The organism is Kitasatospora sp. NPDC041988 (assembly GCF_055588525.1).
Map to the genome: position 1 here is coordinate 1 of NZ_JBVJCO010000027.1, position 114,334 is coordinate 114,334.

Annotated in this window: 98 protein-coding genes, 1 tRNA gene and 2 riboswitches (1 of these 101 cut by a window edge); of the genes, 58 read left to right on the top strand and 41 right to left on the bottom strand. The window is 73.4% G+C overall.

All coding sequences use genetic code 11. From position 1 onward, the window contains the following. Window positions 1-121: 121 nt before the first annotated feature. The 4 genes from ACZ6NC_RS25245 to ACZ6NC_RS25260 all read right to left on the bottom strand — a co-directional run bounded on the left by ACZ6NC_RS25245 (window position 122) and on the right by ACZ6NC_RS25260 (window position 4,969). The gene (locus tag ACZ6NC_RS25245; RefSeq protein WP_465736034.1) at window positions 122-1,483 is read right to left on the bottom strand and encodes a S53 family peptidase; all 1,362 of its coding nucleotides are present in this window, start codon (window positions 1,481-1,483) and stop codon (window positions 122-124) included. A 197-nt stretch (window positions 1,484-1,680) separates the two neighbouring features. Next, complete coding sequence (gene fabG / locus ACZ6NC_RS25250; protein WP_465736035.1) at window positions 1,681-2,439, bottom strand: 3-oxoacyl-ACP reductase FabG; 759 nt, start codon at window positions 2,437-2,439, stop codon at window positions 1,681-1,683. Window positions 2,440-2,492: 53 nt separating this feature from the next. Continuing rightward, entirely contained in the window at window positions 2,493-3,680 is a 1,188-nt protein-coding gene (locus ACZ6NC_RS25255) for a thiolase family protein (RefSeq protein ID WP_465736036.1), read from the bottom strand. Between the two features lie 113 nt (window positions 3,681-3,793). Beyond that, window positions 3,794-4,969 (bottom strand): acyl-CoA dehydrogenase family protein, encoded by a 1,176-nt coding sequence (locus tag ACZ6NC_RS25260; RefSeq protein ID WP_465736037.1) that lies wholly within the window; start codon window positions 4,967-4,969, stop codon window positions 3,794-3,796. Between the two features lie 281 nt (window positions 4,970-5,250). Here ACZ6NC_RS25260 and ACZ6NC_RS25265 point away from each other — a divergent pair, with 281 nt between their 5' ends. Then, a complete protein-coding gene (locus tag ACZ6NC_RS25265) occupies window positions 5,251-5,892 on the top strand; it encodes a TetR/AcrR family transcriptional regulator (RefSeq protein ID WP_465736038.1) in 642 nt (213 codons plus the stop codon). Window positions 5,893-5,975: 83 nt separating this feature from the next. Here the strand turns inward: ACZ6NC_RS25265 and ACZ6NC_RS25270 are convergent, their stop codons facing one another. From ACZ6NC_RS25270 to ACZ6NC_RS25300, 7 genes are all read right to left on the bottom strand, one after another. Continuing rightward, window positions 5,976-7,091 carry a nitric oxide synthase oxygenase gene (locus ACZ6NC_RS25270; protein ID WP_465736141.1) on the bottom strand — a complete coding sequence of 372 codons (1,116 nt, stop codon included), beginning with the start codon at window positions 7,089-7,091 and terminating at the stop codon, window positions 5,976-5,978. 536 nt (window positions 7,092-7,627) lie between these two features. Then, window positions 7,628-9,067: a sugar porter family MFS transporter gene (locus ACZ6NC_RS25275; protein ID WP_465736039.1), complete on the bottom strand. Its 1,440-nt coding sequence runs from the start codon at window positions 9,065-9,067 to the stop codon at window positions 7,628-7,630. A 117-nt stretch (window positions 9,068-9,184) separates the two neighbouring features. Next, window positions 9,185-10,168, bottom strand: a complete 984-nt coding sequence (gene egtD / locus ACZ6NC_RS25280; RefSeq protein ID WP_465736040.1) for an L-histidine N(alpha)-methyltransferase — start codon at window positions 10,166-10,168, stop codon at window positions 9,185-9,187. Between the two features lie 46 nt (window positions 10,169-10,214). Next, a complete protein-coding gene (egtC, locus tag ACZ6NC_RS25285) occupies window positions 10,215-10,970 on the bottom strand; it encodes an ergothioneine biosynthesis protein EgtC (RefSeq protein ID WP_465736041.1) in 756 nt (251 codons plus the stop codon). After that, window positions 10,970-12,340: an ergothioneine biosynthesis protein EgtB gene (gene egtB / locus ACZ6NC_RS25290; protein ID WP_465736042.1), complete on the bottom strand. Its 1,371-nt coding sequence runs from the start codon at window positions 12,338-12,340 to the stop codon at window positions 10,970-10,972. The genes egtC and egtB overlap by 1 nt, the downstream gene beginning before the upstream one ends. Beyond that, a complete protein-coding gene (gene egtA / locus ACZ6NC_RS25295) occupies window positions 12,337-13,590 on the bottom strand; it encodes an ergothioneine biosynthesis glutamate--cysteine ligase EgtA (RefSeq protein ID WP_465736043.1) in 1,254 nt (417 codons plus the stop codon). The genes egtB and egtA overlap by 4 nt, the downstream gene beginning before the upstream one ends. Before the next feature lie 287 nt (window positions 13,591-13,877). Continuing rightward, window positions 13,878-15,029 carry an aminotransferase class I/II-fold pyridoxal phosphate-dependent enzyme gene (locus ACZ6NC_RS25300; protein WP_465736044.1) on the bottom strand — a complete coding sequence of 384 codons (1,152 nt, stop codon included), beginning with the start codon at window positions 15,027-15,029 and terminating at the stop codon, window positions 13,878-13,880. Between the two features lie 371 nt (window positions 15,030-15,400). On the opposite strand from ACZ6NC_RS25300, the gene ACZ6NC_RS25305 reads away from it, so the two are divergent. Next, window positions 15,401-15,982: an antibiotic biosynthesis monooxygenase gene (locus ACZ6NC_RS25305; RefSeq protein ID WP_465736045.1), complete on the top strand. Its 582-nt coding sequence runs from the start codon at window positions 15,401-15,403 to the stop codon at window positions 15,980-15,982. A gap of 31 nt (window positions 15,983-16,013) precedes the next feature. Here the strand turns inward: ACZ6NC_RS25305 and ACZ6NC_RS25310 are convergent, their stop codons facing one another. Next, the gene (locus tag ACZ6NC_RS25310; protein ID WP_465736046.1) at window positions 16,014-16,520 is read right to left on the bottom strand and encodes an SRPBCC family protein; all 507 of its coding nucleotides are present in this window, start codon (window positions 16,518-16,520) and stop codon (window positions 16,014-16,016) included. A gap of 46 nt (window positions 16,521-16,566) precedes the next feature. Next, entirely contained in the window at window positions 16,567-18,345 is a 1,779-nt protein-coding gene (locus tag ACZ6NC_RS25315; RefSeq protein ID WP_465736047.1) for a glycoside hydrolase family 15 protein, read from the bottom strand. Window positions 18,346-18,508: 163 nt separating this feature from the next. Between ACZ6NC_RS25315 and ACZ6NC_RS25320 the strand changes: the two genes are divergently transcribed. The 8 genes from ACZ6NC_RS25320 to ACZ6NC_RS25355 all read left to right on the top strand — a co-directional run bounded on the left by ACZ6NC_RS25320 (window position 18,509) and on the right by ACZ6NC_RS25355 (window position 28,331). After that, window positions 18,509-19,315, top strand: coding sequence for an SAM-dependent methyltransferase (locus ACZ6NC_RS25320; protein ID WP_465736048.1), 807 nt, complete (start codon window positions 18,509-18,511; stop codon window positions 19,313-19,315). Further along, window positions 19,312-21,426, top strand: a complete 2,115-nt coding sequence (locus ACZ6NC_RS25325) for a putative bifunctional diguanylate cyclase/phosphodiesterase (RefSeq protein WP_465736049.1) — start codon at window positions 19,312-19,314, stop codon at window positions 21,424-21,426. Before ACZ6NC_RS25320 ends, ACZ6NC_RS25325 begins: the two co-directional genes overlap by 4 nt. A 420-nt stretch (window positions 21,427-21,846) precedes the next feature. Next, the gene (locus tag ACZ6NC_RS25330; protein WP_465736050.1) at window positions 21,847-22,683 is read left to right on the top strand and encodes a glycosyltransferase family 2 protein; all 837 of its coding nucleotides are present in this window, start codon (window positions 21,847-21,849) and stop codon (window positions 22,681-22,683) included. Beyond that, window positions 22,680-24,152, top strand: coding sequence for a glycosyltransferase family 2 protein (locus tag ACZ6NC_RS25335; RefSeq protein WP_465736051.1), 1,473 nt, complete (start codon window positions 22,680-22,682; stop codon window positions 24,150-24,152). Before ACZ6NC_RS25330 ends, ACZ6NC_RS25335 begins: the two co-directional genes overlap by 4 nt. 5 nt (window positions 24,153-24,157) lie before the next feature. After that, on the top strand, window positions 24,158-25,561 hold the full coding sequence (locus ACZ6NC_RS25340; protein ID WP_465736052.1) for a lipopolysaccharide biosynthesis protein: 1,404 nt from the start codon (window positions 24,158-24,160) through the stop codon (window positions 25,559-25,561). Next, on the top strand, window positions 25,558-26,580 hold the full coding sequence (locus tag ACZ6NC_RS25345) for a glycosyltransferase family 2 protein (protein ID WP_465736053.1): 1,023 nt from the start codon (window positions 25,558-25,560) through the stop codon (window positions 26,578-26,580). Before ACZ6NC_RS25340 ends, ACZ6NC_RS25345 begins: the two co-directional genes overlap by 4 nt. Continuing rightward, a complete protein-coding gene (locus ACZ6NC_RS25350; protein WP_465736054.1) occupies window positions 26,577-27,392 on the top strand; it encodes a polysaccharide deacetylase family protein in 816 nt (271 codons plus the stop codon). The genes ACZ6NC_RS25345 and ACZ6NC_RS25350 overlap by 4 nt, the downstream gene beginning before the upstream one ends. Before the next feature lie 78 nt (window positions 27,393-27,470). Then, on the top strand, window positions 27,471-28,331 hold the full coding sequence (locus ACZ6NC_RS25355; protein ID WP_465736055.1) for a glycoside hydrolase family 16 protein: 861 nt from the start codon (window positions 27,471-27,473) through the stop codon (window positions 28,329-28,331). On the opposite strand, the gene ACZ6NC_RS25360 is transcribed toward ACZ6NC_RS25355, so the two are convergent. The 3 genes from ACZ6NC_RS25360 to ACZ6NC_RS25370 are packed head-to-tail and all read right to left on the bottom strand — an operon-like array spanning window position 28,297 to window position 32,120. Continuing rightward, entirely contained in the window at window positions 28,297-28,836 is a 540-nt protein-coding gene (locus tag ACZ6NC_RS25360; protein ID WP_465736056.1) for a hypothetical protein, read from the bottom strand. The genes ACZ6NC_RS25355 and ACZ6NC_RS25360 overlap by 35 nt on opposite strands. Further along, window positions 28,833-30,803, bottom strand: coding sequence for a glycosyltransferase (locus tag ACZ6NC_RS25365; protein ID WP_465736057.1), 1,971 nt, complete (start codon window positions 30,801-30,803; stop codon window positions 28,833-28,835). Before ACZ6NC_RS25365 ends, ACZ6NC_RS25360 begins: the two co-directional genes overlap by 4 nt. 24 nt (window positions 30,804-30,827) lie before the next feature. Continuing rightward, window positions 30,828-32,120 (bottom strand): NAD(P)-binding domain-containing protein, encoded by a 1,293-nt coding sequence (locus ACZ6NC_RS25370; protein ID WP_465736058.1) that lies wholly within the window; start codon window positions 32,118-32,120, stop codon window positions 30,828-30,830. A gap of 355 nt (window positions 32,121-32,475) precedes the next feature. Between ACZ6NC_RS25370 and ACZ6NC_RS25375 the strand changes: the two genes are divergently transcribed. Further along, window positions 32,476-33,762 carry a carboxylate--amine ligase gene (locus ACZ6NC_RS25375; protein WP_465736059.1) on the top strand — a complete coding sequence of 429 codons (1,287 nt, stop codon included), beginning with the start codon at window positions 32,476-32,478 and terminating at the stop codon, window positions 33,760-33,762. A gap of 48 nt (window positions 33,763-33,810) precedes the next feature. On the opposite strand, the gene ACZ6NC_RS25380 is transcribed toward ACZ6NC_RS25375, so the two are convergent. Further along, window positions 33,811-34,470, bottom strand: a complete 660-nt coding sequence (locus ACZ6NC_RS25380; RefSeq protein ID WP_465736060.1) for a GTP cyclohydrolase II — start codon at window positions 34,468-34,470, stop codon at window positions 33,811-33,813. 257 nt (window positions 34,471-34,727) lie between these two features. Between ACZ6NC_RS25380 and ACZ6NC_RS25385 the strand changes: the two genes are divergently transcribed. The 4 genes from ACZ6NC_RS25385 (at window position 34,728) to ACZ6NC_RS25400 (ending at window position 38,079) form a co-directional block, all read left to right on the top strand. Next, a complete protein-coding gene (locus ACZ6NC_RS25385) occupies window positions 34,728-35,609 on the top strand; it encodes an AraC family transcriptional regulator (RefSeq protein ID WP_465736061.1) in 882 nt (293 codons plus the stop codon). Window positions 35,610-35,682: 73 nt separating this feature from the next. Further along, window positions 35,683-36,186 carry a DinB family protein gene (locus ACZ6NC_RS25390; RefSeq protein ID WP_465736062.1) on the top strand — a complete coding sequence of 168 codons (504 nt, stop codon included), beginning with the start codon at window positions 35,683-35,685 and terminating at the stop codon, window positions 36,184-36,186. Window positions 36,187-36,393: 207 nt separating this feature from the next. Next, entirely contained in the window at window positions 36,394-37,302 is a 909-nt protein-coding gene (locus ACZ6NC_RS25395; protein ID WP_465736063.1) for an NADP-dependent oxidoreductase, read from the top strand. 12 nt (window positions 37,303-37,314) lie between these two features. Beyond that, window positions 37,315-38,079: a VOC family protein gene (locus ACZ6NC_RS25400; protein WP_465736064.1), complete on the top strand. Its 765-nt coding sequence runs from the start codon at window positions 37,315-37,317 to the stop codon at window positions 38,077-38,079. Window positions 38,080-38,089: 10 nt separating this feature from the next. On the opposite strand, the gene lnt is transcribed toward ACZ6NC_RS25400, so the two are convergent. Together lnt and cobN are read right to left on the bottom strand one after the other, a co-directional pair. Continuing rightward, a complete protein-coding gene (gene lnt / locus ACZ6NC_RS25405; protein WP_465736065.1) occupies window positions 38,090-39,643 on the bottom strand; it encodes an apolipoprotein N-acyltransferase in 1,554 nt (517 codons plus the stop codon). Between the two features lie 104 nt (window positions 39,644-39,747). Continuing rightward, the gene (gene cobN, locus ACZ6NC_RS25410) at window positions 39,748-43,362 is read right to left on the bottom strand and encodes a cobaltochelatase subunit CobN (protein WP_465736066.1); all 3,615 of its coding nucleotides are present in this window, start codon (window positions 43,360-43,362) and stop codon (window positions 39,748-39,750) included. 108 nt (window positions 43,363-43,470) lie between these two features. Then, window positions 43,471-43,556: riboswitch (cobalamin riboswitch) on the bottom strand. A 132-nt stretch (window positions 43,557-43,688) separates the two neighbouring features. Here cobN and ACZ6NC_RS25415 point away from each other — a divergent pair. The 5 genes from ACZ6NC_RS25415 (at window position 43,689) to ACZ6NC_RS25435 (ending at window position 50,073) form a co-directional block, all read left to right on the top strand. Continuing rightward, window positions 43,689-44,915, top strand: coding sequence for a hypothetical protein (locus ACZ6NC_RS25415; RefSeq protein WP_465736067.1), 1,227 nt, complete (start codon window positions 43,689-43,691; stop codon window positions 44,913-44,915). Then, window positions 44,912-45,538 (top strand): precorrin-8X methylmutase, encoded by a 627-nt coding sequence (locus tag ACZ6NC_RS25420; protein WP_465736068.1) that lies wholly within the window; start codon window positions 44,912-44,914, stop codon window positions 45,536-45,538. The genes ACZ6NC_RS25415 and ACZ6NC_RS25420 overlap by 4 nt, the downstream gene beginning before the upstream one ends. Further along, window positions 45,535-47,052: a precorrin-2 C(20)-methyltransferase gene (locus ACZ6NC_RS25425; RefSeq protein WP_465736069.1), complete on the top strand. Its 1,518-nt coding sequence runs from the start codon at window positions 45,535-45,537 to the stop codon at window positions 47,050-47,052. Before ACZ6NC_RS25420 ends, ACZ6NC_RS25425 begins: the two co-directional genes overlap by 4 nt. Window positions 47,053-47,132: 80 nt before the next feature. Further along, window positions 47,133-48,428 (top strand): cobalt-precorrin-5B (C(1))-methyltransferase, encoded by a 1,296-nt coding sequence (locus ACZ6NC_RS25430; RefSeq protein ID WP_465736070.1) that lies wholly within the window; start codon window positions 47,133-47,135, stop codon window positions 48,426-48,428. Between the two features lie 115 nt (window positions 48,429-48,543). Continuing rightward, window positions 48,544-50,073, top strand: coding sequence for a UDP-N-acetylglucosamine 1-carboxyvinyltransferase (locus tag ACZ6NC_RS25435; protein WP_396320055.1), 1,530 nt, complete (start codon window positions 48,544-48,546; stop codon window positions 50,071-50,073). Between the two features lie 7 nt (window positions 50,074-50,080). Here ACZ6NC_RS25435 and ACZ6NC_RS25440 read toward each other — a convergent pair whose 3' ends face one another. From ACZ6NC_RS25440 to ACZ6NC_RS25460, 5 genes are all read right to left on the bottom strand, one after another. After that, window positions 50,081-50,605: a protein-tyrosine phosphatase family protein gene (locus ACZ6NC_RS25440; protein ID WP_465736071.1), complete on the bottom strand. Its 525-nt coding sequence runs from the start codon at window positions 50,603-50,605 to the stop codon at window positions 50,081-50,083. Between the two features lie 94 nt (window positions 50,606-50,699). Then, on the bottom strand, window positions 50,700-51,485 hold the full coding sequence (locus ACZ6NC_RS25445) for a cobalt-precorrin-6A reductase (RefSeq protein ID WP_465736142.1): 786 nt from the start codon (window positions 51,483-51,485) through the stop codon (window positions 50,700-50,702). After that, window positions 51,485-52,246: a precorrin-4 C(11)-methyltransferase gene (cobM, locus tag ACZ6NC_RS25450; RefSeq protein ID WP_465736072.1), complete on the bottom strand. Its 762-nt coding sequence runs from the start codon at window positions 52,244-52,246 to the stop codon at window positions 51,485-51,487. The genes ACZ6NC_RS25445 and cobM overlap by 1 nt, the downstream gene beginning before the upstream one ends. Beyond that, window positions 52,243-53,502 (bottom strand): precorrin-6y C5,15-methyltransferase (decarboxylating) subunit CbiE, encoded by a 1,260-nt coding sequence (gene cbiE / locus ACZ6NC_RS25455; RefSeq protein ID WP_465736073.1) that lies wholly within the window; start codon window positions 53,500-53,502, stop codon window positions 52,243-52,245. Before cbiE ends, cobM begins: the two co-directional genes overlap by 4 nt. A 113-nt stretch (window positions 53,503-53,615) precedes the next feature. Continuing rightward, window positions 53,616-54,059, bottom strand: coding sequence for a gamma-glutamylcyclotransferase family protein (locus ACZ6NC_RS25460; RefSeq protein ID WP_465736074.1), 444 nt, complete (start codon window positions 54,057-54,059; stop codon window positions 53,616-53,618). A gap of 167 nt (window positions 54,060-54,226) precedes the next feature. On the opposite strand from ACZ6NC_RS25460, the gene ACZ6NC_RS25465 reads away from it, so the two are divergent. Further along, window positions 54,227-55,267 carry an EamA family transporter gene (locus tag ACZ6NC_RS25465; RefSeq protein WP_465736075.1) on the top strand — a complete coding sequence of 347 codons (1,041 nt, stop codon included), beginning with the start codon at window positions 54,227-54,229 and terminating at the stop codon, window positions 55,265-55,267. Here ACZ6NC_RS25465 and ACZ6NC_RS25470 read toward each other — a convergent pair. Then, window positions 55,239-55,826 carry a dihydrofolate reductase family protein gene (locus ACZ6NC_RS25470; protein ID WP_465736076.1) on the bottom strand — a complete coding sequence of 196 codons (588 nt, stop codon included), beginning with the start codon at window positions 55,824-55,826 and terminating at the stop codon, window positions 55,239-55,241. The genes ACZ6NC_RS25465 and ACZ6NC_RS25470 overlap by 29 nt on opposite strands. A gap of 104 nt (window positions 55,827-55,930) precedes the next feature. Here ACZ6NC_RS25470 and ACZ6NC_RS25475 point away from each other — a divergent pair, with 104 nt between their 5' ends. The 8 genes from ACZ6NC_RS25475 (at window position 55,931) to ACZ6NC_RS25510 (ending at window position 66,761) form a co-directional block, all read left to right on the top strand. Further along, complete coding sequence (locus tag ACZ6NC_RS25475) at window positions 55,931-56,506, top strand: TetR/AcrR family transcriptional regulator (protein WP_465736077.1); 576 nt, start codon at window positions 55,931-55,933, stop codon at window positions 56,504-56,506. Between the two features lie 661 nt (window positions 56,507-57,167). Further along, on the top strand, window positions 57,168-57,965 hold the full coding sequence (locus ACZ6NC_RS25480; protein WP_465736078.1) for a phytanoyl-CoA dioxygenase family protein: 798 nt from the start codon (window positions 57,168-57,170) through the stop codon (window positions 57,963-57,965). A gap of 11 nt (window positions 57,966-57,976) precedes the next feature. Beyond that, on the top strand, window positions 57,977-58,567 hold the full coding sequence (locus ACZ6NC_RS25485; protein WP_465736079.1) for a DUF6309 family protein: 591 nt from the start codon (window positions 57,977-57,979) through the stop codon (window positions 58,565-58,567). Next, window positions 58,567-62,958, top strand: coding sequence for an amino acid adenylation domain-containing protein (locus tag ACZ6NC_RS25490; protein WP_465736080.1), 4,392 nt, complete (start codon window positions 58,567-58,569; stop codon window positions 62,956-62,958). Before ACZ6NC_RS25485 ends, ACZ6NC_RS25490 begins: the two co-directional genes overlap by 1 nt. A 125-nt stretch (window positions 62,959-63,083) precedes the next feature. Beyond that, window positions 63,084-64,340 (top strand): aspartate aminotransferase family protein, encoded by a 1,257-nt coding sequence (locus ACZ6NC_RS25495; RefSeq protein WP_465736081.1) that lies wholly within the window; start codon window positions 63,084-63,086, stop codon window positions 64,338-64,340. 36 nt (window positions 64,341-64,376) lie between these two features. After that, the gene (locus ACZ6NC_RS25500; RefSeq protein ID WP_465736082.1) at window positions 64,377-65,237 is read left to right on the top strand and encodes a TauD/TfdA family dioxygenase; all 861 of its coding nucleotides are present in this window, start codon (window positions 64,377-64,379) and stop codon (window positions 65,235-65,237) included. Then, the gene (locus ACZ6NC_RS25505) at window positions 65,234-66,001 is read left to right on the top strand and encodes an SDR family oxidoreductase (protein ID WP_465736083.1); all 768 of its coding nucleotides are present in this window, start codon (window positions 65,234-65,236) and stop codon (window positions 65,999-66,001) included. Before ACZ6NC_RS25500 ends, ACZ6NC_RS25505 begins: the two co-directional genes overlap by 4 nt. Before the next feature lie 4 nt (window positions 66,002-66,005). After that, the gene (locus ACZ6NC_RS25510; protein WP_465736084.1) at window positions 66,006-66,761 is read left to right on the top strand and encodes a hypothetical protein; all 756 of its coding nucleotides are present in this window, start codon (window positions 66,006-66,008) and stop codon (window positions 66,759-66,761) included. 83 nt (window positions 66,762-66,844) lie between these two features. Here the strand turns inward: ACZ6NC_RS25510 and ACZ6NC_RS25515 are convergent, their stop codons facing one another. The 5 genes from ACZ6NC_RS25515 to ACZ6NC_RS25535 form a co-directional block, all read right to left on the bottom strand. Further along, window positions 66,845-67,264: a cytidine deaminase family protein gene (locus tag ACZ6NC_RS25515; RefSeq protein ID WP_465736085.1), complete on the bottom strand. Its 420-nt coding sequence runs from the start codon at window positions 67,262-67,264 to the stop codon at window positions 66,845-66,847. Between the two features lie 70 nt (window positions 67,265-67,334). Next, a complete protein-coding gene (locus tag ACZ6NC_RS25520; protein WP_465736086.1) occupies window positions 67,335-69,125 on the bottom strand; it encodes a dipeptide ABC transporter ATP-binding protein in 1,791 nt (596 codons plus the stop codon). A gap of 29 nt (window positions 69,126-69,154) precedes the next feature. Further along, window positions 69,155-70,147: an ABC transporter permease gene (locus ACZ6NC_RS25525; protein WP_465736087.1), complete on the bottom strand. Its 993-nt coding sequence runs from the start codon at window positions 70,145-70,147 to the stop codon at window positions 69,155-69,157. A gap of 123 nt (window positions 70,148-70,270) precedes the next feature. Further along, window positions 70,271-72,025 carry an ABC transporter substrate-binding protein gene (locus tag ACZ6NC_RS25530; RefSeq protein WP_465736088.1) on the bottom strand — a complete coding sequence of 585 codons (1,755 nt, stop codon included), beginning with the start codon at window positions 72,023-72,025 and terminating at the stop codon, window positions 70,271-70,273. Window positions 72,026-72,147: 122 nt separating this feature from the next. Then, entirely contained in the window at window positions 72,148-73,128 is a 981-nt protein-coding gene (locus ACZ6NC_RS25535) for an ABC transporter permease (protein WP_465736089.1), read from the bottom strand. A gap of 295 nt (window positions 73,129-73,423) precedes the next feature. Next, window positions 73,424-73,521, top strand: a riboswitch (ZMP/ZTP riboswitch). Between the two features lie 21 nt (window positions 73,522-73,542). Here ACZ6NC_RS25535 and ACZ6NC_RS25540 point away from each other — a divergent pair. Next, a complete protein-coding gene (locus tag ACZ6NC_RS25540) occupies window positions 73,543-75,006 on the top strand; it encodes a glycine hydroxymethyltransferase (RefSeq protein WP_465736090.1) in 1,464 nt (487 codons plus the stop codon). A 46-nt stretch (window positions 75,007-75,052) separates the two neighbouring features. Here ACZ6NC_RS25540 and ACZ6NC_RS25545 read toward each other — a convergent pair whose 3' ends face one another. Together ACZ6NC_RS25545 and ACZ6NC_RS25550 are read right to left on the bottom strand one after the other, a co-directional pair. Next, on the bottom strand, window positions 75,053-75,313 hold the full coding sequence (locus ACZ6NC_RS25545; RefSeq protein ID WP_465736091.1) for an aldehyde dehydrogenase family protein: 261 nt from the start codon (window positions 75,311-75,313) through the stop codon (window positions 75,053-75,055). Then, window positions 75,217-75,732 (bottom strand): DUF6624 domain-containing protein, encoded by a 516-nt coding sequence (locus ACZ6NC_RS25550; RefSeq protein ID WP_465736092.1) that lies wholly within the window; start codon window positions 75,730-75,732, stop codon window positions 75,217-75,219. Before ACZ6NC_RS25550 ends, ACZ6NC_RS25545 begins: the two co-directional genes overlap by 97 nt. Before the next feature lie 543 nt (window positions 75,733-76,275). Here ACZ6NC_RS25550 and ACZ6NC_RS25555 point away from each other — a divergent pair. Then, window positions 76,276-77,265, top strand: coding sequence for a class I SAM-dependent methyltransferase (locus ACZ6NC_RS25555; RefSeq protein WP_465545088.1), 990 nt, complete (start codon window positions 76,276-76,278; stop codon window positions 77,263-77,265). A 155-nt stretch (window positions 77,266-77,420) separates the two neighbouring features. Here the strand turns inward: ACZ6NC_RS25555 and ACZ6NC_RS25560 are convergent, their stop codons facing one another. Next, on the bottom strand, window positions 77,421-77,873 hold the full coding sequence (locus ACZ6NC_RS25560) for a MarR family winged helix-turn-helix transcriptional regulator (protein WP_465736093.1): 453 nt from the start codon (window positions 77,871-77,873) through the stop codon (window positions 77,421-77,423). Window positions 77,874-77,932: 59 nt separating this feature from the next. Here ACZ6NC_RS25560 and ACZ6NC_RS25565 point away from each other — a divergent pair, with 59 nt between their 5' ends. Then, window positions 77,933-78,376: a hypothetical protein gene (locus ACZ6NC_RS25565; RefSeq protein ID WP_465736094.1), complete on the top strand. Its 444-nt coding sequence runs from the start codon at window positions 77,933-77,935 to the stop codon at window positions 78,374-78,376. Between the two features lie 162 nt (window positions 78,377-78,538). On the opposite strand, the gene ACZ6NC_RS25570 is transcribed toward ACZ6NC_RS25565, so the two are convergent. Together ACZ6NC_RS25570 and ACZ6NC_RS25575 are read right to left on the bottom strand one after the other, a co-directional pair. Beyond that, window positions 78,539-80,194: an APC family permease gene (locus ACZ6NC_RS25570; RefSeq protein ID WP_465736095.1), complete on the bottom strand. Its 1,656-nt coding sequence runs from the start codon at window positions 80,192-80,194 to the stop codon at window positions 78,539-78,541. Between the two features lie 365 nt (window positions 80,195-80,559). After that, window positions 80,560-80,644 (bottom strand) — tRNA-Leu (locus tag ACZ6NC_RS25575). 330 nt (window positions 80,645-80,974) lie between these two features. Between ACZ6NC_RS25575 and ACZ6NC_RS25580 the strand changes: the two genes are divergently transcribed. After that, window positions 80,975-81,466, top strand: a complete 492-nt coding sequence (locus ACZ6NC_RS25580) for an ATP-binding protein (RefSeq protein WP_465736096.1) — start codon at window positions 80,975-80,977, stop codon at window positions 81,464-81,466. Window positions 81,467-81,538: 72 nt separating this feature from the next. Here the strand turns inward: ACZ6NC_RS25580 and idi are convergent, their stop codons facing one another. Next, window positions 81,539-82,204, bottom strand: coding sequence for an isopentenyl-diphosphate Delta-isomerase (idi, locus tag ACZ6NC_RS25585; RefSeq protein ID WP_465736097.1), 666 nt, complete (start codon window positions 82,202-82,204; stop codon window positions 81,539-81,541). Between the two features lie 474 nt (window positions 82,205-82,678). On the opposite strand from idi, the gene ACZ6NC_RS25590 reads away from it, so the two are divergent. From ACZ6NC_RS25590 to ACZ6NC_RS25660, 15 genes are all read left to right on the top strand, one after another. Then, window positions 82,679-83,434 carry a phosphocholine cytidylyltransferase family protein gene (locus ACZ6NC_RS25590; protein ID WP_465736098.1) on the top strand — a complete coding sequence of 252 codons (756 nt, stop codon included), beginning with the start codon at window positions 82,679-82,681 and terminating at the stop codon, window positions 83,432-83,434. After that, window positions 83,422-84,483 (top strand): iron-containing alcohol dehydrogenase family protein, encoded by a 1,062-nt coding sequence (locus ACZ6NC_RS25595; RefSeq protein ID WP_396320074.1) that lies wholly within the window; start codon window positions 83,422-83,424, stop codon window positions 84,481-84,483. The genes ACZ6NC_RS25590 and ACZ6NC_RS25595 overlap by 13 nt, the downstream gene beginning before the upstream one ends. A gap of 91 nt (window positions 84,484-84,574) precedes the next feature. Continuing rightward, window positions 84,575-85,312 (top strand): CDP-alcohol phosphatidyltransferase family protein, encoded by a 738-nt coding sequence (locus ACZ6NC_RS25600; protein ID WP_465736143.1) that lies wholly within the window; start codon window positions 84,575-84,577, stop codon window positions 85,310-85,312. Window positions 85,313-85,365: 53 nt separating this feature from the next. After that, window positions 85,366-86,211, top strand: a complete 846-nt coding sequence (locus ACZ6NC_RS25605; protein ID WP_465736144.1) for a glycosyltransferase family 2 protein — start codon at window positions 85,366-85,368, stop codon at window positions 86,209-86,211. A 187-nt stretch (window positions 86,212-86,398) separates the two neighbouring features. Then, window positions 86,399-87,340 (top strand): ABC transporter permease, encoded by a 942-nt coding sequence (locus tag ACZ6NC_RS25610; RefSeq protein WP_465736099.1) that lies wholly within the window; start codon window positions 86,399-86,401, stop codon window positions 87,338-87,340. Beyond that, window positions 87,333-88,142: an ABC transporter ATP-binding protein gene (locus ACZ6NC_RS25615; RefSeq protein ID WP_465736100.1), complete on the top strand. Its 810-nt coding sequence runs from the start codon at window positions 87,333-87,335 to the stop codon at window positions 88,140-88,142. The genes ACZ6NC_RS25610 and ACZ6NC_RS25615 overlap by 8 nt, the downstream gene beginning before the upstream one ends. A gap of 361 nt (window positions 88,143-88,503) precedes the next feature. Beyond that, window positions 88,504-89,457, top strand: a complete 954-nt coding sequence (gene hpnC / locus ACZ6NC_RS25620) for a squalene synthase HpnC (protein WP_465736101.1) — start codon at window positions 88,504-88,506, stop codon at window positions 89,455-89,457. Window positions 89,458-89,498: 41 nt separating this feature from the next. Continuing rightward, on the top strand, window positions 89,499-90,356 hold the full coding sequence (gene hpnD, locus ACZ6NC_RS25625; RefSeq protein ID WP_465736145.1) for a presqualene diphosphate synthase HpnD: 858 nt from the start codon (window positions 89,499-89,501) through the stop codon (window positions 90,354-90,356). A gap of 142 nt (window positions 90,357-90,498) precedes the next feature. After that, window positions 90,499-91,932, top strand: coding sequence for a hydroxysqualene dehydroxylase HpnE (hpnE, locus tag ACZ6NC_RS25630; RefSeq protein WP_465736102.1), 1,434 nt, complete (start codon window positions 90,499-90,501; stop codon window positions 91,930-91,932). A 125-nt stretch (window positions 91,933-92,057) separates the two neighbouring features. Further along, window positions 92,058-93,176: a polyprenyl synthetase family protein gene (locus ACZ6NC_RS25635; protein WP_465736146.1), complete on the top strand. Its 1,119-nt coding sequence runs from the start codon at window positions 92,058-92,060 to the stop codon at window positions 93,174-93,176. 7 nt (window positions 93,177-93,183) lie between these two features. Beyond that, window positions 93,184-95,274, top strand: a complete 2,091-nt coding sequence (gene shc / locus ACZ6NC_RS25640) for a squalene--hopene cyclase (protein WP_465736103.1) — start codon at window positions 93,184-93,186, stop codon at window positions 95,272-95,274. Continuing rightward, window positions 95,271-95,963: a phosphorylase family protein gene (locus ACZ6NC_RS25645; RefSeq protein WP_465736104.1), complete on the top strand. Its 693-nt coding sequence runs from the start codon at window positions 95,271-95,273 to the stop codon at window positions 95,961-95,963. Before shc ends, ACZ6NC_RS25645 begins: the two co-directional genes overlap by 4 nt. A gap of 2 nt (window positions 95,964-95,965) precedes the next feature. Then, entirely contained in the window at window positions 95,966-96,991 is a 1,026-nt protein-coding gene (hpnH, locus tag ACZ6NC_RS25650) for an adenosyl-hopene transferase HpnH (RefSeq protein ID WP_465736105.1), read from the top strand. Between the two features lie 92 nt (window positions 96,992-97,083). Then, window positions 97,084-98,994 (top strand): 1-deoxy-D-xylulose-5-phosphate synthase, encoded by a 1,911-nt coding sequence (gene dxs / locus ACZ6NC_RS25655; RefSeq protein ID WP_465736106.1) that lies wholly within the window; start codon window positions 97,084-97,086, stop codon window positions 98,992-98,994. Further along, entirely contained in the window at window positions 98,984-100,426 is a 1,443-nt protein-coding gene (locus tag ACZ6NC_RS25660; RefSeq protein WP_465736107.1) for an aspartate aminotransferase family protein, read from the top strand. Before dxs ends, ACZ6NC_RS25660 begins: the two co-directional genes overlap by 11 nt. A 64-nt stretch (window positions 100,427-100,490) precedes the next feature. Here ACZ6NC_RS25660 and ACZ6NC_RS25665 read toward each other — a convergent pair whose 3' ends face one another. Further along, a complete protein-coding gene (locus tag ACZ6NC_RS25665) occupies window positions 100,491-100,763 on the bottom strand; it encodes a DUF6343 family protein (protein WP_465736108.1) in 273 nt (90 codons plus the stop codon). Window positions 100,764-100,863: 100 nt separating this feature from the next. On the opposite strand from ACZ6NC_RS25665, the gene ACZ6NC_RS25670 reads away from it, so the two are divergent. Beyond that, window positions 100,864-101,052 (top strand): I78 family peptidase inhibitor, encoded by a 189-nt coding sequence (locus ACZ6NC_RS25670; RefSeq protein ID WP_465736109.1) that lies wholly within the window; start codon window positions 100,864-100,866, stop codon window positions 101,050-101,052. On the opposite strand, the gene ACZ6NC_RS25675 is transcribed toward ACZ6NC_RS25670, so the two are convergent. Both ACZ6NC_RS25675 and fabG (ACZ6NC_RS25680) read right to left on the bottom strand, forming a co-directional pair. Further along, window positions 101,003-101,821 carry a phosphatase PAP2 family protein gene (locus ACZ6NC_RS25675; RefSeq protein ID WP_465736110.1) on the bottom strand — a complete coding sequence of 273 codons (819 nt, stop codon included), beginning with the start codon at window positions 101,819-101,821 and terminating at the stop codon, window positions 101,003-101,005. The genes ACZ6NC_RS25670 and ACZ6NC_RS25675 overlap by 50 nt on opposite strands. Before the next feature lie 232 nt (window positions 101,822-102,053). Next, complete coding sequence (gene fabG, locus ACZ6NC_RS25680; RefSeq protein ID WP_465736111.1) at window positions 102,054-102,821, bottom strand: 3-oxoacyl-ACP reductase FabG; 768 nt, start codon at window positions 102,819-102,821, stop codon at window positions 102,054-102,056. A 473-nt stretch (window positions 102,822-103,294) separates the two neighbouring features. On the opposite strand from fabG (ACZ6NC_RS25680), the gene ACZ6NC_RS25685 reads away from it, so the two are divergent. Then, window positions 103,295-104,161 (top strand): MarR family winged helix-turn-helix transcriptional regulator, encoded by an 867-nt coding sequence (locus tag ACZ6NC_RS25685; protein WP_465736112.1) that lies wholly within the window; start codon window positions 103,295-103,297, stop codon window positions 104,159-104,161. 268 nt (window positions 104,162-104,429) lie between these two features. Here the strand turns inward: ACZ6NC_RS25685 and ACZ6NC_RS25690 are convergent, their stop codons facing one another. After that, window positions 104,430-105,293: an aldo/keto reductase gene (locus ACZ6NC_RS25690; protein WP_465736113.1), complete on the bottom strand. Its 864-nt coding sequence runs from the start codon at window positions 105,291-105,293 to the stop codon at window positions 104,430-104,432. 367 nt (window positions 105,294-105,660) lie between these two features. Between ACZ6NC_RS25690 and ACZ6NC_RS25695 the strand changes: the two genes are divergently transcribed. From ACZ6NC_RS25695 to ACZ6NC_RS25730, 8 genes are all read left to right on the top strand, one after another. Next, on the top strand, window positions 105,661-107,433 hold the full coding sequence (locus ACZ6NC_RS25695) for an ABC transporter transmembrane domain-containing protein (protein WP_465736114.1): 1,773 nt from the start codon (window positions 105,661-105,663) through the stop codon (window positions 107,431-107,433). Window positions 107,434-107,617: 184 nt separating this feature from the next. Then, window positions 107,618-109,390, top strand: a complete 1,773-nt coding sequence (locus ACZ6NC_RS25700; RefSeq protein WP_465736115.1) for an ABC transporter ATP-binding protein — start codon at window positions 107,618-107,620, stop codon at window positions 109,388-109,390. Between the two features lie 116 nt (window positions 109,391-109,506). Further along, window positions 109,507-109,752, top strand: a complete 246-nt coding sequence (locus tag ACZ6NC_RS25705) for a LapA family protein (protein ID WP_465736116.1) — start codon at window positions 109,507-109,509, stop codon at window positions 109,750-109,752. Next, entirely contained in the window at window positions 109,749-109,901 is a 153-nt protein-coding gene (locus tag ACZ6NC_RS25710) for a hypothetical protein (RefSeq protein ID WP_465736117.1), read from the top strand. Before ACZ6NC_RS25705 ends, ACZ6NC_RS25710 begins: the two co-directional genes overlap by 4 nt. A 239-nt stretch (window positions 109,902-110,140) precedes the next feature. Further along, on the top strand, window positions 110,141-111,055 hold the full coding sequence (locus tag ACZ6NC_RS25715) for a LysR family transcriptional regulator (RefSeq protein WP_465736118.1): 915 nt from the start codon (window positions 110,141-110,143) through the stop codon (window positions 111,053-111,055). A gap of 166 nt (window positions 111,056-111,221) precedes the next feature. Continuing rightward, window positions 111,222-111,788, top strand: a complete 567-nt coding sequence (locus tag ACZ6NC_RS25720; protein WP_465736119.1) for a cysteine dioxygenase family protein — start codon at window positions 111,222-111,224, stop codon at window positions 111,786-111,788. Between the two features lie 13 nt (window positions 111,789-111,801). Continuing rightward, the gene (locus ACZ6NC_RS25725; protein ID WP_465736147.1) at window positions 111,802-112,848 is read left to right on the top strand and encodes a YeiH family protein; all 1,047 of its coding nucleotides are present in this window, start codon (window positions 111,802-111,804) and stop codon (window positions 112,846-112,848) included. Between the two features lie 70 nt (window positions 112,849-112,918). Next, window positions 112,919-113,629 carry a spermidine synthase family protein gene (locus tag ACZ6NC_RS25730; protein WP_465736120.1) on the top strand — a complete coding sequence of 237 codons (711 nt, stop codon included), beginning with the start codon at window positions 112,919-112,921 and terminating at the stop codon, window positions 113,627-113,629. Window positions 113,630-113,669: 40 nt separating this feature from the next. On the opposite strand, the gene ACZ6NC_RS25735 is transcribed toward ACZ6NC_RS25730, so the two are convergent. Continuing rightward, window positions 113,670-114,334: the 3' portion of a glycosyl hydrolase family 18 protein gene (locus ACZ6NC_RS25735; protein ID WP_465736121.1), read on the bottom strand. 1,606 nt of this gene lie beyond the right edge of the window; 665 of the gene's 2,271 nt are visible here — the last part of the coding sequence; the start codon falls outside the window, past its right edge; its stop codon occupies window positions 113,670-113,672.

Consider the following 114,334-nt stretch of genomic DNA (forward strand, 5'->3'; position numbering starts at 1 on the left):
CACACGCGACAACCACCGCCACCCACCCCCCCCCCCCCCCCCCCCCCCCCCCCCGTGGCGGCCGGACGTGCCGGAGGGGGGAGCCGGTGTGCCGGCTCCCCCCTCCGGAGAAGTGTTGCGGTCAGCGGCCCGCGAGGGCGTGGACGAACTTGGTGGCGTCGATGGTGCCGAGGCCGCTGGCGAGGTCGTAGCCCTTGGTGGCCTGGTAGCCCGTCACCTTGTCCCAGGAGTTGTCGCCGGCGGTCACGTCGACCAGGCCGCTCCACTGCTGCGGGAGCAGGTTGAGGCCGTAGAGGCGCCAGTTGAGCTGGCCGAGGCGGTGGCCGGCGAGCTGGTCGGCGAGGGCGACGACGCCCGAGAAGATCGGGGTGGCCTCGCTGGTGCCGCCGGTGAGGTGCCAGCCGACGGAGGTCGGGTCGTAGGACTCGTACGTCCAGGCGGCGCCGTCCACGGCCGCGCTCATGCTGATGTCCGGGGTGCCGCGGTGGTTGCCGGTGACCCCGGCCACGCCGGCCTGGTACCAGGGGCGCTCGAAGACGCCGGACACGCCGCCGCCGCCCGCGCCGTAGTTGTCGTGCCAGACCTTGTCGGGCGCGGTGCGCTTGCCGGCGTCGTCCAGGCTGAGCTGGGTGCCGCCGATGGAGGTGACCAGCGGGTCGCTGGAGGGCCAGGAGTTGACCTTGTACGGGTACAGGTCCTCGCCGTTCTCCTGAGCGTCGGTCGCACCGTTGTCGCCGGAGGCGGCGAGCACGGTGACGTCGTGGTCGGCGGCCTCCTTGAAGGCGTAGCGCAGGTCGGTGAGCGACTTGAAGTTGCCCTTGTCGAAGCCCGGGAACGTGTTCTCGGTGGCGCCGAAGCTCTGCGAGATCACGTCGGCGCGGCCGGACTTGATGAGGCTCTTCTCGGCGTCCATCATCTCGGGCAGGCCGGTGGTGCCCTCGGTCTCGGCGACGCCGGTCTCGACCAGGATGATGTGCGCGTCGGGGGCCACGGCGTGGGCGTACTCGACGTCGAGGGTGGTCTCACCCGCCCAGCCGGTGTGGTCGGCGTTGGTGGGGTCGAACGGCGGGACGTTGCCCCACTTGACGACCTCGACCTGGGTGTCGGGGATGCCCCACTGCTTGTCGAAGACCTCCAGGTCGTGCTGGATGGTCGGCGAGCCGAAGGAGTCGACGATGACGATGGTGCGGCCCTTGCCGGTGATGCCCTGCTGGTACAGCGGGTCGAGGTTGTAGGCCGTCCGGTACTGGAGCGGGGAGTAGCAGTGGATGCCGATCTGGCTGACGCATTGCGAGGTGGGCAGTGGCGCGGTGCGCCCGGTGGCGCTGATGTGCCCGGCGGAGGCGGGGCGGACGTGCACGCCGGCCAGGCTGCCGGAGGCCGTGGCGCTCACGGCCGGTACGGAGAGCGTGCCGGCGGTGAGGGCGGTTGCCCCGGCGGCGAGCAGGGCCAGGGCGCGGCGGAGGGTGGCGGGGCTGCCCATGGGACTCCTTGGGACGCAGGGCCCGACCTGGTTCGGTCGGGTCGGTCCGGCCATCCCATCGAGCGCCACATGATCATGCCATAGTCATTTCGTACTGCCGGCATGGCCACGCCTGGCCACCGGAAAAGGTAAAGGCCGTCCCTGGTGAAGGTAACCCACCACCGGGGACGGCCATCTGATGAAACGTCAGGACATGGTCAGCGCGCCCCGCCGTTGACGTACAGCGTCTGCCCGCTGACGTACGAGGCGTCCTCGCTGGCCAGGAAGGCGACCACCGAGGCGATCTCCTCCGGCTGTCCGACCCGCCGCAGCGGCGTCCGGGCCGCGACCTCGGTCTGGTGGTCCTCCGCCGAGGCGCCCACCCGCTCGGCGGTGGCGGCGGTCATCGCCGTGGCGATGTAGCCGGGGGCGACGGCGTTGACGTTGATGTTGAACGGGCCCAGCTCGATGGCCAGGGTGGCGGTCAGCCCCTGGATGCCGGCCTTGGCGGCGGCGTAGTTGGCCTGGCCCCGGTTGCCGAGCGCCGAGCGCGAGCTGAGCGAGACGATCTTGCCGTACTTCTGCGCCACCATGTACTTCTGCGCGACGTGGCTGCAGTTGTAGGCGCTGGTCAGGTTGACCGTCAGCACCGCGTCCCAGTCGGACTTGGGCATCTTGAAGAACAGGTTGTCCCGGGTGATCCCGGCGTTGTTCACCAGGATGTGGACCCCGCCGAGGTCCTGCGCCACCTGCGCGAACACCGCCTCCACCGCGTCGTAGTCGGCCACGTCGCAGCCGTACGCCCGTGCGGTGCCGCCCTTGGCGGTGATCTCCTCGACGGTGCCGGCGGCGCGCTCGGCGGTGAGGTCGACGACGGCGACGGTCGCACCCTCCTCCGCCAGCAGCCGCGCGGTGGCCGCACCGATACCCTGCGCCGCGCCGGTGACGACGGCGACCTTGCCTGCGAAGCGAGTCACAGCTGTTCCTTCGATCGATGAGTGATGGGGGGACGGATGGCAGGCCGCGACCCTCAGGCCGATTCCACGAGAACGGCGGTGCCCTGGCCGACGCCCACGCACATGGTGGCCAGTCCGCGGCGGGCACCGCTGCGGCGCATCCGGTGCAGCAGGGTGGTGAGGATGCGGGCGCCGGAGCCGCCCAGGGGGTGGCCGAGCGCGATGGCGCCGCCGGTCGGGTTGACCAGCTCCGGGTCGATGCCCAACTGGTCGACGGAGGCGAGTACCTGGGCGGCGAAGGCCTCGTTGAGCTCGGCCTCCTCCAGCTCGTCGATCGACCAGCCGACCCGGCCGAGCGCCTTGCGGGTGGCCGGCACCGGGCCGATGCCCATGACGTCCGGGTGCACCCCGGCCGAGGCGCCGGCGACGTAGCGGCCGAGCGGCTGGAGGTCCAGCTCGCCGAGCGCCTCCTCGCTGACCAGCACCAGGCCGGCCGCGCCGTCGTTCATCGGCGAGGCGTTGCCCGCCGTCACCGTGCCGCCCGCCCGGAACGCGGGCTTCAGTCGGGCCAGCTTCTCGAGGCTGGTGTCCTCGCGGATGCTCTCGTCCTGGCCGACCGTCACCCCGTCCGGCCGCTCGACCGGCACCAGTTCGGCGTCGAAGTGGCCGTCCTTGCGGGCGGCGGCGGCCCGCTGGTGGCTCCGGAGCGCGAAGGCGTCCTGCCGCTCGCGGGTGATGCCGTACCGGGTGGCGACCTCCTCGGCGGTCTCGCCCATGGAGAGGACGCCGTGCAGGTCGGCCATCCGGGGGTTGGTGAGCCGCCACCCGAGCCGGGTGTCATAGGTTTCGATCTTGTGCGGCAGCGCCTCGTCGGGGCGGGGGAGGACGAAGGGGGCGCGGGTCATCGACTCGCAGCCGCCGGCCAGCACCACGTCTGCCTCGCCGGAGCCGATGGCCCGGGCGGCCATGGTGACGGCCTCCAGGCCGGAGGCGCAGAGCCGGTTGACGGTGGCGCCGGGGACGGTGTCGGGCAGGCCGGCCAGCAGGACGGCCATCCGGGCGGCATTGCGGTTGTCCTCGCCGGCCTGGTTGGCGGCGCCCCAGTAGACGTCGTCGATCCGGGCCGGGTCGAGGGCGGGCACGTCGGCGAGCAGGGCGCGCAGCACGGTGGCCGAGAGGTCGTCGGGGCGGACCGTGGCGAGCGCTCCGCGCAGCCGGCCGATGGGTGTGCGGCGGGCTGCGGCGAAGTAGACAGGACGCACGTCGTCGGGCTCCTTATCAGCGGGAACAGCAAGAGCAGGAACAGCGGGAACAGCGGGAACAGCAGCAAAAAGCGGGAAACAGCGGCAAAAGCAGGAACAGCTGAACAATGCGACTAGAAGGCGTTGACGCCGGTGAGCGCGCGCCCGATCAGCAGCTTGTGGATCTGGCTGGTGCCCTCGTAGAGGGTCATCACCCGCGCGTCGCGCAGGTACTTGCCGACCGGGTACTCGTCGATGAACCCGTAGCCGCCGAACACCTGGAGCGCGTTGTTGGACGCCCGGACGGCGGCCTCGCTCGCGTAGAGCTTGGCGACGGAGGACTCGGTGGCGAACGGCAGTCCGCGGTCGATGTGGTCGGCGACCTTCCAGGTGAGCAGACGGGAGGCCTCGACGTCCACGGCGATGTCGGCGAGCAGCTCCTGCACCAGCTGGTGCGAGGCGATCGGCTTGCCGAACTGCTCGCGCTCGCCCGCGTACCGGACGGCGGCGTCCAGGCAGGCCCGGGCGATCCCGACGCAGCCGGCGGCGACCGACATCCGGCCCTTGGCGAGCGCTGCCATCGCCACACTGAAGCCCTTGCCGACTTCGCCGAGCCGGGCGGAGTCGGGCACCCGGACGGCGTCGAAGGTGAGTTCGGCGGTGGCCTGGCCACGCAGGCCGAGCTTGCCGTGGATCTCGGTGCGGGTGAAGCCGGGCAGGTCGGTGGGGACGAGGAAGGCGGTGATGCCCTTGTGTCCCTCCCCGCCGGTCCGGGCGAAGACGAGGGCGACGTCGGCCCACGTCCCGTTGGTGATGAACATCTTGGCGCCGCTGATCAGCCAGTTTCCCCCACCCTTCGGGCGGGAGGTGCCCCCATCGTCCCGGACCGCGCGGGTGGTGAGGTTGGCGGCGTCCGAGCCGGTGCCGGGTTCGGTGAGAGCGAAGCAGCCGAGGGCTTCACCGGAGGTGAGCAGGGGCAGCCAGTGCCGCTTCTGCTCCTCGCTGCCGTAGCCGTTGATCGATTTGGCGACCAGGCCGAGCGAGACCGAGACGATGCCGCGCACGGCGGAGTCGCCCCGGCCGAGCTCCTCCAGGGCGAGGCAGTAGGCGAGATGGTCGCCGCCGCTGCCGCCGTACTCCTCGGGGAGGGTGAGGCCGAGCAGGCCCAGCTTGCCGAGTTTGCCGATGATCGCGCGGTCGACGGACTCGGCGCGGTCCCACTCGGCGGCGTAGGGGACGATCTCGCGGTCGGTGAAGGCGGCCGCCAGGTCACGGAGGGCGGCCTGCTCCTCGGAGAGCTCCAGGTTCATCGGGACCCCGTTAAACTAGCGCTGCAAGTTTTATGGGGGGACTGTAGCCCCGACCGGGGCGCACTGGGAAGAGGCGCCTGCCAGAATCGGTCCCCACCCACTCGAACGCAGCTACCGGTTCGAGCCCGGCCGATCCACCCGCGCACCGACCGACCCGCGCACCGACCGACCCGCGCACCGACCGACCCGCGCACCGACCGACCCGCGCACCGACCGACCCGCGTACCGATCCACCCGCGCACCGACCCACCCGAACCCACTCGACCGGAGGCACCGCGACGATGGCCCGCCCGCGCACCCCCCTGCTCAGTCGCGAGCGCATCGTCACCGCCGCGCTCCAGCTGATCGACGCCGAGGGCCTGGCCGCGCTCTCCACCCGCCGCCTCGCCACCGAGCTGTCGGTCAGCGGGCCGTCGCTCTACAACCACTTCGCCACCAAGGACGAGCTGCTGGACGCCGTGGTGGACAGCGTGATGGGCGAAGTCGACCTGTCGATGTTCGGCCGGGACGCGCCCTGGCCGGAGGCGCTCCGCGACTGGGCCCGCTCCTACCGTGCCGCCCTCGCCGCGCATCCGAACATCGTCCCCGTGCTGGCCCAGGGCCCCGGGCGGCGGCCGAACGCGCTGCGGCTGGCCGACGCCGTCTTCGGCTGCCTGGTCGAGGCCGGCTGGCCACGCGGGCAGGCCACCCGGATCGGCGCGCTGATGCGGTACTTCGTGGCCGGCTCGGCGCTTGCCTCGTTCGCGGCGGGCTTTCCCGAGGACGCCGGGGTGTACGACGCCGCCGACTACCCGCACCTCGGCGAGGCCCACCGGCTGGCCGAGCACCGGAGCGCGATCGACGAGGGCGCGTTCGAGACCGGGCTCGAAGCGCTCCTCGACGGGTTGCTCCTACGGTACGAACGCACCGTCCCGGCCCGCTGAGCGCCGACCGGCTGACCCGCCGGCCCGCTGGCCCGCCGAGCTCCCCACCTCTGGGCCGCCGAGCCCCGCACCGCCCGCAGGAGTCACCAGGGCTCGCGGGCCACGAAGGCCGGCCGCAGCGACGGGTCCACCGGGTCGTAGTACCGGTGGTAGACGGGAGTCAGCCCGCCGGAGACCGGCGGCACGATCCAGCTCCAGTCGGCGGGTGTGGCCCGGCCGAGCCGCTTCTCCTGGGCGACGTGCTTGAGGAACCGCTCCGATTCGGTGTGGTGGTCGGCCATGGTCACCCCGGCCTCCTGGAACGAGTGCAGCACCGCGACGTTGAGCTCCACCAGCGCCCGGTCGCGCCAGAGCGTGCGGTCGCTGGAGGTGTCCAGGCCGAGCCGCTCGGCGACGGTGGCCAGCATGTCGTACCGGTCGGCGTCGGCGAGGTTGCGGGCGCCGATCTCGGTGCCCATGTACCAGCCGTTGAACGGCGCGGTGGGGTAGCGGACGCCGCCGATCTCCAGCGTCATGTCGCTGATCGCCGGCACCGCGTACCAGCGCAGGCCGAGATCGGCGAACCAGTCGTGGTCGGGGTGGACGAGCTCGACCTCGAGCGTGGTGTCGTCCGGCAGCTCGTACCACTCGGGGCGCTCGCCGGGCCGCTCCTGGACCAGCAGTGGCAGCACCTCGAACCGCTCCTCACCGCACTTCCAGCCGAGGTCCCGGGCCCGGGCGGCCAGTTGGGCGCCGGCAGGGTCGCCGATCCAGGCGCCGTCCGCGCCGGGGTGGCCGGCGTAGCGGATCAGCTGCTGGTTGAGGATGCGGGCGGCCGGACGGCCGGGGCGGTCGGGGGCGAACACCGAGATCACCGGGCGGATCCGGCCGCCGTTGCCGGCGACCCGCAGGTGCTCGAAGCACTCGGCGGCGATGTCGTCGGCCGAGCCCAGGTGCCGCAGGTCGCGGACGACGAGGCTGCGCCAGTACAGCCGGCCGATGCAGCGGGCCGCGTTGCGCCAGGCCAGCTTGGTGCCGTACGCGAGCTCTGCGGGCGTGTGCTCGTAGGTGCCGGTGCGGTCGATCTCGTCCAGGACGGCCCGCACCCGGTCGGCCGGGTCCCCGGCGGCGGGCTGCTCGCGGTGGAACTGCCGGACGAACGCTTCGGCCTCCGCGGGATCGGTGAAGTGGCCTGGAACGGCGACATGGCCGGGATCGATGAGGTACTCGCGGTCGGTGCGGTGGTCGCCGTCGGTGAGGTGGCCGCCGTCGGTGAGGTGGCCGGGGGGGGCCGCCCCCGGGGCCTTGTCGCGGGGGGTGAGCGAGCCGGTGACGTGGTCGGTCAGCCGGCCGACCGGGTGCGCGGTCGTCGGGGCGGGCGCCGGTCCGGCGGGCTCGGGTGCAGGGTGCGTGTGGGCGTAGGGACAGCCGGCGGCAGGCGCTGCCACGGGTCTGCGGGTGCTGCGGGCGCGAAGCCGGTTGAAGATCAAGGACTCATCCCTCCTGGCCACCAGGAGTACCGGAGGTGTGCGCCCTGCCGCAGGGAGTGAACGATTCGGCCCCCGCACCCGCGCCGAGGGCGCTAGGGTGCGGGGGCCGACGGTCCGACTGTCGGATCAGCTCATGGCTTTCCTCGGCCGGGTCCTGCGAGCTCCTACGAGCTCCTACGAGCTCCTACGAGCTCCTACGAGCTCCTACGAGCTCCTGCGAGGTTCCGCGAGGTCCTGCGAAGTCCTGCCTCGGCCGACGGCTTCCGTCAGCCCATGTCCTCCAGCCGGATGCCCTTGGTCTCCTTCATGAACCGCGCCACGAAGACGATCGACAGGGCCGCGAAGGCCGCGTAGACCAGGTAGGTCGCCGACAGGTTCCAGCGCGAGAGCGAGGGGAACGAGACGGTGATCGCCCAGTTGGCGATCCACTGCGCGGAGGCGGCGACGGAGAGCGCGGCGGCGCGGATCCGGTTGGGGAACATCTCGCCGAGCATCACCCAGACCACGACGCCCCAGGACATCGCGAAGAACAGCACGAACGCGTTGGCGGCGACCAGTGCGACGGTGCCCTGGAGGTCGGGGAGGGTGACGTTGTCGCCGCTGCCGGTGGCGGAGGAGAACGCCCAGCCGCAGGCGGCCAGGGCGACGGCCATGCCGGCCGAGCCGATCAGGGCGAGCGGCTTGCGGCCGATCCGGTCGACCAGCAGGATCGCGACCACGGTGCCGAGGATGTTGATGACGGAGCCGATGAAGCTGATCAGCAGCGAGTTGCTCTGGTCGATGCCGACCGACTGCCAGAGGATCGACGAGTAGTAGAAGATCACGTTGATGCCGACCAGCTGCTGGAAGACCGAGAGGCCGATGCCGACCCAGACGATCGGCAGCAGGCCGAACCGGCCGCCGAGCAGGTCGCGGAAGCGCGGCTGGTGGTCGGAGGCGATCAGGCCCTGGATCTCGGCGATCCGGGCGTCGGTGTCGGCGTCCTTGCCCTCGACGTCGGCGAGTACGGCGCGGGCCTCGTCCAGGCGGCCGGCCGAGATCAGGTAGCGCGGGGACTCGGGGATCATCGAGGAGAGCACGAAGTAGACGGCGGCGGGCAGCACGCAGATGCCGAGCATCCACTGCCAGGCCTCCAGGCCGAGCAGGTGGCCACGGGTCTCGCCGCCGGCGGCGTCCGCCAGCACCCAGTTGACCAGCTGGGAGATCGCGATGCCGAGCACGATCGCGGCCTGCTGGAAGGAGGCGAGCCGGCCGCGGTACTTGGTCGGCGCCACCTCGGCGATGTAGGTCGGGGCGATCACCGAGGCGATGCCGATGGCCGCTCCGCCGAGGACCCGCCAGCAGGCGAGGTCCCAGGCGGAGAACGGCAGCATCGAGCCGACCGCGCTCACCGCGAAGAGCAGCGCACCCGCCTTCATCACCTTGATCCGGCCGTACCGGTCGGCGAACCGGCCGGCCACCGCGGCGCCGACCGCCGAGCCGAGCAGCGCCGAGGAGACGATCAGGCCGGTCACGCCGTCGCCGACGCCGAACTTCTCCTGGATGCCCGAGACGGCCCCGTTGATCACGGAGCTGTCGTAGCCGAACAGGAATCCGCCGAGGGCCGCGGCGGCGGTGATGAAGACGACGAAGCCGAGGCGGTCGGTGGATCGGGCCTCCGCCGCCGAGGGCTCCGTCGGCTCCGTGGGCTGCTGGGTGACGCTCACGATCTTGACTCCTGGTACTCAACGCTGAGCTTGGTGCCGAGATCGTAACCCGTCAATGTTCAAGTGTTGTACGTGGGATGCCCATCAAGTCCCTTTTGCCATTAGTAAAGTGAACTATCAAATCCGAGCTTCGACCGGCGAGGCCAGCGACAGCCCGAACCGTCCCTCGTCGTCCGTCCACCAGTGGCTCAGCCGCAGGCCGGCCGCCGCCAGCTCCTCGGCGACCCGCTCCCGGCGGAACTTCGCCGACACCTCGGTGCGCAGTTCCTCGCCCGCGTCGAAGTGGACCGGCAGGTCGAGCACCGGGATCTTCACCGTCTGGGCGCGCAGCGAGCGCAGCCGCATCTCGATCCACTCCTGCTCCTGGTCCCAGAGCGCCACGTGTTCGAACGCGTCCGGGTCGAAGTCGGCGTTCAGCTCGCGGTTCAGCACGTTGAGCACGTTCCGGTTGAACTCCGCGGTCACCCCGGCCGCGTCGTCGTAGGCGGCGACCAGCACGCCCGGGTCCTTCACCAGATCGGTGCCGAGCAGCAGGAAGTCGCCCGGGTCGAGGGCGGCGCGCAGGCCGCGCAGGAAGGCGGCCCGCTCGGTGGGGAGCAGGTTGCCGAGGGTGCCGCCGAGGAAGGCGACCAGGCGCGGGCCGCCGTCCGGGGGCAGCCCCAGCCGGGCGGTGAAGTCGGCCAGCACACCGTGCACCGTCAGCCCCGGGTACTCCTCGGCGAGCGCCGTACCGGCGGCGGTCAGCGCGCTCTCGCTGACGTCGACGGGGACGTAGGTGTGCAGCGTGCCGAGGTCGCGCAGGGCGTCCAGCAGCAGCCGGGTCTTCTCGGAGGAGCCGGAGCCCAGCTCGACCAGGGTGCGGGCGTGGGTGGCGGCGGCGATCTCGCCGGCCCGGGCGGTCAGGATGGCCCGCTCGGCGCGGGTCGGGTAGTACTCCGGCAGCCGGGTGATCTCCTCGAACAGCTCGCTGCCCCGGGCGTCGTAGAACCACTTCGGCGGCAGCCACTTCGGTTCGGAGGTCAGGCCGAGCTGCACGTCGTGCCGCAGAGCGGTGCTGAAGTGGTCGGCGGGCAGCAGTCGGGTGAGATCAAAGGTGCTCATGACAGGTTGATCCTCGGTTCAAAAAGTGAAGGAGAGGGGGAGGGGCTCAGAGCGGCCGGACGGCCCCGAGCGGCCGGACCGTGACGCCGTCCGGGCCGGCCAGCAGCAGTGAGCGGTCCGGGACGGCCGTCCAGTCCGGGTGGTCGTCGTACGGCTCGGAGGCCACCACCACCCCGAGCCCGGGCAGGGTCCGGTGGTGCAGGGTGTCGCCCCAGGTGGTCGCGGCGATGGCGCGGCCGTCGGTGAGCAGCAGGTTGAGCCGGCCGCTGGTGTGGGCGGCCACGTCCGCGACGGTGCCGGCCAGCGCCTCGCCGAGGCCGACGCCCGCCCGCAGCCGGTGCAGCGCCAGCCCCCAGAGCAGCGCCGAGTCGGTGCGCGTCACCAGCTCCAGCAGCTCGGCCGGCGGCAGCAGCCCGGCCAGGGCGTCGAGCTTTTCCGGCCAGCCGGCCACCGCGCCGTTGTGGCTGAACAGCCAGCGCCCGGCGGCGAACGGCGCGGCCGCCTCCTCGCCCGCCGCGCAGCCCTCGGTGGCCGAGCGGACGGCCGCGAGCAGCGCCCGGGTGCGGATCACCCGGGCGAGGTCGGCGAACGAGGCGTCCGCCCAGATCGGGCCGGCCCGCCGGTGGCGGGCCGGCACCTCGTCGCCGTCCGCGTACCAGCCGAGGCCGAAGCCGTCCGCGTTGACCGTGCCGTACTGCTGCGTCCGTGGTGCCCAGGACTGCCGGCAGAGCCCGAACGGCGGCTCGACCAGCAGCTCCCTCGGTGCCAGTGGCTCGCCCAGGTAGGCGATGTGACGGCACATCAGCCGGCCTCCACGTCGGCGGCGGTGCGGAACCCGGCGAAGATCTGCCGGCGGACCGGGTAGTCCCAGTTGCGGAACGTGCCCCGGCAGGCGACCGGTGCGACGGCGAAGCAGCCGCCGCGCAGCACCTTGTACTCGGGTCCGAAGAAGACCTCCGAGTACTCCTTGTACGGCCAGGCCCGGAAGCCCGGGTAGGGGCGGAAGTCGCTGGCGGTCCACTCCCAGACATCGCCCATCAACTGCCGTACTCCGTCAGGCGATTCGCCGTCCGGGTAGCTGCCGGCCGGGGCCGGCCGGAGGTGGCGCTGGCCGAGGTTGGCGTGCGCGGGCGCGGGTGACGCGTCGCCCCACGGGTAGCGGCGGGAGCGCCCGGTGGCCGGGTCGTGCCGGGCGGCCTTCTCCCATTCGGCCTCGGTCGGCAGCCGCCGCCCGGCCCACCGGGCGTACGCGTCGGCCTCGTACCAACTGACGTGCAGCACCGGCTCGTCGGCCGGCACCGGCTCCAGCAGGCCGAACCGGCGGCGGAGCCACTGGCCGTCCTCGCGCTGCCAGAACAGCGGGGCGGTCAGCCCGGCCTTCTGCCGGTGGTCCCAGCCCTCGGCGGTCCACCAGCGCGGGTCGTCGTAGCCGCCGTCGGCGATGAACCGCAGGTAGGCGCCGTTGGTGACGGGGGTGGTGTCCAGCCGGAAGGCCGGCAAGTCGACCCGGTGCGCCGGGCGTTCGTTGTCCAGTGCCCATGGCTCGGTGTCGGTGCCCATGGTGAACGGGCCCGCCGGGATCACCACGTCGGGGGGCAGCGTGGCCGCGTCCGCCGGGGCGGGCGGTGGCGGGGGAGCGGCCAGGGCGGGCTCGCCCTTGCGGAGCTGATGGGTGATCAGCATCGTTTCGTCGTGCTGCTGTTCGTGCTGGGCGATCATGCCGAAGGCGAACCCGGCGTCCAGTAGCGGCGCGCCCTCCAGTGGGCTCTCGCCCAGCAGGTCGAGCACCCGCCCGCGCACCTCGTGCGCGTACGCGCGTGCCTCGTGCGGCGGCAGCAGCGGCAGGCTGGGGCGCTCGGCGCGCGGGTGCTCGAAGGCGTCGTAGAGCGGGTCGATCTCGGGGTGCATCGGGTCCCGGCCGCCGACGTTGCGCAGCAGCCAGAGCTCTTCCTGGTTGCCGATGTGCGCGAGGTCCCAGACCAGCGGGGACATCAGCGGTGAGTGCTGGGCGGTCAGGTCGCGGTCCTCGACGCAGTCGGTGAGCGCGGCGGTGCGGGCGCGGGCGGCCAGCAGCTCGGCGGCGATCGTCTCCCGGAGGGCCTCCGGCGACAGGGTCTCCAGCGGCGCGGCTGCCGGGGCGGGGGCGCCGGTCGGGCGGGCGTCGTCGATCATGGTGCGGCCTCCTCCGGGGGAGTGCGTCGGGTGCCGGAGCGCAGTGCGTCCAGCTGGTCGTCGGCCGGGCAGCGGCCGCGCGCGGGGTAGCGCTCGGCGAACTCGGCGACGGCGGTGCGCAGCCGCCCGGCACCGGGCAGGCGGCCCAGCGCGGCGTCGGCGGCGGCGAAGCAGGCGAGGGTGGCGCGGCGCAGCTCCGGGTCGGCGACGGCCAGGGTGGCGGCCCGGCGCCAGGCGTCGCTTCGCGGCGGGCGCGGGCCGTCGGCGCTCTCCAGCGGCTCCAGCGCCGCGAGTGCGGCCTCGGCGGCCGCCGGGTCGTCCAGCAGCGCGGTGACCAGGGCGGCGGGGACGATCCAGCCGTCGCCGGGCTGCGCGTCGATCATCCGCAGCTCCAGGTGGCCGCGCGGGCGGACCGGCGGGAACAGCGTGGTCCGGTGGTAGTCCAGGTCGGCCAGGGTGGGCGGGCGCTCGCCGGCGCCGCGCAGCCAGTCGGCGAAGGTCATCCCGGCCGGCGCGGTCCATGGCAGCCCGTCGGGGCGGCGGATGCAGAGCACCTCGGCGTCCAGCACGTACCGGGTCCAGGCCTCGCGCGGGTCGCCGTGGTCGGGGGCCGGGGCGAGCGTGCGGGTGGGGTCCATCCGGGACCAGACGGTCTGCCGGGTGGACCGGTGGCCGGTGGGCTTGCCGTCCAGCAGCGGGGAGTTGGCGAAGGCGGCGACCAGCACCGGCCCGAGCCGGTGGGCGAGGCGCCAGCGCCGGTCCAGCGCGTGCGGACCGTCCGCGGCACCGGCGTCCAGGCAGACCTGGACGGAGGCGGTGCCGGTCATCATGATCCGGCCCCAGGGGCCGGCCGAGTTGAAGAATCGTTCCATCGCCAGGTAGCGCGGGTGGTCCAGCACCATCTGGCGCGGACGGGCGAGGGGGTCGGTGCCGGTGCCGGTGAGGCGCAGGCCCTGGGCGGCGAAGGCGGCCCGCAGGGCGGCGAGATCGCGTCGGGTGTCGTCGACGCAGGAGGTGAGGCCGTCGGCGGGCGGGGAGCTGAGCTCGACCTGTCCGCCGGGTTCGAGAGTGAGGCGGGCTCCGGAGGGGAGCGAGGTCCCGTCGGGGCCGCCGAGGGGCAGCGAGTCCAGTGCGGCGTGCAGCCGCTCCGGTAGGACGGGGTGGGTGGGACATCGGTCGTCATGGACGAACCACTCGACCTCGACACCGACCAGCCGGGGCGGTCCGATCTTGAAACAGACGCCGGCCATGTGGCGGCGTGCCGCCGATTCGGTGAGCGGTGTCACCCCGGTCGGGGGCGGATCTGCGGTCGGGCGGTTGGTCGAGCTGCTCGGGCGAACGGGTATCACCGGACTCACCATCCTCGGGATCACGATTGCGGCCCGGTCTACCCTGCCCAGTCTGCTACGGACCATGCGGGGGCGCTCCGCAAACATCTCGTGAAGAGATGTCGCCACAGGTCAGGGGCGGTGCAATCGGGTGATCCGGGGCCTCGGCGGGGCCTGGGGGAGTGCTTTCCGGGGCTTCGGCGGGCCTCTCAGCGGAGCCGGGCCAGCCGCTCCAGGACGGTCTCCAGGACCGGGCCCGGCAGCGCGTAGTTGAGCCGCAGCGCGCCGTGCCCGCCCGGCCCGAAGTCCGCCCCGTCGGAGGCCTCCAGACCGCACCGCTCCAGCAGCGTCGCCCGCGCCCCGGCCGGCGGCAGGCCGAGCGCGACGGCGTCCACCCAGAGCAGGTACGAGGCCTCGGGTGCGGAGCGGACGGCGCTGCCGAGCAGGCCGGTCAGCCGGTCCCGGGCGGTCGCCAGATGGGCGAGCAACGCGTCCAGCCACGGACCGCCGTGCCCCAACGCCGCCCGCTGCACCTCCTGCTCCAGCAGCCCGCCCTCCCAGAAGCCGTACCCGGCCATCACGTCGGTGAGCCGCTCACGCAGGGCGGCGTCCGGGACGAGCGCGAAGCAGCTGGGGATTCCGGAGGCGTTGAAGGTCTTGCCGACCGAGTTGAGCGTGACGGTCCGCTCCCGGTACGGGCCCGCCACGGTGACGGCCACCGGGTGCCGGTGCCCCGGGTGGGTGAGGTCGCCGTGCACCTCGTCCGAGACCAGCACCGCGCCGGCCTCCGCCGCCGCCTCGGCGAGCGCGCGGATCCCGTCCCCGGTCCAGACCCGCCCGGACGGGTTGTGCGGACTGCTGAGCAGCACCGCCCCGGCCCGACGCCCTGTCAACGCGGCCACCGGCAGCCGGTATCCCGTGGCGTCCAGGGGCAGCGGCACCTCCTCGTACGGCAGTGCGGCGGACCGGCAGAGCTGGGCGAAGCCGCCCCACTCGGGGGTCGGGAACAGCACCGGCCCGGCCGGGCGCAGCGCCTCCAGCAGCAGCCGGAGGGCGGTCCGCGGGCCGAACGGCAGCAGCACCACCCAGGCCGGGTCCACCGCCACGCCGTGCCGCTCCCGGTACCACCGCGCCACCAGCACCCGCCCGGCCGGGTCGCACACCGTGTACCCGTACGCGCGGTGCCGGGCCCGGTCGGCCAGGGCACGGGCGACGGCGGCCGGGCCGGGCAGGTCCATGTCGGCGAGGCCCATCGGGATCACCCCGCCCGCCTCGCCGCCCGCCCGGGCCCACTTGCTGCTGCCGGTGCCGGCGCGGTCGAAGGGGCGGTCGAAACCGAAGTCCTCGGGCGGAGCGCTCAAGGCAGGGGCCTCCCGGTACGGCGGCGGGCGAAGACGTCCACAGCCACGCTAACGGTCCGGCGGGGGAGGCAGGCCGGTTGCCACCAGCCGTGCCGGTTGCCACCAGCCGTGCCGCGGTTCCAGGAGTTGACGCTCACCGCGTGGACGAGCTGGTGAGTTCCTCACCCCGACGCGGTCGGGAGACCGTACGTAGCGATGCGCGGCAGGCGCCGGCATCGGACGATCGCTCGAACCGGGCCGCCCGGAGGTGGTGGCCGACTGGATGATGACCAGCCGTTCGGCCGCCGCCTCGCACCGGGGGCGCGCAGGCCCGGGCGCACGCCGTACGCTGCGGCCCTGGCACGGCGTACGGGCAGGACGGGGAGGACCGCATGGCGACGACGACGCGTGACACGGTGGCCGGAAGCGAGCAGGACGAGGAGGTCACCCTCTTCGTGGCCCGGCGGGTGGAGCCCGGGTACGAGGAGGCGTTCGAGGTCTGGGCGAAGGGGATCCTGGACGCGGCCGCCGCGCACGAGGGCAACCTCGGCACCGGGCTGCTGCGGCCCGCCGGACCGGACGACCCCTGGCACCTGCTGCTGCACTTCCGCGACAGCGAGGCGTTCCGCTCCTGGCAGGCGTCCCCGGCGCGGGCGGCCTGCTTCGCCGTCGCGGACGGGCACCACCACGAGGTGCACCGGCACGAGATCCTGGGCATGGAGGGCTGGTTCGCGACCACCCGGGCCGCCGCGAAGGGCCGGCCGCCGGTGCGCTGGAAGATGGCGGTCGCCTCGACGCTCGCGATCGCGCCGATCGTCGTCACCGCGAGCGTGCTGATCACCCCGCACCTGGCAGGCCTGCCGACGGCCGTCCGTCCGCTCGTCACCGCGCCGCTGATCAGCGCGCTGATGACGTACGCGGCGCTGCCGGTGGTCACCCGGCTGCTGCGCGGCTGGCTGTTCGACCGCCGGTAGCGGGGGTGCCGCGGGTGACAGCCGATGGCCGTCAGCCGTCAGCTGCCCGTTGCCCGCCCCTGCCCCCCAGGTACCCCGCCAGCCCCCGCCGCCCCCGCCACATCATCGCGGCGTGGTTGGCGCGGAACACCGGGTGCAGGGGGAGGGCGAGCCGGCGCAGCAGGGGTTTGGCCGGCCGGGTGTCCTCCTCGAACAGCACACAACTGCCCGCGCCGCCCAAGCAGCCCAAGCCGTCCGGGCCGCCCGGGCCGCCCGGGGTGACCGTCCAGCGGGACCAGCCGGTGAGGTCGCCGTGCATGGCGGCCTCCAGCACCCCGGCCGCCGGGTCGCGCCGGACCCTCTCCAGCCCGATGACCAGCCGGTACGGCAGCAGCGCGCGCACCACCACCTCGCCGGCGTCGGGGCCGGTCTCCCGGGCGGTGCGGATCTCGGGCCACCAGAGCGGGTAGCTCCGCACGTCCTCCAATGCCGCGTACACGGCGGCCGGCGGCGCGGGCAGTCGCCAGGCGCCGCGGAAGCGGTAGTGGTTGGGGTCCACCTGCCGAACGGTACTCCGGTCCGCACGCCTGACCGGCCACCGCGCGTCACTCCGGTTCGGCCAGCGTGAAGGCGGTATTGACCAGTGCGACATGGGTGAACGCCTGCGGGGTGTTGCCGAGTTGGCGCCGGGCACGCGGCTCCCACTGCTCGGAGAGCAGCCCGAGGTCGTTGGCGAGCCCGACCACCCGGGCGAACAGTTCGCGCGCCTCGGCCCGCCGCCCGGTCGCGGCGAGCGCGTCGGCGAGCCAGAACGAGCAGGCCAGGAAGGCGCCCTCGCCGCCGGGCAGGCCGTCGGTGCGCTGGTGGGCCTGGTAGCGGCGGACGAGGCCGCCGTGGTCGAGGGTGTCCCGGATGGCGTCCACGGTCCGGATCACCCGCGGGTCGTCCGGCGGCAGGAAGCCGCTCTTGACCACGAACAGGGTGGCCGCGTCGAGCCCCTGCCCGCCGTAGTGCTGGACGAAGACGCCGCGCCGCACGTCGTAGCCGTGCGCGCAGACGTCGGCGTGGACGGCGTCGCGCATGGCCCGCCAGCGGTCGACGGGCGCGGGCAGGCCGGTGGCCTCGGCGAGCCGGACGGCGCGGTCGGCGGCGACCCAGGACATCACCTTGGAGTGGACGAAGTGCCGCCGCCCGCCGCGGACCTCCCAGAGGCCCTCGTCGGGCTCGCGCCAGTGCTGTTCCAGGTACTCCATCAGGGCCCGCAGCAGGATCCAGACGTGCCGTTCCATCGGCAGGCCGGCCAGCAGTGCGAGGTGCAGGGTGTCCACCACCTCGCCGTAGACGTCGAGTTGGAGCTGGTCGACGGCGGCGTTGCCGAACCGGACCGGCCGGGAGTCCTCGTAGCCGGGCAGCCAGTCGGCGACGGTCTCCCCGAGGACGCGTTCGCCGGCGACCCCGTACACGGTCTGCAGGTCGCCCGGGTCGCCGGCGATGGCGCGCAGCAGCCAGCGGCGCCAGGCGGCGGCCTCTTCGCGGAAGCCGCCGCGGAGCAGGGCGGAGAGGGTCATCGAGGAGTCGCGCAGCCAGCAGAACCGGTAGTCCCAGTTGCGCATCCCGCCGATCCGTTCGGGCAGTGAGGCGGTGGGCGCGGCGACGATCCCGCCGGTGGGGGCGTAGGTGAGCGCCTTGAGGGTGATCAGCGAGCGCAGTACGGCGTCCCGCCACTCGCCGCGGTACCGGCAGCCGGCCGCCCACCGCTGCCAGTCGCGGAGGGTGGCGAGCAGGGCCTCCTCGGGGTCGGTGCGCGGGGTGGCGGTCAGGTGGGAGGGCTGCCAGGTGAGCACGAAGGCGACGCGGTGGCCGGCGGTGACGGTGAAGTCGGAGGCGGTGATGCCGTCCACGCCGTAGGTGTGCACGCCGGACGGGACCCGTAGCCAGACGGAGTCCGGCCCGGCGACGGCGACCCGGTGCCGGCCGGTGCGGCGGACCCAGGGCTCGATCCGGCCGTAGTTGAACCGCAGCCGTAGTTCGCCGCGGACCGGGACGGTGCCGTCGAGGCCCTCGACGATCCGGATGAGTTGCGGGGTGCGGCTGGCCTGTCCGCGCTGGGGCATGAAGTCGGTGATCCGTACCGAGCCGCCGGGCGCGCGCCACTCACTTTCCAGGACGAGGCTGTCGCCGAGGTAGCGGCGGGCGGAACACTGCGTGCCGCCGACGGGGGCGAGCCGCCAGGCGCCGTGCCGGCGGTCGCCGAGGAGGCCGGCGAAGCAGCTGGGGGAGTCGAACCGGGGCAGGCAGAGCCAGTCGACAGATCCGTCCCGGCCCACCAGGGCCGCGGTCTGCAGGTCGCCGATCAGGGCGTAGTCCTCGATGCGTCCGGCCATTGCCTCCATTGTCCGGCCCGTCCGCCTTCCCGGCAGGACGAAAGAACTCCGCTTGCACGCGTTCGGCGTGCAAGGGAGGATCTTTTGTGCTTGTAGTCTCATCAGTCGCAGCCGTCCCTTCAGACAGCTGGCTTCCCGGAACCGGAGTGAAGGAGTCCCTAGGATGCGGCGACCGAACTGGGTACCGGAGGGCACGGACCTGGACAAACCGAACGCCGCGCGGGTCTACGACTACTACCTCGGTGGTTCGCACAACTTCGAGGTGGACCGGGAGATGGCCCGCAAGGCGATCGCCCTCTGGCCGGAGCTGCCCCAGATCATGCGCTCCAACCGGGCCTTCCTGCGCCGCGCCGTGCAGTTCGTCGCCGAGCAGGGCATCACCCGCTTCCTGGACATCGGCTCCGGCATCCCCACCTTCGGCGCCGTGCACGAGATCGCCCGGGCGATCCGCCCCGAGGCCGAGGTGGTCTACATCGACCGCGACCCGGTCGCCGTCGCGCACAGCCGGCTGCTGCTGGAGGACGACCCGAAGAGCTCCGTCGTCCAGGCCGACCTGCGGGACATCGACGACCTGATGGCCCGCCCCGAGGTGCAGGACCTGCTGGCGGCCGGCGAGCCGGTGGCCGTGCTGCTGGTCGCCGTCCTGCACTTCGTCAGCGACTCCGAGGACCCGTGGAAGCTGGTCGCGGTGCTGCGCGACGCCCTCCCGCCGGGCAGCGCGCTGGTCCTCTGCCACGCCTCCCTGGAGGGCCGCCCGGACCAGGCCGAGGACCACCAGAAGCTGTACAAGATGACGCCCACTCCGCTGACCATGCGCACGCACGAGCAGATCACCGCGATGTTCGCCGGCTTCGAGCTGGTCGAGCCCGGCGTCGTCTACCTGCCGCAGTGGCGGCCCGACCAGCCGGAGGCCGTCGGCCAGCACCCCGAGCGGATGACCGGGGTGGCGGGCGTGGGGTTCCGCCCGTGAGTGATGCGCCGGTGCCGAGCAGCTCCGAACGGTTCCACGAGGACTGGTCGCGGCTGCTCTCCGGTGACCATGGCACGGCGGTCCACCCCGGCCTGCTCGGCCGGCTGGTCTCCCGGACCGCCGCGCTGCTCCACCGTGCCCAGCAGGACGAGCCGTTCGAGCCGCACCTGGCCGCCCAGGCCGGTGCGGAGCTGGTGGACGCGCACTTCACCGACCCGGTGGTGCTGGCCCGGGCTCTGGAGCTGCTCCAGGAGCAGCCGGTCACCGACGACCGCGGGCCCGCGCTCTGCGGCGCCTTCGCGGCCGGCTGGGCGGCCGCCCTGCGCGAGCGGACCCTGCGTGAGCAGGAGGCCATCCGCACCGCCGCCGACATGGCCCGCAAGGAGGCCGAGCGGGCGCTGCGCGCCTCCGAGGCGCGGTTCCGCGCGCTGTTCGAGAGCGCGGCGATCGGCATCGGCATCGGCGACACCGACGGCAACATCCTGGCCGTCAACAAGGCCCTCCAGGAGCTGTTCGGGGCCGGCCCGGAGGACATGCAGGGCCGCCGGGTCGGCGACCTCGTCCACCCCGAGGACACCCCGGGCGTCTGGGAGGCGTACGAGGACCTGATCAGCGGCAAGCGGGACTACTTCCAGTTCGACAAGCCGTACTACCGGCACGACGGCGAGGTGGTCTGGACCCACCTGACCGTCTCGCTGATCCGTGACGACGACGGCGTCCCGCAGTACCAGGTGGCGATGCTGGAGGACATCACCGACCGCTACCGGCTCCAGGAGCGGCTGCGCCACCAGGCCACCCACGACCCGCTGACCGGCCTGCCCAACCGGGCGGCGTTCTTCGAGCGGCTGGAGAAGCTCTTCGAGGAGCCGGATCCGGGCGCCCGGTTCGGTCTCTGCTACGTCGACCTCGACGGCTTCAAGGTGGTCAACGACAGCCTCGGCCACGACACCGGGGACCAACTGCTCTCCGCCGTCGCCGCCCGGCTCAAGGCCGCCCTGACCCCGCTCGGCCACCTGGTCGCCCGGCTCGGCGGCGACGAGTTCGTCGTCCTGCTGGAGAACTGCCGGGGCGAGCAGGAGGCCGTCGCCGCCGCCAAGACCGTGCTGAAGGCGCTGGCCGGGCCGGTCCTGATCGGCGATCACAAGCTCGCCGTCGGCGCCAGCGTGGGTGTGCTGGAGCGGCGGGTCTCGACCACCACCCCCGGCGCCGCCGTCCGCGCGGCGGACCTGACGCTGTACCGGGCCAAGGAGGCCGGCCGCGGCCGCTGGACGCTCTTCGACCCCAAGGAGAACGCCCGCGCGGTCAGCCGCTACGCCGTGTCCGTCCGGATGCCGGCCGCGCTCGACCGTGGCGAGTTCTTCATCGACTACCAGCCGTTGTACGCGCTGGCCGACGGCCGGCTGGCCGCCGTCGAGGCGCTGGTGCGCTGGCGTCACCCGCAGCTGGGGGTGCTCGGCCCGGACGAGTTCGTCACGACCGCCGAGGAGACCGGCCTGATCATGCCGCTCGGCCGCTGGGTGCTGGAACAGGCCTGCGGCCAGGCGGCCGACTGGATCAAGCGGTTCGGCGACGACGCGCCGCAGCTGAACGTCAATCTGGCGGTCCGTCAGGCCCGCAGCGCCGCCCTGGTGACCGACCTCGCCCGGATCCTCGACACCACCGGCCTGGACCCGGCCCGGCTCCAGCTGGAGATTACCGAGTCCACCGTGGTCGGTCCGGAGGACGAGGCGCTGCGCACCCTGCACGGGCTGGTCGACCAGGGTGTCTCACTCGCCGTGGACGACTTCGGCACCGGCTGGTCCAACCTCGCCTACCTGCGTGACCTGCCGGTCTCCGGGCTGAAGATAGCAGGGTCCTTCGTGGGCGATCTGCACGATCCGGCCAAGGACGAGGAGACCGGTTGGCGGATCGTCAGCGGCCTGGTGTCGATGGCGCACGCGCTGGGTCTGACCGTCACCGCCGAGGGTGTGGAGACCCTGCGGGACGCCGAGCGGCTGCGCACCATCGGCTGCGACTGGGCGCAGGGCTGGCACTTCGGGCGGCCGGTGCGGCCGGCCGAGATCGCCCGCCGGATCGCCGAGGAGCCGGAGGGTCGGCCGGTCGGTGGCTGAGCGCCGGTCGGGGGTTGTGGGCCGGTCGGTGGCTGAGCGCCGGTCGGGGCGCGGCGCTCGTGCCGGCGGTCGCCAGGTGGCGTATGCCGAATCAGGCATAAGGAACCAATTGCGACAAACTACTTGACGTGACGCCGGTCACCTGGGCACGATGAGGCCCTGGCACACCCCGCACCCCGGTGCGGGAAGCACATTCGGCCAGTTCGACAGACCGGCGCTTCGGCGCCCGAGAGAGCCGGCGGCGCGCACCCCATTCGGCCGCCCGAGCCGCTCTCCACGTTTCGGCAGTCCCCTCCGGGGACTTCCCTCCGGGGCCCCTCCCGCCCCGCGTTTCCGTCGCGCGCCGGGCCCGCCCCGTCACTCAGGGGCCGCGCCGTGCCCGGCGCCCGCCCGCCGCCTCCCCCCGAGAGGCCGTTCTCGATGAGCACCACCCTGCCCTCCCACGTCGTTCCGTACCCGTACCCGTACCAGGACGGCCGGCCACAGCGCCGCGCCGGGGACCGGGTCGCCGTCCGGCGGCCGATGCGCCGGGCCGGGGACGGCGTCGCCAGCAAGCACAGCGTCACCCTGGTCGTGCCCGCGCAGAACGAGGCCCGCAACATCCCCTGGGTGTTCGAGCAGATCCCGCGCTGCGTCGACGAGGTCATCCTGGTCGACGGCTCGTCCAGCGACGCCACCATCCCGATGGCCCGGCACTGCCTGCCGACCGTCCGCAGCGTCGCACAGGCCGGACCGGGCAAGGGCAACGCCCTGCGCACCGGCTTCGCCGCCGCCAACGGCGAGTACATCGTCATGATGGACGCCGACGGCTCCATGTGGCCCGGCGAGATCCCGCACTACCTGCACTTCCTCGACCACGGCTTCGACTTCGTCAAGGGTTCCCGGTGCATCGCCGGCGGCGGCTCGCTGGACCTCACCAAGGTCCGGTCGCTCGGCAACCGCGCCCTGCTCGCCGTGGTCAACCGCCTGTACGACGCGAGCCTCACCGACCTGTGCTACGGCTACTGTGCCTTCCGCCGCTCCTTCCTGGACGCTCTGGACCTGCGCTCCACCGGCTTCGAGATCGAGGCCGAGATGATCGCGCACGCCCTGCGCTCCGGACTGCGGATCGCCGAAGTGCCGAGCCTGGAACTCCCCCGCCGCAGCGGTCGATCCCACCTCCACGCCATCTCCGACGGCCGCCGGGTGCTGAGGACCCTGATCTCCGAGCGTCCCGGCGCCCGGGCCTCGGCGGCCGCCCCCGCGGAGGAGCGATGATGAATGGCCCCGACCGGCGCACCGCAGCTGCCTGCCCGCGCTCTGCCGCCCGCGACTCGCTCTACACCCCCGTCCGTGTCGTCGAACTGGACCTGGATGAGCCGGGTGAGCTGCGCTCGCCCGGCGGTCTCGGCTCCGCCGACCCGGACGGCCGCGTGTTGGCGTTGGTGCGGCTGCACGGACACCCGCTCGGCTTGGTCACGGCCACCGGAACAGCGGGCGACAGTGCCTCGCTACGCCGGGCGCTGGTCGATGCCGCTCACCGGGAACTGCGTGTTCCCGCCCTGTCCACCGCGACACCCGCGGCGCGTCCCGGTCGGGTCGGCCGCGCCCGGGTGCCCGCGGGCCCGGTCACGGTCAGCGTGGTCGTCGCCACCCACAACCGGGAGGGAATGTTGCGGCAGTGCCTCGACTCCCTGCTGCGGAACGGCTATCCGCAGGTCGAGGTCATCGTCGTGGACAACGCCCCGGCCGACGACGCCGCCGAACGGCTGGTCCGTGACCGGTACCGGGGCCGGGTCCGCTACCTGCGCGAGCCGGTGGCGGGCCTGGCCCGGGCCCACAACCGAGGCCTGGCCGCCGCCGGCGGGCAGCTCGTCGCCTTCACCGACGACGACACCCTCGCGGACCCCGGCTGGATCGCCGCCCTCGCCGACGCCTTCGCCGGCGACGACCGGATCGGCTGCGTCACCGGCCTGATCCTGCCCGCCGAACTCGACACCGCCGCCCAGGCCGCCCTGGAACGCCACGGCGGCTTCGCCAAGGGCTTCGCCGCCCGCACCTGGACGCTCGACGACCGCCGCCGCGACCCGCTCTTCCCGTTCGCCGCCGGCCGCTTCGGCTCCGGCGCCAACATGGCCTTCCGCACCGACCTGCTCCGCCGGCTCGGCGGCTTCGACCCGGCCACCGGCACCGGCACCCCCGCCCGCGGCGGTGACGACCTGCTCGCCTTCTTCCGGACCCTCGTCGCCGGCCACGCCCTCGCCTACGCCCCCGACGCCATCATCTGGCACCGCCACCGGCGCACCATGGACGCCCTGCCCGCCCAAGCCTTCGGCTACGGCGCCGGCTTCGGCGCCTACCTCGCGGCCGCGCTGGCCCACGAACCCGCGATGCTGCCCGCCCTGCTGCGCCGCCTCCCCGGCGGCCTCCGATACGCGGTCCGCCGCGCACGCACCCGGCCGGACCCGGGCGCGGCGGGCTGCTCCGGGCCCCACGGTTCGCGGTACCTCGCGCGGCTGGAGCTCCAGGGCATGCTCTACGGGCCGCTCGGGTACCTGCGCAGCATCCGTCGCAGCCGGCTGGCGGGCGCCGTCGTCGCCGACCGCCGCTCCCGCCCCGATCGCCGTGCCCGCTCCGAGTGCCCCGACCGCCGTGCCCGCTCCGACAGCCCCGACCGCCGTGCCCGGTCCGACCGCCGTGCGGCGCCGGGGCGGGACGCCACCGCGCCCGCCCCGGCCGGGGGATGACCGCCATGTCCGCCCGCAGCACAGCCGTCGGTCCCACCACCCCCAGCGCCCCCACCGGCCCCGCGCGGCCCTGCTCCTGCCCGCTGCCGCTGCCCTGCGAGTGCACCTACCGGGCGCTGCTCCGGGCCCGGTTGCGAGCAGCCTTCGCCGGTGAGCCACTGCTGCACAACGGCCACGTGCTGACGGCGAGTTCGATCCTCACCGCAGTCTTCGGCGCGCTCTTCTGGATGCTCGCCACCCGCTGGTACAGCGCCGACGTGGTCGGCCGCAGCTATGCCGCCCTCTCCGCCGCCGGCCTGCTCTCCGGCATCGGACAGCTCACCCTCGGCGACGTCCTGGTCCGCTTCGTCCCGGCCGCCGGGCCGCACACCCGCCGACTGGTGCTGCGCTGCTACGCTGCCAGTACCGCGTGCAGCGCCGTCGTCGCCGTGGTCTTCCTCGTCCTCGTCCCGCAGATCGCCCCCGACCTGGGGTTCCTGCGCGAGCCCGTCTTCGCCGTCGCCTTCATCGCCGCCACCGCCGGCTACAGCCTCTTCGTCCTCCAGGACGGCGCTCTCACCGGGCTGCGCCGCACCGACTGGGTGCTCGGCGAGAACGCCCTGTTCGCCGCATCCAAGGCCGCCATGCTCGCCGTGCTGGCGGTCTGGGCGCTCAGCGTCGGCATCCTGCTCTCCTGGGCCGGCGCGCTCGTGCTCTCGGTCACCGTCACCAGCCTGTTCCTGTTCCGCCGCGGCATCCCCGCGCACGCCCGGCAGGACCGCGATGCCCGGCCACCCACCCGGCTGCTGCGCTACTGCGGCGCCGACTACCTCGGCTCGCTCTGCCGGCTCACCGCGTACAACATCCTGCCGCTGCTCGTCCTCAACCAGCTCGGCGCCGCCCCCAACGCCTACTTCTCGCTGGCCTGGGTGATCGCCTACACGTTCTACCTGGCCGCCCTCAACATGGGCAGCTCGCTGATCGTCGAGGCCGCCCACGCCCCCGAGCGGCTCGCCGAGCACGGCCGCCGGGTGCTGCGGCACGCCGGACTGCTGATCACCGCCGGGGTCGCCGTGGTGGTGCTCGCCGCACCCTGGCTGCTGCGGCTCTTCGGCGCCGAGTACGCCGGGCAGGCCACCCTGCTGCTGCGGCTGCTCGCCCTCTCCGCCCTGCCGAACCTGCTGCTCTCCATCGCCATCGACGTCGCGCGGGCACGGCGGGCACTCGGCTGGGTGATCGGCCTGCAGGCGGCCTTCTTCGTCACCTCCGTGGGCCTGGTCGCCCTGCTGCTGCCCCGCTACGGGCTGACCGGCGTCGGCGTGGGCTGGCTGCTCGCCGAGTGCCTGGTCGCGCTGCCACTACTGGTCACCCTGCCGCGCTGGCTGCCCGCGCCGACTCCTGCCCGGGCCCCGGCGGGAGGCGCGCGATGAGTGCCCCGGACGGCGGACCCACCCTCTCCGTGGTGATCTGCGCCTACACCCTCGACCGCTGGGACGACCTGTACGCCTCCGTCGCCTCCGTCGCCGCCCAGCACCGGCCCCCCGAGGAGACCCTGCTGGTCGTCGACCACTGCCAGGCCCTGAGCACCCGCGCCCGTGCCGAACTGCCCGCCGTCCTGCCCGGCCTGAGGGTCCTCGACAACCAGCAGGGCCGTGGCCTCTCCGGCGCCCGCAACACCGGCACCGCCGCCGCCCGCACCGAGATCGTCGCCTATCTGGACGACGACGCGGCCGCCGCCCCCGACTGGACCGGCCACCTGCTGGCCGGCTACGGCGACCCGCGCGTCGTCGGTGTCGGCGGCCTGATCCGCCCCCGGTGGGACACCGCCCGCCCCTCCTGGTTCCCGCCCGAGTTCGACTGGGTGATCGGCTGCTCCTACCGCGGCCTGCCCGAACACGCCGGCCCGGTCCGGAACCTGATCGGCGCCAACATGTCCTTCCGGCGTGGCGAAGTGCTCGCCGCCGGCGGCTTCAGCGCCGGCCTCGGCCGGATCGGCACCCGCCCGCTCGGCTGCGAGGAGACCGAACTCTGCCTGCGGCTCGCCGAGCGCCACCCCGACGCCGTCCTGCTGCACGAGCCCGCCGCCGCCGTCCGCCACCACGTGCCGCCCGCGCGCACCGGCTGGGCCTACTTCCGTGCCCGCTGCTACGCCGAGGGCCTCTCCAAGGCCGCCGTCGCCCGGCGGGCGGGGAGCGGCCCCGCACTCGCCAGCGAACGGCGCTACCTGCTCTCCACCGTGCCGCGCGCGCTGGCCGGCTGCCTGCGCCCGGGCGGCGGCGGGCCGCGTCGGGCGGCCGCGCTGGCCGCCGGGGTGGCGCTCACCGTGAGCGGGTACGCGGTCGGGCGGGCGCGGGCGGCCGTGGGAAGCGCGGTCGCGGGCAACGGGGTGGCCGACGGCGGGATCGTGGGCGAGCGGGCTCCGGCCGCCGAGCGGGGAGGCGCGCCATGATGCCCGCCGTCCCCGTCTTCCTGTACCACTCGGTCAGCGACGACCCGCCCGACTGGATCGGCCCCTACACCGTCCCCCCGCGCGTCTTCGCCGAACAGCTCGACCGGATCGCCGATGCCGGCCGCCGCGTCGTCCCGCTGCACCGCCTGGTCGCCGCTCTGCGCGGCGGACCGCCGCTGCCCGAGAACTGCGCCGTCCTCACCTTCGACGACGGCTTCGCGGACTTCTACTGGTCGGTCGCCCCCCTGCTGGGCGAACGCGACCTGCCGGCCACCCTGTACGTCACCACCGGCGCCCTGCACGCCCCCGGCCGCGCCGGCGAAGGCAGCGTGCTGCCGCCCGCCCCCATGCTCAGCTGGCGCCAGCTGACCACCCTGGACGCGCTCGGCATCGAGATCGGCGGCCACACCCGGACCCATCCGCAGCTGGACACCGTCTCCGGGCGCCGGCTCAAGGACGAGGTGGTCGGCTGCAAGGACCGCCTGGAGGATTTCCTCGGCCACCCGGTCACCTCCTTCGCCTACCCGCACGGGTATTCCGACATCGCGGTGCGCCGCTGCGTCCAGCGGGCCGGCTGGTCCTCCGCCACCGCCATCGCCAACGCCTTCAGCTCACCGGGCGACGACCCGCTGCGGATCGCCCGTCTGATGGTGCGCGCCGACACCCCGCCCGACCTGTTCCGGCAGTGGGCCGAGGGCACCGGCGCTCCCGTCGCCCCCTTCCCCGAACGCCTGCGCACCAAGGGCTGGCGCGCCTACCGCCGCCTCCGTGCCGCCACCGGCAGGCCGGTCGGCGGCCCGCCGGTCGACTGACCGGCTTGCTGCCCGTTCGCTGGGATGCGCGGGCGCGGGCCGGGTGGAACCCTGATCAGACCGGCGAGAGGAGGTGCCGTGGAACGCCGAGGCCCCAGGCGCGGCGCCCGCGAGCGGGCCGCCGCCCTCCTTGCCGCCCTCCTGCTGGCTGCCGGCGCGGGTTGTTCCTCCCCCGGCCCCCGCGCCACCGGTCCCGCCGACACGGCGAGCCCGAGCAACGTCCCGGTCCACGTCCCGCAGGCCCGCATGCCGTTGGGCATCCCCGGCGCCTGGCACCTGATCTTCGAGGACGAGTTCGACGGCACTTCCCCCAGCCCCGCCAAATGGAACGTCGGCAGCTCCGACGTCGACCACCCGGGCCGCATCACCCCGCCCGTCAACGCCCACGAACTGGACTGCTACGACGCCGACCAGGTCGCTGTCGGCGACGGCGTACTGGCCATCACCGCCATCGAGAAACAGCAGACCTGCGGCGACCAGACCCTCCCCTACGTCTCCGGCATGGTCAACAGCAAGGGCAAGTTCTCCCACCGTTACGGCGCCGTGGAAGGCCGCATCTACGTCCCCGCGGCAGCCCCCGGAGTCGTCGCCAACTGGCCCGCCTTCTGGGAGGTCGGCGCCGACTGGCCCAAGGGCGGCGAGAACGACATCATGGAGGGCCTGCACGGCCGCGTCTGCTCCTACTTCAACTCCGACCAGGCCTCCACCGGCAGCTGCTCCGACAGCGACCTCACCGGCTGGCACACCTTCGGTGCCGAGTGGCAGCCCGGCCGCGTCGACTACTACCGCGACGGCATCCTCACCGCCACCATCACCGCCGGCATCACCTCACAGCCCATGTGGCTCATGATCGACAACGCCGTCCAACCCACCATCGGCGGCCCCACCGTCGTCCCGGCCACTCTCAAGATCGACTACGTCCGTGTCTGGCAGCGCTGAGGGCAGGGACGATCCGCGGGCCACGACCTGACCGTCGTGGCCCGCGACACGTGCGTGTTCTGTCGGCGCGGGGCCGCGGCTCACGCCGTGTCGTCGTGCGACGGCGCCTCCGGGCCGCCGCCCCTCCCCGCCCGGCCGCGCGGCTCCAGGGGCCGCCGGGGAGGAAGGTGGCGGTGGTGGTGACGAGGGCGAGGAGGGTGAGGGCGAGGAGGGGGGTGAGGTGGCGGGCGAGGAAGAGGGCCTGGGTGACGACGGTGGCGCAGCCGAGGCTGGCGGCGACGGTGAGGACGGCGAGGCGCAGGCCGCGGGAGGCGGGCGCGCGGTCGGCGGCGCGGTATTCGGGGGGCAGGCGGAGGGCGAGGGGGAGTCCGGGGAGGACGAGGCCGATGCCGACGACGAGGGCGATCCGCAACGGGCTGCCGGCCGGGAGGAGGGTGGCGAGCGGGGGCAGCCAGGCGGCGGCGGCGATCAGGAACCTGATGGTGGCCGGTGCGGGCCGGTTCATGGCCGGGCGCTCGGTGTGGTGGGGGTGAACTCGTACACGACGGCGTCCTGGTTGCGGTAGAGGACCTGGAAGGCCGCGTTGTCGGCGAGCCCGGCCTCGACCTGCTTCAGACCGGTCGGAAGCAGTCCGGTGGCGTGGACGCGGCCCTCCTGGGCCTTGTTGAGCATCAGGTAGACGTGCCGGGGCTGGTCGCCGACAAGGGTGTTGAGGGTGGCGGTCGGGTCGCGGGCGAAACCCTGGCGGGCCCATTCGCCCTGCATGTTGATCCAGACCCGGCCGTATTTGTCGTAGTCCGTGTAGCCGCCGGGGAAGTCCTCGGTGACGCCGACGATGGTGGAGCCGGGTGGTGCGTGGTCGAACATCCAGGTGGAGGCGCGGGTCTCGGCCGGGGTGAAGTAGAGCGCGTATTCCTTGCCGTAGTAGCTGAGCGCGAAGCCGGCGAAGAGCACGGTGAGGAGGGCCGGGACGGCGACCAGCCGGGTGGCGCGGGCGAGCCGGTGGGCGGCGCGGCGGCCGGTGCCGAGCAGCAGGACAGCGGTGCCGTAGGCGGTGGCCGGCAGGCCGAACATGTACGCCCGGAAGAGCATTTCGCCGTCGTAGCTGTTGGCGAGCAGCAGGACCAGCGGGGCGAGGGCGAGCAGGGGAAGCGCGGTGCGCCGCAGCGAGGGGCGGCGGATCAGCGCGACCAGGGCGAGCAGCCAGACCGCCGCCGAGAGCGTCCGGTCGGTCCAGGCGACGATCTGCTGGCCGCGCGAGGCGAGCGAGAGGTTGATCAGCCCGGAGCCGGCATTGCCGCCGGGCTGGGTGAGACCGTGCACCATCTGGGCCACGTTGGCGGAGAGGAAGGGCCGGGCGACGGTGAGGTCCCAGGCGGTGGTGAGCAGCACGGTGGCCAGCACCAGCGGCAGCACGACGGGCCGGTTGCGCCGGGGGAGACCGAGCAGGACGAGGGTGACGATCAGCATCAGCGGGGTCAGCGGGTGCGAGCAGACCATCGCGGCGATCGGGAGCAGCAGGAGCAGTAACGTCCAGCGGACCCCGGCCGGCGACATGGCGGGCCGGCGCGACGGGTGCAGTGCGTGGGCACCCCGGTGCGGCACCCCGGGTGGTCCTGTGGGGGCGCCCGAGCCGGTCGCCGGGCGGGGCAGGCAGCGGACCACGGTGGCGACCACCGCGACGTACAGCACGAAGGTGAAGGTCTGTGGCGCGAAGTAGTCCTGTGTCACCCAGAAGCAGCAGTAGAAGACCCAGGCCGCTGCCCAGCCGGTCCGGCGGCTGCGGGAGAAGGTGCGGTAGAGCATCACCAGGGGGCCGAGCAGCAACGCGTCGGCGACCGCCGGGGCGTACGGGGCGTAGGAGAGCGCGGAGTGGATGCCGGTGGCCTTGACGAGCAGGCCGTTGAGCGCGAAGAAGCCGGGCCACTCGCTGTAGACGTCGAGGCCGTGGTCGTTGGCGGTCGGCAGGTGGCCGGTGCGCAGCAGCACGTCCACCATCGAGACGTGCTTCCACGCCCAGGCGTTGCTCAGCTGGGAGTAGAGCAGCGGGGTGGTGGCATGCAGGACGGCGATCAGTGAGAGCAGGTAGGCGGCGTAGAGCCAGCCGGGCGTGCGGCGGTCGCGCAGCGCGGCGGCGAAGCCGACGGTGAGGGTGGCGGCGGCTGTCCAGAAGGTCCAGGGCAGGGCCTCGATCAGCCCGAGGTCGCCCATCCGGTCGAGCCGGACGTGGTACAGCGACACCACCCAGAGCACCAGCGCGGCCGGCAGCAGGACGCGGGCCAGCAGCCGGGCGGTGACGTGCTCGGGAGGAGCCGGCGGCGGTGGCGGGAGGACGTCCGGCGGGTCGGCGGCGCGGACGGGGCCGCCGGGCGCGCGGTCGTGCGGGGTGCCGGTCCGGGAGGCGCGGGTCTGCGGTGTGCGGGTCTGAGGTCCGGACCTCCGCGGTCCGGACGGGTGTGGTTCGGCGGCCATGACGGGCCTTCCTGCCGCTGCCCGCTACCCGGGGCCCGGCCGGGTCGTCCGGCCGCCCCCGGTCGTCCGTGCCGGCCCGGCTGTCCGGGGCGAGGTCCGGGCTGCCACCGAGGCGCTGAGGCGGCGGGCCGCGAAGCCCGTCCCGGCGACGAAGCGCAGCACCGGGCCGAAGGTGGCAGCGGCGGGGAGGCCGGTGAAGTAGAGGCCCGGGACGGACGACTCGAAGCCCGCCGTCAGTTCCGGTGACCCGGCCAACCGCCGGACCGCGCGCAGCAGTTCAGGACCGAGCAGGCCGATCCGGTCGACGTCCACCCGGTAGCCGGTGGCGGCCAGGACGTGGTCCACCTCCAGGACCCGCGCGCCGCCGGGCGGGCCGTGCAGCTCCAGCCGGGCGCCGCCGTCGGTCTCGGTGGCCCGTTCGATCCGGTGGCCGGTCAGCAGGCCGAGCCGGCCCTCGACCCGGTCGCGCAGCCACCAGGCGCCGGACGGCCCGAGGATCACCCGGACCAGCTCCAGCCGGGTACGGTCGGGCAGGTGGCGGAAGGTTCCGGGCGCGTTGGCGAAGGCGTACAGCGACCAGCCCGGGCCGAGCGTCGAGCCGGGCTTGACGATCCGCTCGGGCAGTGGCCGGTCGGAGGTCTCGTCGCGGGTCGGCGGGTCGCCGAACAGCAGGTGGGAGGTGCGGGCCACCACGGTGGGCTCGGCGCCGGCCTCGTGCAGCAGCGCCGCGCTCTCCAGCGCCGACTGCCCGGCTCCGACCACCGCGACCCGCCGGCCCGAGAAGGCGGCGAGGTCGCTGTGGTCCGAAGTGTGCGAGACCAGGCCCGCGTCGGCCAGCCGGGCCAGCTCCGGCGGCACGTGCCGGTACGGCCCGAGGCCGGTGGCCATGACGACCGTGGCGGTGGTGAACTCCTCCCCGCTCTCCAGCACGACCCGGAACCGGCGGCCGTCCGCCGCCACCGCCCGTACCGCCGTCTGCTCCAGCTCCGGCACGCAGCGGTGCTGGAACCACTCGCCGTAGCGGATGAACTCGTCGATCGGGATCGGGTACCGGTCGCCGGCCCAGGCGCGGTGCTCGCCGGCCCGGAAGTCCTCCAGGCGGTGGCGGCGGCGCGGGTCGCCGATCGAGGAGGCGCGCGGGGTGGACTTCAGGTACATCCCGGCCGGCATCCGGGACCGCCAGCTGTCCATCGGCTCGCCCAGTACCCGGCACGGGGTGCCGAGCTCGCTCAGATGGGCGGCGGTGGCCAGGCCGTAGGGGCCGGCACCGATGACGGTGACCGGGACGGGGGAGCCCGGGGTGGCCGGGCCGGTCATGACGGCCTTCTTCGCCGGACGGCACCCGCGCGAGGCCCCGCCGGGCCCGGAGCCGGGGGTGCTGCCGGTCGGGTCCGTGCCGGGCGGGGGCCGCTGGGCTGGGTGGGTCGGATCGGCGGCATGACGCGTCCTCCTAAGGCCGGGCTTCTTCCCAGATTGCACCCGGTCGGGCGCGGACGACAGCCCGAATCGGGTGGCGGCCCGGTCGCACGGGGTACTCGGAGGAGGGTCCGGGCCGCGTGGCGCGGTTCCCCTACGGGCGGACCGGGACCACAATGGAGGCGTGTGCGGGACCGGCGATCCGCCGGCCGACCTGACCCGCGCCCCGCCTGCTGTCATCGCTGCGAGGCCTTTCATGCCGCACATCCGCATCACCCGGGCACACCGAGGCCGGACGGCCACGCCCCAACGCGACGCGAACCTGCTCGACGCGGACCTCGACGTGCCCGCCCTGCTGGTGAAGGTCGGCCACTATCCCGAGCATCCCGGCGGGCTCGGCGTCATCCGCACCCTGGGCCGGCTCGGTGTCCCCGTGTACGCGATGGTCGAACACCCGCGTACGCCCGCCGCGGTGTCCCGCTACCTCACCGGCGCCTTCGTTGGCCGCAGCACCGGCCTGGAAGCACCGGCCGACCTGCTCGACCGGCTGCTCCGGATCGGCCGCGCCATCGGCCGCCCCACGGTGGCCGTCGCCACCGACGACGAGGCCGCCGTCCTGCTCGCCGAGCACGCCGGGGAGCTCGCCGAGTGGTTCCTGCTGCCGGACGTCCCGGGCGAGCTGCCGCGCGAACTCGCCAGCAAGGAGGGCCTGCACCGGCTCTGCCTCCGGCACGGCATCCCCACCCCGCGCGCCCACGCCCCCGCCACCGTCGAGGAACTGCGCGCCACCGCCCGGGCCTGGGGGTACCCCGTGGTGCTGAAGAACCTGGAGGCCTGGACCAGGCTGCGCCGGCCCGTCGTCGGGCACACCACCGTGGTCCGGGACGAGGCGGAGCTGGACCGGCTCCTGCCGGCCGTCTCCGCCGGTACCGAGCTCTCCGTACTCCTGCAGGAGTACCTGCCGGCGGAGCGCAGCGAGGACTGGATAACACACGTCTGCATCGGGCCGAACGGTACGCCGGGCACGGCGTTCACCGGCCTCAAGCTGCGTTCCTGGCCCCCGTACGCCGGGGTGACCACCCGCGCCCGGGCCCTGCTCAACCCGCCGCTGGCCGACCTCGCGGTGGAGTTCTGCCGGGCCCTCGGCTACCAGGGCGTGGCCGACCTGGACTGGCGGCTCGACCGGCGCGACGGCCGGTACAAACTGGTCGACTTCAACCCTCGGACCGGCGCCCAGTTCCGGGCCTTCGAAACCGCCGGCGGCCTGGACGTCGTCCGGGCCCTGCACCTGGGGCTCACCGACCGGCCGGTGCCGGACGGGCCCCAGCTGGTCCGCAGCTTCACGGTCGGCCAGCTCGACCTGGCGTCCGCCGCCGTCAGCGCCTGGCGGGAGCGGCGGCTCCCGGCCGACCTGCGGCTGCGCCGGGGCACCGAGCGCTCCTGGCTCTGCCGGGACGACCCGGCGCCGGCCGCGGCCGAGCTGGTCTGGTTCGGCTGCTCGGTGGCGCGGCGGCTGAGGCAGGCGGTCCGGGGCGGCGGCTGAGGCGCGGGCCCGGGGCGGGCGGAGGGGCGGGCCGGAGGGAGCCGGGGTTCAGCCGACCAGCCGGGACAGCTCGATCGAGTGCCCCGTCCGCTCCACCTTGGCCCGCAGGTAGCGCACGTTGCTGTCGCTCAGGTGCACGCCGGTCGGCACCCGGTGCTCGACGGTGATGCCGAGGGCGGTCAGCTGCGCCGCCTTGTCCGGGTTGTTGCTCAGCAGGTCGATGCCGGTGACGCCGAGCGCGCCGAGCATCTGGGCGGCGGCGGTGTAGTCGCGTCCGTCCTCGGGCAGGCCGAGCGCGGTGTTGGCGTCGTAGGTGTCGAGCCCGGAGTCCTGCAGGGCGTAGGCGTCGAGCTTGTTGTAGAGGCCGATGCCCCGGCCCTCCTGGCGCAGGTAGAGCAGGTAGCCGCCGGCCTCGGCGATCCGCTCGACCGACTCGCGCAGCTGCGGGCCGCAGTCGCACCGGTCCGAGCCGAAGACGTCGCCGGTCAGGCACTCCGAGTGCAGCCGCACCAGCGGCGTCCCGCCGTCGGCCGTCCGGCCCTGCGCCACTCCGCCGAAGGCGAGCGCGAGGTGTTCGGCTCCGTCGGCCATGCCGTGGAAGGTGAAGACCTCGGCCTCGGCACGGTAGCCGTCCGGGAAGGTCAGCGGGATGCGCACCCGGGAGCGCACCGTGGCGGTGCCGGGCTGCGGCGTGACGGGCTGCGGCATGGACGGGGCCTCCGTTACCGGTGTGATGGTCGGTTCTCGACCGTACTAGGTAGTTCCAATTTGAACAACTGGCTTTCGGGCGGCCGAGGCGTTGGCACTGTGGCGATGGGGCTGCGACGGTGGCGCTGAGGCGTCGGAGGCTCGCAACACCACGCAAGGCGCCGGTGTTCCCGACCGGAGCGGGCACAGGATGTCGGGTACGGCAGGGTGGGTTCTTCCTACGGTGGTGATCAGAAAGAGGAAGGACGGGGGCCGGGATGCTGGAGTACCTGAACCGGGCGATGGAGCGGATCGAGGGGCACATCGAGGAGCGCCCCGGCGGGTCCGTCGACGTGGCCGAGCTGGCGCGGATCGCGATGACGTCGGAGTACCACTTCCGGCGGATGTTCTCCGCGCTGGCCGGGTTGCCGCTGTCGGAGTACGTGCGGCGCCGGCGGCTCACCCTGGCCGGGGCCGAAGTGCTCTCCGGGGAACGGACGTTGCTCGATGTGGCGGTCCGGTACGGCTACACCTCGGGGGAGGCGTTCGCCCGGGCATTCCGGGCGATGCACGGCGTCGGGCCGGGGGAGGCCCGGCGCGAGGGTGCGGCGCTTCAGTCCCAGCCCCGGATGTCCTTCCGACTCGTCATCGAAGGGAACAGCAGCATGGAATACCGAATCGTCGAGAAGCCCGACTTCCGGCTGGTCGGCCGGCGGGCCAGGGTCCCGTTGGTCCACGAGGGGGTGAACCCGGCCATCGCCGATTTCATCAGGGGGCTCGGTCAGGAGACCATCGACCGGATCTCCGCTCTCTCGGACCAGGAGCCGGGCGGCATTCTCTCGGTCACCGAGTTCTTCTCGGACAGCCGTGAGGAGGGGGTCGAACTCGACTACTACCACGCGGTGGTGGCGGGTGCGGACACGGTTGTTCCGGACGACCTGGATGTGCGGGAGGTGCCGGCCGGCACCTGGGCCGTCTTCTCCAACACCGGGACCTTCCCGAAGGCCCTCCAGGAGATGTGGCGGGACGTCTACACCCAGTGGTTCCCCTCCAACCCGTACGAGACCCGTCCCGGCCCGGAGATCCTGCGCACCCGCTTCGTGCCGGGGGGCGAGGCCGAGGCGCAGCTCTGGATCCAGGTGGAGCGGGTTGCGCGGTGAACCGCCCCGGTCCGGTGGGGAGTTGGCCGTCCTGGCCGCCCCCGCCGGCCCGGCGGCCTGTTAGGGTCCGCGCATGATGAAGCGCGTACCCTTCCAAGGGGCCGAGAAGGAAAGCCTGTTGGTGGCACTCGACCGGCACCGTGACGCGGTGCTGTGGAAGCTCGAGGGGCTCGACGACGAGCAGCTCCGGCGGCCGATGACCCCGTCCGGGACGACCCTGCTGGGGCTGGTGAAGCACCTCGGGGGCGCCGAACTCGGCTGGTTCTGCGAGGCGTTCGGCCGTGAGACCGGTCTGCTGCCCTTCGACCTGGACGAGGACGCGGAGTCCGACATGCGGGTCCGTTCGGACGAGTCCACCGCCGACGTCCTCACCTTCTACGCCCGCGCCCGCGCCGCCGCCGACCAGGTGGTCGAGGAGCTGGAGCTCGACGACCTCGGCCGCGCCTGGTTCGGCGACGAGGTCTCGCTGCGCTGGGTCCTCATCCACATGGCCACCGAAACCGCCCGCCACGCCGGGCACATGGACATCCTCCGCGAACTGCTCGACGGCCGGACGGGCGACCACAGCCGGGCGTGAGGGCGGGAGGTGGCGCCTGAGGGGTGATGGGCGGCGACCAGCGGCCGGCGGATGACAGATGATGAAATCTGTGATCTGTCACGTCGGTCGCCGTCCACCCGCCGTCACCCGCCACCCGCCCGTTCGGCGCAGCAGCGGCGGGCCACGTCCCCGCCCGGCCCGCATGCTGGGGCGGGGGAGGGGGCCCTACCGAGGAGTGGATCGAGGATGGCCAATGCGTTCGGGTTCGTCGAGTACGGCGGGCCGGAGAATCAGGAGTTCCTGGACCGGCCGGTGCTGGAGCCGGGCCCGGGGCAGTTGGGGATCGCGGTACGGGCGGCCGGGGTGAACCCGGTGGACTGGAAAGTCCGGCGCGGGTTGTTCGGGAAGGACCGTGAGCTGCCGGCCGTCATGGGGCAGGAGGCCGCGGGGGTGGTCGAGCGGATCGGGCCGGGCGTCACGGGGTTCACACCGGGGGACGAGGTGTTCGGGGTCGCGGCCGCCGGGGCGTTCGCCGAGCAGACGCTGCTGCTGGCGGCGATGAGCGCGGTCAAGCCCAGGGGGCTCGGGTTCGCCGAGGCGGCGACGCTGCCGGTGGCGGCGGCGACCGCCGACGACGGGGTCCGGGACGTCGGGGTGGGCTCCGGGCAGACGCTGCTGATCCTCGGCATCGCGGGCGGCGTGGGCAGCGCGGCCGCGCAGATCGCCCGCAGCCGGGGGATCCGGGTGGTCGGTACGGCGAGCGACGCCAACCGCGGGTACGTGGAGTCGCTGGGCGCGGTGCAGGTGCGCTACGGCGACGGCGTGGCCGAGCGGATCAACGCGGCCGTGCCGGACGGGGTGGACGGCATCCTCGACCTGGTCGGCGGAGGCGACCTGCGGGCCGCGGCCGAGACGCTGGCCGACCGGTCGAAGCTGGTCTCCACCGTCGATCCGGCCACCGTGGCGGAGCTCGGCGGCCGCTTCATCACCCGCTCCACCACTTCGGCGACGCTCGCCGCGCTGGCCGACCTGGTGGCCGCCGGCGAACTGGACGTGCACATCACCGCCCGCCACCCGCTGGCCCACGCCGCGGAGGCGCTGGCGCTGGTCGAGTCGGGGCACGCGCGCGGCAAACTGATCCTCGAAATCGGCTGAGAGCAGGGCGAGATGAAGCAGAACAAGGTGACCACCGGCGGGCCCTGCTGGGTCGAGCACGGCAGCGCGGACCCGGAGACGGCCCGGCGGTTCTACGGCGAACTGTTCGGCTGGCAGCCGGAGAGCGACGACCGGCCGGAGGCCGGCGGCTACACCTTCATGAAGCTGGACGGCGCGATCGCCGCCTCCATCACCCCGCTCTACGGGGAGGCCCAGCCGACGGCCTGGAGCGTCTCCGTCGCCGTCGAGGACGCCGACGCCGCCACGGCCGGGATCACCGCGGCGGGCGGGAGCATCGTCGTCGCACCGATGGAGGCGCTGGACTTCGGACGGTTCGTGATCGCGGCGGACCCGTCCGGCGCGGTGTTCGGGCTCTGGCAGGCACGCCGGCTGACCGGTGCCGAGGTGCTCAACGAGCCCGGCGCGCTCGGCTGGGTGGAGCTGCTGACCCGAGACCCGGAGGGCGCCCGGGCGTTCTACCCGGCGGTGTTCGGCTGGACGGTCCACCCGTCCGAGCAGTACACCCAGTGGGGCCTGGCCGGGGAGGACTTCGGGGGCATGCTCACGATGGACGACCGCTTCCCGCCACAGGTACCGGCGCACTGGCTGCCGTACTTCGCGGTCATGGACGTGGACGTGAGCGCGTTCCGGGCCGGGAACCTCGGCGCGGACGTCCTGATGGCGCCGACCACCGTGCCGGCCGGCCCGAGGATCGCCGTGCTGCGTGACCCGCTGGGAGCGGCGTTCGGCATCTACCGGGCCGGCGAGGAGGGCTGAGCGGCTTCGATCAGCCGGTCCGCCTGCGCCACAGCACGACCGCCGCCGCACCCGCCGTGACCAGCAGCGCCGCCGTCGGCACCACGTCGCCGACCCGGTCGTACCAGGTCAGCTCGGTCGGCGCGGTCAGTGGCAGCCGGACGGTCAGGGCGCCGGTGCGGTCGGTGCCGAGCCGGGCCAGTTCGCGGCCCTGCGCGTCGAAGGCGGCCGAGACCCCGGTGAGCGAGGCCTGGACGGCCGGGCGGCCGGTTTCGGCAGCCCGGATCGCGGCCAGCGAGACGTGCTGCTCGGGTGCCCAGGTGCGCTGGAAGGTCGAGGTCGAGGACTGGTAGACCAGCACCCGGGCGCCGTCCCTGGCCGCCGTCCGGGACATGTCGGGGAAGGCCGACTCGAAGCAGATCAGCGCCCCGACCGGCAGCGGCGCACCGCCGCGGTCGGTGGCCGGGAGGACGTGGAACGCCGTGCCCGGCGCCCGGTTCTCGCCCGCCGCCCGGCTGACGCCCGCGATCCAGCCGAGCAGCGGGCGCAGCGGGATGTACTCGCCGAACGGCACCAGCCGGATCTTGCGGTAGCGGTCGACGGTGCCGGCCGGCGAGACCAGCACCGCGTCCTTGGAGATCCGCCCGTCCGCCTTGCGGGCGTCCTCGCCGGCCAGGATCTCGGCGCCGGTGGCGGCGGCGAGCCGGCGCAGCCGGTCCAGCGCCGCCGGGTCGCGGTCGAGGTCGGCGGTGGTGCTGGACTCGCCCCAGACGACCAGGTCCACCGGCCGCCCGCCGAGCGCGGCGGTGGCGGCGGCACTGGCCTCGAACCGGGCCTGCGGCTCCTCGACGATGCCGGGCTGGACCAGCGCGACGGTCAGCGCCCCGTCCCGGACGGGCGCGGAGCGCAGCGAGAACAGCACGGGACCGGCCGCCAGCACCAGCACGGTGGCCAGCGCCGCCACGGCGCGCGGACGCCGGCCGGCGGCGCTCAGCATGATCAGCACCCCGGTGTTGACGGCCACCACGGCGGCGCTGACCAGCCAGATCCCGCCGGCCGAGGCCAGAGCCAGAACGGCCGGGTGCTGCCACTGGGTCGCGCCGAGCAGCGCCCACGGCCCGCCGAGGGCGTGCCAGGAGCGCGCGTACTCGGTGGTCAGCCAGACCGCGGGGACGACGACCAGGGCGAGCAGTGCCCGACGTGCGGTCAGCGGCGGGTGCAGCAGCCGCCACACGGCATACCCCACCCCCGCCTGCAGTGCTCCGAACAGCACCGCGAGCACCGGCAGCGCCGGCCCGATGGAGGGGATCAGCCAGTACATCGCCGTGAGGATGAACCCCGCGCCGAACCACCACCCCCGCACCGCCGCCTCCCGCGCCCCGGGCGCCCGCTGCATCAGCAGCAGCCCGGGCACCAGCGCCACCCAGGCGAGTGACGCCAGCCCGGGGGCCGGGAAGGCGAGTACCGGCACCGCCCCGGCCGCCAGTGCGGCCACCCGCGCCCGGTACCGGTGGGCGGCAAGGGCACGGTCCCGGGCGGCGGACGCCCCGAGGGCGGGCGGCGTGAGCGTGAGGCGGCGTGACATGCCCCGTATTGTCCGCTTGGCCGGGGGATGCCACCAGTATTCGCGTCACCCGAATGGGCGACGGAATACCGGTGGCACGCGCATGCCGGCCAGCCCGCGCCCGGTCAGCCCTCGTCGCCCTCCAGGTCGCCCTCGGTCTCCAGGAAGGCGGCCTGGAGCTGCTCGATCAGCTCCGGGTCGGGCTGCTCCCACAGGCCGCGGCTGGCCGCCTCCAGCAGGCGCTCGCTGATGCCGTGCAGCGCCCAGGGGTTGGCGCCGGTCAGGAACTCGCGGTTGACCGGGTCGAGGACGTACTCCTGGGTCAGCTTCTCGTACATCCAGTCGGCGACGACCCCGGTGGTGGCGTCGTAGCCGAAGAGGTAGTCGACGGTCGCCGCCATCTCGAAGGCGCCCTTGTAGCCGTGGCGGCGCATCGCCTCGATCCAGCGCGGGTTGACCACGCGGGCGCGGAAGACCCGGGCCGCCTCCTCGGTGAGGGTGCGGGTGCGGACCGTCTCCGGGCGGGTCGAGTCGCCGATGTAGGCGGTCGGGGCCTTGCCGGTGAGGGCGCGCACGGTGGCGACCATGCCGCCGTGGTACTGGAAGTAGTCGTCCGAGTCGGCGATGTCGTGCTCGCGGGTGTCGGTGTTCTTCGCGGCGACGGTGATCCGCTTGTACGCGGTCTCCATCTCCTCGCGGGCCGGCCGCCCGTCCAGGCCGCGCCCGTACGCGTAGCCGCCCCAGACGGTGTACACCTCGGCGAGGTCGGCGTCGGTGCGCCAGTCGCGGCTGTCGATCAGCTGGAGCAGGCCGGCGCCGTACGTGCCCGGGCGGGAGCCGAAGACGCGGACGGTGGCCTTGCGCTCGTCGCCGTGGACGGCCAGGTCGGCCTGGACGTGGGCCCGCACGTAGTTGTCGGCGTCCGCCTCCTCCTGGGCGGCGGCCAGGCGCACGGCGTCGTCCAGCAGGGCGACCACGTGCGGGAAGGCGTCCCGGAAGAAGCCGGAGATGCGCAGGGTGACGTCGATGCGCGGACGGCCCAGCTCCTCCAGGGAGATCGGCTCCAGGCCGGTGACCCGGCGCGAGGCGTCGTCCCAGACCGGGCGGACGCCGAGCAGGGCGAAGGCCTCGGCGATGTCGTCGCCGGCGGTGCGCATCGCGCTGGTGCCCCAGAGCGAGAGCCCGACCGAGGGCGGGAAGGCGCCGTCGTTGTCGGCGGTGTAGCGCTCGACCAGCGAGGCGGCGAGCGCCTGGCCGGTCTCCCAGGCGAGCTTGCTGGGTACGGCCTTCGGGTCGACGGAGTAGAAGTTGCGGCCGGTCGGCAGCACGTTGACCAGGCCGCGCAGCGGCGAGCCGGACGGCCCGGCCGGGACGAAGCCGCCCTGCAGCGCGTGCAGCACGGCGTCCAGCTCGTCGGTGGTGGCGGCGAGCCGCGGGACGACCTGGGTGGCGGCGAAGGTGAGTACCTCGGCGACGGCGGCCGGCTGCCCGGCGGCGACCTTCTCGACCGCCTCCGGCGCCCAGTCCTCGGCCTCCATCGCCTCGACCAGGGCGCGGGCCTGCGCCTCGGCGGCGTCGGTGGCGCCCAGGGTGAGCGCGGCCTCGTCCAGGCCCAGCGCCTCGCGCAGGCCGGGCAGGGCGCTGACGCCGCCCCAGATCTGCCGGGCGCGCAGGATGGCCAGCACGATGTTGACCCGGTCAGTGCCGGCCGGCGCCTGGCCGAGGACGTGCAGGCCGTCGCGGATCTGGGCGTCCTTGATCTCGCAGAGCCAGCCGTCGACGTGCAGCAGGAAGTCGTCGAAGCCGTCGTCCTCGGGGCGCTCGTCCAGGCCGAGGTCGTGGTCCAGCTTGGCGGCCTGGATCAGCGTCCAGATCTGGGCGCGGATCGCGGGCAGCTTGGCCGGGTCCATCGCGGCGATGTTGGAGTGCTCGTCGAGGAGCTGCTCCAGGCGCGCGATGTCGCCGTAGGAGTCGGCGCGGGCCATCGGCGGCACCAGGTGGTCGACCAGGGTGGCGTGGGCGCGGCGCTTGGCCTGGGTGCCCTCGCCCGGGTCGTTGACCAGGAACGGGTAGATCAGCGGCAGGTCGCCGAGGACGGCGTCGGGGCCGCACTCGGCGGAGAGCGCGGCGGTCTTGCCGGGCAGCCACTCCAGGTTGCCGTGCTTGCCGAGGTGGATCACGGCGTCGGCGCCGAAGCCGCCGTCCTCCTGGGCGGCCGCGATCCAGCGGTAGGCGGCCAGGTAGTGGTGCGACGGCGGGAGGTCCGGGTCGTGGTAGATCGCGACCGGGTTCTCGCCGAAGCCGCGCGGCGGCTGGATCAGGACGAGGAGGTTGCCGGAGCGGATCGCGGCCAGCACGATGTCGCCGTCCGGGTTCTGCGAACGGTCGACGTACAGCTCGCCGGGGGCCGGGCCCCAGTGCTCCTCGACGTGCGTGCGCAGCGCCTCGGGCAGCGTGGCGTACCAGCGGCGGTAGTCGGCGGCGGGGATGCGGACCGGGTTGCGGGCCAGCTGGTCCTCGGTGAGCCAGTCCTGGTCGTAGCCGCCGGCCGCGATCAGCGCGTGGATGAGGGCGTCACCCTCGTGCTGGTCCTCCGCCACGGTGTCCAGGCCGGGCAGATCGGTACCGAGGTCCATGCCCTCCGCGCGCAGGCGCTCCAGCAGGCGCATCGCGCTGGCCGGGGTGTCCAGGCCGACGGCGTTGCCGACCCGGGCGTGCTTGGTCGGGTACGCGGAGAGGACGAGCGCGAGCCGCCGCTCGGCGGCCGGGATGTGCCGGAGCCGGGCGTGCTTCACGGCGGTGCCGGCGACCCGGGCGGCGCGCTCGGGGTCGGCGGCGTAGACGGTCAGGCCGTCCTCGTCCAGCTCCTTGAAGGAGAACGGGACGGAGATCAGGCGGCCGTCGAACTCGGGCACCGCGATCTGGGTGGCGGTGTCCAGCGGGGAGAGGCCGTCGTCGCTGGCCTCCCACTGGGCGCGCGACCAGGTCAGGCAGAGGGCCTGCAGGATCGGCCGGTCCAGGGCGGCCAGCGCGCCCGCGTCCCAGGCCTCCTCGTCGCCGCCGGCCTGGGCGTCCGCCGGCCGGGTGCCGCCGGCGGCGAGCACGGTGGTGACGAGGACGTCGGCGGCGCCGAGCTCCGCCAGCAGCTCGGGCTCTGCGCCGCGCAGCGAGGCGCAGTAGTAGGCCCTGGCCTGTGCGCCCTGGTCCTCGATCGCCTGGCAGAGCGTCTCGACGAAGGCGGTGTTCCCGCTCATGTGGTGGGCGCGGTAGTAGAGCACGGCGACGGTCGGGCCGTCGGTCGTACGGGCCTCGCGGACCAGCGGGCCCCAGGCGGGGGCGGAGGCCGGCGGGGCGAAGCCGTGGCCGGTGAGCAGCACGGTGTCGGAGAGGAAGGCGCCCAGCTCGGCCAGGTTGGCCGCGCCGCCGTGGGCGAGGTAGGCGTGCGCCTCGGCGGCGATGCCGGCGGGCACGGTGGACAGCTCCATCAGCTGGGCGTCGGGCGCCTGCTCGCCGGTCAGCACGATCACCGGGCGGGGGCCGGCCAGCAGCGCGTCCAGGCCCTCCTGCCAGGCGCGGCGCCCGCCGAGCAGGCGGACCACCACCAGGTCGGTGCCCTCCACCAGGGCGGGCAGTTCGTCGGGCGAGAGCCGGGCCGGATTCCCGAGGCGGTAGCGGACCGGCCCCTCGGAGGCACGGGCGCTGAGCAGGTCGGTGTCGGACGTCGACAGCAGCAGAATCATGCGAAGGCCCTCCCGGCCTCGATGGCGGGCATGGGCACGGGCGTGCGGCGGCGCATGGCTTTCAAGCCTTCCTCGGGGTCCGCGCCCCGGGCCGGTGGAGGACGGCAGGAGTTCCTGGCTCCCACGGTCTCCCGGAGTTCCGGTGAACCGTGGTCACAGTGGCGGGACCGCACCGGGCTTGCACCGGCTTCCTCCCCTGCGCCGTCGCTGGCGTGTGGGCGGCCCGCGGGGGCCGCCCGGCAGCATCGTACGGGGTGCGGCTGACCTGGGGGAGTGCGTCCGAGGGTGTGACCCAACGGACGGAGGCAACCGATCGGATCATCTGTATGCTCGCGGCCATGCCACCGACACCCGACGCCACCACGCCGGGCGCCGCCGCGCCCGACCGGGGGCGCGCGGACGCCTGTCCGGGGGCCCTTCGTCTGCATACCGCCGACGACGGCTCCCTGGCCCGGGTCCGCCTGCCCGGCGGCCTGCTGACGGTCCGTCAGGCGCTGGCGCTGGCCGAGGCCGCCGAGGCGCTGGGCGACGGCGAGCTGGAGACCACTTCGCGCGGCAACGTCCAACTGCGCGGCCTGGCTTCGGGCTGCGGGCAGGAGCTGGCCGAGCGGCTGCGCGCCGCCGGGCTGCTGCCCTCCGAGACGCACGAGCGGGTCCGGAACATCGTCGCCTCGCCCGGCCCCTCGGACGGACGTGCGGACGTGCGGGCCTGGGCACGGGAGCTGGACGCCGGGCTCTGCGCGAGCCGTTGGGCCACCGGGCTCTCCGGCAAGTTCCTCTTCGCACTGGACGACGGACGGGGCGACGTCGCCGCGCTCGACGCCGATGTGACATTGATCGCAGGCTCCGACGACGGGCCGGACGGCATGGCGCTGCTGCGCCTCGGCCGGGCCGCCACCGCGCGCGCCGTCCCCGTGGCCGGCGCGGTGGAGGCCGCGCTGGCCGCCGCCCGGGAGTTCCTGGACGCGCTGCGGGCGAGCGGGCGCAAGGCCTGGCACCTGCGCGAGGTGCCCGACCTGCTGGCGCCCGGTACCGTCCCGCTCCCCGCCCTGCCCGGCACACCCCCGCCGCTCGGCGCGCTGACCGGCGGGCTCTCCGTCGGCCTGCGCTTCGGCCGGGCCACCGCCGCCCAGTGGCGCGCGCTGGCCGGGGCGTCGGCCGGTGAACTGCGGCTGACTCCCTGGCGCGGCGCCGTCCTGCCCGGGGCGTCCGCCGACCGGCTGCCCGAGCTGGCGGCAGCCGGGTTCCGCACCGCGCCCGGCACCGCCTGGGACGGCGCGAGCGCCTGCACCGGACTGCCCGGCTGCGCCAAGTCCCTGGCCGACGTCCGTACGGACGCGGCCCGGGCGTTGGACCTCGCGCCGGTGCCGGGCGGCGGGCTGCGCGTGCACTGGTCCGGCTGCGAGCGGCGCTGCGGTCACCCGGCCGGAGCATGGGTGGACGTGCTCGCCACCGGGCAGGGCTACCGGGTGGCGGTGGACGCCACCACCGTGGATGTGACGAACGAGGAGATGGCCGAGGCGGTCGCCGAGGCCCGGAGGACCACGAAGTGATCGAGTACGAGAGGGACGGCGCGTCCATCTACCGCCAGTCCTTTGCCACCATCCGGGCCGAGGCCGACCTCGCCGCCCTGCCCGCCGACGTGGCCCAGGTCGCGGTGCGGATGATCCACGCCTGCGGCATGACCGACCTCGTCGAGGACCTGGTGTACTCGCCCGGCGTGGTCGCCTCCGCACGCGCCGCGCTGCACGCCGGTGCGCCGATCCTCTGCGACGTCAACATGGTCGCCAGTGGCGTCACCCGTAAGCGGCTGCCCGCCGACAACGAGGTGGTCTGCACCCTCACCGACCCCTCGGTGCCCGAGTTGGCCCGGAAGATGGGCAACACCCGCAGCGCCGCCGCGATGGAGCTGTGGCTGCCCCGGCTGGAGGGCGCGGTGGTCGCCGTCGGCAACGCGCCGACCTCGCTGTTCCGGTTGCTGGAGCTGATCGAGGCGGGCGCGCCGCGCCCGGCCGCGGTCATCGGCGTCCCGGTCGGCTTCATCGGCGCGGCCGAGTCCAAGGAGGCCCTGGCCGTGCACCCGTCCGGCCTGGAGCACCTGGTGGTGCGCGGCCGGCGCGGCGGCAGTGCGATGGCCGCCGCCGCCATCAACGCGATTGCGAGTGAAGAAGAGTGACGGCGCATCAGACCTCGACCGGTCGACTCTACGGGGTCGGGCTCGGCCCCGGTGACCCGTCCCTGGTGACCGTCCGCGCCGCCGAACTCATCGGCAAGGCCGACGTGGTGGCCTACCACAGCGCCCGGCACGGCCGCTCGATCGCCCGGTCCATCGCCGAGCGCTACCTGACGGGTGGTCAGATAGAGGAGAAGCTGGTCTACCCGATCACGGTCGAGACCACCGACCACCCCGGCGGCTACCGGGGCGCGCTCGACGACTTCTACGAGGAGGCCGCCGCCCGGCTGGCCGCCCACCTGGACGCCGGCCGCGACGTCGTCGTCCTCGCCGAGGGGGACCCGTTCTTCTACGGCTCCTATCAGCACATGCACAAGCGCCTCGCGCACCGCTACCCGACCGAGGTCGTCCCCGGCGTGACCTCGGTCAGCGCCGCCGCCGCCCGGCTCGGGCAGCCGCTCACCGAGGCCGAGGAGACGCTCACCGTCATCCCCGGCACGCTGCCCGAGGAGGAGCTCACCGCGCGGATCGCCTCCGCCGACTCCGCCGTGATCATGAAGCTTGGCCGCACCTTCCCGGCCGTCCGCCGCGCCCTGGAGCGGGCCGGCCGGCTGGACGACGCCCAGTACGTCGAGCGCGCCTTCATGGACGGCGAGCGCACCGCGCCGCTGGCCGGGATAGACGCGGAGACCGTCCCGTACTTCTCCGTCGTGGTGCTGCCCAGCAAGGTCGCACCGCTGGAGCCCGCGGTGGAGCTCTCCGAGGGCCTCGGCAGCGTCACGGTGATCGGCACCGGTCCGGCCGGTCCGCTCTGGCTCACCCCCGAGGCGCGCGGCGCCCTCGCGGCCGCCACCGACCTGGTCGGCTACACCACCTACCTGGACCGGGTGCCCGTCCGCCCCGGCCAGCAGCGGCACGGCTCCGACAACAAGGTGGAGTCCGAGCGCGCCGAGTTCGCCCTCGACCTGGCCCGCCGCGGCCACCGGGTCGCGGTCGTCTCCTCCGGCGACCCGGGCGTGTTCGCGATGGCCACGGCCGTGCTGGAGGTCGCCTGCGAGGAGGCCTACCGGGACGTGCCGGTCCGGATCGTCCCCGGGATGACGGCCGCGCACGCCGCCGCCTCCCGCGCCGGCGCCCCGCTCGGCCACGACTACGCCGTGGTCTCGCTCTCCGACCGGCTCAAGCCCTGGGACGTGGTCGCCAAGCGCCTGCGCCTCGCCGCCGAGGCCGACCTCGTGCTCGCCCTCTACAACCCGGGCTCGCAGTCCCGCACCACCCAGGTCGGGCAGGCCCGTGACCTCCTGCTGGAGTACCGCGCGCCGGAGACCCCGGTGGTGATGGCCCGCGACGTCGGCGGCCCGACCGAGCGCGTCCGCACCGTCCGCCTCGCCGATCTGGACCCCGCCCAGGTCGACATGCGCACCATCCTGCTGATCGGCTCCTCCCAGACCCAGGCTGTCGAACGCGGCAACGCCACCGAGGTCGTCTGGACCCCGCGCCGCTACCCGGAGGCGTGAGCGTCCGGAGTGGGAAGTCGGCCCGGCGGACTTCCCACTCCGGCAGGGCAGGTGGGCCGCCGGCCGGCGGGCGGGGGAGGATGGGGGCGTCCAAGAGCCGGTGTGCGGAACAGGGAGCGGTCGTGGTTGAGGTCGGTGGTCGGGCCGGGCAGCTGAAGAGCAGCGGCCTGCGGCACGGGTGGACGACCGGCGCCTGCGCCACGGCGGCGACCAAGGCGGCATACCAGGCGCTGCTGACGGGGGCGTTTCCGGACCCAGTGGTGATCACGCTGCCGAAGGGGCAGCAGCCCGGATTCGCGCTGGCGGCCGAGGAGTTGCAGGACGGGGAGTTGCCGGCCGAGAGGGTGTCGGCCGAAGGGCTGCTGGCCGAGGGGGTGTCGGACGGGTCGCGCGGGCGGCGCGCGATGGCCGCGGTGGTCAAGGACGCCGGGGACGACCCGGACGTCACGCACGGCGCGCTGATCCGCTCGACGGTGTGGGCGGGGGAGCCCGGCAGCGGGGTGGTGTTCCGGGCCGGGCCGGGCGTCGGGACGGTCACCAAGGCCGGGCTGCCGCTCGGTGTCGGCGAGCCGGCCATCAACCCGGTGCCCCGGCAGATGATCCGCGACGCGGTCGCCGAGGTGGCCGCCGAGTTCGGCGGCGCCGGGGATGTCGTGGTGGAGATCTCCGTCGACCACGGGGAGGAGATCGCCCGCTCCACCTGGAACCCCAGACTGGGCATCCTCGGCGGTCTCTCCATCCTCGGGACGACCGGGATCGTCGTCCCCTACTCCTGTTCCGCCTGGATCGACTCCATTCGGCGCGGGGTCGACGTGGCCCGGGCCGCCGGGCGGACCCACGTCGCGGGCTGCACCGGCTCGACCTCCGAGAAGGTCGCCGTCGCCGTGCACGGCCTGCCCGAGGACGCACTGCTCGACATGGGCGACTTCGCCGGGGCCGTGCTCAAGTACCTCAAGCGTCACCCGGTTCCGCGCCTGACCATCGCGGGCGGCTTCGCCAAGCTCTCCAAGCTCGCCGCCGGCCACCTCGACCTGCACTCGGCGCGCTCCCAGGTGGACAAGGGGTACCTTGCCGGGCTGGCGCGCGCGGGCAGTGCGGGCCCGGAGCTGGCCGAGGCGGTCGCGGCCGCCAACACCGCGCTGGAGGCGATCCAGCTCTGCCGCGCGGCCGGTGTCCCGCTGGGCGACCTGGTCGCCGAGGCGGCCCGCGCCACCGCGCTGGGCGTGCTGGTCGGTTCGCCCGTCGCGGTGGACGTCATCTGCATCGACCGGGCCGGCACCATCGTCGGCCGCGCGGAGCCCGTCGGCCCGGGGTCGGCGGGGCTTGGATTGGCTGGGCCGGGGCCGGCCGGGCTTGGCGCCTCATCGGCCTCCTGAACCGTTGCCATGATGTGAAGATCTGACGCTCATACGGGGTGAGAAACGGACAAATGTGGTGCCATGCACAGGAGTGATTCTGGTGCTATCTCAAGCATGAGATATGGTCTGCCGGGTGACAGGCGACTACCTCACCCGTATCGGCACCCTCATCCGTACCGCGCGTCAGCACCGTGGTTGGTCCCAGGCCCAGCTCGGCGAGGCCCTCGGCACCAGCCAGAGCGCGGTCAACCGCATCGAGCAGGGCAAGCAGAACGTCAGCCTTGAGATGATCGCCCGCATCGGCGAAGCCCTCGACAGCGAAATCGTCTCCCTCGGCTACGCCGGCCCGATGCACCTGCGGGTCGCCGGCGGCACCCGCCTCTCCGGCGCCATCGACGTCCGCAGCAGCAAGAACGCCTGCGTGGCGATCCTCTGCGCCTCGCTGCTGACCACCGGCCGCACCACGATCCGCCAGGTCGCCCGGATCGAAGAGGTCTACCGCATCCTTGAGGTGCTCACCAGCATCGGCGTCAAGAGCCGCTGGACCAACGACGGCCGGGACCTCGAACTCACCCCGCCCGCCGAGCTCGACCTCGCCGCCATGGACGTCGAGGCCGCCCGCCGCACCCGCAGCGTGCTGATGTTCCTCGGCCCGCTGATGCACCGCGCCGACCGCTTCGCCATCCCGTACGCCGGCGGCTGCGACCTCGGCACCCGCACCGTCCAGCCGCACCTGACCGCGCTGCGCCGCTTCGGCCTGGAGGTCGCCACCACGTCCGGCGCCTACCACGCCTCCGTCCAGCCCGGCGCGCCGATGGACCGCCCGATCGTGCTGACCGAGCGCGGCGACACCGTCACCGAGAACGCCCTGCTCGCCGCCGCCCGGCACGACGGCGTCAGCGTCATCCGCAACGCCTCGCCCAACTACATGGTCCAGGACCTCTGCTTCTTCCTGGAGCGGCTGGGCGTGAAGATCGAGGGCATCGGCACCACCACCCTCACCGTGCACGGCGTACCCGAGATCACCTGCGACGTCGACTACACCCCCGCCGAGGACCCGGTCGAGGCGATGAGCCTGCTGGCGGCCGCCGTCGTCACCTCCTCCGAGCTGACGATCCGCCGGGTGCCGATCGAGTTCCTGGAGATCGAGCTCGCGGTGCTGGAGGGCATGGGCCTCGACTACGACCGCACCCCCGAGTACCGGGCCCACAACGGCCACACCCGGCTGGTCGACCTCACCGTCCGCCCCTCGAAGCTGACCGCGCCGGTCGACACCATCCACCCGATGCCGTTCCCCGGCATCAACATCGACAACGTGCCGTTCTTCGCCGCGATCGCCGCGGCCGCCCACGGCACCACGATGATCCACGACTGGGTCTACGACAACCGCGCCATCTACCTCACCGAACTCACCCGGCTCGGCGCGGACATCAAGCTCCTCGACCCGCACCGCGTCCTCGTCCAGGGCCCGACCCGCTGGCGCGCCGCCGAGATGGTCTGCCCGCCCGCCCTGCGCCCGGCGGTCGTCATCCTGCTGGCGATGCTCGCCGCCAAGGGCACCTCGGTGCTGCGCAACGTCTACGTCATCAACCGCGGCTACGAGGACCTCGCCGAGCGCCTCAACTCGATCGGCGCCCAGATCGAGACCTTCCGCGACATCTGACCGGGAGTCACCCCGCTGACCGGCCTCCCTCACCGAGGCCGGTCAGCAGCCCGGCGACGTTCAGTCCGGTGGTCAGGTACTCCACGAACAGCGAGTTGTTCATCGCCCACGGCGAGCGCCGCCGGCGGATCAGCTCCACGGCCCGGTCGGCCTCGTGGCCGAGCTCGACCAGGGCCTGGGCCACCACCAGACCGGAGCGGTTGTAACCGGAGTGGCAGCGGACCAGGGTGGTGCGCCCCTGCCGGACGGCTTCGGCGGTGCGCGTCGCCGCCTCCCGGACGGCGCTGAGCTGACCGGGGGAGAGCGGCCCGTCGGGCACCTCCCTGACCAGGTGCTCCACCCCCGGCGCCGGCCCGTGCCCGGCCCGCGTGAAGAGGCTGACCACCAGGTCGAACTCCCGTCCCACGACCACCGGTTCCAGTGCCCGGCCGGGCGGGGTGGTGAAGTGCCCGCCCATCCAGAGCCCGGGCACGATCTCGTTCCACGGACCCGGCGGTTCGGGGGTGTCGCGTTCCTTGCTGCGGGCGGGCATCGGCTCTCTCCTGTTCTCCGGGCCGCGGGCCACGGCTACTCGCCGGTCCCGCCGGGGGTGTCGAAAGCTGCGGGCGCTGTCGAAGCCGCGGGGATCACCGGGAGGCGGGACCGCGTCCGGCCAGCCAGTCCAGTGCCGCCGGGACCGACTCGGCCGCCGGGACGCCGGCCGGGAGCGGCGGGCGCGTCACGACCACCACCGACAGGCCGAGTTCGCGGGCGGCGGTGAGTTTGGGGGCGGTGGCGGCGCCGCCGCTGTCCTTGGTGACCAGGACGTCGATCCGGTGCCCGCGCAGCAGCGCCCGCTCGCCGTCCAGGGTGAACGGACCGCGGTCCAGCAGGACGTCCAGGGCGGCGGGCATCGGGGGCTCGGGCGGGTCGACCGAGCGGGCGAGGAAGTGCAGGCCGTCGAGGTGGGCGAAGGTGCCGATGCCCTGCCGTCCGGTGGTGAGGAAGACCCGGCGGCCGAGGCCGGGCAGCACGGCGGCGGCCTCGTCCAGGGAGCCCACCGGGTGCCAGCGGTCCCCGTCGACCGGTGCCCAGCCGGGGCGGCGCAGCGCCAGCAGCGGCACACCGGTCGCCGCGGCGGCGAGGGCGGCGTTCTGCGACATGGCGGCCGCGAACGGGTGGGTGGCGTCGACCAACGCGTCCACCGCCTCGTCGCGCAGCCAGGCGGCGAGCCCGTCCGGCCCGCCGAAGCCGCCGATCCGCACCTCGCCCGCCGGCAGCCGCGGTTCGGCGACCCGGCCGGCGAGCGAGCTGGTGACCCGCAGGCCGGGCCGGCCGGCCAGCGCGCCGGCCAGGGCCCGCGCCTCCGTCGTCCCGCCGAGGACCAGGACGTGCCGGACCGGGGCGGCCGGGGGCTGCGGGACGTGCGCCATCACGCCCCGCAGGGCTCGTGCGGGCGCTCGCGGTCCGCCGAGTAGAGGTGGCTGTCGCGGAACTGCTCGGCGGCCAGTGTCCGGCCGACGATGATCACCGCGGTGCGGACCACGCCCGCCGCCTTCAGCTGCCCGGCGATGGTGCCGACGGTGCCGCGCAGCACCAGCTCGTCCGGGCGGCTGGCCATCGCGACCACCGCGGCCGGGCAGTCGGCGCCGTAGTGCGGGAGCAGCTGCTCGACCACGTCGTCCACGTACCCGGCGGCCAGGTGCAGTACGAGCAGGGCGCCGCTGCGGCCGAGGGTGGCGAGGTCCTCGCCCTCGGGCATCGGCGTGGCACGCTTGGCGATCCGGGTGAGGATGACGGTCTGGCCGACGGTCGGTACGGTCAGTTCCCGCTTCAGCGCGGCCGCGGCGGCGGCGAAGGCGGGCACGCCCGGCACCACCTCGTACGGCACGCCGGCCGCGTCCAGTCGGCGCATCTGCTCGGCGACGGCGCTGAACACGGACGGGTCGCCGGAGTGCAGCCGGGCCACGTCCTGGCCGGCCTCGTGGGCGGCGACCAGCTCGGCGACGATCTGGTCCAGGTTGAGCTGCGCGGTGTCGATCAGCCGGGCGCCGGGCGGGCACTCGTCCAGCAGTTCGCGCGGCACCAGGCTGCCGGCGTAGAGGCAGACCTGGGCGCGGGCCAGGATGCGCGCGCCGCGCAGGGTGATCAGGTCGGCGGCGCCCGGGCCGGCTCCGATGAAGTGGACGGTCACGAGGCGTTCTCCTGGGGAGTGTCGGGCTTGACGGCGGACCACTGGGTGACCGGCATCGCCTGGCGCCAGCCGGTGAAGCCGCCCACCGGGACGGCGTGCGCGACGGCCAGCCGCAGCAGCTCGCCGCCGTACCGCCGGTACCACTCGGTGAGCAGGGCCTCGGACTCCAGGGTCACGGTGTTGGCGACCAGCCGGCCGCCCGGCGGCAGCGCCGCCCAGCAGGCGTCCAGCAGGCCGGGCGCGGTGAGGCCGCCGCCGATGAACACGGCGTCGGGGGTGGCCAGCCCGGCCGGCCCGGCCAGGGCGGCGGGCGCCGCTCCGGTGACGACCTGCAGCCGGGGCACGCCGAGCGCGGCGGCGTTGCGGGCGATGCGAGCGGCCCGGACGGGGTCGCGCTCGACGGTGACCGCCCGGTTGTCGCGGTGGGCGCGCAGCCACTCGATCGCGATCGAGCCGGAGCCGCCGCCGATGTCCCAGAGCAGCTCGCCGGGCGCGGGGGCGAGGGTGGCGAGGGTGGCGGCGCGGACGTGGCGCTTGGTCAGCTGGCCGTCGCTCTCGTACGCGTCGTCGGGCAGGCCGGGGACGAGCGAGGTCCGCGGGCCGGGGCCGAGTTCGACCGCGATGACGTTGAGCGGGTCGCCGGCCGGGTGCGGCCAGCCGTCCGCGGGCCCGTCCAGCTGCCGCTCGCCCGGGCCGCCGAGCTGTTCCAGCACCCGCAGCCGGGCGGTGCCGAAGCCGCGCGCGGTGAGCAGGGTGGCGACGGCGGCGGGGGTGGCGGCGTCGGCGCTGAGGACGAGCAGCCGGCGGCCGGGGTGCAGGGCCGGAGTGAGGGTGTCGAGGGGGCGGCCGACCAGGCTGACCACCTCGGTGGCCTCCAGCGGCCAGCCGAGCCGGGCGCAGGCGTAGGAGACGGAGGAGGGGTGCGGCAGCACGCGCAGCCGCTCGGCGCCGGGCGTCCCGGCGAGGATCTCGGTGAGGGTGCGGCCGATGCCGTGGAACATCGGGTCGCCGCTGGCCAGCACCGCGACCCGGCGGCCGGCGTGCTCGGCGAGCAGCCCGGGGACGGCCGGGCGCAGCGGGGACGGCCACGGCACGCGCGCGGCGGCGACCTCGTCCGCGGGGAGCAGGGCGAGCTGACGCGGCCCGCCGATCACCACCTCGGCCTCGCGCAGCGCCGCCCGCGAGGTGCCGGCCAGGCCGGGCCAGCCGTCGGCCCCGATCCCGACGACGGTGATCGGGGGTGGCAGCTCGGGCACCGGGAGGCTCCTCGTTGGTCGGCAGTGGTCCGCAGGCGTGGTCGGGGCAGCCTACCTGGCGGTACGCGACCGGCTTCTGACCAGGGTGTGCGGGTCCGGCCGGGCTGCTGTCCTCAGCGCCGCATCCAGTCCCCGGACGGGATCAGCGCCGGCTGCGCGCGCAGGCGGGCGGCGACGGCCGGGCCGGCCAGGTAGACCCAGGCGTCCCGCGTCTCCCCGGAGGCCGTCCGGACGGTCAGCCGCTTGCGGACGTACTCGCCGGTGCCGTCCGCCCGGCAGTCCTCCAGCCGGTCGAGCGCGGCGAGCGCGGGGCCGTAGGCTCCGGGGCGCACGGTGATCAGCTCGCCGACGATCCGGCGGCCGGGCGTCGCGTCCGGCACGGCGAACGGGAACCCCGGGCCGTCGTGCAGCGCGGCGCCGGCGAGTACGGCGGGCCGGACGTCGGCGCAGCGACCGGCGAGGTGGACGGCGTGGTTGTGGCCGCCGGTGCGGAGCGTGCCGTAGACGAAGAACGGCAGGGCGCCGGCTGAGGTGGCGTCGGGCGGATCGTCGGGCATGGGAACCTTCTGGCGGTCGGTCGTCATCTGTCAGCCGTCGCGGCTCCGGCCGAGGGGCGCCCACCGTAGCGCCTGAGGTGACTTCCCGGGGATACCCACTGGCGCGCGGCCCCGCTGATGCGCTGTCATGGCGGGTGAACTGCCAGCACCGTCCAAGGGGGACACCCATGACAGCTCCCGCCTCGCGGAAGGCTGCCTCGTCCGCTGCGGCCACCGCGTCCGCCGCCGGCACGCCCGTCGACGCGGTGGCCTCGACCGCGCCGGCCGCGACCGCGCCGGCCTCGACCGCGGGGCTGGGCGGGGCGGTCTGGCTGGCGCTGGGCGTGGTGTACGTGGTCTGGGGCTCGACCTACCTGGCGATCCGGATCGCGCTGGAAACCATGCCCTCCTTCTTCTCCGCCGGAGCGCGCTTCATCCTTGCCGGACTGCTGCTGGCCGGCGTCGTGCTGTTCCGCCAAGGGCGGTCCGGACTCCGGGTGAGCGCCCGGCAGTTGGGCTCCTCCGCGCTGGTCGGCGTGCTGCTGCTGACCGGAGGCAACGGGCTGGTGGTGCTCGGCGAGAACTCGATCCCCTCCGGGCTGGCCGCGCTGCTGGTGGCCGCCGTCCCGCTCTGGATGGTGCTGCTCACCGCGTCGACCGGCGACCGCCCGAGGCCGGTCGAGCTGGCCGGCGTGCTGGTCGGGCTGGCCGGCCTCGCGGTGCTCTCCGCGCCCGCGATCGGCGGGGACATCGCCCCGGGCGGCGTGCTCGCGGTCATCTGCGCGACGCTGACCTGGGCGGCGGGTTCCTTCGCCGCCAAGCGCATCCCGATGCCGGGCAACGTCTTCGCCGCGAGCGCCTACCAGATGATCGTGGGCGGGCTGGGCAATGTGCTGATCGGGACGGTGCGGGGCGAGCAGCACGGGCTGGACCCGGGCGCCTTCTCCGGGCGGTCCTGGCTGGCGCTCGGCTACCTGGTGGTGGTCGGTTCGCTGATCGGTTTCACCGCGTACGCCTGGCTGTTGCAGTCCGCCCCGCTGACCCTGGTCGCCACCTATGCGTACGTGAACCCGGTGGTCGCGGTGCTGCTGGGCTGGCTGGTCCTGGCCGAGCCGCTGACCGGCCCCACCCTGCTGGGTGGGGCGATCGTGGTCGCCGGCGTCTGCCTGGTGGTGAGCGTCAGTCGGACGCCGCGGAGGGCTACCGGTCGGACGTCGGCGCGTAGGTGAGGACGACGGTGCCGTTCTCGAACGGGCGGCAGTCGGTGAGCGTGAGGTTGCGCGGTGCGAAGTCGGCGCGGAAGAGCGGGATGCCCTGGCCGGCCACGATCGGGTACTGCTTGACGACCAGCTCGTCGATCTCCGGCAGCAGCTGGCCGGCCAGGTCGGCGCCGCCGCAGAGCCAGATGTCGAGCCCGTCCTCCTGCTTGAGCTTGCGCACCAGGGCGAGCGGGTCCTCGTCGGTGACCTCGACCGCCGGGTCGGGGCTGGTGGTCAGCGTGCGGGAGAGCACGATCTGCCGCAGGTGGGCGTAGGGGCTGGTGAGCCCCATGGGCAGCCCCGGTTCGTAGGTGCCGCGGCCCATGAGGACGGTGTCGAACCGGCTGTTCGGCGCCTCTGAGATCCCGAATGCCGCGCGGCCCGGGGTCGCCAGTGTGTCGGTGCGCTCGGTGGTGAGGTACTCGAGGAACTCGCCCTCGACGTACGGGAAGAAGAAGTCGAAGCCGCCGTCGGGTGCGGCGATGAAGCCGTCGATGGTGGTGCCGACGAAGTAGCTGAGCTTGCGCATACATGTCCTTGCGGTTGGTGAAGGGCCTGACGCCCCGAACAACGACAGTTATAGTACTTCGTGTGTAGTGGTTGCAAGAGTTTTCCTGAAAGAGGATCAGAACCATGGCCCAGAACCCGGCCCGCCGCATCGCCCTCACCGACGCCGCCATCGACGTCCTCGCCCGCGAGGGCGCCCGCGGGCTCACCTTTCGTGCGGTCGACGCCCAGGCGGGCGTCCCGGCCGGCACCGCGTCCAACTACTTCACCAGCCGCGACGACCTGCTCGACCGGGCCGCCCGCCACATCCACCACCGCCTGATCCCCGACCCGGTCGTCCTCGCCGAGCTGCTGCGCGCCCCGCGCGACCGCGCCCTGGTCACCGCGCTGATGCACGACCTGCTGCGCCGGATCACCGCGGAACGGGCCGGTTACCTGGCCATGCTCGAACTGCGGCTTGAGGCCACCCGTCGGCCCGCGCTCCGCGCCCACCTGACCGGCACGATCCGCGAGCAGCTGGAGGCCAACATCGCCTACCACCTGGGGGAGGGCCTCCCCGGCGACCGCGAGACGGTGGTCGTCCTCTACCTCGCCATGACCGGGCTGCTCATCGAACACCTCACGCTGCCCGAGGTGTTGGGCGAGGACGGGCTCGCGGCGCTGATCGACACCATGGTCGAGCGGATCGTCCCCGCGAGCTGACCGGTCAGCCGCCGGCCGGCCCGAGCCCCGGCTCCAGTCCCCGCTTCGGCCCCTGCTCCGGCCGCAGCCCCGATCCCCGCCTCGGGCCCTCCGGATGTGGCATATGCCCGGCCTGGTCAGGCCGTCGGATCTCGGCCCAGTCCGTCGCGGGGGCCGATCGCCGCGCCGGACGACTGCCGGAGGGCGGGAGGGGCGCAAGTGTCTGGGGCGGGTCTCCGTTGATCCCGCCGCTCAGGGGGCGAATTTTCACCTGGCGTAGAGAATCCGTTCTCCCGGGGAGCGTGAGGCGATATCCGAGTTGACCGTTTTCTGCCGGAAGGGTCGATGATCTCCCTTCTGGTGCTCGCGGCAGCCGTGGCGGAACGCCCCTCGCCGTTCGTCGGCGCACCGCCTCCGGCCTGCGCATGTGCCGTCGGGTGGACCGAATGGCGTACCGGACGGTTGCCGTAGGTGAACGAAGGGGCCGGTATGGGTGACCTGATGGCCGGAACGAGACCTCGGATTCGTTATGGGTCTTGTGAGGGTTGATCTCGGCCCCGCAGACTCCAACACGCAGAATCTGACTGAAAGTGATCACTCCGTTTCCTTCTGTGGCGGCTGAGTCGCCTGGGGTCGGCAGCGAACAACGCGTCAGCGTTGCGGGAAAGGGTGAGTTGTCATAGTGCCGCTGTCTCTTGACGAGCACGAGGCTCTCGGCGCCGCACAGCGGGAGCAGTTTGCGGAGTCGGGGTATCTGGTCCTTCCGGGACTTCTGCCGGCTTCCTTCCGGAACCGGCTCGTGTCCGAAGTGGACCGCTGGGTGGACGAGGGCCTGCGGGCCCGTTCGATAGCCAGCTGCGTCGATCCGGACACGCATGGCGTGCCCCCGGTTCTGGAACTGGAATTACCGGGGCACGGTGAGCTGCTCACCCATCCGGCCCTGATGCGCCTGCTCGCCGAACTCATGGGCTCCCCGTTCGTCTTCCACCATCTGCACAGTGACCGGCAGGGCCCCGGGGTCACGGGCAAGCCCTGGCACCACGACTACGAGCCCAACGACAGTTCGGAGCCGTCCCTGTTGATGGTGCACGCGCTGCACTACCTCGGCGGCCTGGACGAAACCGTCGGGAGTCTCGCGGTGCTGCCCGGCTCCCACCGCGAGCCCAACGACAAGACCGCGCTTGCCCACCTCGGCACCGCCGAACTGCCGGGTGAGGCCGTCATCGACCGGCTGCCGCCCGGTTCCACGGTGCTGCTCAACTCGGCGCTGTTCCATGCCCGCCGGCCGGCGCCGGGAGGAGGCGGCCGTGCCCGGTACTTCGTGGACGCGTCGTACTGCCAGGTGGGAGCGCGCTGGCGGCCGGTGAAGCCGTTCTGGCGGCGGATGCTGGCGCGGGCGAGAGAGCTGGACCTCGACGGCGGGCAGTGGCCGGAGCTGTTCGCGGACCGGCATTTCACCGAGTACACGAGGACGGCGTGAAGGGCGGCGGTGTGGAGGTTGTCAGCTCGGCCACGTTCGCCGAGGTCCGGGCGGTCTACCTGCGCGACCATTCGGCCGAGCGGGCGCACGAGGCGAACACCAACCAGGACGGCGAGGAGAACCTCCGGCGTGCCGATCAGCTGCTCGGCAGCTGGTGGCGGGTGCGGCTGGAGCGGGCCGAGGTCCTCGACGTCGTCCTGCCCTGGCACCTCAGCGAGGGCGGCCGGATCGAACTCGTCCCGAGGTCCGGGCTGACGGTGCGCCAGGCCGTGGACCGCATCCGGGCGGGCGGGTCCGACTGGGCCGAGGCGAACCCGGTCTGCGCGGCGAAGCTCGAGCATCTGAAGCGGGCACCGCTCACCCCGGTGTACCTCAGCACCCGCCCGGTGCCGCACTCCGACTACACGGACCTCCGCGTCAGGGAGGGGCTCATCCACCTCGACGGCCTGCACCGCATGCTCGCCTGGGAACTGGCCCGGCGCCTTCCGCGCGGGGCGTGGCTGGACGCGTTCGTGGCGGGTGACATCCGGGACCCATCGCGTCCGGACAACAGGCCGGACCTCATGACGCTGCCCGCACGAACCGGAGACGAACACACGTGATGCCTGCGATACGGCCCATCTCGTCGCTGACCGATCTGTTGGCGCGCAATGCTCTCGCCCACCCGCACCGGACCGCCCTGAGCGACGCGACCCGCTCGTTCGACTACCGCAGGCTCGACGCCGTGGCGGGCCGCGTCGCCGGCCTGCTGCGCGCGTCGGGCGTCGGCCGCGGTGTCCGGGTGGCCCTGCTCGGCCCCCGGGACGCCCGGCTGTTCGCGTTGCTGCACGGCGTCCTGCGGTCGGGTGCCACGGCGGTGGTGGTCGACACGGAGTGGTCGGGACCGGATGTCCGCAGGCGGCTGGACGCGGTCGAGGTCGGCTGCGTGCTCACGACGGACGCGGCGGTGCGGGCACCGGAGCCCTACCGGACGCTGGCTGTCGACGTCGACGTCGACAACCGCATCAACGTCGACAACGGCGGCATCGGCGACGTCGCCATCAACGCCGTCGTCGCCGCACCCGCCGTCACCAGCAGCGCCGCCGCCGGCCTTCCGGGGCAGCCCGTCGCCGTGGGTCCGGAGGCTGATCTGGCCTACCTCTCCTTCACCTCGGGTTCGGGAGGCGAGCCGAAGGCCGTCGCCGTCACCCACGCCAACGCGGTGCACTACGCCCGGTCGCTGCGCGGCCGGCTGGGCCTGACCGAGGCCGACGCCCCGTGCGTCGCCCACGTCACCACGCTGGCGGCCGACCTCGGTCACACCTCCTGGCTGCTCGCGCTCGCGACCGCGGGTTCGGTGCACGTGGTGCCCGATCACGCGACGCGTGACCCCGAGTCCTTCTGGGCATCGCTGCGCGGTGCGGGGGTGTCGGTGCTCAAGACGACACCGTCGCACCTGACGGCACTGCTGGACGGGCGGCCCGCCACCAGTCCTGCCCTGCACACCGTGCTGCTGGGCGGTGAGGCCCTGCCGCGGACGTTGGCCGCCGCCCTGCTCGACGACGGTGTCGCGGACCGGGTGGTCAACCACTACGGCCCGACGGAGACGACCGTCGGCGCCACCTGCTTCCTCGCCCTGACGCCGGGCGACCTGCCGGCGGACGAGGCGACCGTCCCCATCGGTACCGCGATCGGCGAGGTGGACCTCAGGCTGCTGGACCCGCACACGGGCCGCCCCGTCCCCGACGGCGTGGCGGGCGAACTGCTCATCGGCGGGAGGGGCGTCAGTGCCGGCTACTTCGGCCGGCCCGACGAGACCGCGCGCCGCTTCGTCCGGCACGAGGAGGAGGGGGCGGCCCCGGCCAGGATGTACCGGACGGGAGACGTATGCCGCCGCCGGCCCGACGGAAGTCTGGTCTTCCTCGGCCGGTCCGACCGCCAGGTCAAGGTCCGGGGCTTCCGGGTGGACCTCGCGGAGATCGAGCGGGTGATGGAGGAGTCCCCGGCCGTCGTCCGGTCCGTGGTGGTCGCGCGGGACACCCCCGCGGGCGTCCGACTTCGCTCCGCCGTCAGGATCGCGGACGGCTGCGGCGAGACCCTGGCGGTGGACGCACTCCGCGCCCACCTGCACGACCGGTTACCCGGGTACTCCGTACCCCAGGTGATCGTCCCGGTGGCGGAGTTCCCGATCGGCCCGAACGGGAAGCTCGACCGCACGCGCCTGGACGCGATCATGAGCGGGATCATCGAGGGCCGGGCGCGACACCCGCAGACGGATCACGCGGCCTCCGCGGAGCGGAGCGCCCCCGTGCTGGCCCGCTCCATCGCGGAGCTCTGGGCGACCGCGCTCGGCCTGCCGTTCCTCAGCCCGCACGCCGACGTGGTGAGCCTCGGCGGGGACTCGATCCTCGCCATGCGCACGGTCGCGCTGGTTCGTCGCGCGGGGTTCCGCATCGTGTTCGAGGACTTCTACCAGCACCCGACGCCGACCCTCCTGGCTGCCGCCGCCCGCCCCGTGCGGGAGGACGCGTCGCCGCCGCCCGGGCCGGTGCGCCGTGGGGACCGGGGGCTCGCGCCGGCCCAGCGTTGGCTGTTCCGTCAGCCCCTCGACGACCTCCGGCACTGGAACCAGTCCGTGCTGCTGCGGTGTGCGGTGGCCGTCGACGCGGTGGCGCTCTCGGCGGCCGTCGAGGGCCTGGTCCGGCGCCATCCGGTCCTGCGGCAACCGGTCCTGCCGGACGGTCCCGGCGATCCGCGGCCCGTCGGAGAGCTGGACGTGGTGACGTTCTCCGCGATCCCGCGGCAGGCCGGTCCACGGGCGGAGGCGGTCGACCGGGTCTGCACCGAACTGCACCGCAGCCTCGACCCTGCGGCCGGGCGGCTGATCCGGGTCCACCTCTTCACCGGCCCGCCGGGCGTCGACGACCGGCTGGCGGTGATCGTGCACCACCTGGCGGTCGACGGCCTCTCCTGGCGCATCCTGCTCGACGACTTCGCCCGTGCCTACCGGGCGGCGCGGTCCGGGCAGCCGGCCGACCTCCCGGCGACGGCCGACTTCTACGACTGGGCCACCATGTCGCCCCCGGCGTCCACAGCCCCGGGGGTGAGCGCACCACGGCTGCCCGCGGCCGGCATGACCGGCGGCGGTGAGGCGGCAGCCGTCACCTGGACCCTCGACCGCGGTGCGACCGCCCGGCTCGTCGCGCGGCACGGGCGGGGCCAGGGGCTCGAAGCGCTCCTGCTGTCGGCCTTCGCCGACGCCACGTCGGGCTGGAGCGGCCAGTCCCGTCTCGCGGTGGAGGTCGAGACGCACGGCCGCGATGTCGCGGCCGCCGAAGGCGAGTACCTCGACACCGTCGGCTGGTTCACGGCCGTGAAGTGGGTGGCCCTCGACGCCGTGGGCCGCGCCGACGGCGGTGAGGGTTCGAGCGGCGGTGACGGTGCGGGCGGCCGCACGACGGCCGAGCGGGCGCACGAGGTCGGGCGGCGGGTCCGGGAGGCACCCCAGCTGCCGATGGATGTGGCCGGTCCGCGCCCCGAGGCCGGATTCAACTTCCTCGGGACGTTCCGGCTGCCGGACGATCCCGCGCTGGGGTGGTCCGTCGCGCAGGAGCAGGCCGGTACCGCCCGGTGCGCCGGCGGGGATCCGCTCTACCTGCTCCGCCTCACCGCTCGCATCGTCGAGGAGCGGCTGGTGGCCGACCTGGTGTACACCTGGCCGGCGCTGTCCCACGAGGACGCGCACGGCATCGTCGACGCCTTCGCCCGCGACGTGGCGGACGCGGCCGGGGCGCCGGCCCCGCCCTGCGCCAGGACGCCGCTGTCGACCTCCGGCCAGGTGCTGCACCCCGGCCACGTGCTGCACTCCGGCCGGGTGATGGCCGGCAAGGAGACACCCCCCGGCACCTCCCGGTGGCGGGTGCGCGAACCCGCCCGGGTACTCCTCACGGGGGCCACCGGCTACCTGGGCAGGCATCTGCTCACCGAGTTCGCCGAACGGGGGGCGCGGGTCACCTGCCTGGTGCGCGCGGAGCACGACGCCGCCGCGGCGCGACGGCTCGGCCTCGCATCCGGATTCGGATCCGGCCGGGTCGAGGCGGTCGCCGGTGACATCGACCGGGAGGGCCTCGGGCTCTCCCGGGACGGCCTGGCCCGCGCCCGCGGCGCCCAGGTGGTCGTCCACGCCGCCGCGGACGTCCGCCTGGTGGCGTCACCCGCCGACCTGGAGCGGACCAACCACGCCGCGGTCCGGCGGCTGCTGGCCTGGGTCGACGCCGAGGCACCCGGGGCCGCCTTCCACCATGTCTCGACGCTTGCCGTCGCCGGCGGCGTCGACGGACCCGCCCGCCGTTTCAGCGAGGCCGACCTGCGGATCGGCCAGAGCTTCCGTACCCCTTACGAGCGGGCGAAGTTCGGCGCCGAGGAGACCGTCCGGGCGTGGGCGGCGTCGGGCCGACCGTGGTTCGTCCACCGCAGCGGTCACATCGCGGCGCACAGCCGCACCGGCGCGTTCCAGAGCAACATCGGGGACAACCGGATCTACCAGCTCGTCCGCGGCTACGTGCTGGCCGGTGCGGCGCCGCGCCGGCCGGCGACGACCTTCGCGTTCTCCCACGTGGACACCGTGGCCGCGGGGATCGCCGCGATCGCGACGGACCCGTACTCCGCACCCGGTGTCTACCACGTGGAGACCCCCTACCAGGTGCCCCACGACGAGCTCGTCGGGTGGCTGGCGGAGTACGGCTACCCGGTCGTGCTGACCGACGACGACACCTTCGCCGAGGCCCTGGCCCGCGCCGAGCAGACGCACCCGACCGCGGCCAGGCTGGCCTCGGCCTGGTCCCAGCTCGAAGACCGCAACATCATCGTCGACAGCTCCTACACGGCCTCCGTGCTCGGCCGGGCCGGAGTGCGCTTCGCCGCCCCGACCCCGCAGTGGTGGTCCGCCGCCCTGTCGTGGGCCACCGAAGCCGGATTCCTCCCGCAGGCCGTGCTCTCCGGCCGGACGGCCTGACCGCCACCGCCACCGCAGTCCTGCCGGCGCTGCCCACTCACCGCAGTCCCGCCACCGCAGTCCCGCCACCGCAGTCCTGTCACCGCAGTCCTGTCACCGCGTACCACCGAACCGAGGTAGGTCCGATGTCCCAGCTTTCTCCGGTGCTCAAACAAGCCACGCCCGTCGTCGCGGCCCGGGGCGAAGGGGTCCACCTCTTCGACACCGACGGCCGGCGCTACCTGGACTTCACCTCCGGCGTGGGGGTGACCAGCACGGGACACTGCCACCCGCGGGTGGTCGAGGCCGTGCGGCGGCAGGCCGGCCAACTGATCCACGGGCAGTACACGACCGTGCTGCACGAGCCCCTGCTCACCCTCACCGAACGGCTCGGCGAGGTGCTGCCCGACGGGTTGGACGCGCTGTTCTACGTCGCCTCCGGCAGCGAGGCGGTGGAGGCCGCCCTGCGGTTGGCCCGGCACGCCACCGGCCGGCCGAACGTCATCGTGTTCGACGGCTCCTTCCACGGGCGCACGATGGGAGCGGCGGCGCTCACCACCGCGGGCAGCCGGTTCCGCGCCGGGATCGGCCCGCTGATGCCCGGCGTCGCGGTGGCGCCGTTCCCCTCCGCGTTCCGGCTCGGGATGACCGGGGAGGCGGCCGTGGAGCACGCCCTGCGCGGCCTCGACCACGTGCTCGCCACCGTCAGCGCTCCCGACGAGACCGCCGCGATGTTCGTCGAACCGGTCCTCGGCGAAGGCGGCTACGTTCCGGCCCCGCCCGGCTTCCTGGCCGGCCTGCGGGAGCGGGCGGACCGCCACGGGATCCTGCTGGTGTTCGACGAGGTGCAGAGCGGGTTCGGCCGGACCGGCATGTTCTGGGCCCACCAGCACGACGACGGCGTCGTGCCGGACGTCCTGGTCACCGCCAAGGGGCTGGCCAGCGGCTTCCCGCTCTCCGCGATCGCCGCGCCGACCGCGCTGATGCGAAAGGCCTGGCCGGGCTCGCAGGGCGGGACGTACGGCGGCAACGCCGTGGCGTGCGCTGCCGCGCTCGCGACGCTCGACGTCATCCGTGACGAGCGCCTCGTCGAGAACGCCGCCGAACAGGGCAGCCGGCTGGCCGAGGGGCTGCGCACGGTCGCGGCCGCGGCCCCGGCCATCGCCGACGTGCGCGGGCTGGGGCTCATGCTGGGCAACGAGTTCTGTCACCCCGACGGTTCGCCCGACCCGGCCGCCGCGAAGCGCGCCCAGCAGGAGGCCACCGAGCTCGGCCTCCTGCTGTTGACCTGCGGGGTGCACCTGAACGTCGTACGGATGATTCCGGCGCTGGTCGTCACCGCCGGGCAGATCGACGAGGCGGTGGCACTGTGGTCGAAGGCCGTGGCCGCGGCGACCGCCTGAGAACCCCGGGACATACGAGAAGGAGTCGTGCACGACATGTCCGATGGCACGGTGACCGAGATCGGCTGGAGCAGCGCCGACCTGGAATCCCGACGTAAGCACTGGTCGCTCCCGCTCACCGACGGCGACCGGCGGCTCCTCCGGGCCGACTCGGAGGCCGGGCAGTGGGGCCGGGCGGAGGAGGTGCGCGAGGTGCTCGGCACCTTCGTCCGCGACAGCATCCGGTCGGTGGGCTTCGCGCACGTCCGCAACCTGATCGATCCGTCCGCGGCGGAGGACGCCGTCGTGGCGGGCCTGTCGTTCGTGCTGGGGGAGTTCGGGGAGATCGTCGCCCAGAACGCCCGGGGCGACCTGACCCAGGTGCTCCGCGACCGGGACGGCGACGGTGCGACCGAACTCGGCTTCCACTGCGACACCTGTGACCTGCTGGTCCTGCTCTGCCTGCAACCGGCCGTGCGGGGAGGCGGGTTGACCAAGCTGGCCAGCGCCCGTCACGTCCGAGACCTCATCCGGCGGGAACGGCCGGACGTCCTCGCCACGCTGGAGGAAGACTGGACCTTCGACCGGACCGGCCGGGCCGGCGAGCAGGTCGTCGTCTCCCCGATCCTCTTCACCCAACCCGACGGCACCGCGGGCTGCTACTACCAGACCCGCACCGTGCGGACGTCTCCCGAACGGGGCGGCCCGCCCCTGAGCGCACGCCAGTGGGAGGCCCTCGCCGTCCTCGACGAGGTCCTCTACCGGCCGGAGATCGCCTTCGGCCTGTCCATGGCCGCCGGCGACCTGCTGATCATCCGCAACAGCCGGGTGCTGCACGGACGTTCCCCCTACATCGACGAGCCCGGCCCGAAGCACCGCCGGATGCTCAGGGTCTGGATGAACACGGAGGTACTGTGAGCGCCGACGCAGCGGGAAACGGCAGGATCGCCATCGTCACCGGCGGTGGCAGCGGACTCGGCAGGGCCGGTGCGCTCGCCCTGCTCGACGCCGGCTGGTCGGTCGTGGTGGCCGGCCGGCGCAAGGACGCGCTGGAGGAGACCGTCGCCCTGGCGGGACTCGACCGGCGGCGGACCGCCGCCGTCCCGACCGACATCAGGGACCCCGAACAGGTCGAGGCCCTCTTCCGGAGCGTCCGCGAACGCTTCGGCCGGGTCGACCTGCTGTTCAACAACGCGGGCGCGGCCACGGCGCGCAGGCCGATCGCGGACGTGCCGTTCGAGGACTGGACCAGGGTGATGGACACCACGGTCACCGGTACCTTCCTCTGCGCCCAGGAGGCCTTCCGCACCATGCGGGCGCAGTCGCCGGCAGGTGGGCGCATCATCAACAACGGTGCCCCGTCGGCGCATTCGCCGCGGCCGAACTCCATCGCCTACACCACGGCCAAGCACGCCGTGCTCGGACTGACCCGGGCGCTGGCACTGGACGGCCGGCAGTACGGCATCGCCTGCGGCCAGATCGACGTCGGGAACGTGGCCCCGGTCGACGGAAGCCCGCAGCCTCCCGCGATGCAGGCCGACGGGACGATGGCGGTCGAGGCGACGATTCCCGTGCAACGCTTCACCGAGGCACTGCTGTTGATGGCGTCGATGCCGTTGGACACCAACGTGCAGTTCCTCACCGTCCTGCCGACGACGATGCCGTTCATCGGAAGGGGCTGAGCACGTGCTCGTCAGTGCCCGATCCTTCGACGAGTACCGGGCGATGTTCGCACTGTCGGACCATGACCTCTCCCTGCGGGTCCTGGACTGCCCGGGCGGGGCCGCGAGCTTCGTGGCGGGGGCCGGCGCCCGCGGTACGGACGCCGTCGCCGTCGACCCCCAGTACGCCCACGGCAGGGAGCGACTGGGTGCGTTGGCACTGAAGGAGATCGAACACAAGCACGCGTTCCTCGTGGAGAACGCGTCGAGCTTCGTGTGGACGTGGTTCGAGGACGTCGGGAGCTACACCCGACTGCGCACCGAGGCCGCGCGTACGTTCGCCGTGGACGCCGCCGCGCGCCCGGGCCGCTACCTCGCGGCCTCCCTGCCCCGCCTGCCCTTCGCCGACCGGTCCTTCGACCTCGTCCTCAGCTCCCACCTGCTGTTCTCCTACGGCGCCCAGCTCGACGAGGAGTTCCACCTGGACTCGCTGATCGAGCTGGTGCGGGTAGCCCGCTGGCAGGTGCGGCTGTTCCCGGTGGTCCTGCACACCAGTGACAGGCGGTACGCCGCACTCGACCGGATCCGGCACGAGCTGGCCGGCTACGGCATCCCGAGCCGGCTGCAGCAGGTCGACTACGAGTTCCAGCGCGGGGCCGACCAGGCGCTCGTACTGGACTGCACCGACCACCGCGCACTCCCGCCCGCCAAGCCCTCCGACCGCGCCGGCGCCGGTGCTACCGACCCGGTGCGGTGGCGGCATCTCGGCGCGCATCCGTGACCTCGCCCGGCGCCGGACCGGGGAAGTGCCGCTCATGTGGCCACGATCCTCCCGGCGGGGCGGGGCGGGGCGGGGCGGGACAGCTACTCGTCCTGGTGGTCGGACCAGGCGTAGGCCTCGGGGAGGAGGTCGAGGACGGGGACGGTGCGGGTCCGGTCGCCGGTGCCGACGATGACGCCGATGGCGGGGAAGTAGTCGAGCAGCATCTGCCGGCAGCGGCCGCAGGGCGGGATGACGCCGCGGCCCCGGTCGGCGACGGCCACGACGGTGGTGAGGTCGTAGGCGCCCTGGGCGGCGGCCGCGCCGATCAGGGCCGTCTCGGCGCAGGGGCCGCCGGTGAAGTGGTAGGCGTTGAGGGCGGTGACGATCCGGCCGTCGGCGTTGCGGGCGGCGGCTGCGACGGTGTGGTTGTCGCCCCGGCCGAAGCGGCGGACGACATCGGTGGCGGCGTCGACGAGCTGCTGGTCGACGGCGGGCTGGTCGGGCGTATCCACGTCAGGCATGGTCGGTGGGGCTTTCCGGTCGGGGTCGGAGGGCTTCGATCACGGAGCTCCTACCCCGACCGTCCCACCCTCAGTGCGCGGCTGCCAGCAGTTCCCTGGTGTAGTCGGTGTGCGGGGCGGTGAACAACTGGTCCCGGCCGGTGGACTCGACCAGCCGCCCGCGGTGCATCACGGCGACCCGGTCGCAGAAGTGCCGCACCACGGCGAGGTCGTGCGAGACGAACAGGAAGGCGACGCCGAGCCGTTCGCGCAGCTCCATCAGCAGGTTGAGCACCTGGGCCTGGACGGAGACGTCGAGCGCGGAGACCGGCTCGTCGGCGATGATCAGCCGCGGTTCGGGGGCGAGCGCCCGGGCGATGCCGATCCGCTGGCGCTGGCCGCCGGAGAACTCGTGCGGGTAGCGGTCCAGGTGGGCGGCGGGCAGGCCGACCTGTTCCAGCAGCTCGGCGGACCGCTCGCGCCGTTCGGCCGCGGAGAGCGCGGTATGCAGCCGCAGCGGCGTGTCGAGCGTCTGGGCGACGGTGCGGCGCGGGTTGAGCGAGGCGTACGGGTCCTGGAAGACGAGCTGGACCTCGCGGCTGAGCCGCTGCCGGAGCGCCCGGTCGGGGGCGGTGGCGTCGACGCCGTCGTAGCGGATCCGGCCCGCGGTGGCGGGCTGGAGGCCGGCCAGCACCCGGGAGGTGGTGGACTTGCCGGAGCCGGACTCGCCGACCAGGCCCAGCGTCTCGCCGGGGGCGATCCGCAGGCTCACGCCCTCGACCGCCCGGACGGGTTCGGCTCGCCGGCCGGGGAGCCGCCGCCGTCCGGGGAAGTGGACGGCGAGGTCCTCGACCTCGACCAGCCACCGGCCGGCCGCAGGAGCCGTCCGCTCCCCGAAGGCGAAGGCTGGCAATGGTGACGGATCGTCAACTGTCGGCAGCGGTGTGCCCGGTACGGTCTCCCTGGTGAGCGCCGCGCCCACCAGGGCCCGGGTGTACGGCTGTTGCGGCGCGGCCAGCAAAGAGGCCGTCGGTGCCGACTCCACCTCCTCCCCGCCGCGCAGGACCAGGGTCCGGTCGGTCGTCCCCGCGACCACGCCCAGGTCGTGGCTGACCAGCAGGACGGCGGTGCCGTGCTCGCGCTGCAACTCGCCGAGCAGGTCGAGCACCTGCCGCTGGACGCGGGCGTCGAGCGCGGTGGTGGGCTCGTCGGCGATCAGCACGTCGGGGTCGTTCATCAGGGCCATCGCGATCATCACCCGCTGGCGCATGCCGCCGGAGAACTGGTGCGGGTAGTCGCGGGCCCGGGCGGTCGGGATGCCGACCCGGTCCAACATCGCGGCCGCCCGCTGCCGGGCCACGGCACGGCCGGCGCCGGGGTGGTGCAGGCGGTACATCTCGGCCAGCTGGGCGCCGACACCGTGGAACGGGCTGAGCGAGGTGAGCGCGTCCTGGAAGACCAGGGCGACCCGGCCGCCGCGCACCTCGCGCAGCACGGACTCGGCCGCGCCGACCAGCTCCTGCCCACGGGGCTCCGTGCCGCCTGCCCCCGTGTCACCCGTCCCCGATCCCGATTCCGATTCCGTCCCCGACCCGGTTGCCGTCCCCGCCAGCCGGATCGAGCCGGTGACGGTGGTGGTGCGCGGGTCGTGCAGGCCGAGCACGGCCAGGCCGGTCGCCGACTTGCCGGAACCGGACTCGCCCACCAGGCCGAGGACCTCCCCACGGGCGAGGTCGAAGGAGAGGCCGCGGACGGCGTGCACGGGCGCGCCGCCACGCGGGTCGGCGAAGGTCACCGACAGGTCGCGGACGCTCAGCACCGGATCGGCGGACGCGGCGGACGTGGCGGACGCGATGGACGGGGCGGAGGCGGAGGCGGTCATGGGGAGCTCCAGAACGGCGGAGGGGCAGGTCAGCTGAGGCGGATGCGCGGGTCGAGCCAGGCCACCGCCAGGTCGGCCAGCGCGACGAGGAGCACCACGAAGCAGGCGGCCAGCAGCACGGCGCCCACCACGGCCGGCAGGTCCTGCCCGGCGACGGCGTCGGCGGCGAACGTGCCGACGCCGTTCAGCCCGAACACCGTCTCGGTGATCACCGCGCCGCCGAGCAGTGCGCCGGCCTCCAGGCCGAGCAGCTGCACCAGCGGCCCGGCGGCGCCGCGCGAGGTGTACTTCAGGTGGGCGCGCAGCCGGCCGAGGCCCTTGCCGCGCGCGGTGCGGACGTACTCCTCGTTCATCGTCTCCAGCAACTGGGAGCGCGAAAGCCTGGCGAAGACAGCCGAGTTGACGAATCCGAGGACGAGCCAGGGCAGCAGCATCCCGCCCGCCCAGGCGGCCAGGTCCTTGGTCGGCGGGGTGTAGGAGGGCAGTGGCAACAGGCCGGTGCTGTAGACCAGTGCCCACTGCGCGACGTACCCGAGGAAGTAGATCTGCACGCTGGCGCCGACCAGGGTGAAGCCGGAGAGCAGCCGGTCCGTCCTGGTCCCGTGGCGCAGCGCGGAGACGAAACCGGTGCCGAGGCCGAGCAGCACCAGGACGGCGAGCGCGCCGGCCGTCAGCGAGAAGGTGACCGGCAGATGGTCGACCAGCGCCTCGGTGACGGGCTGGTGCAGCCGGTACGAGTAGCCGAGGCAGGGCGCGTCGCAGTGGATGGCCGAACCGTCCACGTCCTTGATGTCCCGCCCGGCGACCACCCCGGCGAGGTAGTCGGTGTACTGGGTGAGCAGCGGCTGGTCCAGGCCCATGCTCTGGCGGACCGACGCGACCTGGCCGGAGTCGCAGCGCGGGCCGCAGGCGGCGCGGGCCGGGTCGGCGGGGGCGGCGTAGAAGAGGGCGAAGGCGGCGGCGGAGACCGCGACCAGGACGGCGAGGGCCTGGATGGTCCGCCGCAGGGCGAAGGAGAGCATGGCCGGTCCGAATCAGGGGGCGTCGGGGCGGCCCCCGCCCGCAGGACGGGCGGGAGCCGAAGGGGGCGTCACGGCGTCACGACGTCACGACGTCAAAGCGTCAGGACGTCAGACGTCACGGCGTCAGGACTTCAGGTACAGCCAGGCCAGGCTCACCGACCCGTAGATCGGGTGGATGAACGTGCCGCCGACGTTGCTGCCGCGCAGCTGGTTCATGTTCGGGTAGGCGAAGGGCAGCACCGGCACGTCCTTCATCACGGTCTGCTCCAGCGCGTACAGCTCCTTGGCCTTGGCGCGCGGCTCGCCGATCTGGTTGATCCGGTCGATCTCCTTGTCCACCTCGCCGTTGTGGTAGCGGGCGGAGTTGAGGTCGCTGTTGGCGCGGCCGTCGAAGGAGAACGGGATCAGCGTGGACGGGGTCGGCCAGTCGACCGAGCTGGTCTCCTCGAACAGGTCGTACGGGGAGTCGGCGCGGTGCGCCTCGTCCAGCAGCGCCTTGGGGTCGATCGGCTTGGGCACGATGGTGATGCCGGCCTTGGCGAAGCCGTCGACCAGCACCTGCGCCACGCGCTGCCCGACGGGCGTGTTGGCGTACGCGTAGGTGAGCGAGGAGGGCGCCTGCCTGGCCTTGGCGAGGACGGCCTTGGCGGCCTCCGGGTCGCCCTCCGGCTTGACCGGGTACAGGTCGTACTTCTGCCAGTCGACCAGTGCGGGCGAGCTGAGCGTGGTGGCCAGTTCGCCGGCCCGGGTGCCGCCCTGGACCTGGCGGGCCTGCTGGCGCGGGTAGGCGAGGTGGAGCGCCTTGCGGACCTCGACGTCCGGCACCCGCTCGTTGTTGATCACCAGCTGGGTGACGAAGGCGCCCTGCCGGCCGGAGACCACCAGCTCCTTGGCCTTGGGGTCGGTGTCGACGGTCTGGTAGAGCTCGGGGGAGAGCTGCGTGGCCACCGTGGTGGCGTCGGCGCCGCCGTCCCGGCCGGAGAGGATCTCCTGGTTGATGTTGAGCGCCTCCTTGCCGTAGGTGAAGACGAACTTCTCCGGGTACTGGTTGCGGATCGGGTCGGTCTCCGGCTTCCAGTGCGGGTTGCGCTCCAGCACCATCCGGGTGTTCTGGACGTGCTCGACGATCCGGTACGGGCCGCTGGCGAACGGCAGCCGGTCGTACTCCGTCCCGGTGTCCTTGTCCTTGCGCACCGGAGAGGAGGAGGACTGCGCGGCCATGTACGGCACGTCGGCCTGCGGCTGCGGGAAGTGGAAGACGACGGTGCGCTCGTCCGGCGTCTCGATCGCGGCGAGGTCGCCGTCCTGCGGGCCGCCGTACTTCTTGCGCGCGTCGTCGTAGCTGGCCTCGCCGGTGAGCCACTGCGGCCAGTACGGCGGGCCGACCTCGTAGCCCTTGCCGAAGGTGCGCTCGATGCCGTACTTGACCTGCTGGGAGGTGATCGGCTGGCCGTCCTCCCAGGCCACGCCCTCCTTCAGCCGGTACGTCCAGGTGCGCCCGCCGTCGGCGGAGCTGCCGGTGTCGGTGGCGAGGTCGCCGACCAGCCGGGCCTTGCCGTCGACGACCTGGTACTGGGTCAGCTGGCGGCCCCAGAGCAGCGAGGTGTTGTAGGCGGCGCCCGCGTAGACCTTCTGCGGGTCGAGGTGGCGGAACTCGGTGGTGTTGTAGACGTTGACCGTGCCGCCTGGGCGGGCGCCAGGAACGGCGGGGGCAGGTCCCGCGCTCTCCTTCTCGGTGCCGAGCGCGGCGGTCAGCGGCGAGGCGTCCTTGGCGGCGGCGCTGCTGCCGGTGCCGGAGCTGGAGCCCGCGCCGGCCGAGCAGGAGGTCGCCAGCACCGCGGTGACGACGACGGCGAGGGACGGTTTGATCCAGCGCATGGCGAAATCTCTCCTTGCCCCGGGGTGTGGGGCGGCTAGGTGTGCCCCGGCAGGTGGGGGCGGTCAGGTGGAAGGGATGAGCAGGCGAAAGGGTGGAGCAGGCAAAAGGGGAAGAGAAGGATTCAGCGGCCGGCGCGCGGGTCCAGTGCGTCCCGAACGGCGTCGCCGAGCAGGTTGAAGGCGAGCACGAACAGCAGCAGCGCCACGCCCGGGAAGAACATGTAGGTCGGGTCGGCCTGGAAGACCTCGGAGCCGCGGGCGATCATCCGGCCCCAGTCCGGGACCGGTTCGTTGATGCCGACGCCGAGGAACGAGAGCACCGCCTCGGTGGCGACGAACGTCGGCACCGCCATCGTGGCGTGCACCAACAGCTGCGCCCGGACATTCGGCAGGAGTTCGCGGAAGACGATATGGAATCCGCTCGCACCCAGGGCTCGGGCGGACTGCACGAAATCCCTTTCCCGAAGTGACCGGACGGAGGCCCTGAGGGAAAGCGCGAGCGGAATCCAGCCGAACGCGGAGAACACCAGGATCAGTACCAGGAACTGCATCCACTCCGGTTCGGCACTGCCCGGATCGACCAGCCGGGACTGGATGACCGGGCTGAGCGCGAGCAGCAGGAGCAGCGTCGGGAAGGCCAGCAGGACGTTGCAGAGGAAGCCGAAGAGCCGGTCGGTGATCCCGCCGAGGTAGCCCACCGCGACGCCGGCCAGCACCCCGAGGGTGGTGGTGACGGCCGCGGCGGCGAAGGCGATCAGCAGCGAGGTGCGGATGCCGTAGAGCAGCTGGGTGAGGACGTCCCGGCCGAGCCCGGGCTCCAGGCCGAACCAGAAGTCGCCGGAGATCCCGCCGTTCGGCGCGATCGGCAGTCCACCGTCGCTGAGCAGACCGGGCGTGTTCTGGCCGTAGTGCTCGACCGGGGTCCTGCCGTACAGGGCGGCGATCAGCGGTGCGGCGAGTGCGAGCAGGAGGAAGAGCAGGACGACGGCGAGCGCGGCGGCGCCGACCCGGTCGCGGCGGATCCGGCGGAGGAGGCTCTGCGGGGCGGGCGCGGCCGGGCGTGCCGCCCCGGCCGTCTCTGTGACTGTCTCGACCACTGCCATGAGAGGCGTACTCCCCGAATTCTCCGCCGCCCCGTGGGTGAGGGTGCGCTGGTGTGCATTTCCGGACCGGCCTTCGGGGGTTTCCCGGCGGCCGGCCGAGCGCCATCAGATCGGACACCACCGGACTTCCGCAAATCATTCCGACCCGCACTCCGGTGCAATGTTTCGGGGAATGTGACGGCTTCATTCCGCCGCAATACAGCCGTTGCAGGAGAACGGGCATAGCAGGTCAAAAGCTATGGCCCGTCCCGCATTCTGAGATCTCCGCCACAGTCCGCCCGGTGTTGATAAGATCCGGGTGAGCCGCGACTGGCGCGCAGGGATGGAATCAACCATCGGGAAGCGGCTCCGTGAAACCTCACGTCACAGTTGCCGAGCGCCTGGGCCGTCCGAACTCGTCACGAGGAGACCGCCTTGGCCCAGCACCCGCACCCCCACACCACCGCCAGCGCCACCGCCAACACCGCCTTCCGCAGCGCGCTGGACACCGTCCGCGAGGTCGAGCCGCGGATCGCCGCCGCCATCGGCCAGGAGATCGAGGACCAGCGGGCCTCGCTCAAGCTGATCGCCAGCGAGAACTACGCCTCCCCGGCCGTCCTGCTCGCCATGGGCAACTGGCTCAGCGACAAGTACGCCGAGGGCACCGCCGGCCGCCGCTTCTACGCCGGCTGCCGCAACGTCGACACCGTCGAGACCATCGCCGCCGAGCACGCCCGCGCACTCTTCGGCGCCGACCACGCCTACGTCCAGCCGCATTCCGGCATCGACGCCAACCTGACCGCCTTCTGGGCCGTCCTCTCCCAGCGGGTCGAGAGCCCGGCACTGGAGCGCGCCGGCGTCCGCAACGTCAACGACCTCACCGAGCAGGACTGGGCCGAGCTGCGCCAGGAGCTCGGCAACCAGCGGATGCTCGGCATGTCCCTGGACACCGGCGGCCACCTCACCCACGGCTTCCGGCCCAACATCTCCGGCAAGATGTTCGAGCAGCGCAGCTACGGCACCGACCCGGCCACCGGCCTGATCGACTACGACGGGCTGCGCGCCACCGCCAAGGAGTTCCGCCCGCTGATCCTGGTGGCCGGCTACTCAGCGTACCCGCGGCTGGTCGACTTCCGCAGGATGCGGGAGATCGCGGACGAGGTCGGCGCGACCCTGATGGTCGACATGGCGCACTTCGCCGGCCTGGTCGCGGGCAAGGTGCTGACCGGCGACTACGACCCGGTGCCGCACGCCGACATCGTCACCACCACCACCCACAAGTCCCTGCGCGGCCCGCGCGGCGGCATGGTGCTCTGCACCTCCGAGCTGGCCGAGCACGTCGACCGCGGCTGTCCGCTGGTGCTCGGCGGCCCGCTCCCGCACGTGATGGCCGCCAAGGCGGTCGCGTTCGCCGAGGCCCGCCGCCCCGAGTTCCAGGTCTACGCCCGCCAGGTCGTCGACAACGCGCAGGCCCTCGCCGAGGGGCTGCTGCGCCGCGGCGGCAAGCTGGTCACCGGCGGCACCGACAACCACCTCGTCCTCGCCGACGTCTCCGGCTACGGCCTGACCGGCCGCCAGGCCGAGGCCGCGCTGCTGGACTCCGGCATCGTCACCAACCGCAACTCCGTCCCGCAGGACCCGAACGGCGCCTGGTACACCTCCGGCGTCCGCCTCGGCACCCCCGCGCTCACCACCCGCGGCCTCGGCATCGCCGAGATGGACGAGGTCGCCGCCCTGATCGACACCGTCCTGCGCGGCACCACCCCCGCCACCACCTCCACCGGCGCCCCCTCCAAGGCCCAGTACGCCCTGGACGCCGCCCTCAGCGAGGGCGTCGCCAAGCGCGCCGCCGACCTCCTCGCCGGCTTCCCGCTCTACCCGGGCGTCGACCTGGCGTAACACGCCCGGGGGGTGCGCGACTTGCCGCGCGCACCCCCCAACAGGGTCAGTACCGCAGCGACTTGTACTGCAGGAACGCCTCCAGGCCGTGCCGGCCCGGCTCGCGGCCGAGGCCGGAGTTCTTGTCACCGCTGAACGGGGCGACCGGGTTGAAGCGGCCGCCGTTGAGGTCGACCTGGCCGGCGTCCGGCCGGCCGGGGCTCCCGCCGTTCAGCGTGGCGTGAACCGGGCGGTGTACTCGTCGAACGGCTCGATCCCGGCCTCTGCCCGCCGCTCGTCCAGCCGTGCAGGGTCCTCGCACGGCCACGGCACCGGCCGGCCGTCGGCCACCGCGCCGATCTGGGTGCCGTACCGCTGCTCGCGCCCCTCGTTGACGGCCAGCCGGTCGGCCAGGAAGGCGAGGTCTCGTGCACTCGCCGCGCCGTCCGCCACTGCTGTCGTCATCAGCGCCACCGCCCACCGCTGCACGTCGAGTTGGCGGTCCGCGTGCTGCGCGACCAGCCAGGCGGCGCGGGCGGCGTCGGCACCGACCAGCGGTTCGGACGGCCAGCCGTGCTCGGTCATGATCGCGTGCAGGCGGTCCCCGTGCCGGGCGGTCAGCCGCCGCCAGGCCGCCTGCTCCGCGAGGTCCGGGCTGTTGGCGAGATGGGCGGCGCCCTGGTCCTCGGCCATCATCCCGAGCAGCTCCTCCGCCAGGGCGCGGTGGTGTGCGGGTGTCGTCGTCATCGCGAAACGCTCCGTTCGTCCTGGCCCCGGATCGGGGGCCACCCGCCATCACGCTAGGCGTGGCCGGCAAGACGAAGATCATTCCGGCGGATGGTGACAGGCCGGGGGTGCCGGCGGAAGAATGGACGAACCGGTTGCCCCGGTCCCTTCCCCGCCGACATCCGGGCCGATGCCCCCGCCGACATCCGGGCCGATGCCCCCGCCGGCGTCCGGGCCGATGCCCCCGCCGTCTGGGCCGACATCCGAGCCGACATCCGGGGCCCCCTCCGCCGGCGTCCGAGTCGCCTGCCCGCCACGGGTCTTACCGGTGATCGTCGGCGAGCGATTTCCGTGCAAACTCTCCTCAACTCTGCCCGGTGGGAGGTAGATTGCAGCCCAATCGGGCGCGCGGTACCAGCGTCGACAGGAAATCCGAGCGGGTTCTCGCCGTGCCGGGTCGACGGCTGCTCCGGATGATGGGGGGAGGCTTCCACCTTCCGCCCCGCGTATCCGTGCCCGGGGAACGCCCCCAATGGTCGTCCGTAGCGTGTAAGGAGCAACCTCGTGAGCGACGCCGCGTTGAGCACCGAGCAGCACCGGCCCGCCGAGCCTGCTGTGCTCGATGACGTCCCCGGCTGGTTCTGGGACCACGACCGCCACCTGTTCGAGTGGTTCCTGGCTCGCCAGGAGAAGGCGGGGGTCACCGGGGACCTCCTGGAGATGGGCGCCTACCTGGGGCGCAGCGCGATCGTGATAGGCGGCCACCTGCAGCCGGCCGAGACGTTCACGGTGTGCGACCTGTTCGACTCGGACGCCCCGGACGACGAGAACGCCGCCGAGATGACCATGTCCTATCGCAAGACGTTGACCCGGTCCGCGTTCGAGTCCAACTACCTCTCGTTCCACAAGTCGCTGCCGGAGATCATCCAGGCGCCCACCTCCAGCCTGGCCGGCGGCCGCATCCCGGCCGGTGCCTTCCGTTTCATCCACATCGACGCCTCGCACCTGTACGAGCACGTGGTGGGGGACCTCCAGGTGGCCCGGGCGGCGCTCCAGCCGCAGGGCGTGGTGGTACTGGACGACTACCGCTCCGCGCACACCCCCGGTGTCGCCGCCGCCACCTGGGAGGCGGTGTTCAACCACGGCCTCAAGCCGATCGTGCTCACCGAGTGCAAGTTCTATGGCACCTGGGGCGACCCCGAGCCCGCCCAGCGGGATCTGCTGGACCGGATCGGCCTGGCCGAGGGCTGTCACCTCAGCGTCGAGACCCTGAACGGGCAGCAGGTGCTGCGGCTCAACGGCACCTCCGACGGCATCGAACCGTTCCGCCCCTCCCGGCACTACGACCGGCTCGCCGTCGAGGCCGCCCGCCGCGAGGCCGAGGAAGCCCGCCATGAGGCGTTGCGCGCCCAGGAGGAGGCTGCCGAGGACCTGGCCGTCCGCCGGGCCCGCGCCGCCGAGCGCCGTCGGCCGGCCAATGTGGCCAAGCGCGTCGCGGGGGACCTCCTCCCGCCGGTGGTCACCTCCGCCATCCGCCGCGCCCGCCGGGGCTGACGCCCCCGTCCCCACCCGTACCGAAAGCCGCGTGGCCCGAGAGGCCGCGCGGCTTTCGGCGTTCTTGCGGCGAGTACCCGCGAGGTGTTCCGGCGCGGGTTCTCGGCGCAGAGCCGGCCTGCGTTCCGGCGAGGACATCGAGGGGCCGGCCGCCCTCAGTCGCGCGTCGGCAGCCCCGCCTCCGCGCCCAGCACGCCGAGCGTGCGCCGCAGCGCCTCCCGCTCGGACCCGCCCAGCGAGGCGGTGAGCTCCGCGTCCAGCCGGTGCGCGAGCGCGGTGCAGTCACCGAGCAGGGCCCGGCCGGCGTCCGTCAGCGCGAGCACCTGACGGCGCCGGTCCGCCGGGTCGCGGACGCGGTCCACGGCGCCGATCTGCTCCAGGTGGTCGGCCAGCGAGACCACCAGGCTGGGCGCGACCGCCATGATCCGGGACAGCTCCAGCTGGGACGGCGGTGCGCCGGAGTCCAGCGCCACCATCAGACCGACGTGCTTCGGCTTGAGCCCGAGCTCGGCCAGTGCCTCGGTGAACCGCGCCGTGACGACGCTGCCGAGCGTGCCGAGCCGGAAGACCAGGGATGCCGTCAGCGGTGAGGGGTTGACATCGTTCACGCGAGGAACGCTAGCATGCAGAAACAATTCACAGCTCGAACGATTTGAGGTCTGATCTAATGCTGCGCCGCTCCGTCCTCACCCCCCTCTCCGCCCCCGCCATCGTCACCACGCCCACCGGTCGGGGCATGCGCGCTCTGGTGATCGCCAACGCGGCCGGCGCCGCGCTCTCGATGGCGTCCAGCATCGTCGGCCTGCTCTCCCCGGAGCTGGCCCTGCCCGGCTCCACCGGCCCGGCCGGCCCCCTCGCCGAGCTCTACGTCCAGGCGTACGCCGCCCGCGCCCTCCCGCTCGGCGCCGCCCTCCTGCACCAGTTGCTGATCAGCCGGACCGGCCGCGGCCTCGCCCCGCTGCTCCTGGTCTCGGGCGCGGTCCAGGTGGCCGACGCGGCCATCGGCGTCTCCGCCCACAACCCGGGCATGGCCGTCGGCGGCACCCTCCTCGCCCTCCTCCACCTCGGCCTCGCCGTCCGCCTCACCCGCCCGGCCCGCACCCCGGCCTGACCGCCCCCGCCCCGGAGCCTGACCGCCCCCGTCCAGGCCTGACCGCCCCCGCCCCGGAGCACCGAGCCCGGTGCCACTCCACCCCCCCGCACACCCGCCGCCACGGCAAAGCGCCGGCCGAGAGAACTCGACCGGCGCTCTGCGTGACAGGTGTCAGGTGCCTCAGACCCGCGAGGGCTCGCCACCCTGGTGCGGGATGGTGGCGGTGCCGTCGCCCTCGGCGGCCAGCTCGCGCTTGACGGCGGCGAGGGAGGGGTTGGCCCAGGCGCTGGCGACGCCCCAGTAGTAGAAGGCGAGGCCGATCGCGGCGACGACCAGCAGGTCCCAGCCCTCCGGCAGGTAGCCCTGGCCGCCGAAGTCGGTGGAGCCGGCCCAGGAGACGGAGGCCATCACGAAGAGGTAGGCGATCATCCAGGCGCCGGCCCGCAGGTGCGGCTTCAGCTCGGCCCACGGCTTGCGCAGCTCGTACCAGGCCCAGATCGGCAGGCCGGCGGCCATCAGCAGGATGACCTTGCCGGTCAGCGGCCAGCGGGCCCAGTAGAGCACCAGGGAGCCGAAGACCATGGCGACGGGGGCGATCACCGGCATCGCACGCAGCCGGACGGGGCGGGGCAGCTCGGGGGCGAGGCGGCGCAGCGCCATCACCGCGACGGGGCCGGTGATGTACGAGATCACGGTGGCCACCGAGACGATCTCGGCGAGCGAGCCCCAGCCGCGGAAGACGGCGAGGAAGAGGAAGGCGATCAGCAGGTTGAGCAGCAGGGCCGGCCGCGGGATGCCGGTCTTCTGGTCCACCCGGCCGAACAGCTTCGGCAGGTGGCCGTTCTCCTGCACGCCGTGGATCATGCGCGAGGTGGTGGCGGCGTAGATCATGCCGGTGCCGCTGGGGGAGACGAAGGCGTCCGCGTACAGCAGCAGGGCGAGCCAGTTCAGGCCCCAGGCGATCGACAGGTCGGCCAGCGGGGAGGTGTAGCCGAGGCCGCTCCAGCCGTTCGACAGGTCGGCGGCCGGGACGGCGCCGAGGAAGGCGACCTGCAGCGCGACGTAGATCACCAGGGCGATCAGGATCGAGCCGATCACGGCCTTGGGCAGCGACTTGCCGGGGTTGCGCGCCTCGCCCGCCAGGTTGAGCGGGGACTGGAACCCGTTGAACGCCCAGACGATGCCGGAGACGGCGACGGCGGTGAACACCGCGCTCCAGCCGTTCGGGGCGAAACCGCCGTGGTCGGTGAAGTGGGCGGTGTCGAAGTGTGCCAGCAGCAGGGAGCCCGCGGTCAGCGTCGGGACGATGACCTTGAACACGGTGATCGCGGTGTTGGTCTTGGCGAACAGCGTGATCGCGAACCAGTTCAGCGCGAAGTACCCGACCAGCAGCACGCTGGCCAGCGCGACCCCGCTGACGGTCAGTTCCTTCCCGTCGTAGAGGCCCTGCGCCCAGCCGAAGTGCCAGGAGCTCATGTACTGCACCGAGGCGGTCGCCTCGCCCGGGATCACCGAGACGATCGCGATCCAGTTGGCCCAGGCGGCCAGGTAGCCGGCCAGCGAGCCGTGCGAGTACTGCCCGTACCGCACCATGCCGCCGGCCTTGGGGAACATCGAGCCCAGCTCGCTGTAGGTCAGCGCGATGGTGAGGGCCACCGCCGCGCCGATCACCCAGGCGACGATGGACGCCGGCCCGGCGAGCCGCGCCGCCCGCTCCGCACCGAACAGCCAGCCCGACCCGATGATCGAGCCCAGCCCGACGGCCGTCAGGCTGATGGTGCCGAGCGAGCGGCGGTAGTGCTGATGGGATGCCGTCGTCGGCTCAGGCGCGCTCAACGTCTCGGTCCTCTGTCTCGTCGGGTTCTCGTCAGGTCCTCGTCCGGTCCTGGCTCAGCTCATGGAGGCCGGACAAACGCACAGCAGACTATGGTGCGAAATCGGACTAAAGCCTCAGATAAAGCTCAGATCGTTCGATCGTTGCCATCTCGTGTCCGACTATCGGACCCAGCTGTCCGCAGGTCAGCGGCCATGAGGGGGTGCGAGGAGAAGTGGGAGAAGAGAAGGGACTCCCACCGGCACGCCGCCACGGAAAACCGCGGGGAAGGCTGGGGGGAGGCGGCGGGGAAGGCCGAGAAGGCCGGGGGCCGGGAAAAGAGAAATTCCCCGTGGGAACTCTTTCGAGTTCCCACGGGGAATCGCGGTGTCCGAGGGGGGACTTGAACCCCCACGCCCGATAAAGGGCACTAGCACCTCAAGCTAGCGCGTCTGCCATTCCGCCACCCGGACGGGGTGTGTGCTTCGGGGGCTTTTCTCTCGCCCCCTTGGCGACAGAGAGAACATTACCAGGCTTCCGGAGTGCTTCTCACCTGCGTTTCCCCGGCGGGGATCGCCGGGCTGGCAGGGACGGATCGCGAAGGTGAGCGAATCGGTGGTTCAGGGGCGAGAAGCGGTCGGGTTGCGACCGACTGACGGTCGGAACCGGTCGCGGGTGATCCGACACGGTCAAGTTGTCGACGGTGCCACGGACCCGGGGGCGGCTCTCCTAGCCTCTGTGGACCAAGGGCGCCATGAGCGGAACGCCTGATTCCCGGGGTCGCGGACGAAGGGCGGCTGGACGTGGAGCTGGAGCAGATCAGCGGGGCGGCAGAGGCCGAGCCGAGACGGGTGGCGGCCGGGCCGGCCGAGGGGGTGTGGCGGTTCGCGGTGCCGGCCGCGGAGGCCTCGGTGCCCCGGACCAGGCACGCGGTGCGGGACCGGCTGCTCGCCCAGGGCATGGCGGGGGTGCGCTACCAGGAGCTGGTGGACGACGTACTGCTGATCGTCTCGGAGCTGGTGAGCAATGCCGTGACGCACGCCGCCGAGCTGTCCCCGGAGGTGACCACCGAGCTGACGGTCCGCGGCGGCTGGGTGCGGGTGTCGGTCGAGGACGGCGACCCGTACCGGCCGAAGGCACTGGAGACGGACACCGGGCGGCTCGGCGGGCGCGGGCTGTTGCTGGTGAAGAGCGTGACGCTGCAGGCCGGCGGGGTCTGCGACGTGGAGCGGACGGGGGAGGGCGGCAAGGTCATCTGGGCCTCGCTGCCCATCCCGCGCAAGGACATGGAGTAACGCCGGGGGCGAGGAGGCGGCCGACCGCCGGCCCCCGCCCGTCCCTCCGGCCGGCGCCCACGGCGGTCCCGGCTACCAGTCCCGGCCGGCGATCTCGCGGATGCCGGGCAGTGCCGCCTCGAAGACCGTCTGGAACCAGACCGAGAACGGCCGCTCGGCCTGCAACTCCCGCAGCTCCTGTGCGGTGACGAAGGCGACGTCGTCCACCTCCTCCGGGTCCGGCTCCACCGGGGCGGTGACCAGGCCGACGAACAGGTGGTTCCACTCCCGCTCGATCAGGCCGGAGGCCTCGTCGGGCAGGTCGTACCGGACGGTGCCGGCCTCGCAGAGCAGTGCCGGCGCGACGCCGAGCTCCTCCGCGGTGCGGCGGGCGGCGGCGACGAACGGCGGCTCGTCGGGGTACGGGTGGCCGCAGCAGGTGTTCGACCAGACACCGGGGGAGTGGTACTTGCCCAGGGCGCGGCGCTGGAGCAGCAGCCGGCCCTGCCGGTCGAAGAGGAACACGGAGAACGCCCGGTGCAGCCGGCCCGGCTGCTGGTGGGCCCAGAGCTTCTCGGCGGTGCCGATCGTGACGCCCTCGTCGTCGACGAGCTCCAGCAGGATCCCGGCCCCTGCGGACGCCCCGGCCGCGGCTCCGGGGGTGGACGTCACGTCGGCCGTCACGTCGGTCTCCACGTCGAGACCGGTGTCGATCTCGGAGGTGAAGTGCGTCGGGTTGGTCGGCAGACTCTGGGGCATGAGGCCTCTTTCGGGGGCAATGGGAGCACCGGTGGCGTCCTGCCCCAGTCTGCCGTACGGGTGGCGGTCAGCAGGGGTCCCACACACAACCGGGCGGATCATGACCGATCCCGGCACATTCCTGGTGTCGGAATGGGCGCCGGAATAGCAGAACTGTTCGGGATTCGTTCGGCACCTGTTCGATGCCGGTGGCATACGTACGGAGAACCGACACGTCGACGGCACCCCTCCTTCACGACCGGCCCTGACCGTGGTGCTCGCCGCCCTCCCGGGCCCGGATGCCGCCCCCGGCCGCGTTCGGGCCGGTCGCCGCGGTCGCCTACCATCACATACGACACGGTGCCCGCATTCCCACCGGCACCGGCGTGCCACCGCGACGGCCCGCAGCAGCGCACCGTCCACGGAGCGGCACGGCCCGACGGACCGGCACAGTCCGACGGATCAGCACAGCACGACGGATCAGGAGACCCCCGCATGATCGGCCTCGTTCTGGCAGCCGGCGCCGGCCGCCGGCTGCGCCCGTACACCGACACCCTGCCGAAGGCGCTGGTGCCGGTCGACGGCGAGCGGACCGTCCTGGACCTCACCCTCGGCAACTTCGCCGAGGTCGGCCTGCGCGAGGCGGCGATCGTCGTCGGCTACCGCAAGGAGGCGGTGTACGACCGCAAGGCGGCGCTGGAGCAGAAGTACGGCGTCAAGCTCACCCTGGTCGAGAACGACAAGGCCGAGGAGTGGAACAACGCCTACTCCCTCTGGTGTGCCCGCGAGCTCTTCGCCGAGGGCCTGCTGCTCGCCAACGGTGACACCGTCCACCCCGCCTCCGTCCAGCGCACCATGCTGGAGGGCAACGCCCGGCTGGTCGCCGAGGGCCGTGAGCCCGGCATCCTGCTCGCCCTCGACACCGTGAAGAAGCTCGCCGACGAGGAGATGAAGGTCGTCGTCGACCCGGCGGCCGGCATGCGGCGCATCACCAAGCTGATGGACCCGGCCGAGGCCACCGGTGAGTACATCGGCGTCACCGTGATCAACCCCGCCGCCGCCGCCGACCTCACCGACGCGTTGCGCGCCACCTACGAGCGCGACCCGCAGCTGTACTACGAGGACGGCTACCAGGAGATGGTCGACCGCGGCCTGCGGATCGACGTGCAGCCGATCGGCGAGGTCTCCTGGGTCGAGGTCGACAACCACGAGGACCTGGCCAAGGCGCGGGAGATCGCGTGCCAGTACTGACCCGGCTGGTGCCGTCGCCGGTCTTCGTCGAGATCCGCTCCGGCGCGCTGGACGCGCTCGGCGGCATCCTCGCCGACCAGCGGCTCTCCGCCTCGGGCCGGATCGCGGTGGCGATCAGCAACGGCTCGGGGGCGGTGCTGCGCGAGCGGCTGGAGCCGGCCCTGCCCGGCGCCGACTGGTACAACGTGGACGACGGCAGCCTGGACAGCGCGGTCCGGCTGGCCGAGGCGATGCGCGGCGGGCACTACGACGCCATCGTCGGCCTCGGCGGCGGCAAGATCATCGACGCCGCCAAGTACGCCGCCGCCCGGGTCGGCCTGCCGCTGGTCGCGGTCGCCACCAACCTCGCCCACGACGGCATCTGCTCACCCGTCTCCACCCTCGACAACGACGCCGGTCGGGGCTCCTACGGGGTGCCCAGCCCGATCGGCATCGTGGTCGACCTGGACGTGATCCGGCAGGCTCCGCCGAGGTTCGTGGCGGCCGGCATCGGCGACGTCATCTCCAACATCTCGGCCTGCGCCGACTGGGAGCTCTCGCACGCCGAGACGGGCGAGCCGGTGGACGGACTGGCCGTCGCGATGGCCCGCTCGGCGGGCGAGAACCTGCTGCGGCACCCAGGAAACCTTCAGGATCAGGACCTCCTCACGGCACTCGCGGAAGCCCTGGTACTGTCCGGCATCGCGATGAACATCGCAGGCAGCACCCGGCCCTCATCGGGCGCCTGCCACGAGATCTCGCATGCCCTGGACGTGCTGTATCCCAAGCGGTCCGCCCAGCACGGCGAACAGGTCGGCCTCGGGGCCGCCTTCGCCAGCTTCCTGCGGGGCGAACGCGAGCTGACCGGCCTGATCGTGGAGCGCCTGGCGCGCCACGGACTGCCGGTGACCGCAGCTCAGATCGGCTTCACCGAGGCGGAGTTCACCGAAGCGGTGCACTACGCTCCGAACACCCGCCCGGGCCGCTTCACCATCCTTGAACACCTCGACCTCTCCCCTTCCGCAATCAGGGACGCGTACGCCGACTATGTCCAAGCCGTCAACAGCTGACCCTTCCACGAAGGGCTCCTCCCCGGCCCCGGTGGACCTGACCCGCCGCCCCTCGATCGAGGAACTGCGCGCGGTGATCCACCCGGAGGGCATGCTCCAGCGCCGCAGCGCCGAGCACTGGGCCGGCCGCCTCTACATGCGGAAGATCTCGCTGCGGATCACCCGCGTGCTCTCCACCGTGACGGCGATCACGCCCAACGGCCTGACCTACCTGATGATGTTCACCGGCATCCTGGCCGGTGCCGCCCTGGTCGTCCCGGGCCTGACCGGTGCGATCCTCGGCGCCCTGCTCATCCAGGTCTACCTGCTGCTGGACTGCGTGGACGGCGAGGTGGCCCGCTGGCGCCGGCAGACCTCGCTCACCGGCGTCTACCTGGACCGGGTCGGCCACTACATGTCCGAGGCGGCCCTGCTGACCGGCCTCGGGCTGCGCGCCACCGACCTGCTGCACCGCGAGGGCGGCGGCTCCCACTGGGAGTGGGCCTTCCTCGGCACGCTGGCCGCGCTCGGCGCCATCCTGATCAAGTCCGAGACCGACCTGGTCGACGTGGCCCGTGCCCGCAGCGGCATGACGGCGGTCGAGGACAGCGCCTCGGTACCGCGCTCGGCCGGCATCGCCAAGGCCCGCCGGGCGGCGTCCCTGCTCAAGTTCCACCGGCTGGTCGGCGCGGTCGAGGCCTCGCTGTTCATCCTCGCCGCCGGCGTGGCGGACGCGGTGCACGGCGGGCTGTTCTTCACCCGGCTCGCGGTGGTCGTGCTGGCCGCGATCGCCATGCTGCAGACCGTGCTGCACCTGCTGAGCATCGTCCTGTCCAGCAGGCTGCGGTGAGCGCCGTGGGCACGACCACCGACACCTTCCGGCTCGGCGCGGTCATCATCACGATGGGCAACCGCCCGGACGAGCTGAACGACCTGATCGAGTCGGTCCGCGCCCAGGAGGGCCCCGCGGTCGAGCTGGCCGTGATCGCCAACGGCGCCCCGCTGCCGCCGCTGCCGGCGGACGTGCGCGCCGTCGAGCTGCCGGAGAACCTCGGCATCCCGGGCGGCCGCAACGTCGGCATCGAGCTGTTCGGCAAGAACGGCCGGGACGTCGACGCCGTCCTCTTCCTGGACGACGACGGCCGGCTGCCGGGCACCGACTCGGCCCGGCTGCTGCGCGAGGCCTTCACCGCCGACCCGGAGCTGGGCATCGTCAGCTTCCGGATCGCCGACCCGGACACCGGCGTCACCCAGCGCCGGCACGTGCCCCGGCTGCGCGCCAGCGACCCGCTGCGTTCCTCCCGGGTGACCACCTTCCTGGGCGGCGCCAGCGCCGTGCGCTGTGCGGTGTTCGAGCAGGCCGGCCAGCTGCCCGCCGAGTTCTTCTACGCGCACGAGGAGACCGACCTCGCCTGGCGCGCGCTGGACGCCGGCTGGGCGATCGACTACCGGGCGGACGTGGTCCTGCACCACCCGACCACCTCGCCCGCCCGGCACGCCTCGTACTTCCACAACGTGGCCCGCAACAGGGTGTGGCTCGCCCGACGGAACCTTCCGGCCCTGTTCGTGCCTCTCTATCTGGGAACCTGGTTCCTGCTCACCCTGGCCCGCCGCCCCTCCCCGGAGGCGCTGAAGGCCTGGTGGGGCGGGTTCCGGGCGGGCTGGCGCGAACCCTGCGGTACGCGGCGGCCCATGCGATGGCGTACCGTTTGGCGACTGACCAGGCTGGGCCGGCCACCGGTCATCTGACCTTTCCGATGACCCTACGGACGGCCGGTCGGACGGTCGTACAGCCGTACGGTCGGCCGATCGCTGCGGCCGGTGATCACACACCGGCCGGACTCCCCCCGTGATCCCAGTGGATCCCCCTCGGCGCAAGGCCGGCGGACCCCCGCCGACCGGCCCGCCCCGACCCGATCCCGCGCGAAGGACGAATGTGTCGACAGTGAGTGAACCCGTCAGCCTCTCGGCCCCGAGGGGGGCAGACGCGGGCCTGACCCCCAAGCAGCTTGCGGACAAGTACGGTCTGTCGGTCAGCGGCAGACGGCCGGGTCTCATCGCCTACACCAAGCAGCTCTGGGCCCGGCGGCACTTCATCTGGGCTTTCGCCACCGCCCGCCTGGTGGCCCAGTACACCGACGCCAAGCTCGGCCAGCTCTGGCAGGTCGTGACCCCGCTGCTCAACTGCGCGGTGTTCTACCTGGTCTTCGGTGTGATCCTGAAGAGCAAGGACGGCTTCCCGGAGGGCACCTACACCGCCTGGCTCTGCATCGGCGTCTTCGTCTTCCAGTTCACCCAGAACGCGGTGCAGTCCGGCACCCGGGCGATCTCCGACAACCTCGGGCTGATCCGCGCGCTGCACTTCCCCCGTGCCTCGCTGCCGATCGCCTTCACGGTGATCCAGCTCCAGCAGCTGCTGATCTCGATGGTGGTGCTGGTCGGCGTCGTGCTGGCGAGCGGGATCGCGCCGGGCCGGACCTGGCTGGCGGTGGTCCCGGCCCTGCTCCTGCAGTCGATGTTCAACACCGGTGTGGCCCTGGTCATGGCGCGGATCGGCTCCAAGACCAGCGACATCTCCCAGCTGATCCCGTTCGCGATGCGGGCCTGGATGTTCCTCTCCGGCGTGATGTTCAGCATCCAGGACAAGATCGACACCTGGCCGCCGTTCTGGCAGAAGGTGATGCAGTTCAACCCGGCCTCGGTCTACATGGACCTGGTCCGGCACGCCTTCGCGCCGGTGATCTACAACAAGCACGTCGCCCAGCACCAGGTGCTGCCGCCGCACCTGTGGGTGTACGGCGTCACCTGGGCCGTCGTGATGTTCGTGATCGGATACGTCTTCTTCTGGAAGGCCGAGGAGGAGTACGGCCGTGGCTGACACCGACCTGCGAAAGGGCCAGATCGTGCAGGACACCGACGCGGCCCGCGAGCCCACCGTCGTCGTCGACGACGTGCACATCGTCTACCGGGTGCACGGCGCGGGCTCCGGCAAGGGCAGCGCCACCTCCGCGATCAGCCGCATCATCAGCCGCAAGCGCTCCGCGGGCGTGCGCGAGGTGCACGCCGTCAAGGGCATCAGCTTCACCGCCTACAAGGGCGAGGCGATCGGCCTGATCGGCTCCAACGGCTCCGGCAAGTCGACCATGCTGGCCGCCATCGCCGGTCTGCTGCCGACCGAGAAGGGCGGCATCTACACCAACGGCCAGCCCTCGCTGCTGGGCGTCAACGCGGCGCTGATGAACGAGCTCACCGGTGAGCGCAACGTGGTGCTCGGCTGCCTGGCGATGGGGATGACGCCCGCCCAGGTGCGGGAGCGCTACAACGAGATCGTCGAGTTCTCGGGCATCAACGACAAGGGCGACTTCATCTCGTTGCCGATGCGCACCTACTCCTCCGGCATGGGTGCCCGCCTGCGGTTCTCCATCGCGGCGGCCAAGACCCACGACGTGCTGCTGATCGACGAGGCGCTGGCCACCGGCGACCAGGCGTTCCAGCAGCGCAGCAAGAAGCGGATCGACGAGCTGCGCGGGTCCGCCGGTACGGTCTTCCTGGTCAGCCACGACAACAACTCGATCCGCGAGGTCTGTGAGCGGACCATCTGGATCGAGGCCGGCGAGCTGGTGATGGACGGCCCGACCGAGGAGGTCGTGGGCCGCTACGAGCGCGGCGAGCGCCCGTAACCTGCCTGGCCCGAACGGAGGGCCGGTGACCGGGTCAGCCCGGCCGCCGGCCCTCCGTCGTGCGTGCGCCCCCGTGCCCGCACGCCCGGCCGACCGCGCGCCCCTCGCGCGCCCCGGGGGGTACCCCGGGTGGCCCGCCGCTGCGCGGGTGAGCGCCCCGCGCGCCGGGTGGGGCGGTCTTTCCCGGCGAGGTCGGTGGTGTCAGGCTGTAAGTCACGGGGGTGGTGTGTCGGACGGGACTCCCGGTATCGGACGCGTGTCCGACTCGGGCCGGTCGTACGGAGCGGTGTAGAACGGGGGAGTGACAGCAGTGTCGGCTTCGGCCCAGCCCAGTAGTGAGCCAGCGGACCGTTCAGCGGGGGTGACGCTGGACAAGGCGAACGCGGAGAACTTCCCGGTCGCCCCGTTCTTCCTGCCCGCCGCCTGGCGCGGCGACCTGATGGCGGTCTACGGCTACGCCCGCCTGGTGGACGACGCCGGCGACGGCGACCTGGCCGACCCGGCCGGCACCGCACGCCTGCTCGGAATCGCCACGCAGCCCCCCGGTGCCCCTCCGGCCACGCCCCCGGCCACTCCTTCGGCCCAGCCGGGCCCGCCGGGTCCGGCGGAGGTGGCTTTCCGCCTCGCGCTGCTCGACGGGCTGGAGCAGGACCTCGACCGGGTGTTCGAGGCCGCCCTGCGCCCCGGCACCGCCGAGGCCCCCCGCCACCCACTGTTGCGCGCCCTCGTCCCGGTGGTGGACCGGCACGGGCTGACCCCGGAGCCGTTCCGCCGGCTGATCGAGGCCAACCGGGTGGACCAGACCACTACCCGCTACGCCACCTATCAGGACCTGCTCGGTTACTGCACGCTCTCCGCCGATCCGGTGGGCCGCCTGGTGCTGGCGATCGCCGGCGTCTCCACCCCGGAGCGGATCGAGCTGTCCGACGCCGTCTGCAGCGCCCTCCAGGTGGTCGAGCACCTCCAGGACGTCGCCGAGGACCTGGCCTGCGGCCGGATCTACCTCCCGGCCGAGGACCTGGCCCGGTTCGGCGTCACCGAGGAGGAGCTCGCCGCCCCGACCGCGAGCGGCGCCGTCCGCGAGCTGGTCGCCTTCGAGGTCGCCCGGGCCCGCACCCTGCTCGACCGCGGCGCGCCATTGGTAGGTACGGTTCGGGGGAGGCTTCGACTGCTCCTGGCGGGATTCACCGCCGGCGGGTACGCGGCCCTGGCAGCCATCGAGGACGCCGGGTACGACGTGCTCGCCCAGCAGGCGAAGCCCGACAAGCGCCGCCTCGCAGCGAAGGCGGCGGCCATCTTCGCGAAGGGAAGGTGAACGCCCGAGTGGCGGCATCACCACTGGCGTCGGCGCAGGTCATGGCGGCGTACCGGTACTGCGAGGCAGTCACCGGACTGCAGGCCCGCAACTTCAGCTACGGCATCCGCCTGCTGCCGGAGCCGAAGCGGCTGGCCATGTCGGCCCTGTACGCCCTGGCCCGCCGGGTCGACGACATCGGCGACGGGGACCTCCCCGCCGACCGCAAGGCCGAGGCGCTCCTGCGCACCCGCGAGCTGCTGGACGAGGTCCGTGCCGGAGCGGTCGCCGAGGACGACACCGACCCGATCAAGATCGCCCTGGCGGACGCCGCCCGGCGCTTCCCGATCCCGATCGGCGGCTTCGACGAGCTGATCGACGGCGTCGAGATGGACCTCAAGGGCGCCGAGTACCAGACGTACGAGGAGCTCCAGGTCTACTGCCGCTGTGTCGCGGGCGCGATCGGCCGGCTCTCGCTCGGCGTGTACGGCTGCGACGACCCGGAGCGCGGCGCGCACTACGCCGACACCCTGGGCCTGGCCCTGCAGCTCACCAACATCCTGCGCGACCTGCGCGAGGACGCTCTGAACGGCCGCACCTACCTGCCCTCCGAGGACCTCGTCCGGTTCGGCTGCGAGCAGGGCTTCACACTGCCCAAGCCGCCGGTCGGCGCGGACTTCACCGGCCTGGTGGCGTTCGAGGCCGCCCGGGCCCAGGCCGCCTTCGAGGAGGGCCTGCGGCTGCTGCCGATGCTCGACCGCCGCAGCCGGGCCTGCACCGCGGCGATGGCCGGCATCTACCACCGGCTGCTCGGCCGGATCGCCGCCGACCCGGAGTCGGTCCTGCGCGGCCGGGTCTCGCTTCCGGGCTGGGAGAAGGCGTATGTCGCCCTTTCCGGGCTCGCCGGGGGGCGTTCTTGATTCTCACCGCAGTTCTGTCACGCTGTGTCAGCGGGGAATCACTGCTGGGTGGTCCTGTGTTGTCCACCGTGACAGGCACGAAGTCGACCACGAGCGCCCCGGCCGGGACGCGGCCGGGCGCAGGACACGAGGGGGAGGGCCGATGACCGGGCGAGCCGATGCCGCGCGCCCGGCCGCTGTCGTGGTCGGCGGCGGCCTGGCGGGCATCACCGCCGCACTGCGGCTGGCCGAGGCCGACCACCGGGTCACCCTGGTCGAGGGGCGTCCCCGGCTGGGCGGGCTGGCCTTCTCGTTCCAGCGCGGCGAGCTGACCGTCGACAACGGCCAGCACGTGTACCTGCGCTGCTGCACCGCCTACCGCGGCCTGATCGAGCGCCTCGGCGCGGCCCGGCTGGTCCACCTCCAAGAGCGGCTCGACGTCCCGGTGCTCGGCGTCTCCGGGCCCGCCGGTGCGCCGGTGCGCACGCTCGGCCAGCTCCGCCGGGCCGGCCTGCCCGTCCCGCTGCACCTGGCCGGCAGCCTGGCCCGCTACCCGCACCTGGGCCCGGCCGACCGGGCCCGGGTGGTCCGCGGCGCGCTGGCCCTCCAGGGCCTCGACCTCGCCGATCCGGCGCTGGACGCCGTCTCCTTCGGCGACTGGCTGCGCGGCAACGGACAGAACGAGCGGACCATCGCCGCACTCTGGGACTTGGTCGGCGTCGCCACCCTGAACGCCCGGGCCGACCAGGTGTCCCTGGCGCTGGCCGCGATGGTCTTCAAGACCGGCCTGCTCTCCGACCCGGGCGCCTCCGACATCGGCATGGCAGCCGTCCCGCTCGGCACGATCCACCACGACCGGGCACTCGCCGAGCTGGAGCGCGCCGGCGTGAAGGTACTGCTGCGCGCCCGCGCGGCCGAGCTCAAGCCCGCCGCCCCACAGCACGCCGTCCGGCTGGAGGGCGGGGAGCTGCTCACCGCCGACACCGTGGTGCTGGCCGGCGCCCAGGACACCGCCGCCGCCCTGCTGCCGCCGGACGCCGTCGACGGGCAGCAGCGGCTCGCCGGCTTCGGCACCGCGCCGATCCTCAACGTCCACGTGGTCTACGACCGCCAGGTGCTGCGCCGCCCCTTCTTCGCCGCGCTCGGCTCCCCGGTGCAGTGGGTGTTCGACCGCACCGCGCACTCCGGCCTGGCCGGCACCGAAGCGGGCCGGGCCCACCCCGGCGCCCAGTACCTGGCGCTCTCGCAGTCCGCCGTCCAGGACGAGATCGACCTGCCCGTCGCCGAGCTGCGCCGCCGCTACCTGCCGGAGCTGGCCCGGCTGCTCCCCGCCGCCGGCGGCGCCGAGGTGCTGGACTTCTTCGTCACCCGGGAGCGCACCGCCACCTTCGACCCGGCCCCGGGCACCGCCGCCCTGCGCCCGTCCGCCCGGACCAAGGTCCCCGGCCTGCTGCTGGCCGGCGCGTGGACGGCCACCGGCTGGCCCGCGACCATGGAAGGTGCCGTCCGCAGCGGCCACGCCGCGGCCGACGCCGCGCTCGCCGGCGCCGGCACCCGCCTTCCGGTGGACCACGGCGACGGGAGGTGGCCCAGGTGACGCAGGGCCCCACCGCCGGTGACCCCGCGAGAGCCGCCGGCCCCGCCGCCCGTACCGGTCTCATCGACATCGCCACCGCCCGGCCGTCCCGTGCGGCCCGGCACCACCAGGGAGAGGGAACGCACGTGGAGTCACGCACCGGCACTGCCGTCGGAGGCACGGCGCACGCCGAACCGGTTTCGGTGCCGGAGCTGCTCGCCCGCAGCCGCACGCTCTGCACCCCGCCGCTGAAGGCCGCCGTCGCCCGTCTGGCCGCACCGATGGACACCGTCGCGGCCTACCACTTCGGCTGGATCGACCGGGACGGCACGCCGTCCGCGGGGGACGGCGGCAAGGCCGTCCGCCCGGCCCTGGCGCTGCTCTCCGCCCAGGCCGTCGGCGCCCCGGCCGAGGCCGGAGTGCCCGGCGCGGTGGCTGTTGAACTGGTGCACAACTTCTCCCTGCTCCATGATGATCTGATGGACGGTGACGAGACCAGACGGCACCGGGCCACCGCCTGGACGGTCTTCGGTCCGGCCCAGGCGATCCTGGTCGGCGACGCCCTGGCGACACTCGGTACGGAGGTGCTGCTCGACGCCGGCGCCGCCGGCGCCGCAGGCCCGGCCTTCGATGTCGCCGGCGCAACGAGCGCCACCGACGCCGCACGCGCCGTCCGGCTGCTCACCACCGCCACCCGCAGGCTCATCGACGGCCAGGCCATGGACGTCGCCTTCGAGCAGCGCGACAGCGTCACCGTCGCCGAATGCCTGGAGATGGAGGGCGGCAAGACCGCCGCCCTGCTCGCCGCGGCCTCCGCCATCGGCGCAGTCCTGGCCGGCGCCGACGACCGCGTCTCGGACGCCCTCCAGCGCTACGGCCACCACCTGGGCCTGGCCTTCCAGGCCGTGGACGACCTGCTCGGCATCTGGGGCGCCACCGAGGTCACCGGCAAGCCGCACTGGGGCGACCTGCGCCAGCGCAAGAAGTCCCTGCCGGTCGCCGCCGCCCTCGCCGAGGGCGGCGCCGCCTCCCGCCGGCTCGCTGAAGAGCTCGCCGACCCGAAGGGCCGCGGCGAGGAGAGCGAGCCCGAGCTGGCCGCCCGCGCCGCCCTGATCGAGGAGGCGGGTGGCCGCGCCTGGACTCAGGAGGAGGCCCGCCGCCAGCACACGACTGCCCTCGCCGCCCTGGACGAGGTGCCCATGCCCGACGTGGTGCGCGAGCACTTCGTCGCGCTCGCCGAATTCGTGGTGGTACGAGAGAGGTGACGTTACGTTGACAGCAACCGCGGACGGCCGGCTCGACCCTGAGTACGATTCCGAGCCGGTCGCGGTGGGCGACCGCCCACCGGCGCTGCTGAGCGCCGGGCGGTGGCAGCCCGCGGGGGCCGAGCCGGCCGGACCGGCCGACCGCCCCGACCAGCAGCACGGGCCGGCCTCCGCAGAGGAGGCGCTGGCCCGCGCCACCACCCACCTGCTCTCGCTGCAGAGCTCCGAGGGCTGGTGGAAGGGTGACCTCGAAACCAACGTCACCATGGACGCCGAGGACTTACTGCTCCGACAGTTCCTCGGGATCCGGACGGAGGAGCAGACCAAGGCCACCGCCGAGTGGATCCGCTCCCAGCAGCGGGAGGACGGCACCTGGTCCACCTTCCACGGCGGACCGGCCGAGCTCTCCACCACCGTCGAGGCGTACGTCGCCCTCAAGCTGGCCGGCGACGACCCGAACAGCCCGCACATGCTCGCCGCCGCCCGCTACGTGCGGTCCGCCGGCGGCATCGCGGCCGCCCGGGTCTTCACCCGGATCTGGCTCGCCCTCTTCGGCTGGTGGCCCTGGGAGCGGCTGCCGGAGATGCCGCCCGAGATCATCTTCGTGCCCAAGTGGCTCCCGCTGAACATCTACGCCTTCGGCTGCTGGGCCCGGCAGACGATCGTGCCGCTGACCATCGTCTCGGCCCACCGCCCGGTCCGTCCCGCGCCCTTCCCGCTCAGCGAGCTGCACACCGACCCGGACCACCCCTTCCCCGAGCGCCCGCTCGCCCCCGCCACCACCTGGGACGGCGTCTTCGAACGCCTGGACAAGGTGCTGCACGCCTACCACCGCCGGGCGCTGCGCCCGCTGCGCCGGCTCGCCCTCTCCCAGGCCTGCCGCTGGATCGTCGAACGGCAGGAGGCGGACGGCTGCTGGGGCGGCATCCAGCCGCCCGCGGTCTACTCGCTGATCGCCCTGCACCTGGAGGGCTACGAGCTCGACCACCCGGTCATGCAGGCCGGGCTCTCCTCCTTCGACCGCTTCACCGTGCACACCGAGGACGGCCGCCGCTGGCTGGAGGCCTGCCAGTCCCCGGTCTGGGACACCTGCCTGGCCACCATCGCCCTGGCCGACGCTGGCGTGCCGGCCGACCACCCCGCGCTGGTCTCCGCCGTCGACTGGATGCTCGCCGAGGAGATCACCCGGCGCGGCGACTGGTCCGTCCAGCGGCCCTCACTGGCCCCCGGGGGCTGGGCCTTCGAGTTCGAGAACGACACCTACCCCGACATCGACGACACCGCCGAGGTGGTGCTCGCGCTGCGCCGGGTCGCCCACCCCGACCCCGCCAAGGTGACCGGAGCGGTCGACCGGGGCGTCGGCTGGAACCTCGGCATGCAGTCCAAGAACGGCGCCTGGGGAGCGTTCGACGTCGACAACACCAGCACCCTGCCGAACAAGCTGCCGTTCTGCGACTTCGGCGAGGTGGTCGACCCGCCGTCCGCCGACGTCACCGCCCATGTGGTGGAGATGCTCGCCGAGGTCGGCAAGGGCAAGGACCCGCGCACCCGCCGGGGCGTGGAGTGGCTGCTGCGCAACCAGGAGGCCGACGGCTCCTGGTTCGGCCGCTGGGGCACCAACTACATCTACGGGACCGGCTCGGTCCTGCCCGCCCTGGTCGCGGCCGGCGTTCCGGACGAGCACCCGACGATCCGCCGCGCCGTCCGCTGGCTGGAGGACCGGCAGAACACCGACGGCGGCTGGGGCGAGGACATGCGCTCCTACGAGGACCCGGCCCGCTGGGCCGGGCGCGGCGACTCCACCGCCTCACAGACCGCGTGGGCGCTGATGGCGCTGCTCGCGGCCGGCGAGGGCCCGGACGGCCGGGCCAACCCGGCGGTCGAGCGCGGGGTCGACTGGCTGGTCCGCACCCAGCTGCCCGAGGGCACCTGGGACGAGCCGCAGTTCACCGGGACGGGCTTCCCGTGGGACTTCTCCATCAACTACCACCTGTACCGGCTGGTCTTCCCGGTCACCGCGCTCGGCCGGTACCTGCACGGCAGCCCCGCCACCGGCCGGGACACGACCGGCACCCCGGCGATCGGGGCGTCCCGGTGAACCGTGCTCCCCTGCTGGTGCTCTGCGCGCTCGGCCCCGAGGTCTGGGCCCTACGCGGAGGGGACTGGCGCGGCGCGGCCGGCGGCCCGCCGGTGCTGGTGCGCACCGGCGTGGGCCGCCGGCGGGCCTCGCACGCCGTCCGACGGCTGCTCACCTCGGCCCCCGGCGGCTACGGCGCCGTCGTGGTGGTCGGCTTCGGCGCGGCCGTCGCACCGGGAATAGCGCCCGGTGACGTCATCGTCGCGAACGGGGTGCGCGATGCCGAGGGGAATCTCTTCGTGGTCGACTCCGGCCCGGAACTCACCCGGGCCCTCAAGGTGCGCGGCCTGACGGCCCACACCGGCGTGCACCACACCGCCGACCACGTGGTGCGCGGGCTGGAGCGGCGAGCCCTGCACCTGCAGGGCGCACTCGCCGTCGACATGGAGGCCGCCGCCGTCCTCGCCGCCCTCCAGGAGCTCCGTCCGGCCCTGCCCGCGGCCGTGCTGCGGGTGGTGGTCGACACCCCCGAGCACGAACTGCTGCGCCCGGGCACCCTGCCGGCCGGCGTCCGGGCCTGGCGGACGCTGCGGGCCACCGTGCCCGCGCTGGTCGACTGGCACGAACAGAACCGGCCGGTCCAGCGTCGCCCGGCGCCCGGCACCGGCAACCACACCACATCCTCGACGCTCCCTCAGGAGGCGAGCTAGCCATGGCCATGCCGCTGCGCCAGACCGTGCGAGTCGGCACCTATCTCATGCAGCAGAAGCTCAAGCGGCGGGACAAATTCCCGCTGATCGTCGAACTGGAACCGCTCTTCGCCTGCAACCTGGCCTGTGAGGGGTGCGGCAAGATCCAGCACCCGGCGGGCGTGCTGAAGCAGCGGATGCCGGTGGCCCAGGCGGTCGGCGCGGTGCTGGAGTCGGGTGCCCCGATGGTCTCGATCGCCGGCGGCGAGCCGCTGATGCACCCGCAGATCGACGAGATCGTGCGGCAGCTGGTCGAGCGCCGCAAGTACGTCTTCCTCTGCACCAACGCGCTGCTGATGCGCAAGAAGCTGGACAAGTTCAAGCCCTCGCCGTACTTCACCTTCACCGTGCACATCGACGGGCTGCGCGAGCGGCACGACGCCTCGGTGGCCAAGGAGGGCACCTTCGACGAGGCCGTCGAGGCGATCAAGGAGGCCAAGCGGCGGGGCTTCCGGGTCACCACCAACAGCACCTTCTTCAACACCGACACCCCGCAGACCATCATCGACGTGCTCGACTACCTCAACGACGAGCTCAAGGTCGACGAGATGATGATCTCCCCGGCGTTCGCCTACGAGAAGGCCCCCGACCAGGAGCACTTCCTCGGCGTCGAGCAGACCAGGGAGCTCTTCCGCAAGACCTTCGCCGGCGGAAACCGGCGGCGCTGGCGGCTCAACCACAGCCCGCTCTTCCTGGACTTCCTGGAGGGCAAGGTCGACTTCGAGTGCACCGCCTGGGGCATCCCCAACTACTCGCTCTTCGGCTGGCAGCGTCCCTGCTACCTGATGGCCGACGGGTACGTGCCCACCTACCGTGAGCTGATCGAGAAGACCGACTGGTCGAAGTACGGCCGCGGCAAGGACGCCCGCTGCGCCAACTGCATGGCGCACTGCGGCTACGAGCCGACCGCCGTCCTCGCCACCATGGGCTCCCTCAAGGAGTCGCTGCGCGCCGTCACCGAGACCATCGGCGCCAACCGCGGTCACTGACCGCACCCCGTCCGGCACGGGAGCAGCCTCCCGTGCCGGACGACCCCGCCCAGGGGGGCCACCCACACCGCTCCGAGTCGTGAGGTGAACACATGTCACTGCTCTCCAGCGTCAAGTCCCCGGCCGACCTGCGGAAGATCCCGGCCGCCGACCTCCCGCTCCTCGCCGACGAGATCCGCGACTTCCTGATCGACGCCGTCACCAGGACCGGCGGCCATCTCGGCCCGAACCTCGGCGTGGTGGAGCTGACCATCGCCCTGCACCGGGTCTTCGATTCGCCCTACGACCGGATCGTCTGGGACACCGGCCACCAGAGCTACGTCCACAAACTGCTCACCGGCCGCCAGGACTTCTCCGGACTCCGCAGCAAGGGCGGCCTCTCCGGTTATCCCTCGCGCGCCGAGTCCGAACACGACCTGGTCGAGAACTCGCACGCCTCCACCGCCCTCTCCTATGCCGACGGGCTCGCCAAGGCGGCCCAGCTGCTCGGTCAGTACGACCGGCAGACCGTCGCGGTGATCGGCGACGGCGCGCTCACCGGCGGGCTCGCCTGGGAGGCGCTCAACAACATCGCCGAGGCACGGGAGCGGCCGCTGGTCATCGTCGTCAACGACAACGAGCGCTCGTACGCCAAGACCATCGGCGGCCTCGCCAACCACCTCGCCACGCTGCGCACCACCCAGGGGTACGAGCGCTTCCTCGCCCTCGGCAAGGGCGCGCTCCAGCGCACGCCGCTGGTCGGGCAGCCGATCTTCGACGCGCTGCACGGCGCCAAGAAGGGCTTCAAGGACGCCTTCGCCCCGCAGGGCATGTTCGAGGACCTCGGGCTCAAGTACCTCGGGCCGATCGACGGCCACGACCTCGCCGCCGTGGAGCACGCACTGCGCCAGGCGCGAGGCTTCGGCGGGCCGGTGATCGTGCACTGCCTGACCGTCAAGGGCCGCGGCTACCGGCCGGCCGAGCAGGACGAGGCGGACCGGTTCCACGCCGTGGGCCCGATCGACCCGTACACCTGCCTGCCGATCTCGCCCAGCGGCGGGGTCTCCTGGACGTCGGTCTTCGGCGAGGAGATGCTCGCGCTCGGCGCGGAGCGGCCGGACGTGGTGGCCATCACCGCCGCGATGCTCCAGCCGGTGGGCCTGGCCAAGTTCGCCAAGGCGTACCCCGAGCGGATCTTCGACGTCGGGATCGCCGAACAGCACGCCGTCACCAGCGCGGCCGGGCTGGCCACCGGCGGGCTGCACCCGGTGGTCGCGGTGTACGCCACCTTCCTCAACCGGGCCTTCGACCAGGTGCTGATGGACGTCGCCCTGCACCGGCTCGGCGTCACCTTCGTGCTGGACCGCTCCGGGGTGACCGGCCCGGACGGTGCCTCGCACAACGGCATGTGGGACATGTCGATCCTCCAGGTCGTCCCCGGCCTGCGGCTGGCCGCGCCGCGCGACGCCGACCAGCTCCGCGCGCAGCTGCGCGAGGCGGTGGACGTGGCGGACGCGCCGACCGTGGTCCGCTTCCCGAAGGCCGACATCGGGCCGGCCGTCCCCGCCGTCGAGCGGATCGGCGGCGTGGACGTGCTGCTGCGCACCGGAGAGCTGCCGGAGATCCTGCTGGTCGCCGTCGGCACCACCGCGGCCGCCGGGCTGGACGCGGCGCGGCTGCTGCTCGCCGAGGGGTTCACCGCGACCGTCGTCGACCCGCGCTGGGTCAAGCCGGTCGATCCGGCGCTGCCCGTGCTGGCCGCCGCACACCGGCTGGTCGTCACGGTTGAGGACAACGGCCGGACCGGCGGCGTCGGCGCCGCGATCGCCCAGGCGCTGCGGGACGCCGAGGTGGACGTCCCGGTCCGGGTGCTCGGCCTGCCGCAGGAGTTCCTCGGGCATGCCTCCCGCGGCGAGATCCTGGAGGAGACCGGTCTGACCGGCACCGGGGTCGCCGCCCAGACCGCCGCCTTCGCCAAGAACCTGCTACCGACCCGAGGAGCGAACCAGCGCCATGCCGGCTGACCCCGACGCCACCGAAGCACGTACCGAAGCCGGCACCGAGGCTCGGTCCGAGGCCCGCTTCGACCTCGCCGCCCTGATCGCCGAGCGCGGCGCGGAGCGCTACGAGTTGCACAGCCGCTACCTCAACCCGCAGCTGCCGCGGATGCTGCACACCATCGGCTTCGACAAGTACTACGAGCGGGCCCAGGGCCCGTACTTCTACGACGCCGAGGGCAACGAGTACCTCGACATGCTGGCCGGCTTCGGTATCTTCGCACTGGGCCGGCACCACCCGGTGGTGCGGTCGGCCGTCCAGCAGGTGATGGACCTCGACCTGCCCGACCTCGTCCGCTTCGACTGCTCGCCGCTGCCCGGCCTGCTCGCCGAGCGGCTGCTCTCCCACACACCCGGGCTGGACCGCGTCTTCTTCGGCAACAGCGGCACCGAGGCGGTCGAGACGGCGCTCAAGTTCGCCCGCTACGCCACCGGTCGCCGCCGGATCCTCTACGCGGACCACGCGTTCCACGGGCTGACCACCGGCTCGCTCTCGGTCAACGGCGAGAGCGGCTTCCGCAAGGGCTTCGACCCGCTGCTGCCGGACACCGCCATCCCGCTCGGCGATCTCGTGGCGCTGGCCAAGGAGTTGAAGAAGGGTGACGTCGCGGCGCTGATCGTGGAGCCGATCCAGGGCAAGGGCGTGCTGGCGCCGCCGCCCGGCTGGCTGCGCGCGGCGCAGGAGCTGCTGCACGAGCACAAGGCGCTGCTGATCTGCGACGAGGTGCAGACCGGGATCGGCCGGACCGGCGAGTTCTTCGCCTACCAGCACGAGGAGGGTGTGCTGCCCGACCTGGTCTGCGCGGCCAAGGCGCTCTCCGGCGGCTACGTGCCGGTCGGGGCGACGCTCGGAAAGAGCTGGATCTTCGAGAAGGTGTACTCCTCGATGGACCGGGTGCTGGTGCACTCGGCCAGCTTCGGCTCCAACGCGCAGGCGATGGCGGCCGGGCTGGCGACCCTGGAGGTGATGCGGGACGAGAAGGTGGTGGAGAACGCCCACCGGGTCGGCGACCTCTTCCGGGAGCGGCTGGCCGCGCTGGTCGACAAGTACGAGCTGCTGGCCGAGGTCCGTGGCCGCGGTCTGATGATCGGCATCGAGTTCGGCCGCCCGAAGTCGCTCAAGCTGCGGACCGGCTGGACGGCGCTCCAGGCGGCGCGGAAGGGCCTGTTCGCGCAGATGGTGGTCGTCCCACTGCTCCAGCGGCACCGGATCCTCACCCAGGTGTCCGGCGACCACCTGGAAGTGATCAAGCTGATCCCGCCGCTGATCATCACCGAGCGGGACGTCGACCGGTTCGTCGACGCCTTCACCGACGTGATGGACGACGCGCATCGGGGGAGCGGCCTGATGTGGGACTTCGGGCGGACGCTGGTGAAGCAGGCGGTCGGCAACCGCTGAGCCTCGGTTGCGGCGGAGTGGGAGGTCGGCCCGGCCGACTTCCCACTCCGTGGGAGATACCGCGTCAGAGCTCGGTCCGGCGGCGCCGGATGACGACGACGAGATCGACGGCGGCGAACACGGTGAGGATCCCGCAGGCCACCGCGAAGCCGGTGAGGGTCCCGCGGCTGGGGGCGCCGAAGGCGGGGGCGTTCGCGGCCCAGACCGCGAAGGCCACGGTGGTGAGGGCGAACAGCGGCGTGAAGGTCAGGGCGAGCAGATAGCGCAGCTTGAGATCGCTGCGGGCGGTGGCGGGCTCGGTGCCGCTCCGCCACCGGCGCGGGGTGGTGGCGCGCATGTCCGGTCACCTCCTCCTGAAGTCCGGCTTCGCCGTGGTTCACGATGCGTTCCGGTCTACGATTCCAGCGTACGTCCGGGGTGCGAGACGGGGAGGTGCCATGACGGAGGCCGACGCGGAGGGCTACGCGGGGCTGCGGGTGGAGCGGGCCGAGGAACTGGCCCGCCGGCACGGCTGGGCGTCGGTCCGGGTGCTGCTCCCGGGGGCGATGATGACCATGGAGCACCGGGAGGGGCGCCTCAACCTCGCGGTGCGCGACGGGGTGGTGGAACGGAGCTGGGAGGGGTAGCGGCCGGGCTCCGGATGCCGCGCCGGCGGGCCCGCCATGCGACCAGCCGCTGTTCGGCGGCGGTCACCAGTGGTTCCAGCAGTGGCAACGACAGCAGCACCAGGAGCCCGGCGGCCCAGCCGGCCAGCACGTCGGTGACCCAGTGGGTGCCCAGGTAGACGGTCGTGAGCCCGACCGAGCAGGCGGTGGCGGCGGCGAGCAGTGCGCCGGTGCGCCGCCAGCGGACCGCCAGATAGGCGAGCACCCCCCAGGTGACCACGGCGTTGGCGGTGTGACCGGAGGGGAAGATGGTGCCGCCGGAGAACAGCTCGGGTGAGCCGACATAGTGGGCGTAGTGCGGGCCGAGCCGACCGGTGACGATCTTGACCGCGCCGACGGTGACGTTGAGCAGCAGCAGGGCGGCGCCCATCACCAGCAACGGGCGCAGCCGCCGCAGCCGGTGGGCGCGCCAGCCGAGCCAGGCGGAGGCGGCCATGGCCGACGGGCCGCGCTGGCCGGCCACCACCCAGTTGTCCAGCCACGGCTCCAGGCTGGGCCACCGCTCGTACGGGCGGGCCAGTCGTACCGACCAGTCGAGGTCTACCAGGGAACTGTCGAGCAGCACGCCGGCCACCACCAGCAGGTAGCCGAGGCAGGTGAGGGCCAGCAGGCCGGCCTGCCGCCTGCCCAGCGGAGGCCAGCCGGGCTCTCCGGTGAGGTCCCCGGGGGTGCGGCGTGGGCGCTCGCGGCGGGTGGTCAGATTCTCCGGTAACTCACTCGGCGCTTGCACGCTGGTGACCCTACCCAGCAGGTCGGCGGCGCTCTCCGGGGAATTCGGAATTCTCCGTCAAAGCGGCGATGCGGCCGGATTCCGCTCGTCCCGGGGCGGTTTTCCGATATTCTCTCGTCGAATATCAGTGCGACGCTGGGGAATCTTTTCCAAAGGGTGGGCAAAGCGAACGGAGTGGGAGACCGGCCGGGCCGGTTCCCACTCCGTGGTAACCCTGTGTAGGTTCGGTGCCTCAGTCGAGGGGGCCGCCGGCCACGTAGATGACCTGGCCGGAGACGAATCCGGCGCCCTCGCTCGCCAGGAACGAGATGGTGTGCGCGACGTCCTCGGGCAGGCCGACCCGCTGCACCGGGATCTGCGTGGCGGCGGCGCGCTTGAAGTCCTCGAAGTCCATGCCGACCCGCGCTGCGGTCGCGGCGGTCATGTCGGTGGCGATGAAGCCGGGGGCGACCGCGTTGGCGGTGATGCCGAACTTGCCCAGCTCGATGGCCAGGGTCTTGGTGAAGCCCTGGAGGCCGGCCTTGGCGGCGGAGTAGTTGGCCTGGCCCCGGTTGCCCTGGGCGGAGGACGAGGACAGGTTGACGATCCGGCCGAAGCCGGCGTCCACCATGTGCTTCTGGATCGCGCGGGTCATCAGGAAGGCGCCACGCAGGTGAACGTTCATGACCGTGTCCCAGTCGGACTCGGACATCTTGAAGAGCAGGTTGTCGCGCAGCACGCCCGCGTTGTTGACCAGGACGACCGGGGCGCCGAGTTCGACGGCGATCCGGTCGACTGCGGCCTGCACCTGGGCGGCGTCCGAGACGTCCGCGCCGACCGCGACGGCCCGCCCGCCGGCGGCGGTGATCCGGTCGACGGTGTCCTTGCCGGCCGCCTCGTCCAGGTCGAGGACGGCGACGGCGTAGCCGTCGGCCGCCAGGCGCTCGGCGGTGGCGGCGCCCAGTCCGCGTGCGGCGCCGGTCACGACGGCGACCCTGGGGGCGGTGGTCTGCTCGGTCATGCTCGCTCTCGTCTCTCTCGGATCTCGCTCAGGTCTGGCTCGGTCTGGCTCGGTCTGGGTCGGAGCCTCGTCCGGCGGTCCCGAGGGCGGCCGGGTGGGGCCAGTCCCGGGGCGGACCGCCGAGTGGCCATACCCTACCGGCGAGTAAGGTGTGCGGCCAGGGCGGAAGTCGCAGGTGACCGAGGGTAAGGACCGACCGGTCGGCTTTCTGGTACGAACGGGTTACTGACGGGTCGGCACGGCGCGTAAATATGCCAATGTTGCCGAACCTGCGTCTACTATCCGCCCCCGCCTGCCAGCGGGGGCTCGCCGTTTGTATAGTGTCCGCCAGCAGCCACCGGCTGCACGGCTGGAGCGCCCTCCCTCACAGCGGGACGCCCACTCGCCGTTACTGCCCCACCCGGGTGTCCCACACACACCGGGTGTGACATCGGGACGGATACATGGTGCTGGGGGAGATCCCGACGACCCGCGTGTCCGCGCGACTGCAGCAGTCGCCCGGTCACCTCATCCGCGTTGCACAGCAGGTTCACACCCGTCTGTGGTCCGAACATGTCGGAGCCGATCTCACGGCTCCGCAGTTCGCCGTACTGCTGGTCCTCGCCCTCGAACCGGGTGCTGACCAGCGGACGGTCGGCGAGCGCGCCTCGCTGGACAAGGCCACGATGGCCGAGATGGTCGCCCGGCTGGTCCGGCGTGGCCTGGTGCTGCGACGCCGCGACCCGGCCGACGGCCGGCGCAAACTGCTCGCTCTCTCGCAGAGCGGCGCCCAGGCGGTACGCGAGGCCACCGGTGGTGTGGTCCGTGTGCAGCGCACGCTCTTCGAGCCGCTCACGGCGGAGGAGCAGCTGGAAATCGTCCGCGTGATGGCCAAGATAGCCAGGCTGGAGCCCGCTGCGGTCGCCGTCCTCACCGACGCGCGGCCGATGCTGGACGCCCAGCGGGCGATCGGCTACCTGATCAGGGTGAGCCAGCAGGTGCACACCAAGCTCTGGTCGGAGCACGTCGGTTCGGAGCTGACGGCGCCGCAGTACGCGGTGCTCGACGCGCTCGAGCTGGAGCCGGGCGCCGACCAGCGCACGGTCGGCGAGCTGGCCTCGCTGGACAAGGCCACGATGGCCGAGATGGTCAGCCGGCTGGTCCGGCGCGGTCTGGTCCAGCGCCGGCGCGACCCCTCGGACGGGCGGCGCAACCTGCTGTCGCTCTCGCCGGCGGGTCAGGACCTGCTGCACCGTTCGGCCGCGGGCGTCGCCCACGTCCAGCGGCTGCTGCTGGCTCCGCTGGACGAGCATGAGCACGAGCCCGCGCTCGCGCTCATCGCCAAGGCGGGTCGGCTCTAGGCTTCGTCCTTCGAGCTCCCGCCAAAACGATTCGCCAACGCACTGAAGGCCGCCGACCCGGAAGAGGGAAGGCGGCCTTCAGGCTTGACGGCCGCTCTGTTCCTGGCGGTCGCTCTGTCCTTGACGGCTGCTCGGTGCAGCGGCTGCTCGGCTCAACGGCCGCTTGCGGCAACGGCTGCTCGGCTCATTGGCTGCTCGGTTCCATGGCCTCCGGGCCGGCCGGAGCGTGCCGGACAGGAGGTGCCGGACACGCTCCCGGGCGGGCGCGTCAGTTCCAGTCGAACTCCTGCGGGTCCGGGCCGATCCGCTTGCCGGTGGCGATGCCGGCGATCGCGGCGAGGTCGGCCGCGTCCAGCTCGAAACCGGTGACGTCCAGGTTCTCCTTGATCCGGGACGGGGTGACCGACTTCGGGATCGCGATGATGCCGCTCTGCAGGTGCCAGCGGAGCACCACCTGGGCGACCGTGCGGCCGTGCTTCTCGGCGATCTTCACCAGGGCCTGCTCGGAGAGCAGCTCCTTGCCCTGGCCCAGCGGGCTCCAGGCCTCGGTGGCGATGCCGTGCTCGGCGTGGAAGGCGCGCAGCTCGTCCTGCGGGAAGTACGGGTGCAGCTCGACCTGGTTCAGCACCGGCTTGACCGAGGCCTCGTCGAGCAGGCGGGTGAGCTGCTCGGTGCCGAAGTTGGAGACGCCGATCGACTTGACCCGGCCGTCGGCGCGCAGCTGCTCGAAGGCCTTCCAGACGTTGAGGTAGCTGCCGTGCATCGGGCGCGGCCAGTGGATCAGGTAGAGGTCCACGTAGTCGAGGCCGAGCTTGGCCAGCGAGGCGTCGAACTCGCGCAGCACCGCGTCCCGGCCCTGCGCGCCGGACCAGTCACGGGTGCCCGAGTTCCACAGCTTGGTGGTGATGTAGAGGTCCTCGCGGGCCACGCCGCCGGCGAGGGCCTCGGTGACGGCCTGGCCGGTGCCGGCCTCGTTCTCGTAGATGGCCGCGGTGTCGATCGAGCGGTAGCCCGACTCGATGGCGCTGCGGACGGCCGCCGTGGCCTCCGCGTCCGGGACCTGCCAGACGCCGAAGCCCAGCTGCGGGATCTGCGAGCCGTCGTTGAGGGTGACGGTGGGGATGCTGCTCACGGGACGGGGTGCCCTCCTGGTCGACCATCTGCTTCCACCGGGGCAACCTGTCCGGTGTCCTGGTTTGTTCCCGGGCCGGAAAAGAATTTTCTGACGCGGTGTACCGGCGCACGCAGCGGGTCGGAAGGGGGAGGGGCGGGTCGGAGGCGGGTCCGGGGCCGGTCTCGGTGGGGGCGTGAGCGGGGCGCGCGCCGCCGAAAACCTGTTGCGTGGGTCACATTCGGCTTGGCAGGCTCCCAGTCATGACCTCCTGACCAGCCCCCGGCCGTGACCATACCGGCCGCACCCTCGCACCCTCGCACCCTCGCATCCGCGCGCGACCCGCGCCCTCTGCGCCACCCGCCCGTACCACCCGCAACGGAGCGTCATGCCGCTCAAGACCTTGCCGCTGGCCGATCCCGGCGGCCCGGACCTCTCCTCCCCCCTTGCCTTCCTGCGCTGGCTCCAGCGCAGCCAGCGGCGCGGCCAGGTGCTCGCCACCTGCTGGGCGCTGCTGGAGATGGGTTGCCAGGCAGCCCTGCCGGTGCCGCTCGGCCTGGGCGTCCAGGCCGCCGTCGACGGCGACGCCGCCGGCATCTGGCGGGCCGGCGCCGCCGCGCTCGCCCTCGCCGCGGTGGCCGCGCTCGGCACCGTCCTACTGCACCGCCAGGCGGTGTGGAACTGGATCCATGCCGCCACCCAGGTCCGCCAGCTGGTGGCCCGCCAGGCCTCGCACCTCGGCACCGGGCTGTCCCGGCGGATTGCCACCGGCGAGATCGTCGCGGTCGGCAGCGGCGACGTCGAGAAGATCGGCTGGTACGTCGAGCTGGTCGCCCGGGTCCGCGGCGCGGTGATCGTCTGGCTGGCCGTCAGCTCGGCGGTGCTGGTCACCGAGCCGGTGCTCGGCCTCGCCGTCCTGCTCGGCGTCCCGGTGCTGGCCGCCGCGGTCTGGCCGCTGCTCGGCCCGTTCGAGCGGCGCTACACCGAGCAGCGCACGCTCGGCGGCAAGGCCACCGAACTGGCGGCCGACACCGTCGCCGGGCTCCGGGTGCTGCGCGGCATCGGGGGCGAGGAGCTGTTCCTCGCCCGCTACCGGGTGGCCTCCCAGAAGGTCCGCGCCGCCGCCGTCCGCTCGGCCCGGGTCTGGTCGCTGATGCAGGCCCAACAGGTGCTGTTGCCCGGCCTGTTCGTGGTCGGCGTCACCTGGTACGGCGCCCGTCTGGCCGCCACCGGGCGGATCGGCATCGGCACCCTGATCGCCGTCTACGGCTCCACCGCGTTCCTGGCCGCGCCGCTGCGCATCCTCGGCGAGGCGGCGCACGCCTGGAGCGTCGCCCGGGTCTCCGCCGGGCGGGCCGTCCGGGTGCTCTCGCTCAGCCGGACCACCGGCACCCACGATGCGGAGCTGACCAGGCCCGGGCAGTCCGACCTGTACGACCCGGCCTCCGGGTTGACCGCCCGGGCCGGCGAGCTGACCGCCGTGGTCTGCGGCGACCCGGACTTCGCCGGCGAGCTCGCCGAGCGGCTGGGCGGGCACGTGCCGCCGGCCGACGGGGATCAGCCGCAGCCGTCCGCCCGGCTCGGCGGCACCGAGCTGGACGCCGTCCCGCTGGCCGAGGCGCGGGCGGCGGTGCTGGTCCACGACAAGGAGCCGGTGCTGCTCTCCGGCACCCTGGCCGCCCTGTTCGACATCCCCGCCTCGGGCCGGGTCACGCCCGCCGAGGCGCTGGCCGCTGCCCGTGCCGAGGACGTGCTGGACGCCCTGGTGGACGGCTCGCCCGACTGCGGAGGAGACGCCATGCGGGCCGGGATCACCGAGCGCGGCCGCTCGCTCTCCGGCGGCCAGCGCCAGCGGCTGGCGCTCGCCCGATCGTTGCTGGCCGACCCGCCGGTGCTCGTCCTGGACGAGCCCACCAGCGCGGTCGACGCGCACACCGAGTCCCGGATCGCGGCCGGGCTCCGGAAGAACCGCGAGGGGCGCACCACCGTGGTGTTCGCGACCAGCCCGCTGCTGCTCGACCAGGCGGACCGGGTGGTGCTGCTCCAGGGCGGCCGGGTCGCCGCGGCCGGCCGCCACCGTGAGCTGATGCAGACCGAGCCCCGCTACCGCGCCGCGGTCACCCGCGACGAGGAGCCGGCCCCGGTCGGGGAGGGCGTGTGACCGCCACGACCCCCCACCCGATCCCCATCCCGATCCCGATCCCGACCCAGCACTCGGCCCCGAGCCAGCACCCGACCCCGCCCCCGCACCCGGCTCCAGCCCCGCCGTACCCGCCGGCGCGGCGGGCGGCACCGCCGGGGAGCGCCGCACCCGTCCGGCCACCAGACCAACCGAGGAGCACCGCATGAAGCCCCCCGTCCAACAGGAACAGGGGCCGGCCACCACCCTTCCGGTCGGCTCCCCGGCCGCCGTCCGCGCCTACCTGCGGCTGCTCGCCCGGCGGCACCGGGCCGGGTTCTCCTCGGTGGTGGCGCTGCACTCGGTGGCCACCGTCGCCGGGCTGGTCGGGCCGTGGGTGCTCGGCACCCTGGTCGAGTCGCTGGCCACCGGGACCGCCGAGTCGACCATCGCGGTCGCCGTCGGCTGGTACCTGCTGGCGCTGGTCGTGCAGTCCGCCTTCACCTGGTGGTCACGGCTGCGCGGCAGCATCCTCGGGGAGCGGGTCCTCGCCGACCTCCGGGAGGACTTCCTGGTCCGCTCGGTGACCCTGCCGACCGGAGTCCTGGAGCGGGCCGGCACGGGGGACTTGGTCTCCCGCGGCACCACCGACATCGACCGGCTGGACAAGTCGGTCCGCGAGGCGGTGCCCGAGCTGGCCGTCGCGGTGGTCTCGCTGCTGCTGGTCCTGGGCGCCCTGGTGGTCACCTCGCCGCTGCTCGCGCTCACCTCGCTGATCGGCCTGCCACTGCTGCTGGCCACCTCCCGCTGGTACTTCCGGCGGGCCCCGCAGTCCTACCGGAACGAGTCGGCCGGCTACGCCGCGGTGAACACCGTGCTGGCCGAGACGGTCGACGCGGGGCGGACGGTCGAGGCGCTGCGCCTCGGTGACGATCGGGTCCGGCTGACCGACCGCAAGCTCGGCGAGTGGCTCGCCTGGGAGCGGTACACCCTATGGCTGCGCTCGGTCTGGTTCCCGACCATCGACGCGGTCTACACCCTGGCCGTACTCGGCACGCTGGTGCTCGGCGGGCTTTTCACGCTGCGGGGCTGGATCACCGTCGGCCAGCTGACCACCGGGGTGCTCTACGCCCAGGCGCTCACCGGCCCGGTCGACCTGATCCTGCGCTGGTACGACGAGCTGCAGATCGGGCAGGCCTCGCTGGCCCGGCTGGTCGGGGTCCGCGAGGTGCCCGAGCAGGAGAGCGACGAGGAGGCCCGGCCGGACGGCCGCCGGGTCGAGGCGAAGGACGTCCGGTTCGGCTACCGCGAGGGCGCCGACGTCCTGCACGGCATCAGCCTGGACGTCGCCCCGGGCAGCCGGGTCGCGTTGGTCGGGCCGTCCGGCGCGGGCAAGTCCACCCTGGGCCGGCTGCTGGCCGGGATCTACGCGCCCGGCCGGGGCACCGTGACGCTCGGCGGGGCGGCGCTGGCGCGGATGCCGGCCGAGCGGGTCCGGGCCCAGGTCGCGCTGGTCAACCAGGAGCACCACGTCTTCGTCGGCACCCTGCGGGACAACCTCCGGCTGGCCGCGCCGGACGCCGACGACACCGAGCTGCGCGCCGCGCTGGACGCGGTGGACGCCGGTGAGTGGGTGGACGCGCTGGCGGAGGGCCTGGACACCGAGGTCGGCTCGGGCGGCGCCGCGCTCACCCCACCGCAGGCGCAGCAGCTGGCCCTGGCCCGGCTGGTGCTGGCCGATCCGCACACCCTGGTGCTCGACGAGGCCACCTCGCTGCTGGACCCGCGGGCCGCCCGGCACCTGGAGCGTTCGCTCTCCCGGGTGCTGGAGGGCCGGACGGTGATCGCCATCGCCCACCGGCTGCACACCGCGCACGACGCGGACGTGATCGCGGTGGTCGAGGGCGGGCGGATCAGCGAGTACGGGAGCCACCCGGAGCTGGTGGCGGCCGGCGGCCCGTACGCGGCGCTCTGGCGCTCCTGGCGGGACGAGCGGTAGCCGTGGCCGGCACCCGGTGAGCGGGCGCAAACCCGCACGGGGCAGGGTTGCCCCGTGCGGGTTACTCCCGGGCGCGTAACCGGACAGATCAGCCGATCGGCCCGCAGACTGCGCGTGTGACCAAGATTTCAGACGGCTCGTCCGGTGCCAAGCGAAATGAGATCGGTGGCATCCCCACCCGGTACATCGGGATCGGCGTCCTCGTCGTGCTCGCGGTGTGGTTCCTGTTCGCCAACCTCGACAAGGTCAAGATCCAGTTCTGGGTGTTCACCGTCACCGCGCCGCTCTGGATCGCCCTGCTGGCCACCCTGGTGGCGGGCGGGGCGCTGGGCTGGCTGCTGAAGGGGCGTCGCGGCAAGTGACCGACACCCCCGAGCCGGCTCCCGAACCCGCCCGCGGGGCATCCGCCTTCACGCCGCTGATCGAGCTGCGCGGCGTCAACCCGGTGGTGATGGTGATCGCGCCGATCTACATCGGGACGTGTCTGCTGCTCTCCTGGCTGGCCCGCTGAGTCGAGCGCCGCAGCAGGCGCAGCCCGAGCGTGCGCGGCGGGGTGCCGGTGGCCAGGGCCGAGGTGGCGATGGGGCTGCCGCCGTCCGCCCAGCCGGAGCGGGTCAGGGAGCTCGCCGGTGGGAGGGGTGGGGTGGGCGGTTCGTCCGTGAACCATAGGTGCGGCCGGGGTAATGCCAACGACCTCCAAAGTCTGCTTATGATTGCCGGACGGCACGGGAACGGGCGGGCGGAGGGGCAGTGGAGCCGGTATTCGACTCACGGCACATCAGGACCTTCCACGAGGTCGTCCGGGCAGGCTCCTACTCGGCGGCCGCCCGCGAACTCGGCTACACCCAGCCCGCCATCACCCAGCAGATGAAGGCGCTGGAGCGCTCCGTCGGGGTGCCGCTGTTCACCCGGGCCGGGCGCGGGCTGCGGCTCACCGAGGCCGGCGAGGCGCTGTCCCGGCATGCCGGGCTCATCCTCGGCAGCCTCTCCGCCGCCCAGCAGCAACTCGCCGCGCTCGCCCGGCTGCGCGCCGGCCGCGTCCGGGTCTGCGCGTTCCCGAGCGCCAACGCCACCCTGATACCCGAGGCGATGGCGCGGCTGCTCGCCGAGCACCCCGGCGTCCGGGTCGAACTGCTGGAGGCCGAGCCGCCGGACTCCGTGCAGCGCCTGCTGCGCGGCGAGTGCGACATCGCGCTGGCCTTCCGCTACCCGGGCGCCACCACCGAGGTGCCGGACGGGCTGGACGAGATCCCGCTGATGGAGGACCTGCTCACCGTCCTGCTGCCGGTCGGCCACCCGCTGGGACGCCGGCACGCCGTCCGGCTGGCCGACCTGGACGGCGAGCGCTGGATCGCCGGCTGCCCGCGCTGCCGGGCCAACCTGCTGCACGTCTGCGCGGAGGAGGGCTTCGCGCCCGACATCGTCTTCTCCACCGACGACAACCTCGCCGTGCAGAGCCTGGTCGCCGCCGGCGTGGGGATCGCGCTGATGCCCGCCCTGGTGCTCTCCTTCATGTGCCACCGCAAGGTCACCGGGCGCGCCGTCGAGCCGCACCTGCGCCGGCAGGTCTGCGCGTACGTGCTGCGCGAGCACCGCCGGATCCCGGCCACCGCGCTGGTGCTGGACCACCTGCGGTCGGTGGCCGCGGCGCGGGTGGGTTGCTGAGCGGCCGGCTGCGAGCCGACTGCCGGGTGGCGGGCCCGCCGGGCGGCTGCTGAGCGGCGGGCCTGCGGTGTAGCCGCTGAGCGGCGCTGATCGATAAGCCGGCGTTGGGGTACAGCTAACAAACCCTCGTTGGACGTGATAGGTCGGTCGGCCCGAACCTGCTGGTATGACACCCTCCGCCACGGTCGGCACCGACCGGCTCACCGAGCGTATGACGGCCCTGGTCGGCGAGATCCGCGCGGTCGTGGACCGCGGTCTGCCACCCGAACTCACCGCCTACCTGGTCGGCGAACGCCTCGCCCCGCACCTGGGCGACGACGACCTGCTCACCGACGCCCAGCGCGAGGGCGACCCGGACCGCTACCGCCAGCACGTCCTGCACGCCGAGAGCGACGGCAGCTTCTCCGTCGTCGCCCTGGTCTGGCTGCCCGGCCAGCAGACCCCGATCCACGACCACGTCTCCTGGTGCGTGGCCGGCGTCCACCGCGGCCAGGAGAGCGAGACCCGCTACCGGCTGGTCTCCGACGGGCGCACCGCGCACCTGGTCGAGACCGAGCACGTGGTCGGGCCGGCCGGCACCGTCGCCGCCTTCGCCCCGCCCGGCGACATCCACCTGGTCCGCAACGCCTGTACCTCGACCGCCATCTCGATCCACGTCTACGGCGCCGACGTCGCCCGGCTGGGCACCAGCATCCGGCGCGTCTACCGGCTGCCCGCCGACGACCAGCGGTGATCGCGCCGTGGCACTGACCATCCGGGAGCGGCGCGTCCGCACCCGCCTGCTGCCCCCGCTCGGCGGGGACACCCCCGGCCTGCTGCTCGCCGCCCTCGGCGTGGCCGCCGCGCTCGGCGTCCACCAGGCCGTCCCCGCCGTGCCCAAGCTCACCGCCGCCGTGGTGCTCGGCATCACCGCCGCCCACCTGCCCGGGCTGCGGCCGGTGGTCCGCGGCGTCGCCCGGCCCGGCCTCTCCACCGCCGGGCGGCGGCTGATGCGGCTCGGCATCGTGCTGCTCGGCCTCAAGCTCAGCCTCGACGACGTGCTCGGGCTCGGCTGGGCCACCGTCGCCATGGTGCTCGCCGTGGTCGCGGCCACCTTCGCCGGCACCTGGTGGCTGGGGCGCCGGCTCGGCCTGCCCGGCGACCAGCCGCTGCTGGTCGCCACCGGGTACTCGATCTGCGGGGCCTCGGCCATCGGCGCGGTCAGCCAGGCCGCCGGCAGCGAGGAGGAGGACGTCGCTGCCTCCGTCGCCCTCGTCACTCTCTGCGGCACCCTGGCGATCGCCGTCCTCCCGCTGCTCCAGCAGCCGCTCGGGCTTGGCGAGGCCGAGTTCGGGCGCTGGGTCGGTGCCAGCGTGCACGACGTCGGGCAGGTGGTCGCCACCGCGCAGACCGGCGGGGCGGGGGCGCTGCGGGAGGCGGTGCTGGTCAAGCTGATGCGGGTGGTGCTGCTGGCGCCGCTGGTCGCCGGGGTCGCCATAGCGATGCGGAGGGCGCGCAAGGGCGCGGAGGGCACGGCCGCGGCCGGCGGCAAGCGGCCGCCGATCGTCCCGCTGTTCGTGGCCGGCTTCCTGGTGATGATCGCGCTGCGCTCCACCGGGGTGCTGCCCGACCGGGCGCTCACGCTCGCCGGGGACGCCCAGGAACTGCTGCTGGCGGCTGCCCTGTTCGGCCTCGGCAGTGCCGTGCACCTGCCCACCCTGCTGCGCACGGGCGGGCGGATCGCGCTGCTCGGCCTCGGCTCCTGGGTGATGGTGGCGGGGGTCAGCTACGCGGGGGTGCTGCTCACGACGTGACCGGACCGTGGCCGGCCTCGGCTATTGTCGGGCGGGTAGTCCGCAAAGCCGAGTACGCAGAGGAATCCGGATGTCCACCGCACTCCCCGAACGGGACGGCCACGACGCCGTCGTCACGCTCGACCGGCGGGAGGGCCCCTTCGGCGAGGTGGTGCTGCGGCAGCGCGGCCGGCACTTCGAGATCATCGCCAACGGCTGCTTCCTGATGGACACCGCCGACGGGCGCTCCGAGCGGCTGCTGATCCAGGCGGCGCTGGACGAGCTGGACCGGACGGGCGTGGTGGTCGAGCGGCCGGCGGTGCTGATCGGCGGGCTCGGCGTCGGCTTCTCGCTGGCGTACGCGGTGGCCGAGCGCCGGTGGGGGCGGATCGCGATCGTCGAGCGCGAGAACGCGATCATCGAGTGGCACCGCACCGGCCCGCTGGCCGCCTTCTCGGCGGGCGCGCTGGACGACGAGCGGGTGGCGGTGCTCCACACCGACCTGCTGGAGTACCTGGCGGGGGCGGACGGCGTACGCTACGACGCGCTCTGCCTCGACATCGACAACGGCCCGGACTGGACGGTCACCGACTCCAACGCCGGGCTGTACGGCGCGGACGGGCTGGCGGTGCTCTGGCACCGGCTGCAGCCGGGAGGCGTGCTGGCGGTCTGGAGCGCGCAGCCCTCCCCGGCCTTCGAGGAGGCACTGCGCGCGGCGGGCTTCTCGGACGTGGTCACCCACGAGATCCCGGTCGCCCGGGGTGTGCCGGACGTGGTGCACCTGGCCCGCCGCACCGACTGAGCGGGCGACGGGCCAGGCCGTTTCCAGCCGAACCGGCGCTCTACTTCAGGCCGTTGTCCACCGCGGCCATCAGCTCGCCGTTGCCGGTGTCGCCGTCGAAGGCCCAGACCATCGCGCCGGCCAGCCCCTGGGACTTGATCCAGGCGGTCTTCCGGGCGATCTCGGTCGGGTCGTCGTAGGTGTAGAACACCGAGCCGTTGTAGAGGTAGGCGAAGCCGGCCACCGGATCGCGGTAGAGGGTGTAACCACCGCTCGTGGCAAGGTCCTTGAGCTTGTGGTAGTCCTCGAACCCGGCCTCGTAGCTGCCCGGCGCGGGGCCGGTCGCGCTCTGGAAGAGGCCGTTGGTGGTCCCGCGCGGTACGCCCGTCCAGCCGCGTCCGTAGAACGGGATGCCAAGGGTGAGCTTGCTCTTGGGAGCGCCGCCGTTGACGTAGGCGTTGATCGCGATCTCCGAGCTGAACTGCCGGTCCGGGGTGGACGGGTCGCCGGCGGCGAGCTTGAGCGCGGACTGCTGGTTGGTGCTCATCTCCCAGCCGCCGTGGTAGTCGTAGCCCTGGATGGTGGCGAAGTCGAAGGCGCCGAAGAGGCCGGGGATGTCGATGCCCGCGGTGATCTTCGCCGGGTCGGCCGGGAGGAAGGCGCTCAGCGTGTAGTGCTTGCCCGTGGTGGCGCCGAGCGCGTCCAGCTGGCGGCGGAACTCCTGGG

Bases quoted from the DNA above. Each gene is read 5' to 3' on its own strand.
- egtB (WP_465736042.1), bottom strand. From the start codon at position 12,340: ATGATCGACGACGCCCGCCCGACCGGCGCCCCCGCCCCGGCAGCCGCG.
- ACZ6NC_RS25260 (WP_465736037.1), bottom strand. From the start codon at position 4,969: ATGAACCTGGAGCTCTCCGAGGAGCAGGCCGCCCTCCGTGACCTGGCG.
- ACZ6NC_RS25375 (WP_465736059.1), top strand. From the start codon at position 32,476: ATGCCGCACATCCGCATCACCCGGGCACACCGAGGCCGGACGGCCACG.
- ACZ6NC_RS25500 (WP_465736082.1), top strand. From the start codon at position 64,377: ATGTCCGATGGCACGGTGACCGAGATCGGCTGGAGCAGCGCCGACCTG.
- ACZ6NC_RS25495 (WP_465736081.1), top strand. From the start codon at position 63,084: ATGTCCCAGCTTTCTCCGGTGCTCAAACAAGCCACGCCCGTCGTCGCG.
- ACZ6NC_RS25385 (WP_465736061.1), top strand. From the start codon at position 34,728: ATGCTGGAGTACCTGAACCGGGCGATGGAGCGGATCGAGGGGCACATC.
- egtA (WP_465736043.1), bottom strand. From the start codon at position 13,590: ATGGCCGGCGTCTGTTTCAAGATCGGACCGCCCCGGCTGGTCGGTGTC.
- ACZ6NC_RS25335 (WP_465736051.1), top strand. From the start codon at position 22,680: ATGATGAATGGCCCCGACCGGCGCACCGCAGCTGCCTGCCCGCGCTCT.
- ACZ6NC_RS25370 (WP_465736058.1), bottom strand. From the start codon at position 32,120: ATGACCGGCCCGGCCACCCCGGGCTCCCCCGTCCCGGTCACCGTCATC.
- ACZ6NC_RS25245 (WP_465736034.1), bottom strand. From the start codon at position 1,483: ATGGGCAGCCCCGCCACCCTCCGCCGCGCCCTGGCCCTGCTCGCCGCC.
- ACZ6NC_RS25720 (WP_465736119.1), top strand. From the start codon at position 111,222: ATGACACCCTCCGCCACGGTCGGCACCGACCGGCTCACCGAGCGTATG.
- ACZ6NC_RS25490 (WP_465736080.1), top strand. From the start codon at position 58,567: ATGCCTGCGATACGGCCCATCTCGTCGCTGACCGATCTGTTGGCGCGC.
- ACZ6NC_RS25520 (WP_465736086.1), bottom strand. From the start codon at position 69,125: ATGACCGCCTCCGCCTCCGCCCCGTCCATCGCGTCCGCCACGTCCGCC.
- ACZ6NC_RS25530 (WP_465736088.1), bottom strand. From the start codon at position 72,025: ATGCGCTGGATCAAACCGTCCCTCGCCGTCGTCGTCACCGCGGTGCTG.
- lnt (WP_465736065.1), bottom strand. From the start codon at position 39,643: ATGTCACGCCGCCTCACGCTCACGCCGCCCGCCCTCGGGGCGTCCGCC.
- ACZ6NC_RS25350 (WP_465736054.1), top strand. From the start codon at position 26,577: ATGATGCCCGCCGTCCCCGTCTTCCTGTACCACTCGGTCAGCGACGAC.
- ACZ6NC_RS25550 (WP_465736092.1), bottom strand. From the start codon at position 75,732: ATGACGACGACACCCGCACACCACCGCGCCCTGGCGGAGGAGCTGCTC.
- ACZ6NC_RS25430 (WP_465736070.1), top strand. From the start codon at position 47,133: ATGGGGGCGTCCAAGAGCCGGTGTGCGGAACAGGGAGCGGTCGTGGTT.
- ACZ6NC_RS25415 (WP_465736067.1), top strand. From the start codon at position 43,689: ATGCTCGCGGCCATGCCACCGACACCCGACGCCACCACGCCGGGCGCC.
- ACZ6NC_RS25440 (WP_465736071.1), bottom strand. From the start codon at position 50,605: ATGCCCGCCCGCAGCAAGGAACGCGACACCCCCGAACCGCCGGGTCCG.
- ACZ6NC_RS25535 (WP_465736089.1), bottom strand. From the start codon at position 73,128: ATGGCAGTGGTCGAGACAGTCACAGAGACGGCCGGGGCGGCACGCCCG.
- ACZ6NC_RS25515 (WP_465736085.1), bottom strand. From the start codon at position 67,264: ATGCCTGACGTGGATACGCCCGACCAGCCCGCCGTCGACCAGCAGCTC.
- ACZ6NC_RS25695 (WP_465736114.1), top strand. From the start codon at position 105,661: ATGCCGCTCAAGACCTTGCCGCTGGCCGATCCCGGCGGCCCGGACCTC.
- ACZ6NC_RS25330 (WP_465736050.1), top strand. From the start codon at position 21,847: ATGAGCACCACCCTGCCCTCCCACGTCGTTCCGTACCCGTACCCGTAC.
- egtC (WP_465736041.1), bottom strand. From the start codon at position 10,970: ATGTGCCGTCACATCGCCTACCTGGGCGAGCCACTGGCACCGAGGGAG.
- hpnE (WP_465736102.1), top strand. From the start codon at position 90,499: ATGACCGGGCGAGCCGATGCCGCGCGCCCGGCCGCTGTCGTGGTCGGC.
- ACZ6NC_RS25605 (WP_465736144.1), top strand. From the start codon at position 85,366: ATGGGCAACCGCCCGGACGAGCTGAACGACCTGATCGAGTCGGTCCGC.
- ACZ6NC_RS25565 (WP_465736094.1), top strand. From the start codon at position 77,933: ATGCTGCGCCGCTCCGTCCTCACCCCCCTCTCCGCCCCCGCCATCGTC.
- ACZ6NC_RS25660 (WP_465736107.1), top strand. From the start codon at position 98,984: ATGCCGGCTGACCCCGACGCCACCGAAGCACGTACCGAAGCCGGCACC.
- ACZ6NC_RS25400 (WP_465736064.1), top strand. From the start codon at position 37,315: ATGAAGCAGAACAAGGTGACCACCGGCGGGCCCTGCTGGGTCGAGCAC.
- ACZ6NC_RS25465 (WP_465736075.1), top strand. From the start codon at position 54,227: ATGACAGCTCCCGCCTCGCGGAAGGCTGCCTCGTCCGCTGCGGCCACC.
- ACZ6NC_RS25445 (WP_465736142.1), bottom strand. From the start codon at position 51,485: ATGGCGCACGTCCCGCAGCCCCCGGCCGCCCCGGTCCGGCACGTCCTG.
- ACZ6NC_RS25470 (WP_465736076.1), bottom strand. From the start codon at position 55,826: ATGCGCAAGCTCAGCTACTTCGTCGGCACCACCATCGACGGCTTCATC.
- idi (WP_465736097.1), bottom strand. From the start codon at position 82,204: ATGCCCCAGAGTCTGCCGACCAACCCGACGCACTTCACCTCCGAGATC.
- ACZ6NC_RS25320 (WP_465736048.1), top strand. From the start codon at position 18,509: ATGCGGCGACCGAACTGGGTACCGGAGGGCACGGACCTGGACAAACCG.
- ACZ6NC_RS25365 (WP_465736057.1), bottom strand. From the start codon at position 30,803: ATGGCCGCCGAACCACACCCGTCCGGACCGCGGAGGTCCGGACCTCAG.
- hpnH (WP_465736105.1), top strand. From the start codon at position 95,966: ATGGCCATGCCGCTGCGCCAGACCGTGCGAGTCGGCACCTATCTCATG.
- ACZ6NC_RS25315 (WP_465736047.1), bottom strand. From the start codon at position 18,345: ATGGCCGGACGCATCGAGGACTACGCCCTGATCGGCGACCTGCAGACC.
- hpnD (WP_465736145.1), top strand. From the start codon at position 89,499: ATGGCGGCGTACCGGTACTGCGAGGCAGTCACCGGACTGCAGGCCCGC.
- fabG (WP_465736111.1), bottom strand. From the start codon at position 102,821: ATGACCGAGCAGACCACCGCCCCCAGGGTCGCCGTCGTGACCGGCGCC.
- ACZ6NC_RS25265 (WP_465736038.1), top strand. From the start codon at position 5,251: ATGGCCCGCCCGCGCACCCCCCTGCTCAGTCGCGAGCGCATCGTCACC.
- ACZ6NC_RS25460 (WP_465736074.1), bottom strand. From the start codon at position 54,059: ATGCCCGACGATCCGCCCGACGCCACCTCAGCCGGCGCCCTGCCGTTC.
- ACZ6NC_RS25340 (WP_465736052.1), top strand. From the start codon at position 24,158: ATGTCCGCCCGCAGCACAGCCGTCGGTCCCACCACCCCCAGCGCCCCC.
- ACZ6NC_RS25670 (WP_465736109.1), top strand. From the start codon at position 100,864: ATGACGGAGGCCGACGCGGAGGGCTACGCGGGGCTGCGGGTGGAGCGG.
- dxs (WP_465736106.1), top strand. From the start codon at position 97,084: ATGTCACTGCTCTCCAGCGTCAAGTCCCCGGCCGACCTGCGGAAGATC.
- ACZ6NC_RS25590 (WP_465736098.1), top strand. From the start codon at position 82,679: ATGATCGGCCTCGTTCTGGCAGCCGGCGCCGGCCGCCGGCTGCGCCCG.
- cobN (WP_465736066.1), bottom strand. From the start codon at position 43,362: ATGATTCTGCTGCTGTCGACGTCCGACACCGACCTGCTCAGCGCCCGT.
- ACZ6NC_RS25345 (WP_465736053.1), top strand. From the start codon at position 25,558: ATGAGTGCCCCGGACGGCGGACCCACCCTCTCCGTGGTGATCTGCGCC.
- ACZ6NC_RS25390 (WP_465736062.1), top strand. From the start codon at position 35,683: ATGATGAAGCGCGTACCCTTCCAAGGGGCCGAGAAGGAAAGCCTGTTG.
- ACZ6NC_RS25305 (WP_465736045.1), top strand. From the start codon at position 15,401: ATGGCGACGACGACGCGTGACACGGTGGCCGGAAGCGAGCAGGACGAG.
- ACZ6NC_RS25380 (WP_465736060.1), bottom strand. From the start codon at position 34,470: ATGCCGCAGCCCGTCACGCCGCAGCCCGGCACCGCCACGGTGCGCTCC.
- egtD (WP_465736040.1), bottom strand. From the start codon at position 10,168: ATGAGCACCTTTGATCTCACCCGACTGCTGCCCGCCGACCACTTCAGC.
- ACZ6NC_RS25360 (WP_465736056.1), bottom strand. From the start codon at position 28,836: ATGAACCGGCCCGCACCGGCCACCATCAGGTTCCTGATCGCCGCCGCC.
- ACZ6NC_RS25665 (WP_465736108.1), bottom strand. From the start codon at position 100,763: ATGCGCGCCACCACCCCGCGCCGGTGGCGGAGCGGCACCGAGCCCGCC.
- ACZ6NC_RS25475 (WP_465736077.1), top strand. From the start codon at position 55,931: ATGGCCCAGAACCCGGCCCGCCGCATCGCCCTCACCGACGCCGCCATC.
- ACZ6NC_RS25600 (WP_465736143.1), top strand. From the start codon at position 84,575: ATGCTCCAGCGCCGCAGCGCCGAGCACTGGGCCGGCCGCCTCTACATG.
- ACZ6NC_RS25730 (WP_465736120.1), top strand. From the start codon at position 112,919: ATGTCCACCGCACTCCCCGAACGGGACGGCCACGACGCCGTCGTCACG.
- ACZ6NC_RS25525 (WP_465736087.1), bottom strand. From the start codon at position 70,147: ATGCTCTCCTTCGCCCTGCGGCGGACCATCCAGGCCCTCGCCGTCCTG.
- ACZ6NC_RS25395 (WP_465736063.1), top strand. From the start codon at position 36,394: ATGGCCAATGCGTTCGGGTTCGTCGAGTACGGCGGGCCGGAGAATCAG.
- ACZ6NC_RS25700 (WP_465736115.1), top strand. From the start codon at position 107,618: ATGAAGCCCCCCGTCCAACAGGAACAGGGGCCGGCCACCACCCTTCCG.